Annotated in this window: 121 protein-coding genes, 3 pseudogenes and 2 riboswitches (1 of these 126 running past the window's edge); of the genes and pseudogenes, 30 read left to right on the forward strand and 94 right to left on the reverse strand. The window is 38.6% G+C overall.

The window, feature by feature from the left end; all coding sequences use genetic code 11:
• The 3 genes from parC to N178_RS07995 all read right to left on the reverse strand — a co-directional run.
• Nucleotides 1-2,424 (reverse strand): DNA topoisomerase IV subunit A (gene parC / locus N178_RS07985; RefSeq protein ID WP_045291689.1); only part of this gene is annotated, 2,424 nt, incomplete at its 3' end.
• A complete protein-coding gene (gene parE, locus N178_RS07990; RefSeq protein WP_045291690.1) occupies nt 2,421-4,397 on the reverse strand; it encodes a DNA topoisomerase IV subunit B in 1,977 nt (658 codons plus the stop codon). The genes parE and parC, both read right to left, overlap by 4 nt.
• Before the next feature lie 333 nt (nt 4,398-4,730).
• Nucleotides 4,731-5,144, reverse strand: a complete 414-nt coding sequence (locus tag N178_RS07995) for a CoA-binding protein (RefSeq protein WP_013057242.1) — start codon at nt 5,142-5,144, stop codon at nt 4,731-4,733.
• Between the two features lie 205 nt (nt 5,145-5,349).
• On the opposite strand from N178_RS07995, the gene plsY reads away from it, so the two are divergent.
• Both plsY and N178_RS08005 read left to right on the forward strand, forming a co-directional pair.
• On the forward strand, nt 5,350-5,943 hold the full coding sequence (gene plsY, locus N178_RS08000; protein ID WP_014459891.1) for a glycerol-3-phosphate 1-O-acyltransferase PlsY: 594 nt from the start codon (nt 5,350-5,352) through the stop codon (nt 5,941-5,943).
• 374 nt (nt 5,944-6,317) lie between these two features.
• The gene (locus tag N178_RS08005) at nt 6,318-6,608 is read left to right on the forward strand and encodes a HesB/YadR/YfhF family protein (protein ID WP_013057245.1); all 291 of its coding nucleotides are present in this window, start codon (nt 6,318-6,320) and stop codon (nt 6,606-6,608) included.
• A 40-nt stretch (nt 6,609-6,648) separates the two neighbouring features.
• Here N178_RS08005 and N178_RS08010 read toward each other — a convergent pair whose 3' ends face one another.
• From N178_RS08010 to tlp, 3 genes are all read right to left on the reverse strand, one after another.
• Complete coding sequence (locus N178_RS08010) at nt 6,649-7,071, reverse strand: acyl-CoA thioesterase (RefSeq protein ID WP_028408348.1); 423 nt, start codon at nt 7,069-7,071, stop codon at nt 6,649-6,651.
• Between the two features lie 78 nt (nt 7,072-7,149).
• On the reverse strand, nt 7,150-8,565 hold the full coding sequence (locus tag N178_RS08015; RefSeq protein WP_237758422.1) for a phospholipase D family protein: 1,416 nt from the start codon (nt 8,563-8,565) through the stop codon (nt 7,150-7,152).
• A 124-nt stretch (nt 8,566-8,689) separates the two neighbouring features.
• A complete protein-coding gene (gene tlp / locus N178_RS08020) occupies nt 8,690-8,932 on the reverse strand; it encodes a small acid-soluble spore protein Tlp (RefSeq protein WP_013057249.1) in 243 nt (80 codons plus the stop codon).
• A gap of 172 nt (nt 8,933-9,104) precedes the next feature.
• On the opposite strand from tlp, the gene N178_RS08025 reads away from it, so the two are divergent.
• A complete protein-coding gene (locus N178_RS08025; RefSeq protein ID WP_045291692.1) occupies nt 9,105-9,710 on the forward strand; it encodes a hypothetical protein in 606 nt (201 codons plus the stop codon).
• A gap of 31 nt (nt 9,711-9,741) precedes the next feature.
• Here the strand turns inward: N178_RS08025 and N178_RS08030 are convergent, their stop codons facing one another.
• From N178_RS08030 to acnA, 4 genes are all read right to left on the reverse strand, one after another.
• A complete protein-coding gene (locus N178_RS08030) occupies nt 9,742-9,885 on the reverse strand; it encodes an acid-soluble spore protein N (RefSeq protein ID WP_043982832.1) in 144 nt (47 codons plus the stop codon).
• Between the two features lie 44 nt (nt 9,886-9,929).
• Complete coding sequence (locus N178_RS25810) at nt 9,930-10,073, reverse strand: FbpB family small basic protein (RefSeq protein WP_080890160.1); 144 nt, start codon at nt 10,071-10,073, stop codon at nt 9,930-9,932.
• Between the two features lie 212 nt (nt 10,074-10,285).
• A complete protein-coding gene (locus N178_RS08035; protein ID WP_045291693.1) occupies nt 10,286-10,885 on the reverse strand; it encodes a TlpA disulfide reductase family protein in 600 nt (199 codons plus the stop codon).
• Between the two features lie 195 nt (nt 10,886-11,080).
• A complete protein-coding gene (acnA, locus tag N178_RS08040; RefSeq protein ID WP_045291694.1) occupies nt 11,081-13,801 on the reverse strand; it encodes an aconitate hydratase AcnA in 2,721 nt (906 codons plus the stop codon).
• A 221-nt stretch (nt 13,802-14,022) separates the two neighbouring features.
• On the opposite strand from acnA, the gene sspO reads away from it, so the two are divergent.
• The 4 genes from sspO (at nt 14,023) to ku (ending at nt 16,102) form a co-directional block, all read left to right on the forward strand.
• Nucleotides 14,023-14,172, forward strand: a complete 150-nt coding sequence (sspO, locus tag N178_RS08045) for a small acid-soluble spore protein O (protein ID WP_013083371.1) — start codon at nt 14,023-14,025, stop codon at nt 14,170-14,172.
• A 212-nt stretch (nt 14,173-14,384) separates the two neighbouring features.
• The gene (locus N178_RS08050) at nt 14,385-14,525 is read left to right on the forward strand and encodes a small acid-soluble spore protein P (protein WP_013057256.1); all 141 of its coding nucleotides are present in this window, start codon (nt 14,385-14,387) and stop codon (nt 14,523-14,525) included.
• 152 nt (nt 14,526-14,677) lie between these two features.
• Nucleotides 14,678-15,118, forward strand: a complete 441-nt coding sequence (locus N178_RS08055) for an Hsp20/alpha crystallin family protein (protein WP_045291695.1) — start codon at nt 14,678-14,680, stop codon at nt 15,116-15,118.
• Between the two features lie 150 nt (nt 15,119-15,268).
• Nucleotides 15,269-16,102, forward strand: a complete 834-nt coding sequence (ku, locus tag N178_RS08060) for a non-homologous end joining protein Ku (protein WP_045291696.1) — start codon at nt 15,269-15,271, stop codon at nt 16,100-16,102.
• 20 nt (nt 16,103-16,122) lie between these two features.
• Here the strand turns inward: ku and N178_RS08065 are convergent, their stop codons facing one another.
• The 9 genes from N178_RS08065 to N178_RS08105 form a co-directional block, all read right to left on the reverse strand.
• Nucleotides 16,123-16,521 (reverse strand): hypothetical protein, encoded by a 399-nt coding sequence (locus tag N178_RS08065; protein ID WP_045291697.1) that lies wholly within the window; start codon nt 16,519-16,521, stop codon nt 16,123-16,125.
• A gap of 187 nt (nt 16,522-16,708) precedes the next feature.
• Complete coding sequence (locus tag N178_RS08070) at nt 16,709-18,421, reverse strand: DUF2357 domain-containing protein (RefSeq protein WP_045291698.1); 1,713 nt, start codon at nt 18,419-18,421, stop codon at nt 16,709-16,711.
• Nucleotides 18,375-20,009 (reverse strand): MrcB family domain-containing protein, encoded by a 1,635-nt coding sequence (locus N178_RS08075; RefSeq protein ID WP_045291699.1) that lies wholly within the window; start codon nt 20,007-20,009, stop codon nt 18,375-18,377. The genes N178_RS08070 and N178_RS08075 overlap by 47 nt, the downstream gene beginning before the upstream one ends.
• Nucleotides 20,010-20,449: 440 nt before the next feature.
• On the reverse strand, nt 20,450-20,902 hold the full coding sequence (locus N178_RS08080) for a hypothetical protein (protein ID WP_372454456.1): 453 nt from the start codon (nt 20,900-20,902) through the stop codon (nt 20,450-20,452).
• 71 nt (nt 20,903-20,973) lie between these two features.
• A complete protein-coding gene (locus tag N178_RS08085; protein WP_045291700.1) occupies nt 20,974-21,453 on the reverse strand; it encodes a (2Fe-2S)-binding protein in 480 nt (159 codons plus the stop codon).
• A 1-nt stretch (nt 21,454) separates the two neighbouring features.
• Entirely contained in the window at nt 21,455-22,288 is an 834-nt protein-coding gene (locus N178_RS08090) for an FAD binding domain-containing protein (RefSeq protein ID WP_045291701.1), read from the reverse strand.
• Entirely contained in the window at nt 22,275-24,620 is a 2,346-nt protein-coding gene (locus N178_RS08095; protein ID WP_045291702.1) for a xanthine dehydrogenase family protein molybdopterin-binding subunit, read from the reverse strand. The genes N178_RS08090 and N178_RS08095 overlap by 14 nt, the downstream gene beginning before the upstream one ends.
• A gap of 3 nt (nt 24,621-24,623) precedes the next feature.
• Entirely contained in the window at nt 24,624-25,268 is a 645-nt protein-coding gene (locus tag N178_RS08100; protein ID WP_045291703.1) for an NTP transferase domain-containing protein, read from the reverse strand.
• 2 nt (nt 25,269-25,270) lie between these two features.
• On the reverse strand, nt 25,271-26,275 hold the full coding sequence (locus N178_RS08105) for an XdhC family protein (protein ID WP_045291704.1): 1,005 nt from the start codon (nt 26,273-26,275) through the stop codon (nt 25,271-25,273).
• Nucleotides 26,276-26,459: 184 nt separating this feature from the next.
• Here N178_RS08105 and N178_RS08110 point away from each other — a divergent pair, with 184 nt between their 5' ends.
• Both N178_RS08110 and N178_RS08115 read left to right on the forward strand, forming a co-directional pair.
• On the forward strand, nt 26,460-26,690 hold the full coding sequence (locus N178_RS08110; RefSeq protein ID WP_045291705.1) for a hypothetical protein: 231 nt from the start codon (nt 26,460-26,462) through the stop codon (nt 26,688-26,690).
• 12 nt (nt 26,691-26,702) lie between these two features.
• On the forward strand, nt 26,703-26,936 hold the full coding sequence (locus N178_RS08115; protein ID WP_013057270.1) for a hypothetical protein: 234 nt from the start codon (nt 26,703-26,705) through the stop codon (nt 26,934-26,936).
• A 125-nt stretch (nt 26,937-27,061) separates the two neighbouring features.
• Here the strand turns inward: N178_RS08115 and N178_RS08120 are convergent, their stop codons facing one another.
• Entirely contained in the window at nt 27,062-27,301 is a 240-nt protein-coding gene (locus tag N178_RS08120; protein WP_013057271.1) for a hypothetical protein, read from the reverse strand.
• Between the two features lie 70 nt (nt 27,302-27,371).
• Between N178_RS08120 and N178_RS08125 the strand changes: the two genes are divergently transcribed.
• From N178_RS08125 to N178_RS27790, 3 genes are all read left to right on the forward strand, one after another.
• Nucleotides 27,372-27,845 carry an Hsp20/alpha crystallin family protein gene (locus N178_RS08125; RefSeq protein ID WP_045291706.1) on the forward strand — a complete coding sequence of 158 codons (474 nt, stop codon included), beginning with the start codon at nt 27,372-27,374 and terminating at the stop codon, nt 27,843-27,845.
• A 147-nt stretch (nt 27,846-27,992) separates the two neighbouring features.
• Nucleotides 27,993-28,889, forward strand: coding sequence for a hypothetical protein (locus tag N178_RS08130; RefSeq protein WP_045291707.1), 897 nt, complete (start codon nt 27,993-27,995; stop codon nt 28,887-28,889).
• 92 nt (nt 28,890-28,981) lie between these two features.
• A complete protein-coding gene (locus N178_RS27790) occupies nt 28,982-29,113 on the forward strand; it encodes a hypothetical protein (RefSeq protein ID WP_013057274.1) in 132 nt (43 codons plus the stop codon).
• Nucleotides 29,114-29,330: 217 nt separating this feature from the next.
• Here N178_RS27790 and N178_RS25820 read toward each other — a convergent pair whose 3' ends face one another.
• The 4 genes from N178_RS25820 to N178_RS08145 form a co-directional block, all read right to left on the reverse strand.
• Nucleotides 29,331-29,531: a hypothetical protein gene (locus tag N178_RS25820; RefSeq protein ID WP_080890161.1), complete on the reverse strand. Its 201-nt coding sequence runs from the start codon at nt 29,529-29,531 to the stop codon at nt 29,331-29,333.
• Between the two features lie 73 nt (nt 29,532-29,604).
• Complete coding sequence (locus N178_RS08135; RefSeq protein WP_045291708.1) at nt 29,605-30,300, reverse strand: class I SAM-dependent methyltransferase; 696 nt, start codon at nt 30,298-30,300, stop codon at nt 29,605-29,607.
• A gap of 67 nt (nt 30,301-30,367) precedes the next feature.
• Nucleotides 30,368-30,709: a DUF3147 family protein gene (locus N178_RS08140; RefSeq protein WP_045291709.1), complete on the reverse strand. Its 342-nt coding sequence runs from the start codon at nt 30,707-30,709 to the stop codon at nt 30,368-30,370.
• Nucleotides 30,702-31,109: a MarR family winged helix-turn-helix transcriptional regulator gene (locus N178_RS08145; protein WP_045291710.1), complete on the reverse strand. Its 408-nt coding sequence runs from the start codon at nt 31,107-31,109 to the stop codon at nt 30,702-30,704. Before N178_RS08145 ends, N178_RS08140 begins: the two co-directional genes overlap by 8 nt.
• Nucleotides 31,110-31,279: 170 nt before the next feature.
• On the opposite strand from N178_RS08145, the gene pssA reads away from it, so the two are divergent.
• Entirely contained in the window at nt 31,280-31,771 is a 492-nt protein-coding gene (gene pssA, locus N178_RS08150; RefSeq protein ID WP_170923481.1) for a CDP-diacylglycerol--serine O-phosphatidyltransferase, read from the forward strand.
• A 32-nt stretch (nt 31,772-31,803) separates the two neighbouring features.
• On the opposite strand, the gene N178_RS08155 is transcribed toward pssA, so the two are convergent.
• A complete protein-coding gene (locus N178_RS08155; RefSeq protein WP_045291712.1) occupies nt 31,804-32,031 on the reverse strand; it encodes a hypothetical protein in 228 nt (75 codons plus the stop codon).
• Between the two features lie 218 nt (nt 32,032-32,249).
• Between N178_RS08155 and N178_RS08160 the strand changes: the two genes are divergently transcribed.
• Both N178_RS08160 and N178_RS08165 read left to right on the forward strand, forming a co-directional pair.
• Nucleotides 32,250-33,008, forward strand: coding sequence for a TrmB family transcriptional regulator (locus N178_RS08160; RefSeq protein WP_045291713.1), 759 nt, complete (start codon nt 32,250-32,252; stop codon nt 33,006-33,008).
• A 106-nt stretch (nt 33,009-33,114) separates the two neighbouring features.
• Complete coding sequence (locus N178_RS08165; RefSeq protein ID WP_045291714.1) at nt 33,115-34,284, forward strand: MFS transporter; 1,170 nt, start codon at nt 33,115-33,117, stop codon at nt 34,282-34,284.
• 47 nt (nt 34,285-34,331) lie between these two features.
• Here N178_RS08165 and N178_RS08170 read toward each other — a convergent pair whose 3' ends face one another.
• From N178_RS08170 to N178_RS08195, 7 genes and pseudogenes are all read right to left on the reverse strand, one after another.
• Nucleotides 34,332-34,802 (reverse strand): 2-thiouracil desulfurase family protein, encoded by a 471-nt coding sequence (locus N178_RS08170; RefSeq protein WP_045291715.1) that lies wholly within the window; start codon nt 34,800-34,802, stop codon nt 34,332-34,334.
• An 85-nt stretch (nt 34,803-34,887) separates the two neighbouring features.
• Nucleotides 34,888-35,328, reverse strand: coding sequence for an Asp23/Gls24 family envelope stress response protein (locus N178_RS08175; RefSeq protein ID WP_045291716.1), 441 nt, complete (start codon nt 35,326-35,328; stop codon nt 34,888-34,890).
• Nucleotides 35,329-35,355: 27 nt separating this feature from the next.
• The gene (locus N178_RS08180; protein ID WP_045291717.1) at nt 35,356-35,565 is read right to left on the reverse strand and encodes a DUF2273 domain-containing protein; all 210 of its coding nucleotides are present in this window, start codon (nt 35,563-35,565) and stop codon (nt 35,356-35,358) included.
• A 15-nt stretch (nt 35,566-35,580) separates the two neighbouring features.
• The gene (gene amaP, locus N178_RS08185; RefSeq protein WP_016764345.1) at nt 35,581-36,123 is read right to left on the reverse strand and encodes an alkaline shock response membrane anchor protein AmaP; all 543 of its coding nucleotides are present in this window, start codon (nt 36,121-36,123) and stop codon (nt 35,581-35,583) included.
• A 147-nt stretch (nt 36,124-36,270) separates the two neighbouring features.
• Nucleotides 36,271-37,101: a YihY/virulence factor BrkB family protein gene (locus N178_RS08190; protein WP_013057287.1), complete on the reverse strand. Its 831-nt coding sequence runs from the start codon at nt 37,099-37,101 to the stop codon at nt 36,271-36,273.
• A gap of 491 nt (nt 37,102-37,592) precedes the next feature.
• On the reverse strand, nt 37,593-37,745 hold the full coding sequence (locus N178_RS28020) for a YidH family protein (RefSeq protein WP_420329700.1): 153 nt from the start codon (nt 37,743-37,745) through the stop codon (nt 37,593-37,595).
• Nucleotides 37,746-37,951: 206 nt separating this feature from the next.
• Nucleotides 37,952-38,289 (reverse strand): annotated as a pseudogene (locus N178_RS08195) (alanine:cation symporter family protein); the annotation flags it as partial.
• A 473-nt stretch (nt 38,290-38,762) separates the two neighbouring features.
• Here N178_RS08195 and N178_RS08200 point away from each other — a divergent pair.
• Nucleotides 38,763-39,962 (forward strand): multidrug efflux MFS transporter, encoded by a 1,200-nt coding sequence (locus tag N178_RS08200; RefSeq protein ID WP_045291817.1) that lies wholly within the window; start codon nt 38,763-38,765, stop codon nt 39,960-39,962.
• Between the two features lie 31 nt (nt 39,963-39,993).
• Here the strand turns inward: N178_RS08200 and N178_RS08205 are convergent, their stop codons facing one another.
• The 4 genes and pseudogenes from N178_RS08205 to N178_RS08215 all read right to left on the reverse strand — a co-directional run bounded on the left by N178_RS08205 (nt 39,994) and on the right by N178_RS08215 (nt 42,854).
• On the reverse strand, nt 39,994-40,293 hold the full coding sequence (locus N178_RS08205; protein WP_016764349.1) for a TIGR04104 family putative zinc finger protein: 300 nt from the start codon (nt 40,291-40,293) through the stop codon (nt 39,994-39,996).
• A gap of 152 nt (nt 40,294-40,445) precedes the next feature.
• Nucleotides 40,446-41,618, reverse strand: coding sequence for an MFS transporter (locus N178_RS08210; protein WP_045291818.1), 1,173 nt, complete (start codon nt 41,616-41,618; stop codon nt 40,446-40,448).
• Nucleotides 41,619-41,891: 273 nt separating this feature from the next.
• A pseudogene (locus N178_RS27490) lies at nt 41,892-42,065 on the reverse strand (MerR family DNA-binding transcriptional regulator); the annotation flags it as partial.
• A gap of 126 nt (nt 42,066-42,191) precedes the next feature.
• Nucleotides 42,192-42,854, reverse strand: a complete 663-nt coding sequence (locus tag N178_RS08215; RefSeq protein ID WP_045291719.1) for a hypothetical protein — start codon at nt 42,852-42,854, stop codon at nt 42,192-42,194.
• 249 nt (nt 42,855-43,103) lie between these two features.
• Between N178_RS08215 and N178_RS08220 the strand changes: the two genes are divergently transcribed.
• Nucleotides 43,104-43,691, forward strand: coding sequence for a beta-class carbonic anhydrase (locus N178_RS08220; protein WP_013057294.1), 588 nt, complete (start codon nt 43,104-43,106; stop codon nt 43,689-43,691).
• A 16-nt stretch (nt 43,692-43,707) separates the two neighbouring features.
• Nucleotides 43,708-45,327, forward strand: a complete 1,620-nt coding sequence (locus tag N178_RS08225; protein ID WP_045291720.1) for a SulP family inorganic anion transporter — start codon at nt 43,708-43,710, stop codon at nt 45,325-45,327.
• A gap of 42 nt (nt 45,328-45,369) precedes the next feature.
• Here the strand turns inward: N178_RS08225 and N178_RS08230 are convergent, their stop codons facing one another.
• Together N178_RS08230 and N178_RS08235 are read right to left on the reverse strand one after the other, a co-directional pair.
• Nucleotides 45,370-46,053 carry a response regulator transcription factor gene (locus N178_RS08230; RefSeq protein WP_045291721.1) on the reverse strand — a complete coding sequence of 228 codons (684 nt, stop codon included), beginning with the start codon at nt 46,051-46,053 and terminating at the stop codon, nt 45,370-45,372.
• Nucleotides 46,031-47,522, reverse strand: a pseudogene (locus N178_RS08235) (sensor histidine kinase). Before N178_RS08235 ends, N178_RS08230 begins: the two are co-directional and overlap by 23 nt.
• 270 nt (nt 47,523-47,792) lie before the next feature.
• On the opposite strand from N178_RS08235, the gene N178_RS08240 reads away from it, so the two are divergent.
• Nucleotides 47,793-48,293, forward strand: coding sequence for a GNAT family N-acetyltransferase (locus N178_RS08240; RefSeq protein ID WP_045291722.1), 501 nt, complete (start codon nt 47,793-47,795; stop codon nt 48,291-48,293).
• A 42-nt stretch (nt 48,294-48,335) separates the two neighbouring features.
• On the opposite strand, the gene N178_RS08245 is transcribed toward N178_RS08240, so the two are convergent.
• Entirely contained in the window at nt 48,336-48,875 is a 540-nt protein-coding gene (locus N178_RS08245; protein ID WP_045291723.1) for an SMI1/KNR4 family protein, read from the reverse strand.
• A gap of 155 nt (nt 48,876-49,030) precedes the next feature.
• Nucleotides 49,031-50,623: an APC family permease gene (locus N178_RS08250; RefSeq protein WP_045291724.1), complete on the reverse strand. Its 1,593-nt coding sequence runs from the start codon at nt 50,621-50,623 to the stop codon at nt 49,031-49,033.
• Nucleotides 50,624-50,871: 248 nt separating this feature from the next.
• On the opposite strand from N178_RS08250, the gene N178_RS08255 reads away from it, so the two are divergent.
• Together N178_RS08255 and spoIIP are read left to right on the forward strand one after the other, a co-directional pair.
• Complete coding sequence (locus N178_RS08255) at nt 50,872-52,440, forward strand: RQC-minor-2 family DNA-binding protein (RefSeq protein WP_045291725.1); 1,569 nt, start codon at nt 50,872-50,874, stop codon at nt 52,438-52,440.
• Between the two features lie 160 nt (nt 52,441-52,600).
• Entirely contained in the window at nt 52,601-53,770 is a 1,170-nt protein-coding gene (gene spoIIP, locus N178_RS08260) for a stage II sporulation protein P (RefSeq protein ID WP_045291726.1), read from the forward strand.
• 26 nt (nt 53,771-53,796) lie between these two features.
• Here the strand turns inward: spoIIP and cobO are convergent, their stop codons facing one another.
• From cobO to N178_RS08340, 17 genes are all read right to left on the reverse strand, one after another.
• Nucleotides 53,797-54,336 carry a cob(I)yrinic acid a,c-diamide adenosyltransferase gene (gene cobO, locus N178_RS08265; protein ID WP_045291727.1) on the reverse strand — a complete coding sequence of 180 codons (540 nt, stop codon included), beginning with the start codon at nt 54,334-54,336 and terminating at the stop codon, nt 53,797-53,799.
• Nucleotides 54,337-54,367: 31 nt separating this feature from the next.
• The gene (locus N178_RS08270; RefSeq protein ID WP_045291728.1) at nt 54,368-54,937 is read right to left on the reverse strand and encodes a nitroreductase family protein; all 570 of its coding nucleotides are present in this window, start codon (nt 54,935-54,937) and stop codon (nt 54,368-54,370) included.
• 20 nt (nt 54,938-54,957) lie between these two features.
• A complete protein-coding gene (gene cobA, locus N178_RS08275; protein ID WP_045291729.1) occupies nt 54,958-55,728 on the reverse strand; it encodes a uroporphyrinogen-III C-methyltransferase in 771 nt (256 codons plus the stop codon).
• Nucleotides 55,725-57,107, reverse strand: coding sequence for a cobyrinic acid a,c-diamide synthase CobB (locus N178_RS08280; RefSeq protein WP_045291730.1), 1,383 nt, complete (start codon nt 57,105-57,107; stop codon nt 55,725-55,727). Before N178_RS08280 ends, cobA begins: the two co-directional genes overlap by 4 nt.
• 13 nt (nt 57,108-57,120) lie before the next feature.
• Nucleotides 57,121-58,245 carry a cobalt-precorrin 5A hydrolase gene (locus tag N178_RS08285; RefSeq protein ID WP_045291731.1) on the reverse strand — a complete coding sequence of 375 codons (1,125 nt, stop codon included), beginning with the start codon at nt 58,243-58,245 and terminating at the stop codon, nt 57,121-57,123.
• Nucleotides 58,242-59,018, reverse strand: a complete 777-nt coding sequence (cobM, locus tag N178_RS08290) for a precorrin-4 C(11)-methyltransferase (RefSeq protein WP_025751698.1) — start codon at nt 59,016-59,018, stop codon at nt 58,242-58,244. The genes N178_RS08285 and cobM overlap by 4 nt, the downstream gene beginning before the upstream one ends.
• Nucleotides 59,015-59,716 (reverse strand): precorrin-2 C(20)-methyltransferase, encoded by a 702-nt coding sequence (gene cobI / locus N178_RS08295; protein WP_045291732.1) that lies wholly within the window; start codon nt 59,714-59,716, stop codon nt 59,015-59,017. Before cobI ends, cobM begins: the two co-directional genes overlap by 4 nt.
• Nucleotides 59,717-59,718: 2 nt before the next feature.
• The gene (locus tag N178_RS08300) at nt 59,719-60,915 is read right to left on the reverse strand and encodes a bifunctional cobalt-precorrin-7 (C(5))-methyltransferase/cobalt-precorrin-6B (C(15))-methyltransferase (RefSeq protein WP_045291733.1); all 1,197 of its coding nucleotides are present in this window, start codon (nt 60,913-60,915) and stop codon (nt 59,719-59,721) included.
• Nucleotides 60,905-62,008, reverse strand: a complete 1,104-nt coding sequence (locus N178_RS08305; RefSeq protein ID WP_045291734.1) for a cobalt-precorrin-5B (C(1))-methyltransferase — start codon at nt 62,006-62,008, stop codon at nt 60,905-60,907. Before N178_RS08305 ends, N178_RS08300 begins: the two co-directional genes overlap by 11 nt.
• A gap of 3 nt (nt 62,009-62,011) precedes the next feature.
• Nucleotides 62,012-62,659 (reverse strand): precorrin-8X methylmutase, encoded by a 648-nt coding sequence (locus tag N178_RS08310; RefSeq protein ID WP_013083415.1) that lies wholly within the window; start codon nt 62,657-62,659, stop codon nt 62,012-62,014.
• Nucleotides 62,660-62,664: 5 nt separating this feature from the next.
• Complete coding sequence (gene cobK, locus N178_RS08315; protein WP_045291735.1) at nt 62,665-63,432, reverse strand: precorrin-6A reductase; 768 nt, start codon at nt 63,430-63,432, stop codon at nt 62,665-62,667.
• On the reverse strand, nt 63,429-64,346 hold the full coding sequence (locus N178_RS08320) for a sirohydrochlorin chelatase (protein WP_045291736.1): 918 nt from the start codon (nt 64,344-64,346) through the stop codon (nt 63,429-63,431). The genes cobK and N178_RS08320 overlap by 4 nt, the downstream gene beginning before the upstream one ends.
• Nucleotides 64,347-64,364: 18 nt before the next feature.
• Nucleotides 64,365-65,987 (reverse strand): precorrin-3B C(17)-methyltransferase, encoded by a 1,623-nt coding sequence (gene cobJ, locus N178_RS08325; RefSeq protein ID WP_045291737.1) that lies wholly within the window; start codon nt 65,985-65,987, stop codon nt 64,365-64,367.
• Nucleotides 65,988-66,000: 13 nt separating this feature from the next.
• Nucleotides 66,001-66,381 (reverse strand): (2Fe-2S) ferredoxin domain-containing protein, encoded by a 381-nt coding sequence (locus N178_RS08330; RefSeq protein WP_045291738.1) that lies wholly within the window; start codon nt 66,379-66,381, stop codon nt 66,001-66,003.
• Between the two features lie 100 nt (nt 66,382-66,481).
• Nucleotides 66,482-66,661, reverse strand: a riboswitch (cobalamin riboswitch).
• 118 nt (nt 66,662-66,779) lie between these two features.
• Nucleotides 66,780-66,958: riboswitch (cobalamin riboswitch) on the reverse strand.
• Between the two features lie 146 nt (nt 66,959-67,104).
• Entirely contained in the window at nt 67,105-67,263 is a 159-nt protein-coding gene (locus tag N178_RS26965; RefSeq protein ID WP_014459832.1) for a hypothetical protein, read from the reverse strand.
• Nucleotides 67,264-67,611: 348 nt separating this feature from the next.
• Nucleotides 67,612-68,649 carry a M42 family metallopeptidase gene (locus N178_RS08335; RefSeq protein ID WP_045291739.1) on the reverse strand — a complete coding sequence of 346 codons (1,038 nt, stop codon included), beginning with the start codon at nt 68,647-68,649 and terminating at the stop codon, nt 67,612-67,614.
• 108 nt (nt 68,650-68,757) lie between these two features.
• Nucleotides 68,758-70,029 (reverse strand): cation:dicarboxylate symporter family transporter, encoded by a 1,272-nt coding sequence (locus tag N178_RS08340; RefSeq protein WP_045291740.1) that lies wholly within the window; start codon nt 70,027-70,029, stop codon nt 68,758-68,760.
• Between the two features lie 387 nt (nt 70,030-70,416).
• Between N178_RS08340 and brnQ the strand changes: the two genes are divergently transcribed.
• Nucleotides 70,417-71,772, forward strand: coding sequence for a branched-chain amino acid transport system II carrier protein (brnQ, locus tag N178_RS08345; RefSeq protein ID WP_045291741.1), 1,356 nt, complete (start codon nt 70,417-70,419; stop codon nt 71,770-71,772).
• Nucleotides 71,773-71,811: 39 nt separating this feature from the next.
• On the opposite strand, the gene N178_RS08350 is transcribed toward brnQ, so the two are convergent.
• The 5 genes from N178_RS08350 to N178_RS08370 form a co-directional block, all read right to left on the reverse strand.
• On the reverse strand, nt 71,812-72,189 hold the full coding sequence (locus N178_RS08350) for a hypothetical protein (protein ID WP_045291742.1): 378 nt from the start codon (nt 72,187-72,189) through the stop codon (nt 71,812-71,814).
• A gap of 14 nt (nt 72,190-72,203) precedes the next feature.
• Complete coding sequence (locus N178_RS08355) at nt 72,204-73,361, reverse strand: hypothetical protein (protein WP_045291743.1); 1,158 nt, start codon at nt 73,359-73,361, stop codon at nt 72,204-72,206.
• A 185-nt stretch (nt 73,362-73,546) separates the two neighbouring features.
• The gene (locus N178_RS08360; RefSeq protein ID WP_045291744.1) at nt 73,547-73,744 is read right to left on the reverse strand and encodes an IDEAL domain-containing protein; all 198 of its coding nucleotides are present in this window, start codon (nt 73,742-73,744) and stop codon (nt 73,547-73,549) included.
• Nucleotides 73,745-73,878: 134 nt separating this feature from the next.
• A complete protein-coding gene (locus N178_RS08365; protein ID WP_045291745.1) occupies nt 73,879-75,162 on the reverse strand; it encodes an ammonium transporter in 1,284 nt (427 codons plus the stop codon).
• Entirely contained in the window at nt 75,159-75,575 is a 417-nt protein-coding gene (locus tag N178_RS08370) for a hypothetical protein (RefSeq protein WP_013057326.1), read from the reverse strand. Before N178_RS08370 ends, N178_RS08365 begins: the two co-directional genes overlap by 4 nt.
• A 429-nt stretch (nt 75,576-76,004) precedes the next feature.
• On the opposite strand from N178_RS08370, the gene N178_RS08375 reads away from it, so the two are divergent.
• Nucleotides 76,005-76,457 carry a DUF1641 domain-containing protein gene (locus N178_RS08375; RefSeq protein ID WP_013057327.1) on the forward strand — a complete coding sequence of 151 codons (453 nt, stop codon included), beginning with the start codon at nt 76,005-76,007 and terminating at the stop codon, nt 76,455-76,457.
• 33 nt (nt 76,458-76,490) lie between these two features.
• Entirely contained in the window at nt 76,491-77,669 is a 1,179-nt protein-coding gene (locus N178_RS08380; protein WP_013057328.1) for an NAD(P)/FAD-dependent oxidoreductase, read from the forward strand.
• A gap of 46 nt (nt 77,670-77,715) precedes the next feature.
• Here the strand turns inward: N178_RS08380 and N178_RS08385 are convergent, their stop codons facing one another.
• The 4 genes from N178_RS08385 to N178_RS08400 form a co-directional block, all read right to left on the reverse strand.
• The gene (locus tag N178_RS08385; protein ID WP_045291746.1) at nt 77,716-78,672 is read right to left on the reverse strand and encodes an AEC family transporter; all 957 of its coding nucleotides are present in this window, start codon (nt 78,670-78,672) and stop codon (nt 77,716-77,718) included.
• Between the two features lie 12 nt (nt 78,673-78,684).
• Complete coding sequence (locus tag N178_RS08390; protein ID WP_045291747.1) at nt 78,685-80,388, reverse strand: NAD-dependent malic enzyme; 1,704 nt, start codon at nt 80,386-80,388, stop codon at nt 78,685-78,687.
• Between the two features lie 263 nt (nt 80,389-80,651).
• On the reverse strand, nt 80,652-82,103 hold the full coding sequence (locus N178_RS08395; protein ID WP_045291748.1) for a M20 family metallopeptidase: 1,452 nt from the start codon (nt 82,101-82,103) through the stop codon (nt 80,652-80,654).
• A 24-nt stretch (nt 82,104-82,127) separates the two neighbouring features.
• Entirely contained in the window at nt 82,128-83,351 is a 1,224-nt protein-coding gene (locus N178_RS08400) for an MFS transporter (protein ID WP_045291749.1), read from the reverse strand.
• Between the two features lie 168 nt (nt 83,352-83,519).
• Here N178_RS08400 and N178_RS08405 point away from each other — a divergent pair, with 168 nt between their 5' ends.
• The gene (locus tag N178_RS08405; protein ID WP_045291750.1) at nt 83,520-85,598 is read left to right on the forward strand and encodes a helix-turn-helix domain-containing protein; all 2,079 of its coding nucleotides are present in this window, start codon (nt 83,520-83,522) and stop codon (nt 85,596-85,598) included.
• Between the two features lie 17 nt (nt 85,599-85,615).
• Here the strand turns inward: N178_RS08405 and N178_RS08410 are convergent, their stop codons facing one another.
• From N178_RS08410 to N178_RS08425, 4 genes are read right to left on the reverse strand one after another with little or no spacing between them, the layout of a single operon-like run.
• Nucleotides 85,616-86,086: a hypothetical protein gene (locus N178_RS08410; RefSeq protein ID WP_045291751.1), complete on the reverse strand. Its 471-nt coding sequence runs from the start codon at nt 86,084-86,086 to the stop codon at nt 85,616-85,618.
• Nucleotides 86,087-86,107: 21 nt separating this feature from the next.
• Complete coding sequence (locus N178_RS08415; RefSeq protein WP_045291752.1) at nt 86,108-86,332, reverse strand: non-oxidative hydroxyarylic acid decarboxylases subunit D; 225 nt, start codon at nt 86,330-86,332, stop codon at nt 86,108-86,110.
• A gap of 16 nt (nt 86,333-86,348) precedes the next feature.
• Nucleotides 86,349-87,770 (reverse strand): non-oxidative hydroxyarylic acid decarboxylases subunit C, encoded by a 1,422-nt coding sequence (locus N178_RS08420; RefSeq protein ID WP_045291753.1) that lies wholly within the window; start codon nt 87,768-87,770, stop codon nt 86,349-86,351.
• Between the two features lie 2 nt (nt 87,771-87,772).
• The gene (locus tag N178_RS08425) at nt 87,773-88,354 is read right to left on the reverse strand and encodes a non-oxidative hydroxyarylic acid decarboxylases subunit B (RefSeq protein ID WP_045291754.1); all 582 of its coding nucleotides are present in this window, start codon (nt 88,352-88,354) and stop codon (nt 87,773-87,775) included.
• Nucleotides 88,355-88,467: 113 nt separating this feature from the next.
• On the opposite strand from N178_RS08425, the gene N178_RS08430 reads away from it, so the two are divergent.
• Nucleotides 88,468-89,337 carry a LysR family transcriptional regulator gene (locus N178_RS08430; RefSeq protein WP_045291755.1) on the forward strand — a complete coding sequence of 290 codons (870 nt, stop codon included), beginning with the start codon at nt 88,468-88,470 and terminating at the stop codon, nt 89,335-89,337.
• Between the two features lie 69 nt (nt 89,338-89,406).
• Here the strand turns inward: N178_RS08430 and N178_RS08435 are convergent, their stop codons facing one another.
• The 4 genes from N178_RS08435 to N178_RS08450 all read right to left on the reverse strand — a co-directional run bounded on the left by N178_RS08435 (nt 89,407) and on the right by N178_RS08450 (nt 92,580).
• Complete coding sequence (locus N178_RS08435) at nt 89,407-90,363, reverse strand: AEC family transporter (RefSeq protein ID WP_028408284.1); 957 nt, start codon at nt 90,361-90,363, stop codon at nt 89,407-89,409.
• A 707-nt stretch (nt 90,364-91,070) separates the two neighbouring features.
• Nucleotides 91,071-91,475 (reverse strand): YkvA family protein, encoded by a 405-nt coding sequence (locus N178_RS08440; RefSeq protein ID WP_045291756.1) that lies wholly within the window; start codon nt 91,473-91,475, stop codon nt 91,071-91,073.
• A 99-nt stretch (nt 91,476-91,574) separates the two neighbouring features.
• Nucleotides 91,575-91,856: a hypothetical protein gene (locus N178_RS08445; protein WP_045291757.1), complete on the reverse strand. Its 282-nt coding sequence runs from the start codon at nt 91,854-91,856 to the stop codon at nt 91,575-91,577.
• 88 nt (nt 91,857-91,944) lie between these two features.
• Nucleotides 91,945-92,580 carry a DUF1796 family putative cysteine peptidase gene (locus N178_RS08450; RefSeq protein ID WP_045291758.1) on the reverse strand — a complete coding sequence of 212 codons (636 nt, stop codon included), beginning with the start codon at nt 92,578-92,580 and terminating at the stop codon, nt 91,945-91,947.
• Nucleotides 92,581-92,815: 235 nt separating this feature from the next.
• On the opposite strand from N178_RS08450, the gene N178_RS08455 reads away from it, so the two are divergent.
• Nucleotides 92,816-93,820: an LLM class flavin-dependent oxidoreductase gene (locus tag N178_RS08455; RefSeq protein WP_045291759.1), complete on the forward strand. Its 1,005-nt coding sequence runs from the start codon at nt 92,816-92,818 to the stop codon at nt 93,818-93,820.
• 27 nt (nt 93,821-93,847) lie between these two features.
• Here the strand turns inward: N178_RS08455 and N178_RS08460 are convergent, their stop codons facing one another.
• The 15 genes from N178_RS08460 to N178_RS27795 all read right to left on the reverse strand — a co-directional run bounded on the left by N178_RS08460 (nt 93,848) and on the right by N178_RS27795 (nt 108,943).
• A complete protein-coding gene (locus tag N178_RS08460) occupies nt 93,848-95,167 on the reverse strand; it encodes a (Fe-S)-binding protein (RefSeq protein WP_045291760.1) in 1,320 nt (439 codons plus the stop codon).
• Nucleotides 95,164-96,576, reverse strand: a complete 1,413-nt coding sequence (glcD, locus tag N178_RS08465) for a glycolate oxidase subunit GlcD (protein ID WP_045291761.1) — start codon at nt 96,574-96,576, stop codon at nt 95,164-95,166. The genes N178_RS08460 and glcD overlap by 4 nt, the downstream gene beginning before the upstream one ends.
• Before the next feature lie 128 nt (nt 96,577-96,704).
• Nucleotides 96,705-96,860 (reverse strand): helix-turn-helix domain-containing protein, encoded by a 156-nt coding sequence (locus N178_RS27495; RefSeq protein ID WP_237758423.1) that lies wholly within the window; start codon nt 96,858-96,860, stop codon nt 96,705-96,707.
• Entirely contained in the window at nt 96,829-97,818 is a 990-nt protein-coding gene (locus tag N178_RS08470) for a CdaR family transcriptional regulator (RefSeq protein ID WP_237758424.1), read from the reverse strand. Before N178_RS08470 ends, N178_RS27495 begins: the two co-directional genes overlap by 32 nt.
• 71 nt (nt 97,819-97,889) lie before the next feature.
• On the reverse strand, nt 97,890-98,462 hold the full coding sequence (locus N178_RS08475) for a DJ-1/PfpI family protein (protein ID WP_045291762.1): 573 nt from the start codon (nt 98,460-98,462) through the stop codon (nt 97,890-97,892).
• 122 nt (nt 98,463-98,584) lie between these two features.
• Nucleotides 98,585-98,911 (reverse strand): IDEAL domain-containing protein, encoded by a 327-nt coding sequence (locus N178_RS08480; RefSeq protein ID WP_045291763.1) that lies wholly within the window; start codon nt 98,909-98,911, stop codon nt 98,585-98,587.
• A gap of 213 nt (nt 98,912-99,124) precedes the next feature.
• On the reverse strand, nt 99,125-100,558 hold the full coding sequence (locus tag N178_RS08485; protein WP_045291764.1) for a GntP family permease: 1,434 nt from the start codon (nt 100,556-100,558) through the stop codon (nt 99,125-99,127).
• A gap of 45 nt (nt 100,559-100,603) precedes the next feature.
• Nucleotides 100,604-101,794, reverse strand: coding sequence for an iron-containing alcohol dehydrogenase (locus tag N178_RS08490; protein ID WP_080890164.1), 1,191 nt, complete (start codon nt 101,792-101,794; stop codon nt 100,604-100,606).
• 244 nt (nt 101,795-102,038) lie between these two features.
• Nucleotides 102,039-103,187: an ABC transporter permease gene (locus N178_RS08495; RefSeq protein WP_045291766.1), complete on the reverse strand. Its 1,149-nt coding sequence runs from the start codon at nt 103,185-103,187 to the stop codon at nt 102,039-102,041.
• 1 nt (nt 103,188) lies between these two features.
• Nucleotides 103,189-104,295 carry an ABC transporter permease gene (locus N178_RS08500; RefSeq protein WP_045291767.1) on the reverse strand — a complete coding sequence of 369 codons (1,107 nt, stop codon included), beginning with the start codon at nt 104,293-104,295 and terminating at the stop codon, nt 103,189-103,191.
• A gap of 19 nt (nt 104,296-104,314) precedes the next feature.
• Entirely contained in the window at nt 104,315-105,253 is a 939-nt protein-coding gene (locus N178_RS08505) for an ABC transporter ATP-binding protein (protein ID WP_045291768.1), read from the reverse strand.
• A gap of 101 nt (nt 105,254-105,354) precedes the next feature.
• A complete protein-coding gene (locus N178_RS08510) occupies nt 105,355-106,476 on the reverse strand; it encodes a sensor histidine kinase (RefSeq protein WP_045291769.1) in 1,122 nt (373 codons plus the stop codon).
• Nucleotides 106,477-106,480: 4 nt separating this feature from the next.
• Entirely contained in the window at nt 106,481-107,119 is a 639-nt protein-coding gene (locus N178_RS08515) for a response regulator (protein ID WP_045291819.1), read from the reverse strand.
• Nucleotides 107,120-107,285: 166 nt separating this feature from the next.
• Nucleotides 107,286-108,521: a Zn-dependent hydrolase gene (locus N178_RS08520; protein WP_045291770.1), complete on the reverse strand. Its 1,236-nt coding sequence runs from the start codon at nt 108,519-108,521 to the stop codon at nt 107,286-107,288.
• A 299-nt stretch (nt 108,522-108,820) separates the two neighbouring features.
• Nucleotides 108,821-108,943, reverse strand: coding sequence for a hypothetical protein (locus N178_RS27795; protein WP_013057357.1), 123 nt, complete (start codon nt 108,941-108,943; stop codon nt 108,821-108,823).
• Between the two features lie 292 nt (nt 108,944-109,235).
• On the opposite strand from N178_RS27795, the gene N178_RS08525 reads away from it, so the two are divergent.
• Both N178_RS08525 and N178_RS08530 read left to right on the forward strand, forming a co-directional pair.
• Nucleotides 109,236-109,772, forward strand: a complete 537-nt coding sequence (locus tag N178_RS08525) for an IseA DL-endopeptidase inhibitor family protein (RefSeq protein ID WP_014459798.1) — start codon at nt 109,236-109,238, stop codon at nt 109,770-109,772.
• 152 nt (nt 109,773-109,924) lie between these two features.
• Complete coding sequence (locus tag N178_RS08530) at nt 109,925-111,376, forward strand: MptA/MptB family glycosyltransferase (RefSeq protein WP_237758425.1); 1,452 nt, start codon at nt 109,925-109,927, stop codon at nt 111,374-111,376.
• Nucleotides 111,377-111,553: 177 nt separating this feature from the next.
• Here the strand turns inward: N178_RS08530 and N178_RS08535 are convergent, their stop codons facing one another.
• Both N178_RS08535 and N178_RS08540 read right to left on the reverse strand, forming a co-directional pair.
• Nucleotides 111,554-111,967: a GNAT family N-acetyltransferase gene (locus N178_RS08535; RefSeq protein WP_045291771.1), complete on the reverse strand. Its 414-nt coding sequence runs from the start codon at nt 111,965-111,967 to the stop codon at nt 111,554-111,556.
• A 131-nt stretch (nt 111,968-112,098) separates the two neighbouring features.
• Nucleotides 112,099-112,296 carry a hypothetical protein gene (locus N178_RS08540; protein WP_045291772.1) on the reverse strand — a complete coding sequence of 66 codons (198 nt, stop codon included), beginning with the start codon at nt 112,294-112,296 and terminating at the stop codon, nt 112,099-112,101.
• A gap of 44 nt (nt 112,297-112,340) precedes the next feature.
• On the opposite strand from N178_RS08540, the gene N178_RS08545 reads away from it, so the two are divergent.
• Complete coding sequence (locus N178_RS08545; protein WP_237758426.1) at nt 112,341-113,309, forward strand: aminoglycoside phosphotransferase family protein; 969 nt, start codon at nt 112,341-112,343, stop codon at nt 113,307-113,309.
• Between the two features lie 17 nt (nt 113,310-113,326).
• Here the strand turns inward: N178_RS08545 and N178_RS08550 are convergent, their stop codons facing one another.
• The 3 genes from N178_RS08550 to uptA all read right to left on the reverse strand — a co-directional run.
• On the reverse strand, nt 113,327-114,322 hold the full coding sequence (locus N178_RS08550) for an LLM class flavin-dependent oxidoreductase (protein WP_045291774.1): 996 nt from the start codon (nt 114,320-114,322) through the stop codon (nt 113,327-113,329).
• Nucleotides 114,323-114,336: 14 nt separating this feature from the next.
• Nucleotides 114,337-114,621 carry a DUF3219 family protein gene (locus N178_RS08555; RefSeq protein ID WP_045291775.1) on the reverse strand — a complete coding sequence of 95 codons (285 nt, stop codon included), beginning with the start codon at nt 114,619-114,621 and terminating at the stop codon, nt 114,337-114,339.
• A gap of 134 nt (nt 114,622-114,755) precedes the next feature.
• On the reverse strand, nt 114,756-115,343 hold the 3' portion of the coding sequence (gene uptA / locus N178_RS08560) for an undecaprenyl phosphate transporter UptA (RefSeq protein WP_013057365.1). Its footprint extends 6 nt past the window's final position; 588 of the gene's 594 nt are visible here — the last part of the coding sequence; its start codon lies beyond the right edge, outside the window; it ends in the stop codon at nt 114,756-114,758.

The raw sequence follows: 115,343 nt of genomic DNA on the forward strand, positions 1-115,343 counted from the left end.
TTTTTCTTCCAGCCACACATCAACTAAATTGCCAGCTTCGCTTTGGTCCAATACGAATGAACCGTTGCTGTATCGGTCGCTAGCCCGCATTGTAGATGGATCAACCTGCTCGATCTGACCTTTAGATGATTCCACTATCATGTAATGTTCTTTAGAGATTACTTTTACTTTTGCAATTTGATGCGGATTAGATTTTAGTTCTCGGACCATCACTAGCCCTCGTTTTGCTCGTGCTGATTCTTCAAACTCAGTAATTTTTGTCTTTTTCACAGCTCCTCGCTGCGTGGCGATAAATAATTCAGTTGATAGAGCTTCATCTTCATCGAAGATAACGCCGCTTACAACATAATCCTCGTCTTTTAAGTTAATTCCTTTTACACCAGAAGCGCGAGTTCCTACAATATTGATTTCTTCTTCCCGGAAACGCAGTCCGTAGCCAGAGCGAGTGGCAATAAACACTTGTTTTTTACCATCCGTTTGATATACATCGACTACTTCATCATCGCCTTTTAAATTAACGGCGACAAGAGCTTTGGAGTAGCGCTGTGCTTTATATTGAAGTAATTCTGATTTTTTGACCATACCATTTTTCGTAAAGAAAAGCAGATACTGATTTTCTTTAAATTCTTTTACCGGTATCGCCCGTACAATTTGCTCTTCTTTATCAATTGGAACAATGTTCATGATATGCTGCCCCATGTCTTTCCACCTGATATCAGGAAGTTCGTGCACTGGCATATATAAATAGTTCCCTTTGTTTGTGAAGATAAGCAGTGTTTCGGTTGTATTAATTTCATACTTCGCTAAAATTCGGTCCGTATCTTTCATACCGAAGTCTTGCCCGTTAGACGCGGCGTAAGAACGAAGACTTGTTCGTTTTACGTATCCGTCTTTTGTGACTGTTACCATCACTTCTTCAGATGGAACCATCACTTCTAGATTAATCTTAATTTCTTCGATTTCTGCTTCAATTTTTGAGCGGCGTTCTGTACTGTATTGCTTTTTTACACGGCGTAATTCTTTTTTGATTACATTAAAAAGTTTTTTCTCGCTATGTAAGATTTCTTCTAACTCGTTAATTTTAGCACCTAGCTCTTCAGCTTCCGCCTGTAGAGCTGTAATGTCCGTGTTTGTCAAGCGGTATAATTGAAGCGACACAATCGCTTCTGCTTGAGGTTCTGTAAATTCATATTTAGCAATTAAATTATTTTTAGCATCCCGCTTATCTTTAGAAGCTCTAATAGTTGCAATAACTTCATCTAAAATCGACAGTGCTTTAATCAATCCTGCTACAATATGTTCGCGTTCACGTGCTTTTTGCAGTTCGTATTTAGAACGATTTGTTACCACTTCTCTTTGATGATCAATATAAGCATCAAGAATGTTAGGTAAACTCATAAGCTTTGGTCGCTTTTTAGCAATAGCAACCATGTTAAAATTATACGGTACTTGCAGATCTGTATTTTTGTAAAGGAAGTGAAGTACTCCTTGAGCATTTGCATCTTTTTTTAGTTCTACTACGATACGCAGGCCGGTACGATCCGTTTCATCGCGAACTTCAGCAATGCCTTCCACTTTTTTATCTAAACGAAGCTCATCCATTTTCTTAACAAGGTTGGCTTTGTTTACTTCAAATGGAATTTCCGTAATAACAATTTGCTGTTTTCCGCCGCGAATGGACTCCACTTCCGTTTTTCCGCGAATAATAATTTTCCCTTTACCTGTCTCGTAGGCTTTCTTAATTCCGTCTACACCTTGAATGATTCCCCCTGTAGGAAAATCAGGACCTTGAATAGCCGTCATCAACTCTTCAATTGTACACGTTGGTTTATCAATTCGCATGATCGTTGCGTCAATTACTTCACCTAAATGATGGGGAGGAAGTTCCGTAGCATAACCAGCTGAAATACCCGTGGATCCATTCACTAGCAAGTTAGGAAACATAGCCGGTAACACAGTTGGTTCGCTGCTTGTATCATCGAAGTTAGACACAAACTCAACCGTTTGTTTGTCAATATCTCGTAGAAGTTCTGCAGCAATCGATGAAAGGCGAGCTTCTGTATAACGCATTGCTGCTGGGGGATCTCCATCAATACTTCCGTTGTTTCCGTGCATTTCGATTAATACATTTCTAACTTTCCATTCTTGACTCATTCGAACCATGGCATCATATACAGATGAATCACCATGAGGGTGATAGTTACCAATTACGTTTCCTACAGTTTTAGCTGACTTGCGAAACCCTTTTTCTGCTGTATTTCCATCTACGTGCATTGCATATAAAATACGGCGCTGAACGGGTTTTAACCCGTCTCTTGCATCCGGCAATGCGCGCTCTTGAATAATATATTTACTATATCGACCAAAACGGTCGCCTAGTACATCCTCAAGAGGTAAATCTAAAAAGCGTTCTGTTTGTGTCATTGTATGTCCTCCTCTGCGACCGTTAATACATTTTCATTATCTAAAATATTTGGATCTTCTTCTAATCCAAACGCTACGTTACTTTCAATCCATTTTCTGCGAGGTTCTACTTTATCGCCCATCAAAGTGGTCACACGACGATCAGCGCGGGCAGCATCATCAATACGAACACGAATCAGCGTACGCGTCTCTGGGTTCATTGTTGTTTCCCAAAGCTGATCTGCGTTCATTTCACCGAGACCTTTGTAGCGCTGAATCATATAGCCTCTTCCTACCTTGTCAATTGCACCTTGCAATTCTTCGTCACTCCATGAATATTCAACCACTTCTTTTTTACCTGACCCTTTACTTACTTTGTAGAGCGGTGGAAGAGCAATAAATACTTTTCCTGCTTCCACAAGCGGTTTCATATAGCGGTAGAAAAACGTTAGCAGAAGCACTTGAATATGAGCCCCATCCGTATCCGCATCGGTCATGATGACTATTTTATCGTAGTTAATATCATCAATTGTAAAATCTGCGCCTACTCCTCCGCCTATCGCGTGGATGATTGTACTAATTTCTTCGTTTTTAAAAATATCTTGAAGCTTGGCTTTTTCGGTATTGATAACCTTCCCTCGCAGTGGCAGCACAGCTTGAAAGCGGCGATCCCTTCCTTGTTTTGCTGAACCTCCGGCGGAATCCCCTTCGACTAAGTACAGTTCGTTTCGCTGAGGATTTCTTGATTGCGCAGGTGTTAACTTCCCGCTTAGAACGGTTTCTTGACGCTTTCGTTTCTTCCCGTTCCTTGCGTCTTCTCTGGCCTTTCGTGCCGCTTCACGCGCTTGAGCCGCTTTGATTGCTTTTTTTACAAGAAGAGAGCTTACGTCCGGGTTTTCTTCTAAGAAATAGGCAAGTTTTTCAGAAATAACTGCATCTACGGACGAACGAGCTTCACTTGTACCTAACTTTCCTTTTGTTTGTCCTTCAAACTGAAGCAACTCTTCAGGTATTCTAACGGAAACGATGGCCCCTAAGCCTTCTCGTATATCCGTTCCTTCTAAGTTTTTGTCTTTTTCTTTTAGCAGGCTTACTTTACGGGCGTATTCATTAAATGCGCGCGTCATAGCGCTTTTTGCACCGGACTCATGCGTTCCGCCATCTTTGGTACGAACATTATTAACAAATGATAAAATGGTTTCAGAATAACCATCGTTAAATTGAAAGGCAAATTCAACTTCAATATTATGATGAATACCTTCAAAAAAGACGACTGGATGAAGTGAATCTTTTTCTTCATTTAAATATGAAACGAAGGCTTGAATACCTGTTTCATAATGAAAGATATCGTGACGATCATGCCTTTTATCGATTAACTCTATTTTGAACCCTTTTAACAGAAAAGCCGATTCGCGGAGCCGTTCACAAAGCGTATCATAATTGTACACGGTTGTTGAAAAAATCGTGGCATCCGGTTTGAAATGAATCGTTGTTCCCGTTTTTTTCGTTTTCCCTATTTTTTCTAGAGTGGTAACCGGCTTTCCTCCATTTTCAAAGCGCTGTTCATAAATAAATCCATCTCTATGAATAGTTACAGTCAACCATTCAGACAGCGCATTTACAACAGATGCACCTACTCCATGTAAACCTCCACTTGTTTTATATCCACCCTGCCCGAATTTACCTCCTGCATGCAAGATGGTTAAAATAACTTCAGGCGTTGGTTTTCCTAGTTTATGCATGCCCGTTGGCATACCTCGACCTTTATCTTGTACAGAAATTGAATTATCTTTGTGAATGGTTACAATAATTTCTTCTCCATAGCCTGCTAGTGCTTCATCGACGGAGTTGTCGACGATTTCATATACTAAATGATGCAGACCACGTGTATCCGTACTTCCAATATACATACCAGGACGTTTACGAACGGCATCTAATCCTTCTAGTACTTGAATTGCATCTTCATTATAATTAAATTGTTGTTTCCGAGCCATTCATACTACCCCTTTCATCACAACGAACATTACTACATTATGTATGAAACACAAACGTTTGCGCTTCGTGTCTAAGAATAAATGATCATGTATCCTATCTTTTAGTTTTATAGTGTTCGCATCAATAGAACGTATGTTTCTATTTTTGCGTACTTACAAGATTTTAGCACAAATTTCCGTATTATAAAAGCAATATCTTGTGTATTCATGGATTATAAGCCTTATAAAGCTAGCTGTCTAACGTCTATTGTAGCGGAAACGCTCTTACTATTTCAACGCATGGTGAAACCCATGCAAGCAGTGTGCATGGGTTGGTTGTTCTGCTTATAGATCTTACTTTGTTAAAGCATGCTCGACTTTTATACAACGATCCATAACTACAGTATACCCTTTTTTAGCGAGCAGGTCATATGCTTCTTCATTAATTAAACCAGATTGCGCCCAAAATACGTCTGCATCTACTTCTAAAAACTCTTCTGCAACTTCAAGCAAATGCTCAGAGCGACGAAATACGTTAACGATATCAATATGCCCTTCAATTTCTTTTAATGAAGATACGGCTTTTACGCCGAGCGCTGAGTTGATTGTGGGGTTCACCGGAATTATCTCGTAACCTTGCTGCTGCATGGCTTCTGAAACCATATAAGACGTTCGATGAGGATTATCTGATAAACCCACTACAGCAATGCGCTTGCTTTTTTTTAATATTTTACCAAGCTCTTGACGGGAAGGAATTTTAATGGACATGTCTATTACCTCTCTTAGCTATATAATATGTACTGAACAACATTCGCGATTTACAGTTGATTTCCTGCATATAGTACCCGTTTTCTCTATTTTTGTAAACGTCTTCTTTTTTTAAAATAATTGTCTCTCACCTAAAACTAGCTATGTTTTTTTAAGTATCTCATGGTAAAATAGAAACGATATAGAAATAAAGGAGCTTTCAAACATGAATTATTTATTACCTATTCTTGCCTATATCTTGGGCTCTATTCCTTTTGGACTAGTTGTTGGAAAACTAGGATACGGCATCGATATACGAGAGCATGGAAGCGGCAATTTAGGCGGCACCAACTCATTTCGTACATTGGGTGTAAAAGCCGGAATTATCGTTACGCTTGGAGACATTCTAAAAGGTACCCTAGCAGCTTCTTTACCGCTTTTATTTGATACAAATCAAAACATTCTCTTCATTGGTTTATTTGCTGTCATTGGCCATATTTTTCCTATTTTCGCGAAATTTAAAGGCGGAAAAGCTGTTGCCACATCCGCCGGAGTGATTTTATGTTATGAACCTCTTTTATTTGTTTTCGTGTTATTATGTTTTTTTATCTGCTTATACATAACGAAGTATGTATCACTGTCATCAATGGTTACCGGGGTATTAACCTTTATCTACACGCTATTTAAACAAGACTACATGCTTATTATGATTATTGGTGTAATTGTAGCCTTTGTCATTTACAGACACCGGGCAAACATTACGCGAATTCTTAACAAAACAGAACCGAAAGTCACATTTTTATCAGGTAAAAAGAAATAAGAGGATTTTCCTCTTATTTCTTTTTTTATAACTACTTTGTAAGCGAATACATTTCTTGTTTATTAGTTATACTGATACTAAAATAAGGAGGTGAATGATGTGAAGAAAAAATGCCCTATTTGCAAACGTAATAAGAAAATGGATTCACAGCTAGAAGGAAGCCGCTACTGCGTTCACTGCTGGGAAACTATTGGAAAACAATATGATTTTAAATGAAAGAATGAAACGATTTAATATAGAAATGAAGCATTCGCCTCTATATTAAATCGTTTTATTTTATCTCGTTCCTTCCTAGCTGGATTCGTATATATTGGTAATTTATCTATCTTTCTACTATAATAAATGTATCCGCAGTATTGGAAGGAGCATAATTAATGAAATTAACAGTAACAGAAGCAGCAGCTACGTGGTACAAAGACGAAATGATGCTAGAAGGAAACGAAACAATTCGCTTTTTTGTTCGCTACGGCGGATGCAGCAACGTTCAAAAAGGTTTTTCTTTAGGTGTAAACACAGATTCTCCTAAAAACGTTGGCGTTGAAACAAAAGTTGACGGTTTAACATTTTTCGTAGAAGATGAAGACCTTTGGTACTTTGATGGTCATGATTTGACCGTGAACTATAATGAAGAAACAAAAGAACCTGACTTTCATTACGAAGCGTAAGAAAAAAGCATCGATTTATCGATGCTTTTTATTTTTACGCTTAACCCTGCTTTTTGGCATCTTCATAGGCTTTATGCCATTCCGGATAATTACGGCGAATCGAAATAGGCTTAAAGTTTTCTTTTTTCACACATACGTGCGACGATGTTCCTGTTAACGCAAGTTCTTCATTTGAATTAAAAATTTCGTATCCGTACACAACGCGTAGACCGTCATAGTTCTCAACCCAAGTATGTACCACAGCTGTCTCGCCATAATGAAGCGGCTTTTTATATGACGCCTGTATATCAATAACTGGCGACAGCACACCGTCTCTTTCCATTTGTGCATAGCTAAAACCTAAATCACTGATAAACTGCGTTCGGCCTATTTCCATCCATACTAAATAGTTAGCATGATACACAACGCCCATCTGATCGGTTTCTGCATAGCGCACTTCGATCTCTTTCTTCGATACTAGCATGATTCTACCTCCTATTGCACTGTTCCTGTTTTATCTTACCATACAAGGAGAATATACTCCTACTAGTTTGGTCATGGCTCAGTAGGTTGTAAGACTAAGCGCTTCTTGAATTCGGTATATCAGTGTTTCCAGCCGCGTCATCTTATTTTCATACTTTTTATAGGGAAGCGTATATGTGTGACCTTTATTTGTCCATAGACGGTCAAAATAAGCGTTTAGTTCGGTCATAACCTTTTCGTTAGGAGGTCCTGATACTTTAATATCCGTTTCTAAGTTTAAATCAGCTAAATTTCGCTTGGTGAAATTTGCTGCTCCTGCAATAATAGTGGCGTTTCTTTTGTTTTGAATTAATAAGGTTTTACAATGATACTGCTCTATTCCTGTATGATACCAGCGAATTTTAATATTACCTTTAGATTTCTTAACGAGTTCTGCCGCTACTGGACGGTTAGGCAGTCCGAACTTTTTTCTTCCAAACGCATTTTCGTTAGGATCTAAAATTAACCGTACGTTTGCTCCTTGTTCAGAAGCTTTCAAAAGGGCCTTTATTACGTCTCGATCTCCAAGATAAAACATGCCAAGCCACACATCGTCACCTTGTTTAGCATGACGTAAATCACTTAACACGTGCTTATAGATTTTGCCTTCTGTTAGCAGCTGAACATAGAGGTCTCCCTTTTCTTTTTCTTTCTTTTTATAGAGAGGTAACCTTCCTCCGTAAGAAAAATCAGAGACGGCTTGTTCGCTTTTTACCGCATCTCCAATGATATTCCCTTTTACTTCAAAGGCCATGTTAGAATTATAAAAACTTGCATCATGAGGATTGGCAGAAGAAATAATAACGCTTTGATCGGTTGCTACTACTTTTCTGTGATTAGCTTTTACATTTAACAACGTAAGATAAGCACGGGCCGTTACGTTAGGCGCTTTATTTCCGAAAGGATTCGTTATCCACCCGGTTCCTTTTTCACCCATCCACTGAACAAAAGTTCTCCACACTGCAGAATATAGTGGAATGGAATCTCTGAGCTTAGATAAATTGGTTTGCACCACTTTGATTCCGTTCAGCCGCAGTGAATCTAACCACTTTGAATCATGTGAGCCGTAGCTTGTATTTATTTCATCCGTAATAAAGACTATTTCGACATTAGGATGTTTTCGTTTCTTTTCAATCAGCTTACTTGCAAGCGTATCACTAAGGTGAGGAAACTTTTCGCCTTGGTTATAGTAGCCATTAAATAGAAACATATCCATAATAATAAAAGTTTTTGCTTCATCAATTGCATTCATAACTGCTTGAAAAATATGTTGTTCGGAAACAGACGTCTGTTGGTCTTGATACGTTAGGTCTGATAAAAGCAATACATCCTCTACTTTGTGAGGATTACTCTCGTATGAAATTCCTTTAGGCAAGGGCTTATGAGTGTGATAAGAGCCCACAATAATCAAGACGATAAGTAAACTGAGCAAAATCCTTACTATTTTCTTTTTCACGTGCTTTTTCACCTACATAAACCTCTTCGCTAGTTTGTAATATTATTCACCTTACTAAAAAAATATAGAAAGAAAGCAGCTAAAACCGTTTATTTTTAGCTGCTTATTGTCACTGTTTTACTTATTAAATCGTACCTTCATAACCATTTTGACGAGCTTCTGACTCATCTTTTATTTCACTGCGCATTGCTTCGATGCTTACTTCACGATTATGATTTTTTTGCTGAATGCGCTGACGTTCTTCTTCAGTGCTGCATGCAGCAGCTTCTTCTGCTTCTTCAATGTTTTTCATTGTATTTTGCACCATTGTTTGTAATTTTTCAACGTTATCACTGCGATCGTCTGGATTCGGTTTATTCCATGCCATTGTATCTTCCTCCTCAAAATAACTTTGTTACAATTGTAGTATGCCGGATTTGTTCATCTCTATAAGTGGAAAAAAATGATTTTAGTTTACATAATATAATTATAATTAAGTTAAAATGCATATATAACACATACATAATATGGTAATATATACATACAAAGGGGGAATCGCTATGACTAAACGAATGATAGCATTACTAAGCGTAGTCTTTATTGCAGCCTTATTTTTTATGTCTCAAACTTCATTGGCATCAAAATGGACAACAAGTGTCTCTATCAAGCCTCACCATTACTCAAAACATGAAGAAAAAATGTTAGCCGTGACAAACTTAGACTACAAAAGCAACATCATTGCATACGATGTTAAAGCTCCTAATGGCGCAAAAGAAGCTTATGTAAAAGCTACTTATTACGAAAAGGGAAAAGCCAAACAACCTTTACTCTCAGGAGGGTTGACTGTTTCAAAAGAATTTGACATGTTTGCTGTTACATATAAAATCGATGATGATACTCACAAAGTTATGTTTAATGTAGGAAGCAACGATACAAACCTAGGGATAGAAGCGAAAAAGCCTAAAAAAATGAACGGCTATTCCTTTACTGGGTTAGAGAAAAAACAAAAAGTAAAAATGAATAAACCATATCCAGTCGCTGCTTTATTTGGTGACGATGGCAGTGGCATACGAGTTGCTCCGCTTTCAACCGATGATGGAGAAGTTGTTAAAGAGCTTATTTCGAGCAATCCTTACGTTTATTTATTCACGGTAGAATTCAAATAATAAAAAGTCGCTGAATTCAGCGACTTTTTATTCATTCACCTTTGGTTTGAATAACTTGAGGATGCTTGCCGGATTTATCTTGCATTTGTTTTCCGTTATTTCCACCAGCTTCTCTCGGTTGAGTGCCGATGTGATTCGGAACAAAAGGTTTGCTTTGTTTTTTAGGATTTCCCATGCTTATCCCCTCCTCACCGTTACTCTAACCAACTTACTTTAAAGTTATTCAGCTCTTTCAAGCATACGATCTTCTAACCGCTTTTCAATTTCTATTTCAATGCGTTCAATTTCTGACTGATCTTTTAAAAGCTGCGTTTTATTTTCTTGCACTAACTCTTCAAATGAACGTTTGCGTAATTTTCTCATGATCACAACACCTACTTTATGTAATTTTTATGAAAAATCTGAAAAATCTAAAGAAACTGATATCATACAACTATCTATATTGTAACCAATTTGTCAGATAAGTAAACATACTTTTTAAAAAGTTGTAAGAAAGTTTGACATATTTACTAATTTATCTATGTATACGATGGTAAAGTAAATAAGTTTCATTTTTAATAAAACAAGCAGCGAAGTTAATTCGCTGCTTGTTGAGCAAATGTTTCCATTTGTTTAATGGTCATTGGACCATTAACCCGTTGAACAATTTTCCCTTCTTCATCTATAAAATAAGATGTCGGAATGGTGGAGACCCGATATTTTTTACTTCCTACAATATCTTGGTCGTCCAATAATACACGAAACGTAAACTGTTTTTCTTTAAGAAACTTAGATACTGCCTGTTTACTGCCTTCTGACGAAGTTAAATTAACCGCAAGCAGCTGTACATCGTTTCCATATTTGTCATAAAACGCTTGCATATCGGGCATTTCTTTTTGACACGGCGGACACCATGTTGCCCAAAAGTTTAAAATAACTTTTTTCCCTTTAAAGTCTGATAATTGAATGGATTTTCCGTTCGTATCTGAAAGTGTAAACGGAGGCGCTGTATCTTTTGGTTCCAACCCATAAGCTTGACCCGAAGCCTGACGAGCACTATTGCCTTTTTTAATATTTAAATCCTTGTATTCGCTTAAGTTAGAACTATCGGATGCTTCATTTGAAGAAAGCCCTTGCCAAAGTGCGTAGCTAAGAAAGCCTACTAGAAGCAAGACCGCAATTATTTTTTTAACCATATGATCGGCTCCTTTATTTCTTCTAAAAAGTGATAATCTATGTACTAATAGATATGTGCAATATCTACTAAAATAATCCTTTTATCGGGCATTTTCTTTTATAATATAGCATATTCCCCTCTCGCTTTTTGTCGAAAACGGTGCGTTTACATAAAAAAAGAGCGGCTCATGAGAACCGCTCTTTTACTTTATATCTTACGCATGTGTTTTAGACTGTAATTTATCACGAAGCACCATTTGAAGGATACCACCATGGCGATAGTAATCAATTTCAACTTCACTATCGAAACGAACGAGTACTTCAAATTCTTTTTTGTTTCCAGCTTCATCAGTTGCTGTTACTTTTACAAGATCACGTGGTTTTACTGTTTCATCAACTGCTACTGCAATTGTTTCTTTTCCAGTTAAACCTAATGTATCCGCACTTTCACCATCTTTAAATTGAAGAGGTAAAACACCCATTAATACTAGGTTTGAACGGTGAATACGCTCAAAGCTTTCAGCGATTACTGTTTTAATACCTAAAAGATTTGTGCCTTTTGCTGCCCAGTCACGAGAACTTCCCATGCCGTAATCTTTACCTGCAAGTACAACAAGACCTGTATCTTGCTCTTTGTATTTCATACAAGCGTCATAAATGCTCATTACGTCATTTGTTGGCCAGTATGTTGTCCAGCCGCCTTCTGTACCAGGTGCTACTTGGTTTTTAATGCGGATATTTGCAAATGTACCGCGCATCATCACTTCATGGTTACCGCGACGAGAACCATATGAGTTAAAGTCTTTTGGTTCTACACCGTTTTCTTGAAGGTAAAGACCTGCAGGTGATGTTTTTGCAATTGAACCCGCTGGTGAAATGTGATCCGTTGTCACTGAGTCACCAAATTTCGCTACTACGCGAAGATCATTTAACGGTTCTACTTCACCTGGCTCTTCTGATAAGTCTTCGAAGAACGGTGGGTTTTGGATGTATGTTGAATCATTCTCCCAAGTATAAAGAGCATCTTCGCTCGTTTTAATTTCATTCCAGCGCTCATTGTCATCGAATACACGCTCATACTCGTTACGGAATAATTCAGGCGTTACGGTACGGCTAACAACTTCTTTAATTTCATCTTGAGAAGGCCAGATGTCGCTAAAGAATACTTCATTGCCGTCTGTATCAATGCCGATTGGATCTTTTTGTAAATCTACATCTACCGTTCCAGCCAGTGCATATGCTACAACAAGCGGCGGAGAAGCAAGGTAGTTACCTTTTACTAATGGATGAATACGTCCTTCAAAGTTACGGTTTCCTGAAAGAACAGACGTTACAAGCAAGTCGCTGTCTGCAATCGCTTCTTCAATTTCAGCTTCTAATGGACCAGAGTTACCGATACAAGTCGTACAGCCATAACCTACGATGTTAAAGCCGATTTTATCTAAGTACGGAAGCAGCCCTGAATTTTGAAGGTAAGCCGTTACTACTTTTGAACCTGGTGCTAAAGAAGTTTTCACGTAAGCTGGAACATCCAATCCTTTTTCTACCGCTTTTTTCGCAACTAAACCAGCTGCTACTAATACATAAGGATTTGATGTGTTCGTACAGCTTGTGATAGCCGCAATGGCAATGGCACCTGTTTTCATTGTTGTTTCTGAACCGTCTGCAAGCTTAAACGTAACTTCTTTATCAACGTCTTTAGCATCAAGTCCGAAGCTTTGGTTGCTAACAGGAGCTGTTAAAGCTTTCTTGAATTCTGTTTGCATTTGAGAAAGTGGAATTAAATCTTGCGGACGCTTTGGACCTGAAAGATTTGCTTCAATCTCAGCAAGGTTAATCTCAACAACGTCAGTAAAAATTGGATCTTCGTTTTCTGGTGTAAAGAATAAACCGTTTGCTTTTGTATATTGTTCGACAACCTGAATGTCTTTTTCATCTCTTCCTGTTAAACGCATGTATGCTAATGCCTCCGCGTCAACTGGGAAGAACCCGCATGTTGCACCGTATTCAGGAGCCATATTAGCAATTGTTGCACGGTCAGCTAATGGAAGTTCTGCTACGCCAGGACCGAAGAATTCAACGAATTTTCCGACTACTCCTTTTTGACGAAGCACTTGCGTAACTTTTAACGCTAAGTCTGTAGCTGTAGTGCCGTTTGGTAATTCGCCAACAAGTTTAACACCGATTACTTCAGGAACTGGGAAATAAGAAGGTTGACCAAGCATACCTGCTTCCGCTTCAATACCGCCAACACCCCATCCTAAAACACCGATACCATTAATCATCGTTGTATGAGAGTCAGTACCTACTAAAGAATCAGGGAAAGCTACGAACTCACCATCTTCTTCAACAGCATGAACAACGTTTGCTAAATATTCTAAATTTACTTGGTGCACGATACCAGTAGCTGGCGGAACTGCACGATAGTTATTAAATGATTTTTGAGCCCAGCTTAAGAAATTATAGCGCTCTGTATTGCGTTGAAACTCAAGATCCATATTAATTCGTAATGAGTCAGCTGTACCTGCTTTATCAACTTGTACGGAGTGGTCGACAACGAGGTCTACTGGAATTTCTGGATTGATTTTGTCAGGATCTCCTCCTAAATCAGCCATTGCTTTACGAAGTGACGCTAAGTCTACAACCGCTGGAACTCCAGTGAAATCTTGAAGAATAACACGAGATGGTTTGAAAGGAACATCGATATCTTTAATATCTTTTGTTCCCCATTTTGCAAGGTTTTCGACGTGTTCTTTTGTAATAACACGGCCATCTACCTGACGAAGAACAGATTCTAATAATACTTTAATTGAATACGGCAGCTTAGATACGTTACCTAAACCTGCTTCCTCTAAAGCTTGTAAGCGGTAATAATTATATGTGCTGCCATTAAGATCGAATGACGAACGAGCGTTAAAAACGTCTTTTTTAGTCATTGCTTTTACCCCCTTAAAATTCTATGTATAAAGGATTTACTTACCCCATCCTCTATTCCCTTCACCATCTATCTTAATATAATATTATACATAAGTAAATAAAAAGAATGTTATTAATTAACATAAGTTTCACTTATAACCTTTTCCAATCTGCCTTTTATTTTTCTAATAATTCATATTTCATTGATTTTTACGCATGCTAGAAACGGAGGTGATTCAACATGGCTAAACGCAAGTCAAACCACGTCATTCCTGGGGCTAACGCGGCTAGCGCTCAAGGAAAAGGAGCGGGTTATAACGAAGAATTTTCAAATGAACCATTAACTGAACAACAGAAACAAAATAATAAAAAACGCAAAAAAAATCAATAAAACACTCTCTTGTTGGAAATACTAATCACTAGTTAGAAAAGCAAAATCGTTTAACTCCATGAAATCTAACGAGAAGGCGTCATTATACATGGCGCTTTTTTTCTGTTCCCATTTCCTGTTTTTGTTAAACCTACTTTTAGAAAGGGGAATTTTTCATCGGATAAATTTCCTGTCACTATCCTACCCTAATAAATGAAAGGGAGGCTTTAACTATGAACAAAAACAGCAGCAAAGACATCAGAAGAAATGCACCAAAAAGCAATTCTGGACAGCCCGAACCGCTAAGCGGATCTCATAAAGTAAAAAACCGTAAGCATTCTCGCCAAAAACACAATAGCGGGCATGATATGTAAAACAGCGGCAAGCTCTCTACAGAGCTTGCTTTTTTATGCATAGAAAAGACAGCTAGTACTTCAAGCTTATTCTTTGCGCAGGAGTTCACTAAGTACATAAACGCGCATATGATAATAAAGTGAAACAGTTTAAGTAATGGAGGAACGCAGAAATGAAAAACAAGCGTCTGCCAGCAGACCAAATGTTTGTAAAAGGCTTTCAAGAGTTGTTAGAAGTCATGCTTTCAAATCCCTTTATGAGTTATTTAGATTATGATTCCGTTCGTATAGACTTATTTGAAACAGAACAATCATTTATTGTCGAAGCTGAATTGTTAGGTTATCACCCTAAGGATATTATCGTTCAGGTACAAGCTGACCATTTACAGCTGACAGCCAAAAAATACTGCATTAGAGAATTTCATGATGAAAAGCAAGGAACGCTTGCAAGAGAACAAACGGAAGAAAGTGTTGAACGTACAGTTGACTTTCCATTTCCATTGATAAATAAAAAGATTACCGCTACATTTAGTAATGAAATCCTTGAAATTACGATTTCTAAACATGAGACAAATGAATCTAATCAGCAAATAGTCCCTATTGATTTCCAATAAAGCTGCAGATGTTGTCTCTGCAGCTTTATTGGAAATATTTAATTGTTTATTTAGCACATAGTTTTTTTAGAAAGTTTTTCTTTTCAAAACCATGGGATATCTAATTTGTTTTACGGCACACTATTAAAAAAGAATAAAAGGAGAACGTTTATGCTTCATACTGCTTGGAAAGGTAAAATCAGCTTTGGATTAATTGATATCCCTATTAAACTCCACGGAGCAATTGAAGAAAAAGATGTAAAGCTGCGCACGCTACACTCCGTTTGCCATACACCTATTCATCAAGAAAAACATTGCCAAACGTGTGGACGAGAAGTAGAATCCGATGAACTCGTTAAAGGATACGAAACGGCAACCGGTCAGTTTGTTGTGCTTTCACAACAGGAAATTGACCGTGTCAAAGAGCCCTTTGCAGCAAACAAAGCTGTTGAATTGTTACACTTTGTTTCGTTAGATGACATTGATCCCCTGTTTTTTGATAAGCCCTACTATATCTCTCCTGGAGAAACGAGCCTAAAAGCTTACTATACGTTATTAAATGCACTTGAAATAACAAATAAAGTCGGTATTGCCAATGTATTTTTATATTCCAAGCAGCAAATCGCCATGATTCGTTCCGTGGGAGGCTCTCTCGTTCTTCACACGATGCATTTTGAAGAAGAACTTCGTTCAGCCACAGATGTGCCTAACTTATCTCGTGATTCTGACATTAATGAAAGTGATACACAAGTGACGGTGGAATTAATTGATAAGTTATCTACTTCTTTTAATCCGTCTATTTACAAAAACAACTACCGAGACGCCTTACAAAACGTCATTCAGCAAAAAATAAATCAAGGTGAAGTTACAAAAGGCAGCGAAAGCGAAGAACGAGATATTCGACATTTAATGGAAATGTTAAAAGTGAGCATAGATCCATCTACTCTACAGCCGACAAAATCGACAGCAAAGAAAAAAACTTCATCCTTAAAAAAGAAAGCATAAAAAGCTAACGAAGAAATTCGTTAGCTTTCATTTGCAACAGAAGTCTTAGGAACAATAGCTCCATATGACGCCGGTATTTTTAAATATTGCGTTACTTGATCATTTTCCACAAAGACAATAAAGTTATCTTTTTTATCTTTTCCAATACCTTTTGCTTTTGCTTCAGACCACGTGAAGCCCAGCTTTTCATTTACCTCGCTGCGAGTCGTTTCCGGTCCAAAGACATATACTTTATCCCATCTAAAATCACATAATTCATTAAAATCAAGGATGGAAGCTTCTTCTTTACTTTGATTTGTTTTTTTAATTTCGTTAATTACGGTTTGCTGAAGTTGCGCTTGGTTGCGTTCGCTGTATACCCTGTCAATAAAAAAAGTTGCCAATAGCGCTACTAACGTGAATAGTAGAATCTTTTTCACTTCGTTGTCCTCCTGATACGTTCTCTGCACATGATACGACTTCTTTTCGATACGGTTTTATTCTCTACTATTCTAGAAAATTCAACAGGAAAATACAACTAAAATCTCGAAATGTCATCAAAACATAAAAAACTTAACACTGTGTCAACGCATAAAAAAAAGACTTGTTCACGTTCTACCTATTTACCTAATCAGCGCTGAAAAGATTTGGCTCTTCCGTACAAATAGTTTCAATAAATTCTTCTACTAGCCCTTCCTCTCCCGGCAAAAAAGGCAGCGCACCCACTCCAACGCGTTCAATACTTTTATAAAAATGATGCTGCTTATAGCCCTCTGCTTTCCCTGGAAACAGCACAATCGCTGTTTGTACCGGTTTTATCCCACTTTCTTCTACAATAGCGTCTCGGTAACGATGCATGGTATTAATATCTTCTTCTCTAGGAGAAGGCGTATCGTGATTTGGTTTGATACGATACTTAGCGTCAAAAAGATATACGCTTTTTTTCTCCTCTTGCTTTACTTCAAGCAGCAAGTCCGGCTTTTGAATAATGGTATGAGTATGATGGTATTCTTTTTGATACCATAGCGTTATTTCTGCTTTTCCCACCTGAAAACAATGATAAGAGGCCTGCATCCTGACGTTCAGCCCTTGTTCTGTCGTTGTCATGATGTTTTGTTCTATTCGCTTGCCGTAAGTTTGCAACTTCTTTACAAGACTAACATACGTCCAGTATTCGTAGAGAGTTGCGATATCTTTTAATGAAAGGTGGTAAAACTCTCCGTTAAGAGCCAACCCTCGCGTTAAGAACATAAAGTATCTGCTTGCTTCCCGGTAGCGAGGTGCTGTACGGAGTGTAGAAGGAAGAGTTGAAACTTGTATGGTCTTCACTCTTTGCCAGAACACATTGTTTAACAGCCTTTTTAACTCGGTATGATTGGTTTCTAGAGCCGACACCGCTTCTTTTTTTACATATCTATCTTCTATCAATTTGTCAATTAGTGTAGTTAGCTTGTGGTACAGCTGCGTCATCATCCATTTCACACTTTGATTTTCCAAATTATCATAGGTAGCTACATGTCTTGTACCCATCGCTTTTGTAGGTACTACTTTTATATGCCGATTAATTTTAATCCCCCTGCTTGAAGATGCAAGATAGGTAGGGTGTGTTCGGACAAATGATATAGCACGGCTATCTTGTTTTTTTATTTGATCTCCTCTCATGAGCTCATGTTCAACTGTTACCGATTGAAACGGCTGATTTTCAATCTGACGCACAGAATGAAGAAAGGGTTTCATATAGTAAGAGAGCACATGATAAAATTCCGTCCATGTCGCTTGCTTAGACCAAACAGATTTCGCTTCAATATATGTTTTACGAAGCATATCATATGCCAAATCGTGAATGTATCCATTCACTTCATCAACCATACGTACATAATCTGTCTTGTAGCTCATCTTTGATGGGAAAATTTCCAGAGTAAAAGACAGCTCTTTTTCTATTTCACTGTAGACATGAAACGTAGAATATCCTACCTCATTTTGAAAGCTTATATTTCCTGTTAAAATGTAGGGGAATCCTACGGCTTGAAAACTTTGTTCAACTGCTTTTGAATCGTGGTTAACAAACAGGCTTGTTTCATTTTTTGAAACAACTGTAATTTGATAGATTTCATTTTCAAAAAATAAAGGCTCAAGCGGCGGTTTGGAAGTCATCATGCCTTTTGTTTGATTTAGTACTTTTACATGTGTGATTCCTTTTCCTGTACAAGAAAAAAACATCACTTCTTCTGCAGATTTTATTTTTTTCTTATTCTTTCCTTTTATAACCACCGTACACGTATCGGTTTCAATTTCAACGTACGGTATTAATCCAAAATGACGTGTATCCGTATACTTCAAAACGTCTCATCATCTCCATTATTTTGCGTGCACTTTTAGGGAATCTCATCCCGTCTGCATTTACGACAGCTGTCTCAAATTCATCATCGAGCAGCGTATTTGTACAGTAATAATAAAGGTTTTTTAATAAGTCAAATGTGTAAGCATCGCTTCCTGAAATACGAGGCAAAACTTTTTGCAGCACCTGAAAATCAAACGCCTGATCAAATGTAAACATCCCGCTTTTCACTGCGTAAATTAAATAAAAGCATATTTCGTCGCGTACGCGGTAACCTATTTGCAAATCGATTTCTGTAAGCATCTCGTTAACGGTTAGCAGTTCATTTGTTACTTCGTGAATGAGCTCAGCATGTTCAGCATACGCATCTTTTAAGTGAACATATTGACTTTGAATTTGCACATTTTCAATGCTGTGCCGAGGTGGATCTCTATCATCTAAAAAATCAAAAGAATCTAGCTGAATCTTATTCAACTCAATGGTGTTGGTACGATCTAACAACTTTTGACTAAACCCATGAGTTGTTTCATCCATATTAATGGTACCGATAATGAGAAGGTTAGATGGCAAATAAATATCTCGGAACATCTTATGTCCAGGAAATAACGGAGCCGTTTTGATTTTCCCTTTTGACCAGCTTCTGCTTTCCATTACGCTTAAAATATCGCTAAAATAATGTTCAACTCGAGCTAAGTTCATTTCATCCAATATGGCAACATATGTGTAAGCTGGATGCTGAATGGCTTGCTGCATAATCGACAGAAACGATCCTCTGCGAAAATCTCCTCTTAAATCAATATATCCTAATAAATCTGAACTATCATGCCAATCGGGCCGAACCGGAATGAGTACTTGTCTTCCATTTTCAATCGTGGCACCGATACTGTCTGCTAAGAGCTGCGCAAGCTTTGTTTTCCCCGTCCCGCTCATTCCTGATAAAACAATAAATGGCTTGGTCTTTAAAGCAAAGTAGGCGTTGGCTATATCTTGTCGTTCATATGTAAATCCAGATTTCTTAATATACTCATGAATATGGACGATGGCGTCTTTATCGCCAATCATTTCTTGGCTCATTCCGTATGTTTTTATATATTGTTCATGCATACTCAGCAGTAAATGCAAGTCATCTTGAAGCTGATCATTGCTAGGTAAGTCTACTATATTGTAAGGAAGGTAAAGTGCTACTCTATCCTCAAAGCTTTTCGCTTCCATGCTTGTACCAATAACAATATGACTATCTTTCAATACGCGGGCATGTTCAGGAGTAAAAAAACGAATGTCTTTCAGATCAGTTCCTTCCCCTGCATCTCCTTTCATCATGACTAAGTAAATGCGCTGACCGTCTTCACTGAATAAATATGCTACTATCACATCACTCTCTATATTCTTATTGACAAGAGTCACGTAAGGAAATGTTTCAGCGTGGTGGCCCGATATACGCATTTCTTCTCGATTTATATGCTCCAATCGATAAAGAGAAATCGGAAGCCTGCGTGTAAGCATATTTTCTACTTCGTGTTTTACAAGTACGTCTCCACCCATTTGTTTATAATGTTCCGCTACATAAAGCAGCCGATCGCGCAAACTCATCGAATTCTCTCCTTTCTGCCTTCACTGCAGTTTGTAAAAATAAAAAGCATCGTCAGCTGACCACGCAAAAGTTTCGTTTCTTTTATTATAGACGCTTTCTTCGTATCGTAAGCTATTTTATAACGTTAGAAAACACTCGATTATTCTTTTCTCTACTTATCTCTACTTATCTCTACATATATGTTTATGTTCATTTTAATGAAACATGACAGAAAAGAAAAGCATTAGGGGCTTAATGAATGAAGAGGTAATGATACGAACAGAAAAATAGGCAGCTTCTGTACACAGTGATACAATCGCCATTATGCTACATGATTATTTGATGTCTGATGCTTTTGGCTGAGTAAAGAAAAAAATAAAAATAATAAGCGGCAGCGCGATAAGAAAAATACTTGTTTCTGAAGGTCTTACTGTAGGTATATCGGTTAATGACATCTTAATCAGTCCTTTGTAAATTTTTCAACTAAGTCAGGATTTACATAAAAATGTTTTGATACGGTACGATGAAAAAACTGAGAGGATTGATTTAGTTCACTTAATGCAGGTTCTGTTTTAGGAACGCCAAAAATAGGTCCACTTACGTTAATGGTAAACCTTCCAGAAGAAATAAAGGCGCCCGACACATTAATCTGGTTATTAAGCAGCAAAGCCGCAAGAATCACATCAATCATATCAATAATGATATTAATTCCCGCATCTCCGTCTTTTCCTTCTATTCGGCTAGTTCCTGTAATAGGTCCCCCTACTGAAATACGAAAAGCTCCGGGTGTCACAAATACGCCTATAATTGTTATTTGGCCAGTTAATAATAATATAGCTGTTACTACATCCAGATTTCGTTGAATGGCAAAGATCAGTTCCCTTTCTTTGTCAAAGCCGCTTTTCCATTCCACATTCTCCACACCCTTAGCACATACTATTCTAAACACGTGTAAATGTTATTCTATTTTTTCTTTTTCCTGTCTCACTCCCGCTCCGAAAAGTGTAAAACAGATTTTACTGCGTCTTCAATTTCTTTATACCCTGTACATCTGCATATATTGGAAGCAAGCCACTCCTTTATAATATCGTCACTGCCTGAAGGATGGTGTTTGGAAAGCAAATGAGCATTCATGATAAAACCCGATGTGCAATAACCGCACTGAAAAGCAAAGTGTTCAATAAAAGCTTTTTGCATAGGTGAACTCTTCAGCCCTTCTATAGTCATTATTTCTTTCTCTTCTGTTTCTGCCGCTAACATGAGGCAAGATTTCATTGGCCGCTGATTTATCCCTATTGTACAAGCTCCGCAGTCCCCGTTTAAACAGCCTGGTTTTGCTCCGGTAAGGCCCAGCTTTTCTCTTAATACATAAAGCAACGTATCTGCTGTTCGGATATCAACCATTTTTTCTTCACCATTAACCTTTAGCTTAATTGTTATTCTATACCGTTCATCTTTTAGCACATTACGTTCCCCCCAGCTCTGTGAAAATATCAAACAATAAATTTTTAATCACAAATTTGCGGTAGCGATCCGACCCTTCCCCATCATTTAAAATCGGAGCGGGTATATACTCAAGAGCAGTTTGAATTCGAGCTTCTAATGGCGTTTCTTTATGATTTAGCATTTCTTCTATTTCTGCTGAGCGAAAAGGAAACGAACATACTCCGCTGAAAGCTACTCGAATGGTTCCTTCTGTTTTTAACGCTGCTATTGTCACTAACGGATATCCTGTATCCCACTGCTGGCGCTCTTTTATACTCATATATGGCAGGGCAGCATACTTCGTTTCAACAAACACCTGAACAAGAAGTTCTCCGTTTTCCAGCTGCAAACGCCGGTTAAAAAGATCGTGAATCGAATAGATATTTGTTCCAGCAGGACCTGCCACCGCAAGTTGACTATCCGTTAAAAGCAGCGGCAATACCGCTTCTCGATAAAAAATATGCCCGCAAATATTTCCTCCTAGCGTTATTTTATTTCGAGCCGTGTGATCAGCCACTTCGCTAGCAGACTTACTTAATAAAGGAAACAAATTTTTATCTTCCAGTTCAGTTAACGTTACTCCTGCACCAAAAATCATCCAATCTTCATTAGCTTCGGTTTGTTGAAGTTCAGGTATATTTTTTATATCAATAACAGCATGGGTAACAAACAAACCCAATCTGCCTAATGTCAGAACTTCGGTGCCGCCAGCATAATACCGCGGCTGTTTGCCTTGATTCTCTAACTCTTGAAACAAGGCAACTGCTTCTGAAACAGTTGCAGGTTTATAATATTCAAAGTCAAACGAAATCATCTGCATTCCCTTCTTTCATTCTCCAAATCAATTCTGGAATAAGAGGAAGTTGATTTAATTCTATTTCTGCTGCCGCAGTTAAGCTGTTTCCTAAAGAAGCAGGCATTCCAAGCAGCCCGTGTTCTCCGACTCCTCTAGCTCCGTACGCCGCATCTAATTGAGGTGTATGAACAAAATCTACTACGTACTCCGGATGCTCTCCGTAGCGAAGAGGACGATATTTCCGAAGCTGAGGATTTAAAATACGGCCATTTGAATCAAACCAAAATGTTTCTCTGCCTGCAAACGATAGTCCCATACTCATCGCACCCATGACTTGCCCTCGTGCCATTTTCTCGTTTAGCACGGTTCCTATATCAATAACAGAAATAGCTTTTACAATACGATATCTATACGTTCTAGGGTTATATTCCACTTCAACTCCTTCAGCTGCTACCGTCCATTCAGGCCCTGGACGCCCAGCTCCCGTTTCTTTATCCAAGTAGGTCATGCCTCTTAAAATATAGTTTCCTCTCCCTATGATTTGCCCTCCAATTGCATTTCCGTTCGGATATTTATAGCCATACACAATTTCTTTAAATTTCAAAGAAGTCTCAGGCTCATCCCGTAAAAAAACTTTTTCATTTTTTATTTCGATATCTTCTTCAGAAGCTCGAAATATACAAGAAGCTATCTTTTTTAATTGGTTAATCACATCTTCAGCGGCTTCTAAAACCGCTCTTCCTGCCATAAAAGTTCCTCTGCTAGCCACCGTTTTCCAATGTTCAGGAGTCGTTTGAGTATCTACTTCCATTCGCACATGAATACGTTCCACGCGCATCTGCAATTTTTCAGCCAATATTTGCGCGAGCACGGTTTTCGTCCCCGTGCCTAATTCAATAACGCCAGACATTAAATTTACGCTTCCATCCGGATTGAATGTTAGAATAACACCGGAACCTGCGTTTGTTTCAATAGTGGAGGTTTTCCAGACGCAGCTAATCCCTTTGGCAGTAATAAGGCCGTTTTCATGAACCATTCTCTGCCCTTCCTCCCATTTGATCAGCTGCTTCAAGCGACGAATACATTCCGGTAAGTTACCGACGCTGCTAGAAGTTAAACGGACTTGCGTAGGCGTAGTGTCGCCCGGCAAAATAGCATTTTTTTCTCTAAACTCCAAAGGATCTATACCTGCTTTTTTAGCAAGGATGTCCATCGTGCGCTCGAACGCAAATAATAGTTCCGAGTGGCTAAATCCTCGAAAAGGAGAAGCGTAAGGGTGATTTGTATATACACATAATGAATCACAAAAAATATGTTCAAGACGATAAGGTCCCGTACAGTCAGCTGCTGCAGCTTTACTCAGGTCCGTTCCTTTATCTGCATAAGCACCGCTGTCAAACAAATAAAGAATGTCGGCAGCCTGCAAAATTCCCTCTTTGGAACAACCTAGCTTGATTTTGGCATCTAGACCGATATGAACAGGCGAAGTGAGCATATCTTCTTCCCTTGTGTTCAATATTCTAACCAGTCTTCCCCCAACTGCTTTTGAAGCTAAATAAGCCAGCAGCTCTAGCTGGACAGCCGCTTTTCCTCCATAGCCTCCTCCTACTAGCGGTGTTTCAACGACCACTTTTCCCGCTTCAATTTTAAAGTACTCACTGATTAATTTTTTCACCATAAAAGGAGCTTGAGAAGAAGTGGTAATTTTAACTACTCCATTCGGAAGGATTTCAGCAGCGGCGCTTCTTGTTTCCATTGCCGCGTGATCTGAAGGAGACAAAGAAAATGTTTCTTCCACTACTAGCTCACTTTTACGCCAACCTTCTTCCATATTGCCTTTTCGTATTTTAACTCTGTTAGCTACGTTGCTCCCTGGCTCTGGATACACCGTTTCATCGTGCTTGTAAGTGTGCATATTTTCATGCACTAAAGGAGAATTTGGCTCAATAGCGGCACTAGGAGAATGAACGACAGGTAACGGCTCATATTGAATATGAACAGCACTCGCCGCACGCTCAGCGAGTGCTGGGTTTTCTGCTACTACTAGGACTACGGCTTCTCCGTGATACCGTACTTTTTCAAATGCAAGCGGTCGCCGGTCACGAACTCCTTCTCCGGTTAACGGCAAATGCTCTCCCGTCACAACCGCGTGAACACCGGGAATAGCAATCGCCGCTTGGACGTCTATTGCTTGAATTCTTGCATGTGCGTAAGGGCTGACTACTATTTTGGCGTGCAGGGACCCTTTAAACATGTAATCATTTGTGTACCTAGCCGTACCCGTTACTTTTTCTAATGCATCCTTTCGAATAACGCTTTTTCCAAGGACATCCACTCTTTTCACCTCCATCAATCAAAACAGTCCACGTTTCTCTTTGTATATCTTTTTAATGCGTTCATACGCTTGTTTTGTATCAACATCCATAAAAAGGGAAGCATCGGTACATTCATAAAACATTCCATTTTCAAGTCCACTTTGTCTTATGATTTTTCTTGCCCCTTGATCTCCTTGCAGCTTATCCAAGCTTGAAAACATTTGTTTTGAAAATAAAACCGGCGCTCTGGCAATTCCTTGATAAAAAGATGAAATAAACGGAACGGAGGAATGGTTCTCAAACAGAGAAATAAATGTATTAATCAGCATGATACTTACAAGGGGCTGATCTGCTAGCAGCACAATAATAGCATCAGCGCCTAATTCTTTTGCTTTTTTTAATCCGCACTTTAAAGACGCAGACTGACATTTTAAGGCGCTACTACAAGAAGTATGACTCCACTTCTGCTGATATGCTTCTGAAAAAAGAATAGGGTCAATCCACTCAAGAGAATCTCCTTTCTTTGTTATTACTATCGTATGATTTACTTTTGAAGAAACCGCTTTTCGTAAAGCTTTACTCCCCAAACATCCATTCCCTAAAGGCAGCAGCAGCTTATTGCTGCCCATCCTTTTACTAGCTCCGGCGGCAAGATAAACACCAACAATATTTACCCCGGACATTTTCATCCCTTTTTTTTATCATACATTCGGAGGTTTTGAATTAATTCAGCAAGAATACTAACGGCAATTTCCTGCGGGCCTACCGCTCCTATAGAAAGCCCCACCGGGGAATGAATGCGTGAAGAAATATCAGCATTCAATAATCGAAGTGTTCGCTTTTTAGATCCTAAAACTCCTATATACTTTATAGCTTTTGATTTTAATAGCGAGAGAATTTCTTGATCGCGAGAAAAATTATGCGTCATGATCACAACAAAATCATCGCTTTGAATGGACAATTGTTTGTCTACTTCCTCTGGAAATCCAATATGTATTTCCTCTGCTAGCGGAAAATGTTCCTTATTACATAAAGCCGGTCTCCAGTCGCATAAAGTAATAAAAAAACCCGTATTAGCAGCAAGTGATACTAAATATTTTGCATCGGCACCTGCTCCCCAGATAACTAGACGAGGCTTTGGTTTATATAGATGAGCATATGTGAGCAGGGAGCCATTTGAAAGTTGAATACCACTCTTTCTCCCATTCCAATCATCTGTTGTAAAAGATAATTCGTCGCTATTTGCACCAAATGTTTCGCCTGTCTTTTGTACATAAAAAGAGGTTGTTTGAATAAAGTTTTTGTCTAATTTTTTAATATGTAAAACGGGATTTCGATTATCTAAATGACGTTTTACCCGCAAAAGATTTTGCTTCATCCTCGCAGTTACAGGCTCTAGGAGAATATAGAGAATTCCATTGCAGCCTGCTCCTTGTCCCCATCCTGCGTCACCTTCTTCTTTTAAATTGTACGTAACGGTTAATACGCGCTCAGTGTCGAACAACTCTTTTACGCGCTCGGCAATATCTGCTTCTACACAACCAGCGCTTAACATCCCAATGTTCTCCCCATTTTCTTGAAACAGCATGGACGTTCCTTCTTTTAAATATGAGGATCCTTCTACATGAACAATCGTTGCCAACACGCTTTTTACTGTTGATCTTTCTACAGCATATAAAATTTCGTGCATTTTTATTATTCCCTCCTTTTACTACTAATTTTTTAAAATCTTTTCACGTTTTGTGGAGAACTAAAATACGCTACAGTAGGCTACTTCTGCTCTCGGAATGAATCCATGTATTATTCATATTTTCAAGGAAGCTACAACAAGCTTTTAAAGACTTAGAAGAACTGTCGTTTGAAAGGAGAATAATATGCTATTTGACTCAACAAAAATCAACCTAGGAAAATTGAACGTTCGCAGTGCTGATCAAGCAAGTAATATTTCTATTGGAAATACGTTAAAAGTTACAAGGTATGTCACAGCAAAGAAAAATCAGGCCTTCGGACAGCAGCTCGCTGATCAATGTTTTTCAGCAGGATCTGCTTACAAAACTGTAGATAATGATTATGTAGATGCATTTGCAACAAAAAATGATAAATAAGGAGGAAACCATATGATTTTTTCGCCTATGGTCATTAACTTACAAGCCTTCAAAGTGAACGTTCTGGATAATTCATCCGTTTTAAGCATAGGACCTAATCAGCAGCTTGACGTGTTCGTATCTTATAAACGTAATCAAGGACTAGGAGAATCAAACGGAGATTTTTCTCCAAACGTAACTCCGTTCTCGTGGATTATAGATTCAGATGTAAACGATTCAAACTCAGTTAAAAACAGCGTAATTTAAGCTTCTACACCGCCTCTAACGAACATGACTAGCAGCATACCTTCATCTATTCGTCTATCAGTATTCAATCTGAAGCCTAATAAATATAACCTGCATCTGAACTGGCTATATTTATTAGGCTCTTTCTATGAAATGGGGACTTTTTGAAAAGATGATGGGCTGTCAATTTGATCTCGATCATCGACACAGCTTCTCGTTCCTATAAAGCCGCTATCATCACCGAAATTCTGCCCAAACCCCTGTGTTTTTTTATCTGAATTATTCCAGTCTGCTAGTAAATTCTGTCCGATATTTACTGCAGACGCATTTTCAAAGGAATTTATTTTTAGCATTAAAATATTAATATTTATAGATGCACCTGCCATTTAAACCACCCCCTTTTCAAACTATATTCAAATTCCATCTTTTTATGATGTGTGGTAAGGAGGAAACCATATGGACTTTGATAAACTTATGCAGTGGATGGAATTCGCTAAAAAATATCAAACAAACGACTTTTGGAACGGTGTTTTTGATCAAACTGCTTTTAACGAATTTATGAAAGAAAATATGGATATGAATGTTCAGGATTCACATCAGGCTCCTCAACCTCCTAGAAGTAATTTTCCACCTATCGACATTTATGTTACTCCTCACGAGATCATTGTTATCGCTGACCTGCCTGGCTATCTAAAAGAAAACTTGCACGTTTCTGTTTCAGGCAGCCGGCTTCTATTAAAAGGCTCGCCGCATCCTCTCATTACAGGGCAGCCCGTTGTACAAGAACGACCTTCTGGAGATTTTAACCGAATTATTGAATTGCCAGAGCCTACAGATGCGCATCATCTGCGTGCAAAATTTGAAAATGGACTGCTTATTCTTTCTTATCACAGGCAGTTTTTTCAAGAAGAGCGTATTCATATTGAATAAGGTTTAGTAGTTTTACGAATGAAATTCAGTGCTGCACATAAGCATTTATAAATGCAAAAAATTTAATATTAACTCCTAAACTGGATCAATATGTATTTATCTAACTGTGATTACAGAGAAAATAAGCCCAAGATGAGGAGAAGCGAAATGTCTATGAAAGGATTTTTCAGCCCCAAACAGACTAACCAACATCTTCAAACTGAGCTAGCGGACTTCAAACATCAAATCAAGCGTATTAACACGCTTGAAGTTCACATGAACCGTTTTTTAAAACTCGAACCGCAAATGGGTTCTCTCATAATGCTCAAAAAAAAGCTGGAGGCTCAGCCCGCGCTTTCCAACGATTCTTCATCTTCACAAAGAAGTGCTCATAAAAATACTGAACAAACATATGCAAAAGATATGAAAGAGACTGCTAGGCAGCTTCATTTTTTAAAAGAAAAAGTAGCGCAATTGGAACGAGTCATCTCCACGCAACCCCCTCGCGATAAAAAGATAGAAGCTGTACCTTATATGGATATAACTCGGTTAGTAGAACAATCTGTAGAAAAACAAATGGCTCCTTATATCGAAAAAATGACCGAACTGGATCACAGAGTTTCAGCATTAGAACGCAGCATGTCGCTTTTAACTGAAGTACAGGTGGACATGCTAAAACGGACATCTTCCCTTCAAGAAGAAATAAAATTGATTCATCAAAAAGCGGCACTTTTAGAAAATGCTCCCCCGCCTATTCATATTGATAAATTTTTTCTTGATAAATACGAACAAAACAACAATATTGGCCAAGTTGGCATTAAGGAGCTCGGCGGCGCTTTAAACATCGGAGCTACATACGGAAGTGGAGCTATACCAAAAGATTTCACGGACCAAATCCAAAAAGATATGGAAGAGTTAAAAAACGCTAAATCAGATATTTCTTCTGGTGAAACGAAGCCTGCACAAGAGGATAAAGAGAATTCTTCTTCCACTTTCGAAAAAGAAGAAGCGTATACAGAAGTTCCTATTTTTGATGAAGATGATTCAAAGGAAGAGTCAGTCTAAAAAAGTCATAAAATTATATCTAGTTATGACTAGAATTTTTGCAAGCTATTCTTTACACTATAGGTAATAACTTCAAAAAAGGAGATATGCTGATGCCAAAGCTTTTATGGAGAATAGGTGCTGTCATGTTGCTAATGTGTGGAGGCTTTATCTTTTTATTTATTGCTGCTTCGCAAATGATGGTTCAGCAATACAAACCTTTTTTTAGACGCGAGAGTGCATAACTCTCGCGTTTTTTTATTGAATATTATCCTGTTTATGGAATTAAGAATCAGTGTATGTAAATATGCCGTCGTTCGGCTTAGCTAAAGCGCTTGGATCTGAAACCATAACGAAGCATACTCAAACTGCCAAAAAACGTTTGAATGTTAAAAGAGGTTGAGACATGACGAAATGAATCCAATCTAAAGATAAACAAATGGGATACATGAGCTGAACGGCTTATGACAACGCAGTTGATTTCCGTGCAAGGATTCGCTTTTCGCGGGCAGACGGTGAGCCTCCTCGTCGCTTCCGCTCCTGCGGGGTCTCACCTGTTCCGCTTTTCCCCCAGGAGTCTTCGCCTTGCCCTCCAATCAACTGCTGAAAGGAATGAAACAGATGAAACCTACGTTTACCCTGACAAAAAAACGAACCACTCATCAAACATGTTGATCAAGGGTTCGTTTTTCACTTAGGTTAAAATACTTTTGTCCCAGCTTCTTCATTACATTTGTTATACATATATTTTCAGCATTTGATTGGCACCTTTTTGAAATTCATAGGGGACGTCTGCTATTTCTGTTCCTTTTACTAGAGGCGCAATCTCTTTTAACAACTTCGGCAAATAGGTAGAAATCTTGCCGCTCAGGTCCGTTAAAGGAAACAAGCGCACTTCCTCTTTTGTAACGCGTATCAGTTCTTTTAAAGCCTCTAAATGAAACGCATAATCTAACCGGTCGCTGTACATAAATAAAAAGTTTGCACAAAGCGTTAAATCAAATTCGTTCTTTTGAAACGGCAGATTAGGAAGGGCTCCGTACTGATAGGCTTCGGGGTTCTTTTTCATATGAGCGATACAATCTTTTAATGCTCTTTTTCGGTGTTCAGTTAAATTATCAATAGACGAAAAATACTTCCACACATACTGCTCCTGTACGCGCTGCATTTGATTCATCGTATGAATTAAATCCAAACTTCCCTTTTTTTCAAGCTCTTCTGCCGTAAATGTATAGGCAATATCACAGCTAGTAGCCGTTGTACCTTGCTGCAAGGCATGAGCAGTAAAAGAACAAGCTCCGCTAGCACAATCTAACACTTTTTTTCCTTTTAAGTGCCTTTCATTCAAATTAAACATAGCTTTATACTCTTCAAACGTTCTCCCGATAAAGACAACTCGGTCAATTTCTAACTTTTTCTCTGCTAAACTCAACTCTACTCAGCTCCTATCTTTTGCTTAGACCTTTATTTTACAGAAAATTGGATTAAATTCCAACAGTTTATGTAGTAATTAGTTTAATCACCATCTTTTGAAGGACTAAAAACAGGCCCCAACACATAACTCCTATCGATAAACTCACAAACAAATGAAGGGAGTTCTTTAAACAAATATAGACGACAGCAAGTAATAAAATAGTGCCTGGCAGTCCATAAAGAACGCCGAGTGTAAACTGACTGACCACTTCCTTTTTTTCTCCTTGCACCGATAACCATACAATACTTAGTAAACTCACAATTGGAAGCGCAGCCACAATTCCACCGTATGTCGGAAATCTTTTGGCCATTTCTGTTACCCCTGCAATAATAAGAGCTGATATTAAAATTTTAATCATACTATACATGTTTTGCACGCTCGCTTAATAACTGAAAAGCCTGTTGAATCAGCTGTTTTTCAGATGCTGTCATTTCACGTAAAATAGCTGATATTTTTTCTTCGTCCAAGCTTGAATTTCGTTTTAAGATGTCTTTTCCTGCTTCTGTTAAATGCAGAATTACTTTTCTTTCATCCTGTATATCTCTATTTTTATACACATATCCTTTCTCGATACTTCTCTTTACATGTTCAGATGCCGTATTATGTGAAATAGTTAAATAATCCGCGATTTCTCTTATTCCAACCGCAGATGATTTATCGATATGCTGTAAAAGACTTATGGTTTGGTGCGTAATTTTCTCTTGATGCGTATAGTGCAAATGATAATAAATAGACGTCCAATAGCTGTTTAACTCCTCTACTTTCATGATCCTGCTCCTTTATATCGCATTTTTAGTTATTATCGTATTATACGATATATATTATAGAAATGACAGCCAGTTTTCAATACTCCCTTCTTTTTATCTTGCATCTCACATAATAATACGATTTAACAGTTACACTAATCGTACACACTGTGAAAGGCGGTTGTATGACATTGATTCTTCGACTGTTAAAATGGGTTCCGAATCTCTTTACGATTGGAAATTTGCTAAGCGGCGTATTTTCCATAGCCTTTAATATGAACAGCTACGAACGCTTAGCTGCTATTTTTATTTTTCTAGCCGCTTTTTTCGATTTATTTGACGGCAAAATTGCGAGAAAGCTAAAAGTTAACAGTGAGTTTGGTGTAGAGCTAGATTCTTTAGCTGATATTATAAGCTTTGGCGTAGCGCCTGCAATGTTGTTTCATACTCTTTCTCCTCACTCTTGGCTAACCGTGCTAGCCTTTATGATTTATCCAAGCCTGGGGGCATTAAGATTAGCTAAATTTAGCGCAAATCCAACCGTAGGTTACTTTATAGGGTTGCCTATTCCTTTTCCTGCTCTAATTATCGCACTGCTTGGCATGTTTTATTACGTAAATCCTTATCTTATGATTATTTTAGCTATTTTGATGGTGAGTCCTATTCGAGTAATGAAAATTTAGATGCAATAAAAGACAGACAAAATGCCTGTCTTTTATAGTGTAGTCCATTCTTCACACAGCATTTTATGCTTAAATCTCAGCTCATGTTCTCTTTTTTCAAGCTGAGCTTGTAAAGAAAGCCACTCGCTATTATCAGGTGCTGAGCATAATTTTTCTTCAAGAGACAGTAAGGAATCCAATACGTCTTCCAGCTGAGCAGCAACTTCTCTTTGCTGTTTCATGTTCATTTTTTTCAACAGTAGTTCTTCATTTTTCTTCATTTTTTTCACCTCTTTCTTTTCTTTACCCGATGATGAGTGTTTTAGTATGAAAAACACATAGTTAAAAATAGTTTTATCGCAGTAAAGGCCCTTTAATAGCCTATTTTTTATTTTAATTGATTTTTTAGAACATAGTTTAATGAGATATAATTACAATTAGTAATACTTTTACAAACCGTGATATACTTAAAAAAAGAAAGGATGATGAATAGAGAATTATGCTGCAAAAATTTGGTTTTTCTCAGTATGAAAGTCAAGTATATGAAGCGCTGCTTGCGAATGAAGGTCCGCTGGATGCTAGTTCGATTGTCACGTATTCGCATGTTCCAAAAGCAAAGATTTATGAAGTACTTAATCGTTTAATTGATAAAGGCATTGTAGTAAATACATTGTCTGGGAAAAAGAAACTTTATTCAGCGGTAGCCCTTCAAACCGTCATTCAAAAACTTACTGCTGATTTTGAAAATGACATTAATGAATTAAAAACATATAAAATAAAAAAAACGTTTACAGATGATCATGTTTGGAGCTTAAAAGATAAATCCTCTATTTCTGCTCATATTGAACAATTGATTCAAGAAGCGGAATGTTCTATTATTTTATCGGCTTGGAATGATGAGTTGGAACATTACCGCTCATTGCTCGAAGAAAAAGAGAAACAAGGCGTAAACGTCGAGGTCTTAACCATAGGAAACTTGCAGACTGCCCTCAAACATTTACATACATTAAATCCAATAGATGATCATAAAAACCTTGAGCCGTCGCAGTTGATTATTGTGGACGATGCTTACCTTTTATTTGCGGGCATTGAACATGACACCTGGAAAGCAATAAAAACCATGTCGCAGCCGCTTGTAAAAGTTTTTGCTGACTTCTTTTATCATGACGTCGCACTTACCCATATTACAAAGAAATATCAAGAGCAGCTTCTTCAAGATTCTGAGATCATGGAGCTGCTTACTCGACTGCGTTATTAAAAAAAGGTTACTAATTCATTAGTAACCTTTTTAATATTACCTATTGAAATCCTCTCTTAAAAAGGTTACTATTCTAGTTGTAACTTTTTAAAGAGGGGGTTTTTTGATGAATAAAAAAGTTTACATACTTGCGATTGCTTCCTTTGTTGTTGGAACGGTCGAATTAATTCTAGGAGGCATCTTAGACTTAATTGCCGATGCATTTCATGTATCATTAGCAAAAGCAGGTTATTTAATCTCTATTTATTCGTTTGTTTATGCCTTGTCTGCGCCGATTTTACTAAATGTGACGGCTAAGATAGAGCGTAAAAAAGTTTATATGTGGACATTATTTATTTTCTTATTGAGCAATGTATTTTCAGCCTACAGTTCGGGCTATTATATGCTACTAATTGGACGTATTCTTGCTGCTGCAAGCGGCTCTTTTATCATTGTATTATCTACCACAATGGCTTCTAGAATGGTAAAACCTGAATATCAAGGCAGAGCAATTGGCATCGTATTTATGGGAATCAGCGGCTCACTTGTTTTAGGCATTCCTCTTGGTATTTTGATTGGAAATGCTCTTGGCTGGCGTCAAGTATTTGTTATGATTGCAATTTTGACTGCCATTATTATGATTACCGTTTGGTTTACAATGGAGCGTCTAGCTCCTGCTCCAATTGTACCGTTAAAAACTCAGGTAAAAGCTTTACGCAATAAAAAAATGCTCGCTATTCACCTAGCAACATTGTTTGTACTTGCGGGCCATTTAACGCTTTACGCGTACTTCACGCCATTTTTACAAGAAACGCTAGGATTAAATACAACGATGGTAACCATTATTTATGGTATTTTCGGTCTTGCTGCCGTGGCAGGAGGAGGACTTGGAGGAGCTGTTTCTGATAGATGGAACCCTTCTTCGTCTGTTATCACCATGATTGCTCTCTTTTTTATTAGCATGATTGCTATGCCTTTTGGCGTTCATTTGCCATTTGTTGTGTTCTTGCTTCTTATGATTATTTGGAGTGCGCTCAGCTGGGCGGTCTCACCTGCTCAAAGCAATTTAATTATTCATAGTGCACGCGACACGTCGGACATTTTAATCAGCACCAATGCAGCGATTTCACACGTGGGAATTGCAATCGGCTCCTATGTTGGAGGAATTATCGTTAATCAATACTCTGTTGTTTATAACGGCTGGGTCGGCTCTATTTTTGTCTTGCTTGGCCTTTTCTGCTCTCTTTATGCTGTAACACGAACAGAAAGCACAGCAGATACGCTTCACAGTAAATAAGATTTTATAAAAAAAAGCGTACACACATGGTGTACGCTTTTTTTGTATTATGATTGATCTTCATGCATTTCAGCAGCAAATTGAGATTCTGCCATAACGATAAAACCATGCTTTCTTAGCAACGCCGTCGTTACCCCTTCACCGGCTATTTTAACACCTAGAAATGCTCCGTTATATATCTGTTCACTTCCGCATGAAGGACTGTTTTCTTTTAGAACAATAATAGTTGCTTTTATTTCTTTTGCGATGTTCAGTGCCTTATAGGCCCCGTCTATGTATATATCTGTCACGTCTTTTCCTGATCGTTCAACAACTCGCGCATGTCCGTTTATTACGTCTATTCCCGTTCCTTTTATAATTTCTGCCGGTTCTCTAGGCGTGTGAAACCCACCTAACAGTTCCGGACACATCATCACCGCTTCTTTATTTTCAATAAGCGCTTCAATTTCCTTAACCAAGGCACTGCTTCCGTTATATCTGCACCCTTGACCTGCTAAGCAGGAACTAACTAAAATCACAGAATTTTCCCTCCCCTCCAAAAAAACACTTCTCATTCATCATACAAAGAATATATGATGAATGGAAGTGTTTACCTTTTATATTTTATTCAAGATCACGCTTTGACTCCTGCTCTTTGTCTCGATCCGTTTTCGCTTCAAATTCAGAGCGAGTCATTACGTCCTCTACGTGCATATTTACTTCTACTACCTCTAATCCCGTCATATCGTGAACTGATTTTTTTACGTTATTAACAGTTTCAGAGAAAATGGATGGAACATTTTTTCCGTATTCGACAATTACTTTTAAATCAAGGGCAACTTGCTTTTCTCCTACTTCAGCGTTAATCCCTTTTGTGATATCTTCAGTGCTGCGGAAGCGATCTGTTAAGCCGCTCATAAATCCGCCGCTCATTGATAAAATTCCTTTAATTTCATTAGCTGAAATTCCAGCAATTTTTTTAATGACTTGATCTTCAAATGTTAATGTATTTTGATTTGTATTTTCCTGAGATTTTACTGCTGTATTTGTTTCATTGACTGCCATAACGAACATCTCCCTTAAAGTGATTTTCTATCTTCCTTTAGTAAAGAATCCTACCCAAGTATTCAGGTCTAAATGACCATCTCGCCACTTCCCGATTACATAACCAATTCCCATAAAAGCTACAATTAGCAGCGTGGGACCAAAACCAATTGTTAATAGCAAAATTGCCAACACTAAACCTGCCAGAATACCAAGTACCCGGCCACGGTACGGAATCAATTTATCTGGAGTACTCATTATGTCCCTCCTTCATCACACAACACGCTCTTTCTTTCGTGTTTGTGTATCTGTTAAGTCAATACGGACGGAGTGAACGGGAAGCTCCAGTAAGGCCTCCACGGCGCGTTTTGTTTCAAGCTGCATCTCTTTTCCTAGTGTCGGTAGTCCATCTCGTCCAAACAACGAACAGTTGATATACAGACTAACTTTTTCTTTGCGAGAATGAATAGAGGCCTGGACTTCAGGAGAGCGTATTCCCTGAAAGCTTCTAATTGCTCGTAAAGCTGTAGATTCGATCGTTGCTTTAGAAATTGTTATTTTGCCTTCACCAGTTACAATTGCTAAATTCTTTTTAGGCGGTCTGCTAAATATGCCTGTTAAAAGAAAAATAATAAAAATAACTGCTAAAAATGCGCTTATTGACAAAATTGTGTAGTAAAACCACTCCTGATGCCGCCACTTTTCTAACCAGTTTGAAAGGTGAGGAACCCTATAGACCATCAGTGCTAACATACCGGAACAAATCAGTCCTGCAATTCCAATAATTGCGATTAAAAACCGATTAAAATTATTCAATTTTCCACCTCATCTCAACGTAAACTCCTACTGCTTTTTTGTTGTGTGTACAGGAAAAGGTAACGAGATATTCAATAGGTACCCGCAATATTTTTTTGATAAACTTTCTAACTGTAAAACTGAATATAAAAAAACGACTAGGTTTCCCTAGTCATTTTCCGCGTCTCTATATGTCGTCTTGTGAGCTTTGATGAACTTATTACCGTTTATTAAACCGCCAATTAATAAAATAGCGGCCGTTAAATAAAACCAGACCATTAAAATAATAATACTTCCAAGCTGACCATAGATTTGTGAGTAGCTTCCAAACTGGACATAGTATCCAAATCCGGTAGATACAACTTGCCATCCTAGCGTGGAGAAAACAGCTCCTGGAAGTACATCTTTCCACGTTACTCTTGCACTTGGCATCAGCTTGTAAAAAAGAATAAAAAAGCCTAATAAAAACAATGTCCCAATTCCCCATCTAATTGTTGTCCAGCTTTGAAACCATATATCAGGAACATGGACTTTTGTTAGGACCAAATGTCGAATGACCTCTTCAATAATTGGTACGAACAATGAAATAGCTACCACAACCATAAAACCAAAAGTCAAAATTAAATCATTGATTAAACCGCGCAAAAACGTTTGTTTTCTTTGAATATGATAGGCGTCATTTAACGAGCGAACCAAAGATTGTATAGCCATAGATGCGAGCCAAAAAGTCGCCAATAAACTAAAAGATAAAACTTTTTTTCCGCTATTGTTAACTGTTTCAATTGACCGTTCAATTACGTCGTAGGCGCTTTTAGGCGTAAATGGTTCAATAAATATCAGCAAATTGTTTGTGTCAATTGGAAAGAAACTCAGCAGAGAAAAAAGAAAGATAATAAACGGCACAAAAGATAACAAAAAATAGTAGGCTGTTTGAGCAGCCTGATCAAAGAAACGCTCCGTAAAAAAACGAGCGGCAACGGTCTTAGATGTTTGAATCATACAGCGTTCTCCTTTACTTTCGCTTCACCCTGTAGTGAAATTTATATTCAATTTTCATGTTCAACATGGATTAGATAAGTTTCGGCTTATAAAGCTTTCCTTTTCCATTATCCGCCGTTAACAAAGAATTTAACCTGTAAAATTATACAGCCGGTTCATAAAGAAGATATTATTATAATTACATCTGCCATTACCACCATATCAATAGATCTTCTTTTTCTTTCATAAAACCGTAAATTCTTTGGGACTGTATTTTCTTTTTTCTTACATCTTAAACTTTTTACGCTATGTTAAAAAAGTAAAATATAAGAGCACCGATCAGCATCAGCATAATCATTGAAACAAAAATAACCAAAGCGTGAGAAGATTGATACGTTTGGCTGTTAATTTTTTCGCGGGTTGAAAAATAATGATAGGTTGAGAAAACAAGCAAACCTGCACTTGCAGCTAAAGAAAAGATGATAACAGCAATAATAAGAGTATCGGCTGCTTCACTTTATTTTTTTTCCTGAATTGAAATGCACGCCGCCTGCAACAAAACCAATGCCGAGTGTAGCAATAGACGTTCGAATCCACGCTAAATACGTTCGTTCATTTGCTAAATGCTGCTGAATATAAATGGATTCATTTTCTTTTTTAGTTATTTACATACCACCGTCCTTTTACATGTCTTCTGTTATAAATAAATGCTCAAACGAAAATAAATTGAGGACGCTTCATGCCACATTATACCCGAAAAGAAGGAATCATTACCATTTTCAAGCGGTCGAAAGAGCTGCTTCACAAACTAAAAAAAGCCAACGGGATAACCCCAGCTGACTTTTTTGATTTATGAAACATTTTCTTTATCTTTTACTTTATAAATTTGAGCAAGTGTTGATTCAATAAATGCACTAGCTGAACCTATAAAAGCAATAAACCACATCCAAAAAACTGCTCCTGGACCACCGAATGCAATTGCTGTTGCAACTCCCGCAATGTTTCCAACTCCTACGCGCCCTGATAAAGCAAGTGTTAACGCTTGGAAAGACGAAACGCCCGACTCTGAACTTTTTCCATTAAACAATAAAATAACCATATCTTTCAAATACCGAACTTGTACAAATCTAGTGAGAATAGTAAATAAAAGCCCCACTCCTATACATAGATAAAGGTACTCCAAATCATTTCACTTATTGTACTAATCATCTGTTCCAATATGAAGTCCCCCTTAAAACACTCTGCACATTATGAATAATGAGAACATAGTTTTAATATAAAGTTAAAAAACAGAAAATTCACTCCATTTATCAGGTTGTTTTACACATTATTTAATAGATAGCCAACATTTGCGGAGACAACATATATTTTGGGCACCTTATCTGACACGTTTTTCGATACAGCATGAGTTCTTTACATATTCCCTACTGTTAGAGCATAAGGTAATGAGGGAACCAAGGGTCACTTTATGTTCTAAGCCGAGTGTAAACAAAGCATATCTTTCTATTTTCATTTCACGTTAATAGTTCACTAAGTAAATCATTTTATTTTTAAACATTTCTGATATATGGTATAATTTAAACCGATAAAAAGATGCTGCATGTATGCTAAAAGAGCAGGCCGTATGGTTTCGCTCTTTTGTTGTTTTCACGCCATGCGGCACTACGAAAGAAGGAAATAGAATGGAATTATGGAAACGAAACTTGTACATTTGCTGGTTCGGTTCTTTTTGCACCACGGCCGGGATGAGTTTAGTTATTCCGTTTTTACCGCTTTATATTGAAAAGCTGGGAGTTCACGATACGAGCTCCATCAGCAGATGGGCTGGTATTGCATTTGGAGCTACCTTTTTAATGGCAGCTATTGTTTCTCCTTTATGGGGAAGTTTGGCCGATAAATACGGGCGAAAGCTTATGCTCCTTCGGGCAAGCTTGGGTATGGCAATTGTTATGACTTCTATTGGTTTTGTACAAAATGTCTATCAGCTTGTCGGACTGCGCTTTTTAATGGGGGCCGTTTCCGGCTTCATCTCTGCGGCCATTACGTTAGTAGCGACTCAAACACCTAAAGAGCACAGCGGTAAAGCATTAGGGACGTTGTCTACAGGTGCTGTATCAGGATCTTTATTAGGACCGCTAGTAGGCGGCTACTTAGGAGATACAATTGGATTGCGCCACGTCTTTTTCGTAACGGGCGCATTTATGTTTTTGTCTTTTTTAATTGTAAATTTAATTCAAGAAGACAAAAAAGAGGCGGCGAAAACGACGAAAGAATCTAACATTGGGTTACTTTCTCTTAAGAATTCAAAGGCCGTGATTGGTGTATTTGTTACAACTTTTTTACTCCAGCTTGCGGTTATGGCTATTCAGCCAATCGTTACACTGTATGTAAAACAACTGTCTACTCATACCGATCACCTTGCCCTTATTTCAGGTTTTGTCGTGGCGGCAACAGGAATATCAAATATTTTAGCTGCATCCAGACTTGGCAAAGTCAGCGATCGCGTTGGGCCTCAAAATGTGCTTCAAATATGCCTGCTCATCGTAGCGGTTATTTGCGGCTTACAGGCCTTTGTGCATAGTACTTGGCAGCTATTCTTACTGCGTTTTTTACTCGGTTTTGCAATGGGAGGATTGTTACCTTCTATTAATTCTTATTTAAAGAAAATTGTGCCGGACTCGATTACAGGTAAAATGTTTGGCTATAATCAAACAGCACAATACTTCGGGAATTTAGCCGGTCCAGTTATTGGCGGACAAATTGCCGGAGCTAAAGGAATTCCTTATGTATTCTTAACAACGAGTGTTCTTCTACTGTTGAATGCTGGGTGGGTGTATTATCAGCGCCATCATGGACAACAGCTAGACGGTAAAGCCGCATAAAAAACCTTCCGTTTAACGGAAGGTTTTTTTATTACCACAAGGGTTCTTCTTCGCTGCTTACTTCATAAGAAAGTGGCATCATAACAACCGCTGCTATGAAGAAAATAAGCTCCGCGACAACAATGGATGGAAAGGAAAAGTCAAATAGGGAGAGAATAAGCCAAATAATAAGGGGTGCAAATGAGTAGATTGATAATCGCTTTTGGGATTTTGCAGAGATATACTGTTGTTTGTCACAGTGTGGGCATTCTAAAACGTTTCTAAATGTTAACAGTTGTTTAAAGGTTGTCCTCCAGTTCCATTTATGATTACAATTTTGACAGGTGGCCATGGGCATCACGCTCCTAAAAAGATTTATGTACATATAAAGTATACGTACAAGTTGGTAAAGAGTTTCATTTTTATGATTAAAAACGTTTTTACTATTATAACATAAAACAAAATAAAAGGCTTTTTACAGGAAAAAGCCTTTTATTTCAACGTTTATTTAGATACAGCTTCATTCGTTTGAGAAGTTGTTCTTACTTTTATAACCATAATAACAAAAGCTAACAACCCAAGAATCGCTGCTACGAGAAAAGGAGCTTGAGGCGCTACGGCATTGCCAATAACTCCTGATAATAAAGGAGCAAACGCTGCACCTAACCACCTTAAGAAATTATATCCTCCAGATGTAATTCCTCGTTCATAAGGAGATACTTCCATGACATGACTCGTAAATAATGCATTATTAAGTCCTGATACAAGACCTGCTGCCATGATTAAAACAATGCGCAACCATGTTGCATCAAAGGCAAATAAACAAATTAAAATAAGTGAAAAAACAATTAAGCTAACGTGTAACACTTGTTTTGGCTGATATCTTTTTTCTAACTGATGTGCTAAAACCGCTGAGCCATAAGCTAAACATAATCCCCATCCAAAGAAAACAAAACCAATTTGAAGAGCTCCGATCGATAGAATAAGCGGCGTATAAGCTAACACTGTAAAAAATCCGTAGTAATAAAGCATGCCTGATACAGCGCCTTGAGTAAATGGTTTTAATTTATAAAGTTTAACCATATCTTTAAAACCCGCTGCTTTACGAGGCTTAGTGCTTGTAGGCTGTTTAACAATCGTTAATACTAAAATAAAGGCGATAAAAATTAAAGCACTTGTACCGAAAAAAGGCAATCTCCAAGAAGCATTTCCTAACACGCCTCCTACAAGCGGTCCTCCGGCCATTCCCAAACCAATTGCAGCTTCATATAATCCTACTGCTTTTTTCACTTCACCTGATAATGCAATAAGCAGCGTCATAGCTGTTGCAAAGAAAAACGAATTACCAAGTCCCCATCCTGCTCGGAAAATGGAAAGCTGAGGAATATTGTTAGAAAACCCGCATAGCGCTGCAAAAATCGTCACAATGATAAGTCCTGTTACCATCAAACGCTTGTCTCCTACACGTGATGCTAAGATGCCTGCTGGAATCATCATAATAGCCATCATTAACAAGTAGGAAGTAAATAACATTTCTACTTGCCAATGGGAAGCTCCAATTTGCTTAGCAATCTCTGGTAAAATCGGATCTACTACCCCGATCCCCATAAACGCTAAAAAAGTAGCTACTACCGTAATAATTTGACCTAATCGGTTATTTGAATGCTGTCCTTCCACTCTTTCATCTCTCCTTTTGTTTTTGTTTTTGTTTTTTCTATGTATTTCCATAGCAGATTCTCGCATTTCTTTTAATTCTGTTTTAAATGCCTGCATTTTAACCACTTTAAATTCAATCATTTTGATTTGATTTTCCAGTAAATTTTCTATTTTAGTTATCTCTTTCGCTGATAATCCTTGCTGCTCACTTCTTTCTTCAATCATTCTTTTGAGCGACATAAACTGCTGTAGCTCCTGTAAAGAAAAACCGAGAACTTCTTTTGCTTCTGCTACTTTCCTTAGTTCTTTTACCTCTTCTTCTGAATAAATCCGCGCATTTCCTTTTGTGCGCTGCGGGGGTAAAATGAGTCCAATCTCTTCATAATACCGAAGAGTACGCTTGGTCAAACCTGTCATTTTCGTCACGTCATCGATTAGATACATGTTTTCCCCTCCACCCTTTAACATTAACGTTAACGTCAATTCTATATTACCATTATAGATTAACGTTAACGTTAATGTCAACAATACCAAGACATTTTATGTAAATTTAAAAAATATGTGCACCAAAAAACCTATTGATAAATCAATAGGTTACATCAATATGTCATATAGCTGCTGTGCTGTTTCTCCTGTTACTTTACCGTACACTCCTCGTCTTTTAGAAGTAAGTTCCGCACTCTCCGAGGTGAATCGTATATTGTATACGACTCCTTCATAAGTAAGCTGTACATCTGGGTCAAGAGCGACGCTGTAATCAGCTTTTTTCCATTGAATTTGTTTCATAATTGATTCTACAGCTAAAGCATCTTCTGAACTTAACGTTTTATCTCCTGCTTTTATAGGCTTGCCCTCCCTTTTTTTATTAAATTTTAGTTCAGAATGAGAAGATGAAAATTCAAGTTGGTTTTTATCATGCGCTATGAAATCTTGGGGTAGTTCTACATAGCGGACAACTTCTCCTTCATGTACAAACACAAACATTTGATTAGCAGCAGATATTTTTTTCATCACCTCTTCACTGATCGGTGCGTTTACAAGTTTTTCTACGTCGGCTTTCTTGCTTTTGTTTGTGAATAAATATCCTTTTTCCCATTTAAAATCACTTAACTTCAATATATCGACTGAGCTTACACCTTTTTTTTCAAATGATTGCTGAATATTTTGCCCCATTTCTTTGTCATTGGTGACTTGAGCATTAGAACTGCACCCTACTAAACAACAAAAAATAATGCCTATTGCTATAAGAGCCTTCACTTTTGCCTTCCTCCTCTCTACCATTCTTTTAGACAATTCCAACTTTGTACCATTTTAACATATAATTCCTATTTTTTCGTGAAAAGAAGGAAAGAATACGCTTATATAATTTCACGCATATAAATTTGATTTATTTACAAGTTTTTTCTGAATGTTTTAAGAAAAATTTAATATTTTATTTAGTTCGTTTTTAAACTTTATCTTTAGACTAAAAAATAAGTTAAAAATAAATAACGCAGGAGGAAAACAATGACTTGTCTATCTGAAGTTTTAAAGTTTAATGAAAAATTTGTAACAAATAATCAATTTGAGGCTTTTCAAACATCCAAATTTCCTAACAAAAAAATAGTCATCTTAACTTGTATGGATACACGTTTGTTAGAATTACTTCCTAAAGCTATGGGGCTAAAAAATGGAGATGCAAAAATAGTTAAAAATGCCGGAGCTGTTATCTCCCATCCCTTTGGAAGCGTCATGAGAAGTATCTTAGTTGCCGTCTATGCTTTGCAAGCTGATGAAGTATGTGTCATCGGTCATCATGAATGTGGAATGACGGGTATGAAAGCTGAAGCTATTTTAGCCTCTGCTGAACAAAGAGGGATTAGCACGGAACAAATTCGTAATCTAAAATATGCTGGTATTGATTTAGAATCATGGCTGACTGGATTTGAATGTGTAGAAGATAGTGTCGAAAACAGTGTGGATATGATTCGAAATCATCCTTTATTACCAAAAGACGTGCTTGTTTCTGGAATGGTCATTCATCCTTCAACAGGAAAACTTGACGTCGTTGTAAACGGCTATTCCCAAGACCGAGCTGAAACCGTAAGCTCATGAAGGAGGATTTTATCGAATGCTAAAAGATAACCGATTTCAAGGCTATTCAGCAGGGCATTTACAAAAAGACATTATCGCCGGTTTGGTTGTTGGGGTCGTTGCTATTCCTTTAGCAATGGCCTTTGCCATCGCTTCTGGTGTAAGACCTGAATACGGGATTTATACAACCATTATCGCAGGGATTATGGTTTCAATATTAGGCGGATCGAAATTTCAAATTGCAGGCCCAACAGGTGCATTTGTTCCGGTGCTGCTTGGAGTTGTCATGCAATATGGTTATGAGAACCTCATTATTGCCGGCTTTATGGCTGGAATTATGATTACGCTTCTCGGAATATTTAAACTAGGGAAACTTATAAAGTTTATTCCGCGCCCTGTGACGATTGGATTTACAGCAGGAATTGCGATTATTATTTTCTCAGGTCAGATCGCTAACTTTTTAGGACTAAAGGGAATTGCAAAACATGAGGAATTTCATTTGAATATGATTGAAATCCTACGAAAAATTGCAACGATTAACATTTACAGCGTCATCATAGCCGCTATTTGTTTAGCTATCGTGATTATAACGCCAAAGTTTTTACCTAAAATTCCCGGTGCCCTTCTAGGTCTTCTTGTCTCCACACTTGTAGCCATTACACTGTTCCCAGGAAAAGTTGCAACGATTGGCTCTACTTACGGTGCCATTCCGAGTAAACTACCATCTTTTAGCTTCCCAGATTTAACATGGGATAACATCGTGATGCTATTTCCTGCTGCCTGCGTAATTGCGATGCTTGGAGGTATTGAATCTTTACTATCAGCTGTTGTTGCTGATAATATGGCCAAAACCAAGCATAATAGCAATAAAGAGCTTGTGGGCCAAGGAATTGCTAATATCGCTACCTCGCTATTTGGCGGAATTCCAGCAACTGGTGCCATTGCCAGAACAGCGACCAATATCAAAAACGGCGCAGCTTCTCCGTTATCAGGAGTTATACACGGCTTAGTTGTTTTATTGGTCCTTGTGATGCTGGCTCCTTATGCATCAAACATTCCGCTGGCAAGTATGGCACCTATTTTAATGTTTGTGGCTTGGAATATGAGTGAGCGTAAAGAATTTGCGCATATTTTAAAAACCAAGTCAGCTGATTCATTTGTACTTGTAGCTACGTTTTTATTAACAGTTTCAATCGATTTAACAACAGGTGTAGGCGTGGGTCTACTTTTAGCTATTGTTATGTTCGTGAAACGAATGAGCGGATCACTGAAGATATCAAAGGTTTTAGCGGAAACATCTGAGAACGCTCACAAATCTGAGTTGATGGAATATACCATGCAAGGATCTCTTTTCTTTGGATCTGCTGAAGTATTAGAAAATTCCTTTGATAACATCGCTGAAGCGAAACCGAAAGTTTTATTGCTTCGAATGAGCCAAGTCTCCTTTATTGATACATCTGGAGAAGCTTTACTATCGAAGGTGGTCGAACGTTTGAAAGATTCGCATAGCCAAGTCGTTATTTCTGGCTTACAGCACCAGCCGAAAGAAATGTTAAAGTCAACCGGTCTATATGATAAAATCGGTGAAAAAAATATATTTTCTTCCGAACCTCCCGTGAGTAAGATTAAAGCTCGTCATAGAATCGTTACTACGTAATAAAAAAGAGATCCGAACGATTAATCGTTCGGATCTCTTTTTTTAAATATTAAACCGGTACCCTGCTCCCCAAACCGTTTCTAGGTACTGAGGATCTGCTGGGTTTTCTTCTAACTTTTCTCTTAGTTTTCGAATGTGAACTGTTACGGTTGAAATATCTCCTGAAGAATCAAATCCCCAAATTTTTTCAAATAGATGTTCTTTACTTAATACTTGATTTGGATGAGAAACGATAAACTTCAGCAAATCGAATTCCTTCGCTGTAAAAAACACTTCTTTGTCATTCACAAATACTCTTCTAGCGAGCGTGTCAATCGCTAAGCCATGAATACGAATCATACGCTTTTCCTGCTTATCAGAGAGTCTTTCATATCTCGCTACATGCGCTTTGACTCTTGCGACCAGCTCCCCAGGGCTGAATGGCTTGGTAATATAGTCATCTGCACCTAGCCCGAGCCCTCTAATTTTATCAATTTCTTCTTTTTTAGCTGAAACTAAAATGATTGGAATATCTTTTGCAGCTCGAATTTGCTTGCACACTTCAAATCCACTCACTTTAGGGAGCATAATATCCAAAATAACCAGGTCAAAATGTTCATTTAATGCTTTTTCTAACCCCTTATCCCCGCTATATTGAACGTCTATTTCAAAATCGTTAATTTCTAAATAATCTCTTTGCAATTCAGCAATACTTACTTCATCTTCAATTAATAATATCTTCTTCATGTGTATCACCATTTTCATTCATTTTTTGCAAAGAAAAGAAAATACTTGTTCCTTCGCCAAGCTTACTTAGTGCCCAGATGTCTCCCCCGTGGCGTTCAACAATTTGTTTTGCAATGGCCAGTCCAAGTCCACTTCCTCCAGTATTGCTATTGCGGGACTGTTCTGCTCGATAAAACCGGTCAAAAATATGCGCTAATGCTTCCGGTGAAATTCCAGAGCCGTTGTCTTTTACTTCAATAATGAGTTCACTTTCGGTAGCAGAAAGAACGATATCGATTCTTCTTCTTTCTTTATCCATAAATTTAATGCTGTTGGTTGTTAAATTTATTAAAACTCTTCGCAGCTGCTCAGCATCTGCCTTTGCATACAGTGTCGTTAGAGAATCATTAGAAAATAAAACATCAATATCATGTTCGCTCATTTCAAACTGAAGCTCTTGCACATAACTTTCCATAAAGGCAGAAATATTAAGTTTTTTAAACACAAACGGAATTTCGTGCAAATCCAATTTAGAAAATAAAAACAGCTCATCGATTAACGCATTCATGTCTTTTGCTTTTGTTGAAATCGTTAACAAATATTTAGAAAGCTTATCTGGCGTATTAGCTACTCCATCTTGAATTCCTTCTACATATCCTACAATGGAAGTAATAGGAGTTCGTAAATCGTGTGAAATACTTGAAAGCAGCTGCTTTCGATTATCTTCATATTGAATTTGCAGTTCAACAGAAGATTTTAGTTTTTGCCTCATTTCTTCAAAAGCTTGCGTTAATTCCCCTATTTCATCCTTTGAATTAGCAGAGATCTCAAAGTGAAGATCACCTTGTTTTATTTTTTCAGCCGCTTCTTTTAATTCACGAATGGGTTTAATAATGCTTCTTGAAACAAGATAGTTTAAAAATCCAATAATCACAATGACTAAAATTAATAGTAGAAAGATTAAAAAAGGGAAAATTCGATTAATAATACCTACATAAGGGCTGATTTTTCGCAAAACGTAAATGCTTCCTTTTTCTTGATTCGAGAAAGGAAAATCAAGGTTGATATATGTAAAATACTGCTTGCCTATGCGCAACATGTCCTGCTGATACGAATGATTTCCTTTACTTTTTTGATGCTTTGGCAAGTATTTACGAAGGTTTTCTCCTTTAATGGATTCTGAAGCATATACAATCTCTGTGTTTTTTTGAATCACAATATCAATATTTTCAAATTCATATTTTTTAACCGTCTTCGGCCGCAGCAGCTGTTCTGGTTTTTTTTCTACTCAATAACTTTAAATCTAAGAATGCATTTTCTTCTTCTGGCGTTAACAATTTATACTCATAGGAGTGACTGTACAGTTTTCTTACAAAATCGGCGTCTCCAGTAATGGAGAAGAAAATGAGAAAGCCCGATAAAAAAAGCAAAATAATAAAGACAAACACAATACTGATATACGTTAAAACAAAACGCAGCTGAATTGACATTTCTTCCCCTATGCCCCTTTGGCTTTAACAAAACTATTTGATAGACTAGTAAAGGTGAATAACAAATAGATCGTTAGACATTATACATGTAGCAAAAATTAAAACAAGAAAACAAATGTATATTCTCACTTTACCGTGATAGAGTGAGAATGAACACCACCTTTTTTACCATTTTATGAATTACTGGAAAATTATGATCTATTTTTCATAATATTCTTAGGCTGAAAGGTATACTATATGCCTTAATATTTTAAAAAAGGAGACTTTTTAATGAAAATTATTAAAGCTACTTCCTCTCACATCCCTTCTGTTGCCCGTCTGTACGTAGACAGCTGGCGCATTACATACAAAGAGTTAGTACCTGATGCTTATTTAAACAACTTGTCTTATAAACAAAGTGCAGAAAAATGGTCCCTTTTTCTTACCGATCCTTCTCATTTTATTTTGCTCGCTATCGATGAACGAGGAGAGATTGTCGGCTTTTCAGCGGGTAAGCCTCATTTGTCCAGCGCTGAAATATACGCGCTATACGTTTGTAAGGAAGTGCAAAGCCAAGGAATTGGTCATCTTCTATTTTCTCATTCAGTAAAAGAATTTGCTGATCAGCAATATACGTCTATGATTATTTGGGCTATGAAGAAAAATAAGAAAGCGACTCAATTTTATAAAAGATTAGGCGGCAAAAAAATCTTGAATCGCACAAGTCAGTTTGGAGAAACTAAAGTTGAAGACGAAGCATACGGTTGGGAACGTCTTCCTTCTAATAAATAAACGAGCACACTAGTGTGCTCGTTTATTTATTAGAAGATAATATTATTGAGCTGTTGTCTTTTTATCGATTGAATGAGCTTTATTACAAAGCCCATTCCAGTGCCAAAAACAATTCCCTTGACTCACTATAAAACAATCCAGCCATTTTTGAAAATTCATATGTAATACATGTGCATCTTGAAACGATGCGTTCCGCTTTTTCACTATTATATATGCAGAGTGCGCTGATTTTTTAGAGTCAATGATAATCTCTTCTTCTCCAACAGACCCAATTGTCATATAGAGATTCTGACTTTTAGAAGCTGTTTCTCTTACATCTTCTAAGCTATAAAGATTCCCTGTTGTTTTTTTGTCAGCATCAATGAACAAATTACACCCATTTGTTAGCTGCAAAAACTGCTTGTAGTCTTCAGGAAGTGATACATGCATTTCTTCTTCAAAAACTTGCAGTTGGTTCTTGCTTACTCCATCAAAAAAAGTACAAGTGGTTCTGTATACTTCTCCTTCATTTTTACACACTTCTATAACATTATTGTTTTCCCACAGCCGCTTTCGAAGTGAATTTATTATTTTTTCAATCATACTCTTCCTCCAAGCGTTGGATTTAAAACGGTTACATTACATTAATTAAACAATAATGTGCTAATTCCTTCTTTCCTACTCAATTATACGATAAACTTTAGAAATTCATGTTTGAATAACATAGAAAAAAGCAGCGAATATCACTGCTTTACAGGTTATACAGGCGCTTTTTCTTCCTGTTCAGGATGGTGATCGTAATCAATAAGCGCTTTTGGAAGGCCTGTATATTTAGCCCAATAATAAATCCCAAGAGATACGACCGCTATGATAATTAAGTCTACAGGCGTATCAATTAAACCTTTCCCTCCGCCGAACGAACCGATATAAGAAATAAAGAGCATGATGATATAATAAGCAACTAACCACCATGTTGATTTAATCTGCTGACGAAGACTTACTTCATTTTTAGGCACATATTTAGCAAAAATCAAATATATAACAAACATAACCAGTTGAGAAGTTAGCAGCCATGAAATGGTCTTCCATCCTGACCAGTACACAATAAAGGAAGCAAAAATAAAGGATAACGGACCAATTATACTCATTCCTCTTAATTTAAAAGGCTTTTCCAAATCTTTTGCGTTCACCATAAAGGCCGCTGATGAAATTGGTGCAATCGCGTAAGAAAGAATAAGCGCAACAGAGCATACGTTTACGAGTGCATTCCACGAAGGAAATGGCAGTGTCCAAAAAATCGAAAGTCCTAATGAAAGCCATAAAGATGATCGTGGAATCCCTGTTTTTTTATCCACATGAGCAAACGTTTTAAATAACGTACCGTTACGAGACCAAGCATAGATAAGTCTAGATGTTGTATTCATAAAAATATTGCCGTTACCACCCGGTGATAAAATAGCGTCTAAAATAACAAGTGTTGCTAGCCAGCCAAGACCAAGAACAACAGCGATGTCTTTAAACGGCAGTGAAAATTTATCTTGAATGCCGGACCAACCGCCTGTGATCATATCAGATGGAATGGCCCCGATAAATAAGACTTGCAGAGCGGTATAAATAAGTGCCGCTAGAATGATACAAATCACAAGAGCAATTGGGATATTACGCTGAGGATTTTTCACCTCTCCAGCTACCGATACAATCGGATGAAGGCCTAAGTAAGCAAACATAACTCCACCTGTAGCAATGGCGGCCTGGATACCATCAAATCCCCCGGGAGCAAACTCTCCCATCGTAAAGTTTCCTGACTTAAAATAAAATGCCAGCGTTACGATTACTGTAAGCGGTACAAAATATTTAAAAATAGAAATAATAATATTCGATTTCGCAAATGCTTTTACGCTCCAGTAATTGAGTAAAAAGAATAAGCAAAGCAGCACAAATTGTAGAATCCATCCAGATATCGTCGGTGAATCAGATCCAGCTTTTGTTAAACCCGGAAACCAGTAAGCCACGTACTGCCTTACCGCTGTTACTTCGATAGCAATTAAACTAGTGTACGCTACGATGGTAATAAACGAAATCATATAGCCTACAAGATGACCGTGTGAATAAACAGGATATCGAATAATTCCTCCTGTACGAGGCAAGGCAGCCCCTAGCTCAGCGTATACAAGGCCTATTAATAAAATAATAACTCCACCAATAACCCAAGAAAAACTTCCTGCAGGACCTGCTTGCGTAGCGACATTACTAACGGCAAACAGCCAAGCGGAACCAAAGATTGCCCCTAATCCAATCAATGTTAAATCTAATAGGGATATCGTCTTTTTAAACGGACCTTTATTCTCCATAAGCTTCCTCCTTTGGATGAATCATCACTTTTGTTGATTTTTTTGACAACATTCATATATATTCGATAATATGTGTCAAAATTTTTATTACTATACCCATTCAAAATTACTTTGAATCCCTTTTCTTTATTTCTGCAGATTAATTAACAGAAAATTCAAAAATTATTCTTGCGTTTAAGGACACATTAAAACTTTTTCTTCTTTTCTTTAATGGGTAAAATACTCAATAAATGAAAGGAGTTAGATAAATGACTTTACCAGAGAATTTGCACGTTGATTTTACAGCTTACAACCACTTAACATTCCTTCCACTCGGACGTAAAAATAAATCGATTCGCTCCCTAGGAAGTAAACATACTAAAGGGCTACTTGGACGTTTAAATGACTACTTTGAGCGAGCAATGAATGAGTTATCTCAAGAAGATATAAGCCTTTTTCAAACGTTCTTATATGGAAGTCATAGGGGCAGTTTTCCCGTCGCAATTGATAAAAATGAAGACGTTTATCCTCACTTTTGGAAACCAACTTCATTTCTATGGAAAGAATATAATAAGAATCGCGGCATTCCTATTCATCATGATGAGTTCTATTCTCAAGATTTTACGGTTTTGACTAAAAATGAGTTGGAAAATTATCTCGGTAGTATTATGAAAGATTACATGTTTTGCGCTAGAATACATGATTCGTCAAAAGAAGAATGGATTCAACATATTAATAAGTGTTTTTTCAAACATCCGCTCATTTCTCTTTATCACCGAAATGCAGATGTGATTGAAGCAATTGAACAATCAAAAAAATCACCTTTGCTTTTTATTATGAAAAACCCTGAGCAAATTGCTTTTTGGCGCAATCGGATTGAAATCATTATGAGACCTTTTCGCTCTCTTTCTTCCACCGCCTTTGAAAGAGGATTTTCAGATACGGAAGATACGGTATTAACTGTTCACGGAGAAAACGAGATCATTCGCTTAACTTCAGAAAACAGAGGTCTCGCCGTAACATATGATGTCACAGACGATGCCGTTTCACTCGATGATGAGTATAATGTAGTGCTAGCAGCCAAACGCTTAGCCACAACTCAGCGGCAGTTCGAAGAGATTATAGATGAAAATGAAGAAGTGATTCAAAAACTGCTTGTCTTTTTTAAATGGAAAAGTCTTTTAAAGCATCATGAAGTGCACATCACAGAAATCCAAGATAAATTGTGCAGCCTAACCACTTATCAACTTAATCAAAGACAAGTTTTACAGGAAAACGATCCCTTTCTTTCCTTCATTCAAAACGTATTACAAGTAAAAACACCGAATGCCAATCTCAAAGTTGGTTCCATTCAATGGTTTTCGCAATGGGATTTTCCAGCTGTCACCATGCTGCAGGAAACAAACAAATTCACATGTTATATGGGTCCAAACGAAATAGAAACGAAGCTGACAGAAATAAGCGCTAAGATAGAAAATGAACTTCATAAGCAGCGTCAGGACCTGCTTTCGACTCCGCTAAAAATCGGTCAAACAACTTTTGATTCAAACCAAATGTTACAGTTATTAACACTTATAGATGCCTTAAAAAACACGGAAACTCAGCAGAGTTACGTACAAATTTTAGAAGGCGTTTCTACTAACAGCATTCGTCAAAAAGAGCTCGATAAAATACCCGCGTTTGGATTATTAAATTCCGTAAAGCGCAAGCGCATTGTTACGTATTTACAAGAATTACAAAACTGTCAGCTGCTTAAAAAAGAGAAAAAAGGATTCAGCCTCACTCCAAAAGGAGAAGCCATCCGACGTCTATTTGAAGAAGAATCACGGAGAATATGAGATTGTATCTCACGTGATTCTTCTTTTTTGATTTTGAAGACTACTTTCTCTATTAAATGCTTATCATAATTAGAAATCTCCATTCATATAATTATTACTAGATTAGCAAAGTCCTTCATACCTATTAGCCTGACGCTGACATAGAGAGGAGATTTCGCCATTGAAATCTAGTAATCGCGCCAATTTTGTAGTGTTAACATATAAGATGGTTCTGGTTATTTTATCCGTTGTTTTAATGACATCATCTATCATTGTTCTAGTAAGTTACTCAGCATTTAAAGAACAGTTCAATTCTTCTATTGTCTATCAAACGTTATCAAAGCATAAAGCAGAAAGTCTTTATTATTTAATGAGCCAAGAAAACCATCATTTTTCAACGGCTTTTGATAAAAACTACTCGCCTCCAGGTCTTTCTTCTACACTGCTCGAGTTATCAACAAGTATTCGAGCAGAAGACGCGAGAAGCTTGTTTGGTTCCGAACTTCCTGGATTCAGTATTTACGATTCCAATATTATTATCGCCGGTGAAGGCACAAATTTCACAAACTTCCCTAGAGAATCTGCACCGCCGCTAGATGAAACGCTAAAAGAAAGAAATTCTACTACAAAAGTTCAGCAGCCTAAAGAAAACAATGGTACGAACGCTCCAAATAATAATACAACTGGCGGAAAAAAGGTATTTTATATTTATCATACGCACAGCTGGGAATCTTACTTGCCTCTGTTAGGACTTGAAGGTGATCCAGATGCTAATAAAGCAGTGGATAGCAAAACAAATATTAATATTGTTGCAAATATGCTAGGAAAAGATTTAGAGGCTCAGGGAATTGGGGCAGAAGTAGATCAAACCAATATTGGACAGAAATTAAAAGAAAAAGGTTGGAACACCAATCAATCGTACGCCATGTCTCGCACAGTAATTGAAACGGCGATGACTGAAAATAGAGATTTAACGTACTTTATCGATTTGCACCGAGATTCGCTTCGAAAAGATAATACAACCATTAAGATTAACAATAAATCATATGCAAAAGTTGTGTTTGTTTTAGGGAAAGCAAATCAAAACTTTGAACAAAACTTAAAAATGGCAAAAGCGCTTCATGAAGGTCTTGAAAAGAAATATCCCGGCTTAAGCCGCGGAGTTATTGGCAAAAACAAATCCAGCGGTAACGGTGTATATAATCAAGATGTTTCTAAAAATGCGATTTTAATTGAAGTGGGCGGAGTTGATAATAACTTTGATGAACTAACCAACACAACAAAAGCACTGTCTGATGTCATTAGCCAATTTTATTGGCAAGCTGAAAAAGTAGATGCTCCTGCTCAATAAAAAAAGCCCTCTTCATTGAGGGCTTTTTAAAATTCAATTCCTTTTACAGCAGGAATTCCTTCATCATAATAATGTTTATGAGGCTTCATTTCCGTCACAAGATCTGCTGCTTCCATCACTTCTTTTTTTGCAGAGCGTCCGGTAATGACCAAATGCATATGCTCAGGACGCTTTTGAATAAGGTCAATTACTTCGTGTAGCGGTAGCACATCATCAATAGGAAATTTCTCGATAGCCAGTGCATTATTTAACTCGTCTAAAATAACCACATCATATTCGTTCGAGAAGACTTTTTCCTTCGTGAGCGCCCAGGCTTTTTGCAAAGCTTCACGATGTTCAGGCGGTGTTTTTGTCCACGTAAAGCCGACTCCTGTTTGAATCATTTCAATTCCTATTCTGTCAAACATCAGCTTTTCTCCATATGTACGCTGAGGAGATTTAATAAATTGAATTATTAATACTTTTTGTCCGCGTCCCGTAGCGCGCAACGCAAGACCTAAAGCAGCGGTTGTTTTCCCTTTTCCGTCTCCGGTATAAATTAACGTAAGACCACGTTTGTCTTTCAATCTAAAAACCTCTTTTTCTTCGAATTTCAGTTTACAGCCATGTTGTTTTTTCTGTAAACGGTGTTCTAGCAGGCTCTTTCATTTTTGTAAGAGACTCTTCATTTGGATAGCCTAAAAATACATTACCTACCACGACTTTACCTGAAGGCTTTCCGATAAACTCATACAGTCGCTCGTCTCGAACAAGACCAACGCCTCTTGTTCTCCAAACGAATCCAAGCCCTAATTCTTTAGCTGCTAGCCACATGGAATGAATCGCGCACGAAACCGCATATTTGTTATCTTCCGTGGCTTCTTCGTCTCCTTCAACTGTATCAGCTGTTACGACAATATGTACAGGTGTATTTTTCACTGCTTTTAGTGAACTTTCTACTAAATGAGGCTTTGTAGGAAAGCGCTCCTTTAAATACGCTTCAGCCAGTTCTTCATACTTCTTTTTTGCTTCTCCTTGAATCACATAAAAGCTCCAGGGCTCTCTCATTCGGTCATTTGGAGCCCACGTCGCTGCTTCAAGCAGCTGTTCGATTTTCTCTTGTTCCACTTCACGCGTTTCATGATCTCGTACCGCTCTTCGTTCTTTTAGCTGTGAAATAATCGTCATATTGTCTCCTCCTTTTAACGTTAAAGCAGAATATTTTCCGCTCTTTCTTCGAACCATTTTATTTTTTCTCTAATTGTCACAACTTCACCTACAAGCACGATGGCAGGATGAGCAATTTCTGCTTTTTTTGCTATGTCTTCGATTGTGGCAAGTGTTCCCGTTACGGTGCGCTGATACTTCGTCGTTCCCCATTGAACAAGCGCTACTGGCGTATGCTTATCTCGTCCATGGTCCATCAACTGCTTGCATATATGAGGTAAATTTCCAACGCCCATATAAAATGCAATTGTATCTATTCCTTGAGCAAGCGCTGACCAGTTTAAATAATCTTTTCCTTTTTCTTCTCTTCCATGCCCCGTTACAATGGCAAAAGAAGTGGCATGATCTCTGTGGGTAACAGGAATTCCTGCATACGCTGGAGCTGCAATTCCTGACGTGATACCAGGCACGACTTCGTAAGGAATTCCTTGAGTAGCAAGTACTTCAGCTTCCTCTGCTCCGCGGCCAAACACAAAAGGATCCCCTCCTTTTAAGCGCGTCACTACTTTTCCTTGAAGTGCTTTTTCAACAAGCAGTTCGTGAATACGATCTTGGATGACTCCGTGCTTGCCCGGTAATTTCCCGCAAAAAATAAGCTCCGCGTCTTTTTTAGCATAGTTTAATAACTGTTCATTAGCTAAGCGGTCATATAAAATGACATCCGCTTCTTGAATACACTCCATTCCATATACGGTTATTAGCTTCGGATCTCCTGGTCCGGCTCCTACTAAATATACTTTTCCAACTGTCACACGGCATCTCTTCTTTCTTTTTTTACCGCTTTACACTGTTCCACCCAGTTTTCTACCATCTTCGTAGAAGAGCCAAAATGAAAGTGCGTATAGCCGGCAATTAAATTATTGTTCATATAGCCTTCTTCTTTCATTCCTCGCATCCCTTTTGTATCATAGGCAGGCGAAAACTCTTTCTCTGAATAAAAGGTTGAATAATGAAATTCATGGCCTTTAGCTTGTATATCGCCTTTAAATAAAAAATTCCCTGGCTTTCCCGTCACTTCCCGGTATCCTAACGCAGCTAATTTTGTCTGCATTCTTACTTGTCCGGGAATAAGCCCCACCATTTCATGGCATGTATCATCTGTTGTGACAATAGCATCTGTTAAGAACATAAAGCCTCCGCACTCAGCAAGTGTAGGAATCCCTTTTTCGATGGCTGCTCGAACAGAATTTTTAACGTCACTTTGCTGAGCCAGCGTTTCAGCAAATTCTTCTGGAAATCCGCCTCCTATGTAAAGGCCGTCAGCATCTTGTGGGACCATTTCTCCTTTTAAAGGTGAAAACTCTACAAGCTCTGCTCCGTAAGCTTTTAACAATTCGAAATTTTCTTCATAATAAAAGTTAAAAGCGGCATCTCTTGCCACAGCAATTTTCACTTGAGGTACGGACGGCTTTGTAAAGATAGGATCATTAATTTCTATTTTAGGAGCTAAAGCCAGTTCATATACTTTTTCAATATCAATTGTATCATGAACAAGCTGACCTAACTGTTCAAAAAACGGTGTTAATTCTCCTCGTTCAATCGATGGAATGAGCCCGAGGTGACGTTCAGGAATCGTAAGATCATCGTTTCTTTTCAAGTAGCCTACTACAGGAATATGACATTCCTGCTCAATTGCTGCCTTAACAAGTTTATAATGCCCTTCACTTCCAACTCGGTTAGCAATCACACCGACAATGTTCGCTTCGGGTAAAAATTGCTGAAACCCTTTTACAATTGCCGCTGCGCTTCTAGCCATACTAGCACAATTGACAACTAAAAGGACGGGGCTATTTGTGATTAAACTAATTTCTGCTGTTGACCCTCCGTTTGTTAACGGATTTTTCCCATCAAAAAATCCCATAACCCCTTCCATGATGGAAATATCAGCATCTTGACTAGCTCGAGCGACAATTTCTCTAACCATATCGTGTTCAAGCATCCAGCTGTCTACATTACGAGACGCTCGTTCTGTAACAGCCGTATGATACGTTGGATCAATATAATCAGGTCCGCATTTAAACCCTTGAACTCTATAACCAGCTTGTCTTAATGCTGCCATCAGCCCGATTGTAAGTGTTGTTTTCCCTACGCCACTTCCGGTACCCGCAATGACGAGTCTTCTGTTTGACATGTTGTTCTCTCCTTTAGTCATTTGGAATAAGTGCCACTGAAATGGTGACATTCCCTGACTTTTTCTTCACAAGTTCAAGCGTATCAGCACCGCTGTATAACATAGCAGCAGGTTCACTAACGCCATATGCACCTGTATATTTAAAGACAGTATCTGAAGGCTGCTGGATACTTATGCTGTTTAGCTCTTGGGGCGAATAGTAGACAAACTCCCAGCCGTACTTAGACGCCACTTCTAGCAGCCCTTCTTCATCTTTCTTTAACTCTATTGTACATAATGCTTTTACACTTTTCATTGAAAACTGAAGTTCAGCCAGCGTTTTTTCAATAACGGTTTCAATTTCAGCTGTACTTGTCCCTCGATTGCATCCCATCCCAATCGCTAATACTTTTGGCCGGTAAAGAACACCGTTTTCTAAGATCGCTTCTTCTTCTTTTTTTAAATTGCGATGCGTTACCACCAAGGCTGCATGTGGCGATGCTTCTAGAGCTGTCTGAATCGATGAGTACGTTTTAATGTTGGCTGGAACAGGGTGCTCATAGTGCCACCAGCTCTTTTCACCTGATTCTTGAACCACCGCTATTTCTTCTTCGTTCACCACAGAAGCGCTCACAGGCGTTAATTTTTCTGCTGATTCCCACACCCAACCAAAGCGCTTGCCAAATAAATCAACCGGAATCGTTTTTTGAACATCGGATGCTGTTGTAATAACAGGATGGGCTTCAAGTGCTGCCGCCACTTCACGCGTAAGCTCATTTGCTCCTCCGATATGACCTGAGAGCACACTGATGACATTTTCGCCTTTATCATCAATCACAACAACCGCGGGATCCGTTTTCTTATCTTTTAAAATAGGTGCAATCATACGTACAACTGCTCCTAGTGAGATAATAATAATAAGTCCTTTATACGATTCAAAAAGAGAAGGCAAAAGCATCCGAACGCTTCCTGAAAACAGCTGAATGTTCTGCTCTTTTTCGTCTCCTTTTTCAAATTTGCTCATGTAATACACGTCGGACTGCTGAAAGATACGACCGAGATTTCTTGCAATTTCTACGCCGTGTTTTGTAATAGCTACAACGGCATAATCTCCGTGTTGTGTAATAAGAGATTTTTTTCCTTCTTGGAGTTGAATCATTCCGATTTCACTCCTCTTCGAAAGCCGTGGGTAAATGTTTTGTCATAAAGTTTTGAACGATAATCTTTGTCATGAATGTGTGGATCAAGTGCCCAGCCTGCCAGAATCATCGCCTGCTTGCGAATGCCGTTTGTTCGCATAGCATCATCAAGGTCTTTTACCGTTGTGCGAACAATTTTTTCATCTGGCCACGTTGCTTTATAGACTACTACAACCGGCGTGTCCTCACTCCAACCCGCGCTTATAAATTCTTTCATTACTTTTTTTGTGAGCGTCGCGCTTAAAAACAAAGCAATGGTACATTTATGTTTTGCTAAATCAGTTAATTTTTCAAACTCAGGTACAGGCGTTCTTCCTTCAGCACGAGTTAAAATAACTGTTTGAGTCAAATCTGGAATGGTTAATTCCGCTTCAGCCGCTGCAGCTGCAGCAAATACGGAGCTGACGCCCGGAACGATTTCAATATCAACGCCTTCTCTTTTTAAAAGCACCATTTGTTCCATAATGGCTCCGTACATAGCCGGATCACCCGTATGTACCCTCACAACCATTTTTCCTTCACGCATGCGCTCAAGCATCGTACCGACCATTTCTTCTAAATGCATACCCGCTGTTTTTAACACTTCAGCTCCTGGTTTAGACTTAGCAACTAGCTCTTGACTTACCAGTGAGTCAGCGTATAAGACAACGTCTGCTTGCTGAAGTAATTTTAAGCCTTTTACGGTAATTAAATCTGGATCTCCGGGTCCAGCTCCGATTATGTATAACTTCATTTTCGCACCACCATTAGCGTTAAGTATTGTAAATCGGCTCCTTCTAGTTCTGAAGCTTTCCAGATAATCTCCTCATCTGACGTTACTTTTGTCACCACTGACGCTTTTTCAAGCAGATCAAGCTCTTTTAAAAGACCGACCATAAAATCGATGACTTTGGCCACTTTAATAAAAATGACGCAGTCGTTTTCCACTAATACTTTTTTCATTGTTTCATAATCTTCACGAGCAGGAACAATGGCTACGTGTTCATCCCCGTCTGCTAAGGGAATTCCTAAGCGAGATGCAGCTCCATTAATGGATGAAATACCAGGAATTACTTGAATCGGAGCTTCAGGGTGACGTTCTTGCATTAAACGCATCATGTGAATAAACGTACTGTAAAGCATAGGGTCGCCCTCTGTGACAAATGCTACATCTTTTCCTTCCTCGAGCTTTTCCCATACTCGTTCTACCGTTTCGGTCCATTTTTTTTCTAAAATAGCAGGATCTTTTGTCATTGGAAACACAAGGCCCAGCATATCTTTTTCATTTGCACTGAAATAAACATCAATAATTTTTTGGGCGTAGCTTTTGCTTCCTTTTTGCTTTTTCGGATACGCAATAACGGGTGATTCTTTTAGTTTACGAAATGCTTTTACTGTAATTAGTTCTGGATCTCCCGGTCCAACTCCGAGTCCGTACAATGTTCCAATCATATTCATTCTCCTCTTTTGGCTGTAATAATATAAATGGGGTTTAAAGCGTCAAATCGTGTTAAATGTAAAATGGGCTTGCTTCTTGAAATTTGTGCAAGGGTAACTGCAGTCTCAAACCCTCGTTCTTTAAAAGCTTTCATTGCTTCTGCTAAATTTTCAATCGTTACGGCATTTAATACGATGCGCCCTCCTGCGTTTAATCGGCTGCAGCACACGTCCAAAATGGTTTCCATGCCTCCTGCTGTCCCTCCAATAAACACCGCGTCAGGATCAGCAAACTCACTTAACCCTTCCGGTGCTTTTCCGTGCACAGTGTGGGCGTCTACTCGAAATTTCAATAGATTTTCTCTGCAGTTTTCCAAGTCTGCTTCATTTTTTTCCACAGCAAAAATTTGTCCTTCACGCGCAATTTTAGCCGCTTCAATCGCGACTGAACCTGTACACGTTCCGATATCCCATACCACGCTGTCTTTCTTTAGCTGCAGGGCGCTAATACTAAGTGTGCGAACTTCTTTTTTAGTGATAAGTCCTTTATCCGGCTTGCGTTGAATAAATTCACCATCTTCTATTCCAAGCGGCCACACTGGACTTTCTTCCACCTGCTTTAATATCACGACATTAAGCGGAGAAAAAACTTGATTCGCCGCTTCTTCCAACGAAAGCAGCTGACAGCGCTCCGTTTTCCCTCCTAAATTCTCTGCTACAAACATCTTGTATTCAGTCATGCCAAATGACAATAAGTAGTTTGCCAGAACATTAGGGGAATTTTGCTCATCTGTTAGAATCGCTGCTTTTTTGTGACCGTCTATGCGCTGAGCCAGTCCCTTTATGCTTCTGCCGTGCACACTTGTAAAATAAGCGTCTTGCCAGCGCTCTTTTAGACGTGAAAATGCAAGTTGAATAGAGCTTAAATAAGGATATATTTCAACGTCGAGCTTCGTAGAAAGATAGCTTCCAATTCCGTAAAACAGCGGGTCGCCTGAGGCTAACACAACCGCGTTTCCTTCTTCGTTTTTTAAACGTCCAACAAGGGAAGAAAGACCTCCTTCAACCGCTACTTTTTCTCCTTCGAAATCTTGAAAAAAGTCAAGGTGACGCTTTCCTCCAATTAGCACATCACTTTCATACACCCACTGTTCATACATAGGAAGCAGACTTAACTTCCCGTCGTCACCAATTCCAATAATTTTAATTGCCATGTTGCACCGCCTGTCCTAAAAAATCTCCTTTTAATGTGTAAAGAGACGTATCGACATCGATTCCGTCCCCTACCTCCTTTAATGCTGATAAACAACAGTACTCGCACAGTTTTTCAAAAAACTGATGATGACCGCTTTGCGTCATTAAATCTCCCACTTGAGAAGCTGTATTTGCGCCTTTTATTTCCTCTACCAGTTCAGCAGAAGCGCCTGACTCAGAAGCTGCTTTTGCTAAAAAATTAAAATCAATGGGTGCACTTTTTGAATGAACCATCATCACGCCTTGCGCGACTTTTGAAAACTTTCCCATCATGCCTACGAGCGACACTTTTTTCATTCCTTGCTTTTTACATTGTTTTAAAGCAAATCCAACAAAATCTCCCATTTCTATAAATGCTTCTTCCGGAAGTTCAGGGAACTGTTTCATTCCATACTTTTCGCTTCGGCCCCCTGTCGTAATAACAACGTGCTCACAATTACTCGCTTTAGCAACGCTGATTGCCTGCACGATGCTTGCTTTATAAGCAGCTGTTGAGAACGGAACAACAATCCCCCGCGTCCCCAGTATTGAAATGCCTCCTAAAATACCTAGACGCGCATTTAGTGTCTTTTTCGCCATTTCTTCTCCCTCAGGAACCGAGATGACAATCTTTACGCCTTTTTGTATATTGTATTGGGCTAGAAGCTGTTCAGCCGTTTCTTTCAGCATCTTTCTTGGAACAGGGTTAATGGCTGCTTCACCGACAGGAACTGGGAGACCGGGTTTTGTCACACGCCCTACTCCCACTCCTCCATCAATGATAATGTCTGCACCATTACACCACGAAACTTCAGAAATAATCAGCGCTCCGTGCGTGGCATCGGGATCGTCTCCAGCATCTTTAATGATGCTGGCTACAGCGCTGCTTGTGCGATACTCGCATTCTTCAAGATGAAACGTAGCAAAGCGGCCGACAGGTAAGTAAATCGTTGACTCATCTTGCACTTCTCCTGAAATTAGCGTAAGCAGAGCTGCTCTCGTAGCTGCCGTTGCACAAGCGCCCGTCGTATAGCCTTCTCTGAGTTTCTTAGGTTCTTTTGGCACTTCCTTCATGTGTTACACCTGATCTGCAAGAATTGAAATTGCATTTAATGCAGCAACCGTTACCGTACTGCCGCCTTTTCGCCCGATGTTTGTAATAAACGGCACGTCAAGTTTTGCAAGTTCTTCTTTAGATTCAGCTGCTGAAACAAATCCTACCGGCAGACCAATAACAAGCCCAGGCTTCGCTTCTCCTTCTTTAATCAAACGAATTAACTCAAGTAAAGCTGTCGGGGCGTTTCCAATTGCAAAAATCCCGCCATCTGCTTCTTTAATTGCTTTTCGCATAGAAATAATTGCACGCGTTGTATTTAAGCGCTTTGCTTCTTCCATTACGTCCGGATCTGAAATATAAACTTTGATTTCACCGCCGTGTTTTTCAATTCGCTGCTTGTTTGTTCCTACTTGTACCATTTGTACATCTGCAACTACTTGCTTGCCGCTGCGAATGGCTTTAATTCCTGCTTGAATCGCATCCGGATGAAACAGCATGCTGCGTCCAAGCTCAAAGTCTGCAGACGCATGAATTACGCGCTGAACAATTGGGTACTGTTCATCTGTAAACGGATGAGGTCCAAGCTCTTCTGTAATCATCTCAAAACTTTTTCCTTCAATTTGCTGAGGCTGAACAGTTAACGGTTTAAATTCTGTACGAAAATCCATCTCAATCAACTCCTAGTTTGGTTTACTAAAGCATGAACCACTTCTTCAAAAGTAGAATACACGGTTCCATACTCGATTTTTGGTCTCCCTATCATAATGATATCTAAGCCCAACTCTTTGGCTGCTTCTACTTTTTCATCCACAGATCCAACTTTTCCGCTTTCTTTTGTGACCATGACCGTTACCCCGTATTGCTTATACAGCGCTTGATCAAACTCTTTTGTAAACGGACCTTGAATAGCAACAATATTTTTTTGCGGCAGTCCTAACTGCTGACATTTTTCCATATTATCCAGCCTTGGAAGCATACGAGCAACAAGCCGTACATCTGAAAGAGGAAGCAGCTTTTCTGTAAAAACCTGCAGCGTCTTGCTGCCTGTTGTCAGCATAATAACTCCTTTTTTCTCAGCTGCTACTTCTGCTGCTTCTTCATACGTAGAAACCATCGTCATATTATCATAGGTAAAAGCCTGCGAAGCCCGCTCATAGCGTATGTAAGGGATCGCTGTTTCAGCAGCGGCGCCGATGGCGTTTTTAGATGCTTCTTCCGCAAAAGGGTGACTTGCATCAACAATAGCTTTTACACCATGTTCGTTTATAAAATCCATCATATCCTCTTTTGTGAGGCGTCCAATTTTCACTTTCACTTCTGTCCGCTGTAATTCGATTGCTGCATTGTCTGTTACAACCGTTGCCGTAACTTCGTAACCTGCTTTTTTCACTTGGACAGCTAATGCACGTGCATCGCTAGTTCCCGCTAACAATAAAATCATTTTAGCTCGCCGACCTTATCTTCGTGATAGTCGTGGTCGTGACCATGATGGTGATCGTGGTGATGGTGTCCGTGATCATGGTCATGATCGTGATGATGATGGTGATCAATATGTTCCATAATGCCGAGGCGATATTGACACGTATCGCAGTTCATTTTCACTTCACCTTCTAATCCTTCTTCAGCACGTTCTTTTAAAATTGTCTGCAGTTTTGGATGAAAACCAAAATAGCCGGCTAGCTTAAACTCAATGTTTTCATGCTGCATTTTATACTGCTTCACCATTTCTTCCAAACGCTTAATTAGTACTCCTGTAAATAAGAAATACGGGAGAATAACCACTTTTTTAGCGCCCAGTTTCAAACAACGCTCCACGCCTTCATCAATCAGTGGAGCGGTCACGCCCATAAAAGAAGTTTCAACGATTTTATAATTTGTTTTTTCCCAAAGAAGGCGCGTAATTTTATATAAATCACTGTTTGCATCAGGATCACTTCCCCCTCGCCCTAAGACAATAACAGCCGTGTCTTCAGCTGGAGTTTCTAAATTCTCTCCTGATTCTTGTAATCTCGTTTTTAAAATTTCAAGGGCTTCTTCATGAACACCAATAGGACGTCCGTACACGAAGTTTACGTGTGGATATTTTTCCTTAGCTTCATCTATAGCTGCTGGAATATGTATTTTAGAGTGGCCAGCAGGCAAAAGCATAATTGGAATTACAACTACATCTTGTGCTCCTTTTGCCACACATGTATCAATGCCTTGACTTACATTTGGGCGTTCAAATTCTAGAAAACACGTTTCTACTAAAATAGATGCGTCCCAATCATGCTTCATAGTCGAAATAAATTCGCGAATTTGATCGTTCCCTTCAGGATCTCTGCTTCCATGCCCGACAAATAAAACTGATTTCATATAATGCCCTCCTATTTTTTAATCTCCACACGGAGCTGGTTCTACTTTTATTTTTGGTGTTATATCTTGATAGTCGAATCCATAAACGTTCTTCACGCGCTTAAAGAATTTATGAAACCGCTCATTAGGATGACCTTTTTCTTTATATTCATGGATAATGTTTTCCACTATTTCAACAATGTCATCGGGTGCTATGCCTTCCGCTACAATTTGACCTGAATGCGCATTGCGACCAACCGTTTTAGCTCCTAAAAATAAGTCAAACGCACCTTTCCTGTAGACAATGCCGATATCTTCTTGAACAGCACCGTAACAGGCCATACCGCATCCATTAATACCAAGCTTCAGCTCTTTTGGCATGTCCATTCCCCCGAGACGCTTTTGTAATTCTTCCGTATGTGGAATGGCGTCGCTTTTTTCTCCATCACAAAAATCACACGCTTTGATTGTGAACACGTCTCCGACCGGAGATAGTAAAAAGGAAGCTGCTTGGAGCTTTTTAATAATCACATCTGGCTGAGCCGTTGGAATTTGCAGTTTGATTTGATGGTCAGGTGTATACTCCATCGTACCTTTTTCACCAACAACTTCCGCTAGTGTTGTCATTTGAACGGGCGTAAACTTCTTATTTGCAAGCCCTGGACTAACCGCCACTTCAAAGATAGACTCTATTGGCTGATGTACGACCGCAGAAGTGGATTCACCTAAAATTGCTTGAAGCGCTTCTTCTGCAAGAGCTCGTGAAGCTGCTTTTTCCTCTCTTGTGTTCTGAACCGCTTCAATAGTCGAAGCTGATTGCTTTACAGCCTCTTCTTGATCAAGAGCCCACGGTTCTGCTTCTTTTCGAAGTCGCTGGTGAGGTCTTAGCGGCTGCTCCGTTTGGTTGAGGGTATATTTCCGCTGATACCCGCGCGGTGTAATCATTAAATCGTCGTAAAAAAACGTCGACGAATTTCCGACAACAACGGTAGTCAGCATGCCTATTTCATGGTTTAACATGTCTTTTAAGTTAGTCATTACGACTTCTTCACGGTCACGATAAGCGCTTTTCACAAGGCCAACAGGCGTATCGGGGGAACGGTATTTTAATAGAATCCTTTGTGCTTCAACAATTTGTCTTGTTCGTCTTCCGCTTTTTGGATTATAAAAAGCTACTACAAAATCTGCTTGTGCAGCTGCTTCAATTCGTTTTTCGATTAGCTCCCAAGGCGTAAGATGATCACTTAGACTAATCGTACAGGCATCATGCATCACGGGCGCCCCGAGGAGAGATGCGCATGAATTAATAGCCGAAATGCCAGGAATTACTTCCAGCTCTACGCCCGTTTCCTTTTTCCAGCCCTTTTCAATCAACACTTCATACACAAGGCCGGCCATTCCGTATACTCCTGCATCTCCGCTTGAAATAACCGCCACGGTTTTCCCTGCTTCAGCTTGCTTTACGGCTTCTTGTGCACGGCTGACTTCTTCGGTCATTCCTGTACTAATAATTTGCTGATTCGTTAACAGTCCTTGAATTAATTCCACATAGGTTTTATAACCGATGATCATATCACTTTCTTGAATGGCTTCTCTTGCCCGCTGTGTAATATGTTCAAAGCTTCCCGGACCGAATCCAATAACTAACAGTTTACCTTTCATGCTAGCTCCTCCTTTATACGTTACTTTTTACTTTGTCGATTCCTTCTATGGAATCACTGTTTTCTGGAGAAACAAAACCTTGTTGATCATATTCATAAATAAGCGATTCCTTTATACTGCAGCCTCCTGCTAAATGCTCTTCGACAATTCGATGAGCTACATTTTCAGTGACCTGCTTGTACCAATCTCCTGAAGGGTACACGATAGCTACAGGAGCATCTTTGCATCTTCCGTTACAGCGCGTACGGGTTGTATGAACCGCTTCATCTAGATTCAGTTCAGTCACTTTATTTCGAATAGCTTGCGTGGCTTCTTCTCCACCTTTTCTCATACAGCTGCTTCCATTACAAATCAATACGTGATGCTTTGTTCCATTTAAGTTCCACGTCGTCACACTCATCCGCTCCTTTACTAAAAAACGCCTCTATCAGTGATAGAGGCGCAGAAAAATTCAAACTAAGTTTTTGCACTTCCACCTATATCCCGTAGAGTAAGCTTCGCATTAGAAAAAGGCTGGTTTCCTGACTTCGATTCATCACTTGATTGCGCCTTCCCGAATACAGTGGCATATGCAATCAGCTCCTCTTCACAGTGGCGGGTACCGCGCTGGCTTCACACCAGACTTCCCATTTAACGCAATTTCAATATTGCGCACCTTTTTTGCACGATATGTAGTTTTATGCTACGAGAAAAACCCGCTTCGCTAATATGCGAGCGGGTAAAACGTCAGAATAAAAGTGTACACGAATGCCACTTTAAGCCAACTTTTCCCTTCCCGCTCCCCGGAGAAATAGAAACTTCACAATAAAGACAGGTCTCCTGACTTGTGTATCATTCTACTTGAGAACCTTCCCGTGATTTTTCCACAGTGGTTATACTCGTTCGTCCACACTTACAGTTGCGGGGGCAGTACTGGTCTTTCACCAGTTTCCCTATTAAGCCTTCTTGGCATCTTTACTGTTGCTGTTTGATATATATGAACCTTTTAAACTATCAGAATAATAGAAGTAACTACCATATCATAGCGTACATTTTTTTTTATTTCAACTCTATTCTTTTCGTAAGATACAAGAGGCTATAAAAAAACAAGAGCATAAAGTTAGCTCTTGTTTTTTCATTATATAGCTACTAATGTTAAATGAGGATCATTATAATACACGACTTCTGAAAGAACTTTACAGCCATTTGTTTTTGCAAAAGCTTCTCTCGCCTGCGTTTCAGTTTCAAATTCAAACATTTTCATTTCTTTTCCAGCATATACCGTCAGTACCCACATGAAAAGATTCGCCTCCGATTATTGTAGTGATCGCTATATCCACATTATGACGAAACCATTTCCTTTTGAAAACCCATTCTACAAAACTTGTCACAAGAAACTTTTAAAAATTTAAAAACATTTTAACTTCTCTAAATGAACAAAATGTACAAAAGGTTTAAGTAGCATTATACCTCTTTGAAAAGGTGCTTTTTTAACCCACTGTTGCTTCCCCAGAAAAAATATATACGATCTATTAAAAAAGAAGCCGGCTATCCGGCTTCTTTTCTAGGAAAGGAAAAAACAGACATCACAATCCCGTCCTGCTCTTTATTTCGCATAAAAATTCACTAATTAAATATTCCTTTCTTAAAGCAGAACCATGTTCGACTGCACATAGTGGTAAAGAAGCTTATACGTATGATTCAATGAATCTTGATGCGTTCTCTCAAACGCATGAGAAGAATCAATTCCTGGACCAATTAAGCCGTGTACGATGTCATGCCCGGCACGAATAGCAGCAGAAGCATCTGATCCGTAAAACGGATAAATATCTAATTTGTACTGAATATCATGCTGTTTAGCCAGCTCTACCAAATGCTTTCTCAAACCGTAATGATATGGGCCGCTTGAATCTTTTACACAAATAGACACGGTGTATTCATCAGTAGATTGTCCATCTCCCATGGCACCCATATCAACCGCTAAGTATTCTACTGTTTGAGGCGTGATGTTCGAATTTCCTCCGTATCCAATTTCTTCATTATTTGAAATGAGAAAGTGCGTAGTGTATGGCAGTTCGATCTGTTCTTCTTGAATTATTTTCATGAGCTGAAGCAATAAAGCTACGCTTGCTTTATCATCGAGATGACGAGATTTAATAAAACCGCTTTTTGTTATTTCTACACGAGGATCAAAGGAAACAAAGTCGCCGACTTCAATTCCAAGGCTGCGAACATCCTCTGTGCTATGTACTTTTTCATCCAATCGAATTTCTATATTTTCTTGATTCCGCTCAGCTTTTCCTGCATCTTTATACACATGAACAGATGTTTGATGCATAAGGATGGTTCCTGTAAATATTTCTCCTGCTGACGTTTCGATTTCACAATATTCCCCTTCAATGGAATTGTAGCGAAACCCTCCAATCAAGTCGATTTTCAGACGTCCACTTGGTTTGATTTCTTTTACCATAGCACCTAATGTATCGACATGAGCCGTCAGCATACGGTGGTGATCCGTATTTTTCCCAGGAATAGTAGCGACTAAGCCTCCTTTTCGATTGCGATACGTTTGAATATTTAGCTCTTTTACATAGTCTTCGACAAACGAAATAACCTTTTCTGTATTTCCAGAAGGACTGGGAGTCGAAACAAGCTTTTTAATTAACTGAACAGTTTCCGTCATTATGACACTTCCTTTGTCTCTCATTTCTTTTATTTTACCATATGTTTCAAAAAAGATAACAGGCAGCCCCAAACAAAAAAGCCGGGCGGCTGCCCGGCTTTTTTTGCATTAAGCTATGTTTGATTTCTTTAATTCGTTTGTGTAATTTAATGATTTTTGCTTATCAAACTCGCCTTCAGACTTGGACATTACAATCGCAGCTAAAGCATTTCCTACTACGTTAACTGTGGTACGCATCATATCAAGAATGCGGTCAATTCCTGCAATAAATGCCATGCCTTCAAGAGGGAAGCCCATGGATTCAAGTGTAGCAAGTACAACTACAAACGATGCCCCTGGTACACCAGCCATTCCTTTTGACGTTAACATTAGCACAAGAAGGAGCTGAATTTGATCCATAATGGAAAGGTCGATGCCGTACATTTGAGCAATAAACAGCGATGCCAGCGCCTGATAAATGGTTGAACCATCTAAGTTAAACGTGTAGCCTGTTGGAATTACAAACGACGTAACCGACTTAGAACAACCGAAGTCTTCCATTTTTTTGATAAGAGAAGGTAAAACAGCTTCTGAGCTTGCCGTTGTAAAAGCAAGAAGCAGCTCGTCTTTTAACACTTTTAGGAGCGTAAACATGCTTGTTCCAGCCATTTTAGCAATAATTCCAAGAACCACAAGCACAAAGAAAATCATGGTGAAGTAAACGGCGAATACTAATTTCCCTAATGGAATAAGTGATCCGACACCAAACTTTATAATATTAACACCAATAAGTGCAAATACACCTACTGGAGCAAATTTCATCACCAAATTAGTTACCCAAAACATTGCATCCAAGACGCCTTCAAAAAAGGCTAAAACAGGTTTTCCCCTCTCTCCAATCGAAGCTACGCCTACACCAAACAGTACGGAAAATAAAATGATTGGTAAAAGATCGCCTTCTGCTACCGATTGAAAGACGTTTGTCGGAACAATATGAAGAAGCTCCTGAGCAATCCCTGTACTTTCAGACGTTTTTGCCGTTGCCTCATATTGAGAAATATCGCTTTTTTCAATATGTCCCATATCAACCCCTGCACCAGGGTGGAATAAGTTCGCGGCAATAATCCCCACTACAATCGCAATGGTTGTAACAATCTCAAAATAAAGAATTGTTTTTCCGCCAAGCTTACCTAATTTTTTGATATCGCCTACTCCTGCGACCGCTACGATTAATGCTGAAATCACGATCGGTACGACAATCATCTTAATTAAATGAATAAATATGTCTCCAATTGGCTGTAAAATAGAAATGGCCGTATCGCTTCCGTAAAAGATAGCACCTACAGCTACGCCTAAAATCAGTCCAATTAGAATCTGAGTTGCTAGACCTAACCTTTTCACTTTCTTGCTCCTTTCGCACAGTTGACTTTCATCCATCGAGCATATGCGGTTCAACGAACCGTGTATAAATATACATCCTTACAGCACCTTATGTAAACAGTTCTTTACTAATAAGAATGTAAGGCCGCACTTGCAAATTTTTAAAAGCCACGGTTCTGTTTTATCATATCAAATAATTGTTGTACACTGAGATTTTTTTGCTAAGTATTTTTCTATTTTTGCTATTTCAGCGAATAAATTAAAAAAATAAAATTTTATATTGAAATATGCATTTTAGGTTAGTATAATACGATACATGTTTATTTTTATTATTCGAATATAAAATTCTGAAAATTTTAATTATTCAACACGATAATAAAAAGCATTTATAATTTTGGAGGTTTTAACGTGTCAAACAAAGTTCCTTTTTCATTTATAGTGGTTATTGGCTTTATGCTTTTTGCCCTATTCTTCGGCGCAGGTAATTTAATCTTCCCTGCAATGTTAGGTCAGTCTGCCGGAAGCAATATTTGGTCAGCAAACGCTGGATTTTTAGTAACGGGTGTAGGTCTGCCTCTTCTAGGCGTTCTCGCATTTGGTTTTTCCGGAAAAGAGGATCTGCAGTCTTTAGCTAGTCGCGTACACCCAGCTTTCGGTATTATCTTTACTACGATTTTATACTTGGCAATCGGACCGCTTTTTGCGATGCCAAGAACAGGAAGCGTTTCGTTCGAAATTGGCGTTAAGCCTTTTTTATCAGAAAATCCAGGGCACCTTCCCCTTATCATTTTCACGGTAATTTTCTTTACTATTACCTGCTTTTTTTCGCTAAACCCTGCGAAAATTGTCGATTTAGTAGGAAAAGTTTTAACACCTATTAAATTAACGTTTATTGGAATATTGGTAGTTGTAGCCGTTGTGAACCCAATTGGAAAATTTGAAGCACCAAGCGAAGCTTATACAACACACTCATTTTTTAAAGGCTTCCAAGAAGGCTACTTGACAATGGATACACTAGCATCATTTGTTTTTGGAATTATTATTATTAATGCAATTAAAGAAAAAGGAGCAAAAACTAACCGACAAATTATCACAATTTGTGCAAAAGCTACGGCTATCGCTGCCGTTATTTTAGCTCTTATTTATAGTGCATTGTCCTATATGGGTGCTTCAAGCGTATCAGAGCTTGGACGTCTTGATAACGGAGGTACGGTTTTAGCTGAAGTATCAAATTACTACTTTGGCTCTTACGGTGGAATTCTTTTAGGTCTGATGATTACCGTTGCTTGTTTAACGACAAGTGTAGGTCTTGTAACATCTTGTTCATCTTTTTTCCATAAGCTGTTTCCAAGTGTTTCTTATAAGTTGATTGCTGTCATTTTATCAGCATTCAGTGCCGTTGTAGCAAACTTTGGTTTAACGGAATTAATCGCTATTTCGGTTCCGGTCTTAACAGCTATTTATCCGTTAGCTATTGTGTTAATTGCTTTAACATTCTTACACCCTTTATTTAAAGGACGTTCTGAAGTTTACCAAGTAAGCCTTCTGTTCACGTTTATCGTTAGTTTATTTGATGGCTTAAATGCTGCTGGATTCAAAATTGCGGCAATAAACGATCTGTTTACATCGATTCTACCTATGTATGGAGTGGGTCTCGGCTGGGTAGTTCCTGCTATTGTAGGAGGGTTAATCGGTCTTGGTATTACCTTCCTTCGTACAAATGATAATACGAACAGCAACACTTCAAGAAAATTGATTAAATAAAAAGAGGATGCGAGTGCATCCTCTTTTTATTATGGCGTCTTATGAGTAAGGAGTTTTTTTCTCCATTAACTTCACTTCTTCTTTTAACACACGTTTTTCGTATAGATATTTATCCGTTCGTTGAAAATGATATTTATCAGCTTTTTCTTTTTCAGATGTGGTTAGAAGTACTTGACCATCAGAAGCAGCTGACACACCAAACGTTTCATTTTGATAAGCAGCATACGGAGCTACAAAAAACACTTCTTCAACAGCATCACGAGGAACTTCTTTTGTGAAAGTCGTGTCATTGTATGGAATGAATCCATTTGCTACGTCTCCTTTATCATAGCTAATCAGCTTTACACACCCGTTTTCCGTTTCATAACATTCGTAATCTCGTTCATTATATGCTGCATACAAACCTTTTCGAATCACAAAAAACCAGTCCTTTACATTGGGTTAGCAACCGCTGGTACAAATCGTTTTTCTTCTGCCACATAGGTAGCTAAAAGTACTTCTTCCCCATTTACCACTTGGTATAGTTCCGCTCCGTTTGCTGGTGGATAATAGTTATCAAATTTGAACTCTGGAACGGTTTCCCCGTTTCGAGATCCTGTAAACCCATTAAGCGTACATGGAGGTCCGTCTGTTGTTTTTCCTCCGAACACAGTTCCGTAGGGAATATCAACGTGGCTTACCGCTTGCGATTTAAATTTGATTACACCGTACGTTGATCCTTCTTCAGGAAACGGCCTTTTGCCTGAACCATCGGTGTAATCTAAACGTAAGCTTTCCACAAAATCTTTGTACGAAGTAATATCATGAACATCTTCAGCTTTAGCTACATACCCTCCTAGCGCTGTATAAGATCCATCTACATACTTTTCAATATCTTTAGCAGGGATCGTTTTTTGCAGCAGCGTATCTTTTGTAATGGGCGAAACAGAGTCACGAATAGTCTTCATCGCTTCTATTTCATGAGAAGTTAATGTTTTCACCTCTTTTAATTTTAATTCATTAAACTCTTTTTTTGTAAGATCGACGCGCTTCAGCACTTCATTAATTTTTTGATCAAAATCTTCTAAGCTTTCTAAATCTGAAGCCGTATAGTGAGCATCAACTGTTCTTACATCTTTATGTACTTTTTTAACTTCGTTTAATCCATACTGTTCTACTTCATCAGCCGTTTTAAACGTTTCAACGCTTGAAATAGTTTTACCGTTCGTATCAGCTACAACGTAACCATCTTCAGCTTTGATCACATATCCGACTTCTCCATTACCTAACGCAATTAAGTCTGACTGTTGAAAAGCGGCTTTCTCTTTTTCTTTTTGAAATTCTTTATCTGTCATTCCCTTAGTAACGAGGGCTTTAAGTTCTGACGTGTCTTTACTGCTCTTTTGATTTGCTTCTACTTTCTCAGTTGTAACTGACGAAGTTTCTGTATGAGATGAAGACTGACTAACCGTTCCAACTGCAAAAATAAGACCAAATACAATTCCTATCCCGTACAAAAATTTGCTTATTTTGTGAGCTCTAAATAAAATTCCTAACACAATACAAACAATACCTGCAATTAAGCTATCTACTAATAATAGATGTCCCAACCAAACCCCTCCTCTTTAATTCTTGGTTATGTTAAAAAAATCCATAAAAGAAGTCAATACAATTAATGTAAATAAAGTTTCAAATAGGAACATATTCATAATTATTACTAATTAATCCCTTTTAGTAGGTCTCAAAAATAAAACACACCATCTAAAATAGATGGTGTGTGAAGTATAGTAAGTAATTAAGAAATTTGTTTAAGTTCTGATGAGAGTTTTAAAAACTCTTCTTTATTTTTCATCAATAGCGTGCGGTCGATTTCTTCTTTTAGCTGTGCTTTACGAAATTCTGCAATCGCCTTGTCTAAAACCATCTCAGCGAATAATGCATCAAGCACCTTTCCGTTGGATTTTTGCGGTGAATTAAGTAAATTCTTTTTCATAAGAAATCAACTCCTTGGCTTTTTTATAATATAACACAAATATTCTGACTTTTCAATCATTTAAACCAAGTATTTTAAAACTATTTTTTCCCACATAAAAAGGCCGCCCTTTTGTTATAAAGCGCGGCCTTCTTTTAAGAATCTGCGTTTTTTTCTTTCACTTCCGCATAGTAGTTTTCATATTCAATAAACTCAGGAGCTTGATGAGCTGCCATGATGCCATGATAGCTAATATCTAAGCCCACTTCCTCTTCTTCTTCCGTAGACCGAAGCGGCACCACCAAGGAAATAACCTTTAACCCTATCCATGTTGTAACAAATCCCCAAGCGCATAGAGCAATTAATCCGAGAAGTTGAACACCTAATAACGTCAAGCTCCCTCCTGTAAACACTCCGCCGTCTGTAGAAAATAAACCCACAGCCAACGTTCCCCATATTCCGGAAGCTGCATGAACAGGAAAAGCTCCTACAGGATCGTCGATTTGACGCGCTTCAAGCCAGTTTGTAGCTGCCATCATTAATAATCCGGATACAGCTCCAATAAAAATAGCAGATGGTGTATTCACAAAAGCACACCCTGCCGTGATACCAACCAGTCCGGCAAGCGAGCCATTTATCACAGAAGGCGCATCTGAACGATTGTAGCGAAATAAGGTATAAAATAAAGTAGCTGCTCCGCCTGCTGCTGCTGATAACATTGTGACAATAGCAATGTGACCAATTCTAACGTCAGTGGCACTTAGCGTACTTCCTGCATTAAACCCGAACCATCCAAACCATAATAAAAAGGCACCAACTGATGCAAGCGGCAAATTGCTTGGAAGAGAAACGGAACTAATTCCATTCTTCGTAAATTTCCCTTTTCTTGGTCCAATCATTATTGCAGCTGCTAAAGCTGAAAAACCGCCTAAAGCATGAATAACTGCGGAACCAGCAAAATCAAGCATCCCTAACTTACTAATCCATCCGCCTCCCCAAATCCAGTGGCCCGCTACAGGATAAATAAATGTAGTCATTAAAATCGCATATAAAAGGTATGCACGGAAATTAATTCGTTCTGCTACTGCTCCAGAAACGATAGAAATGACCGCAATCACAAATGCACACTGAAACAACCAAAACGTTTCAAGCCCAATTGGAATGTCAAGGTGCGATAAATTACCTGATAGCGCAAAACCGCTTTTACCGACGATTCCACCTAAATCATCTCCGTACATTAATCCAAAACCAATTAAATAGAAACAAAGCGTTCCTATTGTAATATCAGCAAATACTTTCATAATAATATTCACGCTATTTTTATAGCGGACAAAACCTGCCTCTAGCAAGGCAAATCCGCCTTCCATTAACAAAATCATCGCCGCTGTTAACACGACCCACGTTGTATTTATACCTAAACTTAGTTCATTAACACTCATATCCCCACGCCTCCACTGCTTTTTAATCGTTTTATTTCTTGTACAATAGCAGGCGAAAGCGTAATTTCACTTGTTTCTTCATTTTCCGCTTTTATTAATTCAAGAACTTCATGAAGTTCTCGCATTTGTGCTTTAAGGTGATCAATTTTTTTAAAGCGTTCCTTTACGTATACCATATACTCGACCGCTTGATGCTGACTTAAAGGACGCCCGGTAAAAAATTTACGAAACGGTGATAGTGATTGATACCAAGCTTCTTCAGCACGTTTCTTCTCTTCGTATTTACTAATTTTCGTTTTTATATCTTCTATTTCTTGTGCTTTAGCTTCTTTTAACTTCATTATAAATTCAATTAATTTTAATTGAGGCAATGTAATGACCACATTATGATAAAGTTCATCCACTATAACCATGTTAAATCTCCTTACATAAGATGTTATATTTTGATTATATGTAGAACACTATAGTAAGTCAATGTAATTTTTTGAAAACTCTTTAAATAGTAAATGCGCCCTATCTTTTTAATACTTATAGAATATTAAGTTCGTATGTGTTGAAATATGACGTTATTTGTTTTATCGTAGGAAGAGGAATCATGTTAGCTCCCTATTTTAATTTTATTTACCTAGGCAATTATTCGCTTTATTTTTTACGAACTTTTATTAAACAAAAGGTTACGAGGTTCTTCACTTATTTTTTCAACGAAATGAGTTGATTTTATCTCGTATTAAAATTAAAATAGAATTATGTGCAAGATTTCACAACTTCACAATGTAGTTTGAAAGTCTAGCAGATAACTAGGAACTACATATGCAACAGTATCCAGCAAAGGAGGACTTTTCATGTCTCAATCAACTATTCAAAAATCAGCTGCAGAGGAAAATGCTGCTGTACAAACAGAAGCGGCAGTTAACAAAGGTCAAGCGGATGTGTTAGATCAATTGTTAAAGCCTGAAGTACAAGAAGCTCTTACTGTTCTTGTAGATAATTTACCAAAATTATCTGAAATGGTAACGGTGCTTACAAAAACTTACGACGTTGCACAATCATTATTAACTGACGACGTATTAAAAGAAGATCTACTTGGTGGAGTAAAAGAATTTATCGAGCCAGTAGAAGGAACAGTAAAAGGTCTTGCAGCTACTGCAATCGAAGCAAACGATCGTGCAGAAGCAAATGCTTCTAATTCAATCGGTTTATTCGGTTTATTACGCATGCTTAAAGATCCACAAGCTCAAAAACTATTCCGCTTTGCACAAGCGTATTTAGACATTACAAACGAAAAACAAAAATAATTTTCATTAAAAAGTGTGGACGGAGGATCGACTATGTCAAAACATATTTTAATTTTAGGCGGCGGTTACGGTGGTTTATTAACTGCAATGACAGCTCGCCAACACCTAAGTGCGGATGAAGCAAAAATTACAGTAGTGAACCGTTTTGCTACTCACCAAATCATTACAGAATTACACCGTCTAGCTGTAGGCGGCGTTTCTGAACAAGCGGTAGCTTTACCACTTGATAAATTACTTAAAAACTACAACGTTGATTTAAAAATTGCAACGGTAAAAGAAATTTCACCAGATCAACGTGAAGTATCTCTTGAAGATGGTACAAAATTAAGCTACGACTACCTTGTTACAGCTTTAGGTAGCGAAACTGCTTACTTCGGTATCCCTGGTTTAGAAGAGCACAGCTTCGTTCTTAAGTCAGTAAATGATGCAAACCGTTTACGTGCCCACGTAGAAGCTTGTATCGCTGAATACAGCAAAACAAAAAATAAAGCTGATGGTACAATCGTAGTTGGCGGAGGCGGATTAACAGGTATCGAACTTGTTGGTGAATACGCTGATTTAATGCCAAGCCTATGCCTAAAACACGGTGTTGATCCAAAAGAAATTTCTCTATACTGTGTAGAAGCAGCTCCTACAGTTCTTCCAGGCTTCCCTGCTGAATTAGTAGAGCGCGCTCAATCAAGCTTAACAAAACGTGGCGTTACATTCGTTACTGGTACACCTGTAACAAAAATGGATGCTACAACTGTTGAACTTAAAGACGGCAGCAAAATTGAAACAAAAACAATGGTATGGACTGGCGGAGTTCAAGGTAACTCTGTAGTTGCTAACTCAGGTATCGAAGTAAACCGCGGTCGTGCACTTGTAAATGAATTCTTACAATCTACATCTCATAAAGATGTATTCCTTGCTGGTGACTCAGCGGTTGTAATGGGCCCAGAAGGTCGCCCTTACCCACCTACTGCTCAATTAGCTTGGCAAATGGGTGAAGTTGTAGGCGTGAACTTAGCAGTAGCTATTCGCGGCGGAGCAATGGAATCATTCGTTCCTGTCTTCTCTGGTACACTAGGAAGTCTTGGACGCAAAGATGCAATTGGTACAATCGGCGGAAACAAAACGCAATTAAAAGGTTTACCAGCATCACTTATGAAAGAAGCAAGTAACGTTCGTTACTTATCTCATATCAAAGGATTATTCGCATTAGCTTATTAATCCGTCTTAAAACGAAAGAGGAATTCTCCTCTTTCGTTTTTTTATTTTACATAAGCCAAGAAATAAGAAGCGGCAGCGTAACCAACGATAAAATAGCACTAATGACAAAAGCGGATGCCGTTTCGTTTTCCAAGCTTTCAAACCTCAAAGCAATCATCGCAGCTACAGCAGACCCAGGAAAAGCTACCAGTAAAATAGCTTTTGTCACTTCATCTGAAGACAGCCCTATCCATACTGCAATTCCGAGCATAACGATTGGTTGAACCGCTACTTTTAAGACAGCGATCCCAAGCGCGCCTTTACTGAAATTAATTTTTCCAATTCCAATCGTTACTCCTACCGCAAACAAAGCTGCTCCTGATGTAATACTTCCGATTTGATTAAGCATATCCTGTAACAGTTTAGGTGACTGAAAGCCGCAAAGCGTTAAAATCACTCCAATTAACGGGACACATGCCAAAGGCTCAGATAAACCATGCAAAATAGAATGAACCGTTACTTTGAATAAACTTGTTTTCTCTTCCCCTTCCCTTCGTCCCCTTTGGCCAACAGTTCCCAAAATCGTTGCCAGCGGATCTAAAATCGCGTTCACCACTATTCCTGTTATGGCAATTGGGATCGCTACTGCGCCTGTACCGAACAATCCTCCGAGTACTGGAATACCCATAAAAGCGAACGTTGGTTGAGCTGAGTTTAGGGCAAACATAGAAGAGGCAGTTAACGTATACTTCCCTGCGTACTTTACAATGAGCAATATAATGAGATAAAACCCGACAATTCCTAAAATCAGCGCAACTAAAAACGGCCATTCGTCTATGAGTGTTTTTCTTGGCGTTGTCGTCACACCTACAAATAAGTGTGCAGGAAGCGCAAACTTCGTTACTAATGTGTTAAGCCCCTTAGACGTTTGCTTGTCAAATTTTTTAAAATGCCCTGCTAAATAACCAAGTAAAATGACAAAAAAGATAGGCGCGAGAATGAGAAAAATTTGACCTATGCTCATTTATCATTCACCTCATTCATTTCTTGCCTTAACAGGTTTATAAACAGGCTGCCATACCGCTGCTTCTACAAGTTCAGTTACATTTTGTTCCGTAACAGTTGCTACGTTATCTTTTACAGCAGCACCGGCAACTGCCACAGCAACCGCCTTTGATACTTTTTGAAGATCTTTAATATTAGGAAGAAGCGTATCTCCTTTTGTATCTGTTTCTGCTATACGCGCTACTGCATTGGCAGCTTCAGCAAACATAGATTCAGTAAACTTTTGAGCGCGAACCACAATTGCACCTAAACCAAGACCCGGAAACACAAATGCATTATTAGCCTGTCCGATTTCATAAGTGTGCCCGTTATATTCAACGGGTTCAAATGGACTTCCCGTTGCAATAAGGGCTTTTCCTTCCGTCCATTTTATAATATTTTCTGGAACAGCTTCAGCAAGTTTGGTTGGGTTTGAAAGCGGCATGATAACAGGGCGCTCCACATGCTTTGCCATTTCTTTAATAATTTCTTCGCTAAAAGCATCCGTTACGCCTGACGTTCCAATTAAAATCGTTGGCTTCACTTGCTTGACAAGCTCCAATAGTGAAACTTTATTTTCATCGTCTTTTTCCCATTCTTTAATCTCTTCATTTTGACGAACGTAAGGCTGTTGAAAAGGAGCTAAATCTTCCATATCTTCCGTTAATAGACCTCTGTAATCATATGCCCAAAAACGATCATACGCTTCTTCTTCAGACAGCCCTTCAAGCATCATCGCACTATGAATACGATCAGCATTCCCAATTCCAGCAGATCCCGGTCCAAATACAACAACCCGCTGGTCTTTTAAAGGCGTACCTGTAATGCGCACCGCTGTTAAAACGGCTGCAAGAGTAATCACTCCCGTTCCTTGAATGTCATCATTAAACGTTAAAATTTTATCGCCGTATTCTTTCATAATGTGACGCGCGTTAATATTCCCAAGATCCTCCCAATGAAGAAGCGCTTTAGGAAACTTGGTCGTTATTTCTTTTACAAATTGAGCAATAAAGCGATTATAGTCTTCTCCTTTTACTCGCTCATGACGATTTCCTAAATACAAAGGATCTTCAAGAAGCTTTTTGTTATTGGTCCCCATGTCAAGAACAACAGGCAGTACGCGGCTTGGGTCAATTCCTGCTGCAGCTGTATAAACCGCTAACTTTCCAACTGCAATATTGATCCCTCCTACACCCCAGTCCCCAATTCCTAAAATACTTTCTGAATCCGTAACTACCAGCAAATCAATATCTTCGCTGTCGAGCCCTAAGTTTTCAATTGCCTCACTTAATCGATCGGCTTCATTTACGGATAAATATAAGCCGTCAGGACGGTGGTATTCATGGCTGTATTCTTGAATGGATTGACCTACAGTAGGCGTATAAATAATGGGAAGCATTTCACTTAAATGATCGGTTAATAAACGATAAAACAGCACGACGTTTCGATTATGCAGATCATTTAACGAATTATTTTTTTGAAGATCATTCGGTGCTTTTTTGAACTGCTCATATGCTCTTTTTGCCTGCTCTTCTAACGTTAAGACCGTTGGAGGAAGAAGTCCCTGCAGATGAAGCTCTTCTCTTTCTTCTTCAGTAAAAGCAGAACCTTTATTTAAATAAGAAGTGGATAAAACCGATTTTCCTTTTAATGAAGTTGAAATTGAACCATCTTTTTCTACTTTATATGCTCTCATGTTTTTACCTCTTTTCTTGAACAATTAGATAGGGTTAGGTTCAGCAAAGAGATATATTTTTAACCATTTATTTTTAATGAAAACAAAAAAGAGATTGAGCCACAACTACATGAATCCAATCTAAAGACGAACAAACGGGATACTTGAAACTTACGTTCACTATCACAATGAAAAAATCCGAACGAGTTTGATTCTCAACCAAGAATCTCGATTCATCGTTCGGATTTCCCTTCAACTACAATACGTTTTTCCCAACCTCGTTTTTATACCACGCTATAGTCTTCTTGTTTATTTTCTGAGTAATTAGGCGGCTGTATATGGGAAGGCACAAGACATTCATAGCTTTCTTCTTCTAGTCTACCCTCTAGCTCTTGTTTCGCTTGACTAATCAGCTCTTGATTTTCTATCATTTCAATCGCCGTAGCCGCGATGGCTTTTCCAGCCAATAACATCGCATTATGAGCATACTCCGTTTTCCCTTGAGCAACAGCTTGCCATGTATGAAACGGCGTAGCATAAGCCCATGTTGCCGTCACGCACTGTGCAGTGGGAACATTCCAGCTGACGTCTGCAACATCGGTCGATCCCGTCATAAACGAAACATTTTTAGACATAGGAGCAATTTGGTTGAAGACTGGGTGATTCGCTAAATTTTTGTCTAGCAGTGAACCGACTTGTTTTTTTGCTGCTTCTTTGTCTTCGGCGGATGTAGACTCGTAAATAGCTTTGGCAAAGGCCATGTCTTCTTGTTTAATTTCAGGTAAATTTATCTTCAGCATTTGCTTATGCATCAGCTGCTCCATTGTTTGATTTGGAATCAGATTTGCGCAGGCGCCTTGAATTTCCTGTTCCATTTGTGTTTCAGTCATCAAAGCTGCTCCCTTTGCAATTTTCACAACGCGTTCAAAAAGTTCTTTTACTTGAGATGGCTTCGGAGCACGAATTAAGTACATCACTTCCGCTTCTGCTTGAACAACATTAGGAGAGATCCCTCCGCTGTTTGTAATCGCATAGTGTACCCGCGCTTCGTCTATCATGTGCTCACGCATATAATTCACGCCAATATTCATTAACTCTACAGCGTCTAAAGCGCTTCTTCCAAGGTGAGGACTAGCAGCTGCATGACTGCTTCTTCCTTTAAATTTAAAAGTTGCTTGCATAACCGCATTCGATGACGTATGCATGACACCATTAACGGTAGCCGGATGCCACGAAAACGCGATGTCTACATCTTGAAAAAATCCTTCTCGTACCATATACGTCTTTCCGTATCCACTTTCTTCAGCTGGACATCCATAGTATCGAACGGTCCCCGGAACATTTTTTTCTTTTAAATATTCTTTTACAGCAAGCGCAGCTGCTAGTGAGCCTACGCCAAGTAAGTTATGTCCACACCCGTGGCCATTTCCATTTTTTTTGACTGGATCTGCTACTGCACACTTATCTTTTTGACTCAGCCCGGTAAGCGCATCATATTCACCGAGAATAGCGATAATCGGATAACCATGCCCGTAACTTCCAACAAAACCTGTTTCAAGGTTAGCAATATGTGTACGAAGCGTAAACTCTTCTTTTTCTAACATGTCGCAAATCAGCTGTGCCGACTTATACTCTTCAAACCTTGTTTCTGCATATTCCCATATTTGATCACTGATTTGAGTCAGCTCGTTTCGCTTTTTTTCAATAAGTTGTTCGACTTCTTTGATAATATCCATGAGACACTCTCCTTTTTCCCCTTATTATTTAACAGCATTTTGTGCGTCAACTAACACTTTTGCAGGTCGAATCGAAAATAACGAAATAGCACAGACAAGAGCGCAGATAATTAATAAAGCAAATGCTGCATTATACGACCCGCCAAACGATTGTACTAAAAAACCAATAAGCATCGGTGTTAATACGCCGGCTGCTTGAGCCCCTGTATTAATAAACCCATTTGCTGAACCGACCACTGATTCAGGCAACATTTTTAAAGGAGCTGAAGCGATTAAAATTACATTAAACGAAAACAGTAAAGTCACTGCGCTTTGAAAAACGATAAACATGCCTACACTAGGTGAAATAGCCATTAAGCAAAGAAAAACGCCCATCAGTAAACCAAAAACCGCTGCTATCGTCTTGTCTTTTCCATCTGGAAGCTTGTCTAAAACAAAACCGCTAACAAACATCCCAATAATACCTACAAATGCAGGGATAGCGGAAAGAAAACCGATGTCCGTTAAATTTAAATGTCGTACTTCGGCTAGATATGTAGGCATCCACGACATGAGCCCCCAGTTAATAGCGTAAATACTGAAATATGCAATAAATAAATTCCAAATCATCGGGGTTCTGATAATTTCTTTTAATGTCATCTGCTTAGCAGGAATAGCAGAAGCCTCTCTCTTTTCCCCCTGCTGCTTTTCTTTTAGTAAAAAAACAAACAGAACTGTAATAACGAGCCCGATGGCTCCTATGATATAAAAGATACTTCTCCAGCTTATCGTTTGCATCAGCTGCGTCGCCAGAATCGGTGTGACCACACCCATGATCGTACCTGACGATAACAAAAAGGACATGGCTCTACTGCGTTCTTGCTGAGGAAACCACCCTGCGATTCCTTTTGACGCAGATGGAAAATAGCTCCCTTCCCCTAATCCAAATAAAAAGCGAATGATAATAATAGAAGCAAAAGACCAGGCCATTCCGGTAAAAACCGTAAACAAAGACCATAAAAGCACGGCAATTGTAATAACTTTTTTAAATCCAAAGCGGTCTGCTAGCCACCCACCAGGTATTTGCATCAGCGCGTATCCTGCAAAGAAACTGCTTAAGATGATGCCTGTAGAAGAGGCATTAAGGTGTAAATCTTTTGAGATATCTAAAATAGCGTAATTAATAATAAAACGATCTAAGTTCCCAAGCGACCAGCCTAAAAATAATAAAAATAAAATGACGTATTTCCAGTTCATTCTTGCTAGCATAAATGCACTCATCTCCTTTTCATTCCATTTAATGTAATGTTTTGTAACAAATCAATTTGTTATATAAATATTAAAAAATTCTGACTATTTTTCAATGTGCATTTCTATATAATAAGAACTATAACTATGTATTTTTTTACATTAAGTAGTCTATAAGGGGTTGTTAACATGAGTGATTTATTAGCTAATATGAAAGGTTATCTTACATCTGTTATAAAAAACAGTTCGTATCAAATTTGGGCAAGTATTGATTCTGCAAATTTCAACATGATTTTTTCCAGTTCTTCATGCTCATCTCTGCTTTATGCTCCTCCCACTAGCCTACATAACGGCAGTGATTCCATTCAAAAGCATATCGCATATGAAGAGTTCGAAGAAATTTACTTATCTTTTCCAAATCGCTATGCGTTTGTTGTTCGCATATTTGCTAGGCATCACTGGACACCACAACAAATAAAAGAGCTATCCGCTAACTTTTCTTCTTACATGCTGCAAAAAAAGCTCGAGCGGCATGAGCACATTTTGAACGTACTTATGAAAAGCATTAAGGAAATCTCGCTTTTACAAGACTCTGACTATCTATTAACAAGAATTCTGGAAAATGCTCTTTCAGTTATTTCTGTTGCGGATATGGGCGTGCTGTGGATGTTTGATTCTTCTACACAATTTCTTTTGCCTCGGGCCTGGTCCGGGGGGCCAAATAATGAAATTCAAAACATGAAAATGAAAGTGGGCGAAGGAATTATCGGAAAGACATTTCAGCATAATAAAAGCTATATGTATACGGAAATAGCGGATATATTACGCGATTCTTCTACTATGACTGACGATAATATTCACTATCTTAATCAGTCCTATACGTTTACAAACATTCAATCTATTATTTCTGTCCCAATTTGCATGGAGGAACAAACGGTATGCGTACTCATTATTTATCAAAACGGTACAACCCCTCTTTTAAATGAAGAGGATAAAGAATTGTTAGAAAGCTTTTCCGATCAAGTTTCGATTGCTCTCTTAAACTCAGCGCTTTTTGAAGATGTAAAAAAACAAAATGAACTTTTAATACGCCGCGATCAAATTCATCGCACATTCATGAACGTTTCCCTTCAAAGTAAAGGAATTGAACCGATACTTACCGAATTACGCCGAATGGTTACATCTCCCGTCACCATTGTAGATTTTGTTGATAATAAGACCTATGGCTTCTTGAAATCCCTTGATATAGACACAAAAACAGCTGAATTTCACACGCATTTTCTTTTACATACAAAGGCTTGCTTTTATACTATTGATTCACACAACCAGAAGCACAGCGTCTACATTCAACCGATACACGGCATTGATACACTCTTAGGGTTAGTTATTCTGCAGGCAAATCAAGGAGATCTTTCCTCTCTAGATCAAGTGGCACTCGAACAAAGCAGCTCTGTTATTGCACTAGAAATGCTGAAAAAACAAACGTTAGTCGATTTATTTTACAAGCGAACGCATGAACTATTTAGTGAATACTTATCATGTTATGACACCACTTTACTGTATCAAAAAGCAAACGAGCTAAACATTGATACAAAAAAACATACTCTAGTCGCTCTTATTACGATTCGTTCACAAGCTGACCTGCAGCTCTTAAACTTACATCTTCATCGCCTTGTATCTGACATCAAATCGGTTTTCACTTCAAAAGCGCCGGTCGTATACGGATTCGACACGAAAGTAACCATTGTATTTACGCTTGATCCTTATGAAGAACATCATGCTATTATCAAACAATTAAAGGATTTACTCTCAAAATGGCGTTACTACAATGAATGTCATGTAAAAATAGGGATTGGAAGTCGTTATTCTAACTTTACCCAAATAGGAAAAAGTTATCGCGAAGCTGAAAAAGCTATCTCTTACCTTCTGTCTCAGCAGCAAGATGGATGCATGTTGTATGAGGAAATAGGAATTAACCGGTTATTTATTAATCAATCGAAAGAAGAAGTAAAAACCTTTATTGATGAAGTATTTGTCCCTCTTAAAAACAATCATTTGAATGATGAACCTTTAGAACAAACGCTAGAAGCGTATTTTGATAACAACCGCTCTGCTTCACTTACAGCTAAGCAGCTTCATATTCACGTTAATACACTCTATCAGCGGTTGAAGAAAATCGAAGATAAAATGAACATATCATTTACAAATAGTGAACATCTATTAAAAGTGCAGCTAGCATGCTATTTGAAAAAATTTCACTACAGCTAAAAAACCGATTCTTATTTTTAAGAATCGGTTTTCTCAGTAGAAAGAACAGCCTTAATTGATTGCTTCCAGCGGCTCAGTACCTCTTTGGAATAATGAAGCTGAAATTGAATGCCAGATGTTAAAACTGCATATTTTGCGTAATCTTCTTTAACAGCGGCTACTTCTCCCGTAAATAACTCATAGCCTGATAACACAGGAGCTTCTTTTTTCAGCCAAAATTTAATGTAATAAGCTTTTCCTTCAACAACTAATGTAACGGTTGCCTTATGATTCTGTATCATGTTTGTTGAAGACGTGGTATCTTTCCATACTAACAGCTTGACGCGTGAAGAGCTAATAGCTACCAGCTCTCCTGCGCTAATCATTGCTACATGAGGAAAACCTTCGGATGTCACTGTAGATAGCAGCATCGCATCATGCTGTTTTCTTTCTAAGTTTTTTCCATTTAAAAATACGCGCACGGCTTTTGGCAGCTCTGCTTTATTCATTTTACTTACCACCTTTGCTGATTAAGATCGGGGTGGCACAGGAGGCATGTGCGTTGCCAGCGGTACGGCTTTTGGATTAACTTTAAATGGTCGAGGGTATTTTTCAGGATTGGTGATCGTCTCAGGTTCAGAAGAACGCCAGGTAAACAAACACACGTTGCATAAGTAAATCTCCCAGGCTCCTTCAACTGGTGATTTAGATACTAAGTTCGCTTGTTTGGCTTCACATCTTGGACAAGTATACATGTCGATTCCTCCTTGTTTATTTTTGCATCATATTCGTTAAGATTTTTTCCCATTTTTCAGTTTCAAGTGGTGTATCTAAAGGCTGAGAATAGTGGCCTCTTGTTTCAGGTGCAATTGGTGTTGTAGCATCTAAGATCATTTTATCTGTAATACCAGCCGGCTCAGATCCTGGATCAAGTGGCAGAACTGAGAGATTAGGCACGGTTATAACATCATGTTTTGGGTGCATTTTTGTCGATAGCGCCCACATGACTTGCGGTAAATTAAACGGATCCACATCTTCGTCTACTACAATAACTAACTTGCAATATCCTAATCCATGCGGCGTAGTCAACGCCCTCATACCAACCGCCTTAGCAAATCCTCCGTATCGGCTTTTCGTTGAAATGATAGCAACGAGACCATGAGTATACATCGCATTCACAGCTTCAATCTCTTCAGGATATGCTTCTTTGAGCTGCTGATATAAAGGAACGCTTGTATTGATTCCAATTAAATAATCTGTTTCTGTCCAAGGCATACCGATATATAAACTTTCAAAAATAGGATCTTTGCGATGGTATACACGATTGATTTTGATAACAGGCATGCTTCTGCCACCGGAGTAATGACCTGTAAATTCACCAAAAGGACCTTCATACTCACGTTCACCAGCTAAAATTTCTCCCTCTAAAATCACTTCTGCTCCCCAAGGTACATCTAAATCAGAAAGCTGAGACTTCACAATTCTGTAAGGCTCACCTTGAATAGCTCCTGCCATTTCATACTCTGATTGATCGTAATGAAGCGGCGTAGCAGCTGCTGTGACAATTGCGGGTTCACATCCTAAAGCAATTGATATAGGGAGGTTTTCACCTTTTTCTTCGGCTTGTTTCAAGTGAATGGCAATATCATGCTGTGGCACAGGTTGAATGCCTAGACGGTCTTTTCCTTTGACCTGCATACGATATATACCTACGTTTTGTTTACCGAAATGCGCCTTATCATGCTGATCACGAGAAATAACGCACGCTTTATCTAGATAATAGCCTCCGTCTCCTTGATTCAAGCGAAACAATGGCAAAAGGTCGAATAAGTTAATATCATCTTTAATTTCACACTCATGAAATGGCGCTGTTTCTTCTCTTTTCACTTTAACAGGAAATTTTTCATATCTCCGAGCAAACTCAAAGAACTGTTCTTTTACAGGAGTTGACTTAGGCAGTCCCATCATTAATGCGTGATTTGACCAGGAACCCATTACGTTTAGAGCTACCTTTGCGTTGTTATATCCATAAATATTTGTAAATAATAATCCCGGCGTTTGGTCTCCTAAATTACTGATGGCTTGACCTGCTGAACCTAAATCTGGATCTGGCTGCACTTCCTCTGTAATCGTCAGCAGCTGCCCTTCTTTATGTAGCGTATCAAGGAAATCTCTAAAGTCTTTATAAGCCATGTTTATTTTCCTCCTTGTGATAAATGTTTAATTCCATTCCATCTTTTTGCCTCAGGAAGCTCAATTCCTAATTGATCTAACGTTCGAACAGCAATATGGGTAACAATATCATCAATTGTCTCAGGTTTGTTATAAAAAGCTGGCATAGGAGGTACAAGGATAGCACCCATTTTTGAAAGATCCAGCATGTTTTCTAAATGAATCGTATTCAAAGGCGTTTCTCGAGGAAGTAGCACCAGTGGCTTTCTTTCTTTTAGCATCACATCTGCCGTTCTCGCTATTAAGTTGTCTGCTAACCCCACTCGAATAGATGCTAATGTTTTCATGCTGCAAGGACTAACAATCATTCCATCTATACGAAAAGAACCGCTCGAAATTTTTGCCGCTTGGTCTTGATATGAATAGCAATAATCTGCTAGCGCTTCTACTTGCTGAACGCTATACGGTGTTTCCAGCTTAATTGTGGCATGAGCCCAAGGCGACATGACTAAATGCGTTTCAACAGAAGCCTTCTTCAAAAGCTCTAAAATTCGAATACCTAAAATAGCTCCCGTGGCTCCTGTGATTCCTACAGCTATTTTCATTTCTCTTTCTCCTCTCTCTTTTGGTTACACATTTAACTTTACACTCATTTTCCATACAATTAAAATATTGATAAAATATATAATAATACCTTTAAAGTATGGAGTTGAATACAGTGGAATTAAGACAGCTGCATTATTTTATTGTCATAGCTGAAGAATTAAATGTAACTAAAGCAGCCAAGCGCCTGCATATGGCTCAGCCTCCTTTAAGCAGGCAGCTAAAACAGCTCGAAAATGAGCTAGGTCTTTTGCTTTTTGAACGAAACAATAACAAGCGCTTATTGTTAACAGCAGAAGGAGAGCTTTTTTTAAAACGAGCGAAAGAAATTGTGCAAAGGGTCGAAAAATCCGTATTAGAAGTACAGGAATGTAAAAACATAACAAATGAAAAGCTTGAAGTCGGATGTACAATCTACTGTGCATCAACTGTTCTCGACAAGCTAGCTCTTATTCGAAAACAGTATCCAAACAGTACCTTTAATATCTATGAAAACGAACCAGCTCATTTAAACGAATTATTAACGGAAGGAAAAATCGATGTAGCAGTCACCACTACAGACTTACCTTATCAACAGGTAAAAACAAAAACACTTGCACCAGATGTTTTTGTTGTAGCAGTTCCCAAAGAAAGCAGTTATGCAGAAGAAAAGATTTCGGTAGCTGAAATTGCCTCACTTCCTCTTATCCTTCTTCGCTCAAACCGGGAAATAAGCATATACAATCGCATTATAAAAGAATTTGAAAAGATGGATATAACACCTAATATTTTATGCGAATGCCATGACTCAGCGATGCTTCTTAATTTAGTATGTCGTGGCCTTGGTGCTGCCATTGTTCCTTATTCAATGCTTTCCTCTTTTTCACTAGAACATATTAAAATTTTAAACATAGAAGATAATCCATTTGTGATTGAGCCTTTAGTTACGTGGCGTACCGACAGTTATCTTCCCAAAATTGCTCAAGAATTTTTAAAGCTTTTTTAAATATAGATGCACAAAAAAAGGCTTTGCTAAAATAGCAAAGCCTTTTTTGTTCTATATCCATATATGTGATTACATTAACCAAGAAATTAACAGCGGTAATGTAACAAGTGACATAATGGCACTAAGTACGAATGCTGAAGCTGTTTCACCAGCTAAGCTGTCAAAGCGAACTGAAATCATCGCTGCTACAGCTGAACCTGGGAACGCTACTAATAATACTAATTTTACGATGTCAGCTGATGATAGACCCATTGCTGTTGCAATTCCTAACATTACAAGCGGCTGAATAGCCACTTTTAAAATCGCAATACCAAATGCCGCTGGGCTAAATTGAATTTTACGGATACCAATTGTTACCCCAACTGCGAATAGAGCCGCACCAGATGTAATTGAACCAATTTGGTCTAAGCTGCTTGATAGTAAATCTGGAGATTGGAACCCACATAATACTAATACTACCGCGATTAACGGAACACAGGCTAACGGCTCAGAAAGACCGTGTAAGATTGATTTAATTGTTACTTTAAATAAGCTTTCTTCTGAATCGCCTTCACTTCTTTCACGCTGTCCAACCGTACCGATAATAGTTGCTAAAGGATCAAGCATCGCATTTACTACGATACCAGTAATGGCGATTGGAATTGCTACTACATCCGCGCCAAACAAGCTACCTAATACTGGAATACCCATAAACGCAAACGTTGGCTGCGTAGAGTTTAAAGAGAACATAGACGCGCCTGTTAGTGAGTATTTGAATACATATTTTGCAACAAGTAAGAAAAGAACATAAAATCCAATAATACCAAGAACTAATGCTAATAAAAACGGCCATTTTTCAATAAGCGTTTGTTTTGATGTTGTTGTAATACCAACGAATAGATGTGCAGGTAACGCAAATTTTGTTACAAGCGTATTTAACCCTTTAGATGTTGTTGCATCAAACTTTTTAAAGTACCCTGCTAAATAACCTAGCAAAATAACAAAAAAGATTGGGGTTAAAATAATAAAGATTTGACTAATTTCCATTTTTGAACACTCCATTGTTTAGATTAGAATCAATCATATAAATTTGCTTTCTTAGAAAGATAATTATCTTCTAAGGCTTGTCTATGAATATTGTTTACGTCAGGCCATTCATCTCCCTTTTTGCTAAACATCTCTACAAATATGAAGTAACGTATAATGGTTCATGAAAACGCATGGACTTTGTTTTTCTGCAATCATTTATTTACTTCGCAGCTGTTCATTTAGTTAACATCAAATCACACAAAACTTGTCATACAATACAGTAACTATACAACCTTAGCAAAAACTTGTCATACAATCATGTTGTTGGCTTACTTAGGCTGAAAAAAAACACCTTCAAATGAAAGATGCTTAATCTTGGAACGAAAGAAAGCGACTTCTGATTGATGAGGAAGAATCTCTAAGTGTTTGAAACTCTCAGTTAAAAAGTTCCATAATTTCACAAAGTTTTTACAAACAATCTTACTTATTTGTATACTGCTTTCTGTGACGAATTTATGAACATGTTTTAACTTAACATTTGTAGGGCAATTATTCAATTACATTGCTTAAAATTTTAATGAAAAAAATATTTTAATCCTGCTTTTTTTACATAAAACGGATTAAAATAGTTATAAAGACCTATATATTATCGCTTAAAAAGAAGATGATTCATCTATCACCTTCTTTTGCTCACTTTATTTAATAATGACATTTCGATCATAACGTTACTTTATTTTAGCATCAATAATGGAAAAATTGTGTTCTTCTGAAAACCACGTTTTAATTTTTTCTTTTGCTTTCAGTTTAACACCTTCATCAATGTACATGGCAACTTGAATCAATGCAAGCCCCAGAGCTCCTAAATCATCTGTAAACCCAACTCCTGCTGCAAAGTCCGGAATTAAATCTAAAGGAAGAATAAAATAACCTAACACTCCTATAATGACTGCTTTTGCTTTTGGGGGAATATCAGGTTTTTGCAGCGTGTAGTATAAAAGCAATACGGCATAAACAACGTTTGCTCCCGCTTTTTTACCAAACTTTTTAAGCTTGTCCCAAAATTTTTCTTCCGAATAATATTTGGCTGTTTCCTCTGTACGAGCGGGTACAATTTCTTGTTTCTCTTCCATATCGATCACCCTTTCATTACCATATGTACTTATTATAAACGATTATCTTTACCCAATTCCATTGAGAGATAAAACTCCATAAACCTGCACAAAGCAGGTTTATGAATTTTTTAACGAATAGTGCTTCATGACGATGGTAACTAAGTCATTCAGCGCCGTTTCACTTTTAGAATGATTTTCAAACTGCTGAATGAGATCCATATGTTCAAGCAGCACTTCGTAATTACCCGTCATCTTTCTGAGAACTTCATATGCGGAACTATTCAAATCCACTTGTATTTTTAAATCTTCCAGCTGTGCTAAATACTCGTTCCAGCACTGGTCTTGTTCTAGCAGCAGCCATACAATTTCTTTTATCGCCTTCCGCACATTGGACTCCATCTTTTCATCTCCTTTGATACACAGATATAACAAAGTCTATGAAAAAAACAAGCTTTTTCATTCCCGTATTAAACAAAAAGAGTTTCTTTTATTTTATAACAAGCCCGCTGAAGAGCTCTTCCCATACTTTATCATCGCGCAGTACATCCATTGAAAAAATAGGTGCATATAAGGCACACGTGTAAGGCAAGTCCCAGTTAGCTTCGGACAAAAGTTCTTTTTCGCTGTTTGTCAGCAGCAGTATATAGAAATCGTTTTTGACCATTCGCTTTAAAATATGCTCTAATTCTTTCGCTTCTTCATACGTTCCACCCATACGAATAAACAATATACAAGAACTGGTCTCCATCGACGTTAAAAACCGCTCCGTTCTCCGCTCATACTTTTCTTTGACTTCACTGTACGAAAGCCAGTTATCTTCTGTATTGATAGACGACGGAAAATCATGAGCAGAATCAATTTGATACACCTTATCACGCAGTCTAAGGGTGGAACCATCTCCGAAAGAACTGACATAGGTTAAATGTTCATATAAAAATAAGTCTTTACACCGGTTTTTCAACAGCAGATTGACATGAGAAAGAGAAATGCTAATACACCAATCAATCACGCCGGCTTGTTTTCGCAAAGAATATTTTTTCATGTATATCCCTGGAAAACAGTTATAGCCTAAGCTGTATATCATATCGTACTGCTTGCTTTTTAGTTCATTTAAAGTAACCATATTCATCCTCCCTTCTTCTATAAAATATGACAGCTTTTTATAGAAAGAGGCGGCTTCTGCCTTATACCGTACAAGCTTTTTGCTTTTTAGGAGCTTGTATAATAAAAGAGTAAGGAATTAAAGAAAAATAACCGAAGCAAAATATTTTGGAACTCGAAAGATTATTGTTAAAATACTTGTATTCCATTGAAATAACAAGGCCTATGAAGTCTTTAAAAGAAAGAAGATGAAATTGATGAGTAAAGAATTAAAAGATATTCCGATTTCCGTATTGGATCTTTCTCCTGTAGTTGAAGGAGGAACTGTATCTGACTCACTTAGAAATACATTAGACTTAGCTCAGCACGCTGAAAAGTGGGGATACAACCGCTACTGGCTAGCTGAGCATCATAATATGACAGGTATCGCAAGCTCCGCTACATCTGTTGTAATTGGTCATGTGGCTGGAGGCACGTCACGCATTCGCGTAGGCTCTGGCGGCATTATGCTTCCTAACCATTCTCCGCTTGTTATTGCTGAGCATTTTGGCACGCTTGAATCACTATTTCCAGGACGTATTGATTTAGGCTTAGGAAGAGCGCCAGGGACAGATCAGCTGACAGCACAGGCGCTGCGACGCGACCGCAGGAGCGACGGCAGTGACTTCCCAGAACAGCTGGCTGAACTGCAGGAATACTTTAAGCCTGCTTCAAAAAGTCAGATGCGTGTTAAAGCTGTTCCCGGTCAAGGTTTAAATATTCCGATTTGGCTCCTTGGCTCAAGCGGTTTTAGCGCACAGCTTTCTGCACAGCTAGGCTTGCCATTTTCATTTGCAAGTCACTTCTCGCCTAATAATACAATGACAGCTCTTAACATGTACCGTCGTTATTTTAAGCCGTCCGACGTGTTAGAGAAACCATATGCAATGTTAGGTGTGAACGTAATTGCTGCTGATACAGATAGAGAAGCTGAACGTTTGGCTACTTCTATGCAACAGCAGTTCCTAAATTTAATTCGAAACACACCGGGTAAACTAAAAGCTCCTGTCGATAATATGGATGAACTATGGACGGACTTTGAGAAAGCTTCTCTCCAACAGCAGCTGGGTTCTTCTATTGTCGGAAGCCCTGAAACAATTAAAGCCAAGCTGGAACAGTTTATTGAAGAAACGGATGCAGATGAACTTATGATTAACGCTCAAATTTACGATCACAAAGCTCGCCTTCGTTCGTACGAAATTGTTTCTCAGCTGTTCAAATAATAAAAAGGCCGGACGTGTCCGGCCTTTTTATTTGCTTTCTACTGCTTCAAGAAGTAAATCTGCAAGATGAACGGCTCTTACACTTTCTTCTACTCCTTCTCTGACTACCCCTAGCTTCATTTGAATGAGACAGCCCGGGTTTGCTGTTACAATCGTATGTGCATGCGTTTCTTTCACTTTTTCCATTTTATAATCCAAAATTTGCATAGACATCTCTTGTTCCGTTAAGTTATAAATACCGGCTGAGCCGCAGCAATGATCCGCATTTTCCATTTCGTTAAACACCGTTCCGTTAATCGCTTGGATCAGTTTTCTCGGTGCGCTCGACGTTTTCATCACGTTTCTTAAATGACACGAGTCTTGATACGTAATAATTTGACTTGGCAGGGATAACTTTTGTTTTTCCACAAACTGCTGCTGTAATAAAATCTCTGAAAAATCTTTAACTTTTGCAGAAAAAACCGCTGCTCTTTCTTTCCATTCCGGTTCCTCTTTTAATAAATGATCGTATTCCACTAACAATGCACCGCAGCCTCCTGCGTTAAGAACAATATCATCCGCTTGAATAGATTCAAACGCCATGATGTTTTGCTTCGCTAACTTTTTTGCCTGATCTTTTTCTCCTCCATGCGCATGCAGTGCGCCACAGCACGTCTGCACTTCTGGTATGACGACCTTACACCCCGCTTTTTGTAAAAGTGCAATCGTCGCGTTGTTTGTTTCCATAAACATCGTATCCATTAAACACCCTGTAAAAAAAGCAACCGTACGTGTTTCTGTTCCTTCTGCTTCAAATAAAAAAGAACGTTTCTTCATTTCCTTTTTTGTTGGCACAGGCGGAAGCGTTTTTTCCATTTGTGCTAAATTACCGGGCAGGACATTTAGTATGTTTGTTTTTTGAACGGCTTTTTGCAAGCCGCTTCTTTGATAGAAAGCAAGCAGAGAATGTACATTTTTTAATCGTTCTTTATGCGGGAAAAGGTGTTCAAACACCATATGCCTGAGCGCTTTTACCGGCCATTTATGTCTTTTTTTCTGCTGAATAATATCACGCGCTTCTTCTAATAAGTGTCCGTACTTCACACCCGAAGGACAAACAGGCTCACACGCTCGGCAGCCAAGGCAAAGATTCAATTGCTTTTCAACGGATTCATCAGGTTCAATAAGTCTGTCTACCACTCCTTTCATTAAAGCAATTCTTCCGCGCGGTGACGCTGCTTCATATTGATTCGTTTGTCCATACGTCGGACAGCTTGGCAAACAAAAACCGCATCTCATACAATTCATTAACTCGTCATAATCTAACCGTTCTTTGAACGCTTGCTGAATGTCTTTTGTTGCCGTCATGAACGAACCACCACTCTTTTTCTCGTGTCTTTAGCAAAAATTTTCCCTGGATTCATAATTCCTTGCGGGTCCAAAGCATACTTAATTGCTTTCATCGCAGCTACTCCTTCTCCGCCCATCTTCAGCGCCAAATACGGTGCTTTCATTTCTCCCACTCCGTGTTCACCTGTAATCGTTCCTCCAAGCTCAATGGCTTTGTGAAAAATTTCTTCAAAAGCTTGTTCAACGCGCTGAAGCTCTTCTTCGTCACGTGCATCTGTTAAACAAGTCGGATGCAGATTTCCGTCTCCCGCATGACCAAACGTACAGATTTTAACGTTATATTTTACGGCAATTTCATTAATGCCTTTAACCATTTCACTAATTTTAGAACGAGGAACGGTTGCGTCTTCTAAAATCGTCGTTGGCTTCATTCGCGCTAAAGCAGAAAGAGCTGATCTTCTTGCTGTACTTAACGCTTCTGCTTCTGCTTGCGAAGCTGCTACTTTTACAGATACAGCGCTTCCTTCACTGCAGATGCGTGAAATCATTTCCATATCGCGAGTCACTACTTCCGGCGGTCCGTCTTGTTCAATCAATAAGACAGCGTTTACATCTGTTGGCAGCCCAACTTGCGCAAAATCTTCTACTACTTCGCACGTCGGCTGATCTAAAAATTCAAGCGTGGCTGGAATAATCTTATTGGCGATAATTGCTGAAACCGTCTTAGCAGCTGCGTCCATGTCTTCAAACAGCGCGAGCAGAGTTTGTTTTGTTTCAGGTATTGGAATGAGCTTTAAAATTGCTTCTGTCACAACGCCAAGCGTTCCTTCAGAACCGACAAACAAGTTCGTTAAATCGTAGCCAGCTACATCTTTAGCCAGCTTGCCTCCCGTCTTAATGCAGTCGCCGTTTGCAAGAATTACTTCAAGCCCAAGAACGTAATCTTTTGTTACGCCGTATTTTAAGCCTCGTAATCCTCCTGAGCATTCATTGATATTTCCTCCGATGGTTGATATTTTCATAGAGCTTGGATCAGGAGGATAAAATAAACCTTTTGCCTCTACAGCGTTAATTAAGTCTAACGTGATAACACCTGGCTGCACGGTAGCGGTTAAATTTTCTTCATCAATTTCCAAAATTTTATTCATTCGGTTAAAGGTAAGAACAATTCCTCCTTGCGTGGGACACGTTCCTGCGCTTAAATTCGTGCCTGAACCTCTTGGCACAATAGGAACATGATCTTCGTTGCATATCGTTAAAATTCTTTTCACTTGATCTTTGTTTTCAGGCATAATAACTGCATCAGGAAGCGACTGAAAGTTAGGGGTTGCGTCATAAGAGTACACGAGTCTTGCTTCACTGCTATCTTGAAAGTTGGCCGATCCTACAACTTCAATGAGCTTTGCTTTTGTTCGTTCATTAAGCATAACGTTCCTCCTTATATATCTCTTACTCTTATTATAGTTGCAGAAGCCACGAGGGACTATGGATAAAAAACTAAAAAAAAGCGCTTTAAAAACTCATTTTTTGTATGTTTATCTAACGAAGGGCGCACTTACTCTAATAGAGACAGCGCAAGGTAAAAAAGCGTGAGACCCTTTACACTTTTAGGATCAATGTCTGTGAGTTCTTTCATTTGCTTCAAGCGGTAATGAAGCGTATTGATATGAATATGTAAATCAACTGCCGTTTTTTTTAATTGATTGATCATTGGATAAATAGCATTTCAGCGTTTCAAGCAGCTCTTTTTCTTTTAAAAGAGCGGAAAGCACTCGACTCAAGAATTCCTTTTTTACAGGTTCAGAAACATCTTCTAAAATCATGTCCATCAGCAGCTCCTCATAAAAAACAACGGCTTGACGTTTTGAAGCTACTTTAAGCGCTTTTTTCGCTTCTTCATATGAAGCATGCAAATTAAATTGCTCCGCTGGCTTTCCTACACCAATAGTGATGATAACTTGGTTGTTTGCTTGAATGTACTGCTGACATTTTTTTAATTCTTCTTTAAATCCTTGTCTTACCTTTTCACCTACCGCTTCTTTCAGTAAAAGCAAGCGATCGTATCCCCAATTTGCGATATAATCTCCTTCACCTTTATGACTTTCAAACCAGTAGCGAATCATTTCTTGTACTTGCTGCTGCTTCTTTTTCGAAAGAGATGAATCAAATTGAAACAGCGTGCAGCAGTAAGAACTGTCTACTTGCACTCCTAAAATATGGCCTCGTTCAATAAATTCTGCATCTACCTGCTGGCTATAAATCCATTCACGAAAAAAAGCTTCTACTCCTTTATTTTCCCATTCCTTCGCTTCTATATAGTATGCTTCGCGAATAATTAACTCTGTTAACCTTCGAATAATCTCTGCAAAAGGCTCAACAGCTTCTGGAGTACCTGTAATGCCAATAACACCAATAATGTCTCCTTGATAACTGATGGGCAAGTTAATGCCTGGCTTAACTCCTTTTAAATCCGCTGCTTCTTTTTTGGAGATATATAGTTTTTGCTTTCTTTGCATCACGTTCCACGCACCTTCGTGAAAAAAACCAACTCGCTTTTCTTCTGTTGATGCAATAATAATTCCACGTGGATCCGTTACAATCACATGCTCGTTCATCACAAGCTGCACTTCTTTTATAATTTTCTTCGATAGTTCAGACACTAGCTGCACGTTGTCTACACCTCACCTATCATCAATTAAAAGAGCTGAAAGAATTCTTTTCTCTCAGCCCGCTTTTTTTATTATGCGTTCACTTTTTCAGCTTTTTTTAGTACGTTAAAAAACTCTTTCATAAATTTAGGTAAATCTGGCCAAGCCTGTCCAGTTACTAAGTTTCTGTCTACGTGAAGCGTCTGTTCGATAAACACAGCACCTGCCGCTTCTACTTCCGGACGACAAGCAGGATACGCTGTTACTTCTCTGTCTTGCAGGTACTCTCTAACCGTCGTTAATACGAGCTGACCATGACAAATAACGCCTAAAGGTTTATTTTCTTTTAAAAAATGCGCGGCAATTTCCTGAACTTTTGTGTTCATTCGAATGTATTCAGGTGCCCGTCCTCCTGGAATAATAAGTCCATCATAATCAGCGGGATTCACTTCATCGACAGAAGCATGAGAATCAATTTTATATCCCGTTTTCTCTGTGAAAGTTTCCATTTCTGGAAGGAAATCATGAACAACCGTTTGGAGCTTCTTTTTTACGGGGGAAGCAATGGTACACTGAATATCTTCTTCTAAACAGCGATAATACGGATAAAAAACTTCTAATGCCTCCACGGCATCTCCTGTTAAAATCAAGACACGTTTACTCATCTTTTATCACCTTTTCTTTCTTAATGTCGTCATTTACTTCTTCTCGCAAGCTGCTTTTCATTCCTGCTTTTCTCTTTATGAATAATAAAAAAAGCAGGGCCTTCATTCCTTTACTAGGAATGTCAGCCTTGCTTTTTATCTTGTACTCTTTTTAATTCAGCTGTTAATTCGATAAACCAAGCTTCGTCTTTTGTTAGCAGCGCAAGATCAATTAATGAAAGAATCTGCTCTTCGTGCGCCGTTTTTTGAAGGGGCAGCTTCTCTATTTTTCCATCCATCATGCCAATGGTTGTGCCGACCATTTTTTCATCATCACTTTTTACAACGTTGATTAGTGCTGCTTTTTTAGACGGGTTAATCGTTTGAATATATCCATATATAAGTTCACCGTTGCGAGATTTTCCTTTGACCCAGTCGCCTACTTTTAAATTTTCTTCAAATAGCTTCACAGTCATTCTCCTTTCTTCATAAACATGCTAAAAATTAATGTAACGGCATATAGTATTCTAGAAAGTAGTGTAATCATAATACTTACAGTTTAGAAAGTCAAAGAATCTGTTTTAGAGCAAAAGGCTCGATATACAAAATCACTGCAACAATAAAAAAATCCGGACGATAAATCGTTCGGATCTTTCTGCAACTACACTCAACCTCTTTATTTGTTACACGAGTCCAGTTAAGCTGTAGATTCCAATGATTAAGAAACATGCAAGCGTTTTTATAACAGTGATGGCAAAAATATCTCGGTAAGACTGTTTGTGTGTTAACCCGGTAATAGCAAGAAGGGTAATAACAGCTCCGTTATGAGGAAGCGTATCCATACCGCCTGATGCCATCGCTACAACTCTGTGCATAACTTCAGGAGGAATGTTGTACTGATTAATAGCTTCTACATACTTATCTCCCATTGCACTAAGCGCAATTCCCATACCTCCAGAGGCAGAGCCTGTAATACCAGCTAAGATGTTTGTCGTAACGGCTCCATTGACAAGCGGATTTGTAAAGGTATGTGAAATACCATCACGAACGGTTGCAAAGCCAGGAAGAGATGAAATAACGCCTCCAAAGCCATACTCAGCTCCCGTGTTCATCGCTGCGAGAAGCGCTCCGCCAATACTTGCGTTAAGACCCGCTTGGAAACCGGTGGTCACTCTTTTCCAATCGTAAGCAATCGTCGTAATAATTCCAATAACAAGTGCTAGCTCTACTGACCAAATACCGACAACTGCAGTTAAATCTACTTTTCCGAACGCTTCAAGACCAATTTTGGCAAAATCAAAACCGTCTGGGTACCACTTTGGAATAGAAACCGTGAAAAATTTGTTTGCAACCCCTACAAGCACGAGCGGAACAAATGCTAAAATCTGTCTTGCTACGCTAGGTTCATATTTAGGCTCTGTAGAAGGCACAGACTCTTTTTCTAGTTCTGCAGCAGCCGCTAGTTCATTATTAAATCCGTAGTAGCCTTCTCCAGCTTTTCTTGCTTTTTTGCTTCGGCTTTCTAAATACCAAAGACCTAAGCTAAAGACAATAACCGATCCGATAATCCCCAGTGTCGGAGCAGCATAGATGTCTGTTTTAAAAAAAGTCGTTGGAATAACGTTTTGAATTTGCGGTGTACCCGGAAGTGCATCCATGGTAAACGAAATAGCTCCTAATGCAATCGTTCCCGGTACTAATCGTTTTGGAATATTCGCTTCGCGGAATAAGTTAGCCGCAAATGGATAAACTGCAAACGCAACAACGAATAAACTTACGCCGCTGTAGGTTAAGATTGCTCCCATTAAAACAATAGCCAAGATGGCGCGTTTAGCCCCTACTACTTTAACAATGGTTTTCGCAATCGATTCGGCGACTCCAGACATTTCAACCATCTTCCCGAAGACTGCTCCTAATAGAAAGACAGGGAAGTAGTTTTTAATAAATCCAACCATTTTCTCCATAAAAACGTTTGAGAAAAACGGGAGTGCATAGCTTGGTTCCGTTAAAATAACGGCTAGCAGCGCACAAAGTGGCGCAAATAAAATAACTGAAAATCCGCGGTAAGCAATCAGCATCAAAAGCCCCAGAGACAGCAAAATAATCAGCAAATCCATAATGTTTCCCCTTTCATCCCTCATTCAATTTGTCTTGAATGTATCTTATTTTTTATAAAGTGCAGACTCAAACTCATATTCATAGCACGTGTAATACAGCTGGATAATTTCTTCTGCCGTCGGTACAACCGGATGGTTAGCAGGACTTCCGCTTTGAATCGCATCCGCTGCCATTTTCTCAACCGCCGCATAAAATAGCTGGCGATCAATGCCCCACGATTGAAGATTAGGAATCTCTAAGTCGATACAAAGCTGCTTGATGGCTTCAATTAACACATCTGCTCCTTCTTTTTTTGTATATGATACGTTCGGAAAAAGAGCTTGTCCTATTTCACCTAAACGATCGATTGAAGCCTCTTTTGTATAGTCCAAAACCGCAGGCAGGAGCATCGCATTAGAAATACCGTGCGGCACATGGAATAACGCGCCAATAGGTCGTGACATACCGTGCACTAGAGCAACGGATGAATTTGAAAACGCCATTCCCGCCAGCATAGAAGCATAGGCCATTTCGTTTCTTGCTTGAACATTTTCTCCATTTCTGTACACAAGACGGATATTTTTCATGATTAACTCAATTGCTTGAAGCGCAAGTGAATCTGTAAAAGGATGTGCTTTTTTAGACAAATACGCTTCCACTGCATGACTGAGTGCATCAATTCCTGTAGCTGCCGTTACGTGTTTCGGACATGATAGAGTTAATAACGGATCAACAATGGCTGTATCTGGCAATAATTGAGGTCTTGCGAGCATCATTTTTACATCGTACGCCGTGTCAGTAATAACCGTCGCTTTCGTCACTTCTGAGCCTGTTCCAGCAGTCGTAGGCACGGCAACCAAAGGAAGAGGACTATCTTGAAAATCTTGTTGATTTTGAAAATACGTTCGTAGATGCCCTTCATTTGTCATCATAATGGCAACCGCTTTTCCAGTATCGATACAGCTGCCTCCCCCTAAGGCAATAACCACATCGCACTGCTCCATTTTACATATGGCAAGCGCTTCATCTAGATGAATATCTGTCGGCTCTGAATTTACGCCTGTATACACGGCACAGTCCATGCCAGCTTCTGCTAAGTAACGACGGCAAGTTTCTACATTGCCTGCTTTCACCATAACGTCATCACTTATAAGCAGCGCTTTTGTCCCAAGCAGTGCAGCCTGTTCTCCAATTTTAGAAAATGACCCTTCTCCATATAAAACCGTGCGTGGTACAAGTAGTTCATAAATTCCCACTGTTTTTCCCCCTTTGTTATCTCGCTGACAATCTCTCCTTCCGTATTTCATGCTGCCTTATGTAAGCGATTTCATTTATTTGTGCAAAAAACCAACATGAACTTCGTTTTTCTCCCCTATTTATTCTCTTTTTGTATACCCCTTTCCTCTTTCATTCTAAAATTTCATCTTATATTTTTCAATCTTTTTTTGTAACTTTTTAAAAATTACAAAAAAAGCCAGAGGTATTCTCTGACTTTACCATTTAAATAAACTTTTGAACAGTATTATTTCGATTTAATTTATAAATAGACAGCAGGAAAAAAACGAGTGCAAAAGTTAGTAAAATGCTGATATTTAACCATAGGCTGCTTAAACCAGCTCCTTGTTGAACACTTTTCAACGTACTTAATACCCACGTTTGAGGAAGAAAGTCGGCTATTTTCTGCATCACATCCGGCATAAATTCAGGTGGAAAAAAGCAGCCGGACAGTAAACAAGTTGGCGTGATGATAAGCGTCTGAAGACCATTCGCTGCTTTTGAACTTTCTGTAAAAGCGATAATTACAAGAGACAAGCCGATGGCTACTAGGCCAAACAAAACTAAAATAAAAAATAGCTGCCATACAGGAATGTTCATATCGACGTGAAAAAGAGTCGTAATACAAACAAGTGTAATCATTACTTGCAGAGTTAATAAGATCATATTTGTCATAACATTGGATATCACGTATTGCCTTGCACTAACTGGCGAAGCTAGCAGTCTGAAATACGTTCGCTGCTCTTTTTCTTTTGTGATAAGAGCCGATAAATTCACCGCAGAAAAAAGCATAAACATAATTAAATACCCAATTGTCTGCTTGACAATGTTTTGATCGGTTCCTTTGTCTTCAAGGGCATGCGTAGAGACGTGGAATGGCGCTTTTTGATAATTCTCATACATTTGTTTAAACGCAGCATCGTCGCCTTCAGCAGCTTGATTCAGCGCAGAAATATTATCAATATATTGATACAAATAAGACTTAATAAAGCTCGTTACCTCTGCTCCTTTTATTGAAGTAATCGTAATATGATCTGGTTTGTTCGCTTTGACGCTGTCAGAAAAGCCTTTTTCAAAAGTAATAACCGCATCCACTTTCTTTGACGTAATCTCATGATCCACTTCTTTGTCCGTGAGCATTTTAACATTTGTTTTATGCAGCCCTTTTAAAAACTGAACGGTATCTTTTGTAATATCCGTTGAATCGTGATTGACAACTCCGATATTCACCGAAGTCCCTCCTGCATTTCCATAAATAAGAACGGACATTAAAACTCCTGCAATAGGCAAACCAATAACAAGCACAAGCGTCCTTTTGTTTCTAAGCAGCATATTTCTTAGCATATTTGTGACAAGCCACACGATATTTTTCATGTTATAACCCCTCTCTTTTTCTCAAAAGCACAATGGCTATGCCCAAGAACAAAATAGAGAAGCCTACATTCAACCCAATAGCTGAAAGAGAAGCGCCGATATCATTTGTATAAATCAATTTAATAAGTCCATTGTTCATCCAAGTTAAAGGTGATACATTGACGAAGCCCTCTCCAGATCCGTTTTGAAAATAGGTTCCTCCTACAATACAAGACACTTGAATAACAACCATAATAATTGCTCTTGCCGCCGCTTCTGTCTTCGTAAGGTAGCTAACTCCTAGTCCAAAGCTAATAGCAAAAAGAATTTGAGATACTAACATTACGAGTACTAAAAGTAAATGATCTCCCCAATTCGCATCAAAAAAGTATTTAGTCGACATAATCACCACTAACACACAAATAGTGTGAACCAAAACAGTACCTAAAATTTTCCCGACAAAAATTTCAGCGGTTTTAATCGGAGCGGCTACTAGTCGACTAGCTGTATTTCGCATACGCTCTCCTCTAATTAAATAACTCGCTGAGATAGATCCGTACAAAACAATCATAGTTGTCATTGAAATGGCGTAGTAGTCTATTGAATTGGGCTGTTTTTGAGAATGAAGGGATGTTTCTTGAATATAGTCATGCTTAGACGCACGGAGCAGATTCTCCACTTGCTGAGGATTTACTTTGGCTACTTCCATAGCCACGTTATACTTATCAACAAACGTGCTTAACATACCTTGCACCATGTTAAATTCAATGCTGTTTTCTTCATTTCCGTAGAGATGAATGCCTCCGTCTTTCACTTCTACATAAGCTGTATAGCGCTGTTCTTTTACTTCTTTTTTTCCATCCTGATCTTTTTTCAGCGCTTTAAAGTGAATGCAGGATTTTTCTGCATGTGCAGCAAACTGCTCAAAAGCAGCAGATGCTTCATTACTTGTGTCCATTTTGTAGAGAACGTAACTGTCGTCTATCGTCATGTCATTATTAAAGGCTTGGGACAAAGCTGTTCCTAAAATAAGGACAAGAGCTAGCGGAAAAAGAATCATAAAAATAAATGCACGCTTATCTCGCAGATCACTTTTCATTTCTTTCAAAGCAATTGCAATAATATTCATTCGTTATTCCTCCTTTCTTTTATAAATCTCTTAGACTGCGTCCTGTGAGCGTCAGAAACACCGTCTCTAAATTGGGGGCTTGCTCCTTGACTGCTTTAATTTCGATATGATGCGTCATTAAATAATGAATGACTTTGTTCAAGTTATTCACTTCGGCATTTGAATTAATTTTAATGATTCCATCTTCGTACGTAACGGCTGTTACTCCCAGAATGTCTTTTAGACCGCTGCAATCTATATCGTCTGCTTCTTTTACTTCAATCCAAATATCTTTTGTATCGGTGATAATCGATTTCAGCTGCTCTTTTGTTCCTTCTGCAATAATTTTGCCGTGATCAATAATTGCAATCTTTGTACATACCTCTTCTACTTCTTCCATATAGTGACTGGTATAAATGATTGTGCTTCCCATTTCATTTAGCTTTTTTACAGATGTTAAAATATAATTTCGCGACTGAGGATCAATGCCAACCGTCGGTTCATCCATAATGATAAGCTTCGGGCGATGAGCAATTGCGCATGCGATATTTAACCTTCTTTTCATTCCTCCTGAAAAACTTTTCGGGTACGCCTTTTGTTTATCCAAAAGCCCTACAAACGCTAAAGCTTCTTCGACTCGTTCGTTAAGAAGTGATCCTCTTAATCCGTAGAGACCTGCAAAAAACTTCACATTTTCATAGGCTGTCAAATCTTCATAAATCGCTAAGTCCTGCGGAACAATTCCAATGTTCATCTTTGCGAAATTTCGGTGTTTCTTTATATTTTTCCCAAGCACTTCAATATCGCCGCTGTTGCTTTGAAGCAGACTAGCCACCATATGAATCGTTGTGCTTTTTCCTGCTCCATTTGTTCCTAAAAAGCCAAATATATCTCCTTCTTCTACTTGTAAAGACAAATTATCTACCGCAATAAAATCTCCAAATTTCTTTGTTAATTTTTGAATTGATAATACGTTCATCATTTCACCTCTAGTGTGTTGATATATCCTTATTTTATGAAAAAAAGGCAAACTTACGTCAGTGCATAAGTTCACCTTTTCCCCATGAGAAATCTCACTATTTATGTATGAAGTTTCTCACCTATCGGCAGCAGTGTGGTAACAGAAAATCCGTTTGCCCCGTCAACAATCACCGTTCCGTTAATAGAAGCAGCTCTCTCTTCCATTCCTGCTATGCCAAGACCTTTTTGAAACAAGTGAGCACCTTTTCCATTGTCTTTTACTTCTAATTTAACCATTTTATTTAGTACGTGAAGTTCAATGGCAATCATTGTTGCTTCTGCATATTTTAAAGCGTTTGTAATAGCTTCTGTTATATTTTCATGGATAATTTTCCACTGAAGAGGCGTGATAAGATCTAAATTACCTTTGTATACAAGAGGCATTGCGATACTATGCTTAGCCTCAAACTCACCAATAAATAATTTAAGTCTGCTGATTCCTATTTGCTCAGCGGGAGGCTTTATACTTTTTAACGTTAACCTAATTTCTTCAATGCCTTCTTTCGAAATCGTAATCGCATTTTGAAGAAGAGACAGCGCTTTTTCCTCGTCTTGCTTCATCACATGCTTTGCTGCCTCCATTTGAATAAGCGCTCCTGTCATTGAATGACCAATCTTATCATGAATTTCCTGCGATAGTCGATTTCGCTCTTCTAATTTTGAAGCATATTGAGACTGTCTCACATACTCTTTATTTTCATTCACATGCTTTTGCAGTTTTTGCATACTTACTCTCGCTTCATCCAGTTTTTGTTCGTAATTGATCGTCCGTTTTTGATAGAGAGCTGCTCCTGTATAAATAAAAAAAGTAAACGCAGCGACTAACACATACAGAGCGCTACTATCAGAGGGAACAAACAGCACTGGAAGCAAAACAACAAGGAGCAGCATCCATTTTTTTATGACTGATTCTCCAATAAGCTCACAAAGGTTTAGCGGCAAAGGAAGAAAAAACAAAGGATGAAGTTGATACGCACAATATAGAATAAGGACAATGGAAACAACAATAAACATGCGCTTGAACGCGCTCTTTTTCACAATGGACGCGGCAATATTAACACAGCTGTAAAGAAGCAGTGCTAACACAATAGCTGAAATCGAGTGTACATAATTAAACTGAATGTACGTAATAGCCAAAAACAGTATAAGGATGAGCTTAGTCATCATTAATCCGACTTCCATAGTCCTACTTCCCTTTACCGGTTAAATAGTAAATAGCAATTTGAGTACGATGCTCAAGCCCCGTTTTACTTAAAATTGAACTAATATAGTTTGCTACGGTACCTTCTGAAATAAAAAGCGTTTTAGAAATTTCTTTATTTGAAAGCCCTTTGGCAATCAGCGTCATAATGCTCGTTTCACGCTCGGTAAACTGTGTCATATCCGCTTTGGACTGGCGCTCAGTTGCAGCGTTTAAACTTGATTTAATCTTATCAAGCACAACATCTTGCAGAACCGTATGCCCGTTGAAGACACTTTTGATTGCGTCTCGAATGCGCTCTGGCTCTGTATTTTTTAACAAGTAGCCTTTAGCTCCGTTTTTTACAGCATCAATAATGTATTCATCGTCATCAAACGTAGTTAAAATAAGCGGCTTTGCTTTCGTTGACTCTGAAATAAGCTTTGTAGCCTCTACACCGTCCATGATAGGCATTCTTACATCTAACAGTGCAATATCGACGGAATGATTCTTGCAATATTGAACGGCTTCCTGACCATCTTTTAAAGTAGCGACAACGTCGAATTCTTCATATGTATTTAATATAATTTTCATTCCTTCTCGGATAAACGAATTATCATCTGCAATAATAATAGTAATTTTCATTTCTTTAAGTGAGAACATCTCACTTTTTTTCACATCCTTCTTTCACATCCGTCCGCATGCTTCTCATTTATTGTATCCATAATAAACCAAAAGTTCAATGCAATAGTTCGAGTCTTTCTAAGCACTAAAAAAGAGCAAACCTCCGCAGGTTTACTCTTTCATCCTGTTACTTCTGCGCTAACTTGATCACTGTTTCTAAAAGTACATTTACACCTTTTTCGCATTCTTCCCAAGGAGTAAATTCTTCTTCACAGTGACTTTTTCCGTTTACGCTCGGAATAAAAATCATAGCCGTCGGAATATAGCTAGCTAAAAACTGTGCGTCATGTCCAGCTCCGCTTACCATTCGCTTATAGGAATATCCAAGCGAACGAACCGATTCTTCCACTTCATCGCAAACGGTTTTATCAAACCACACGGTATCGCGCCCCCAAAGCTTGGTCACCCGCACTTCGCAGCCTTCTAACAGCTCCACTTGATCAGGCAGTGATTGAATAATTTTTTCCACGGATGCAATGACATCTTCATCCGTATGTCTCGCTTCAAGCGAAAAAATAACTTTATTTGGAATCACGGTATGAATATTAGGCAGCACATTCATGCGCCCCATTGTATAGACCAAATTTGAATCTAATCTGCCGAGCTCATGACGAGCTTCAGCAATTAAATTGTTGGTTGCAAAAAGAGCATCTTTTCGCATGTCCATTGGCGTCGTCCCAGCGTGATCTGACTCCCCGGTAATTTCAATTTCATAACATACCATGCCGAGCACGCACTCGACTACACCGATCGATTTGGCTTCTCGTTCTAGAATAGGCCCTTGCTCAATATGTAATTCTACAAATGCCGATGCTTCAGTAAGACGGTTACTCGTGTCGCCTTCATATCCGCATGATTGAAGGGCTTGCTCAAACGTCACGCCGTCAACATCCGTCTTCTTCATCATAACGTCTTTTTGAAATTTGCCCGATAAAATACCTGAAGCCATCATAGAAGGCTCAAAACGCGCTCCTTCTTCATTCGTAAAGTTAACAATCATAATCGGCACCTTCGGCTTAATATTATGTTCAACCAGCGTTCTTACTAACTCTAATCCTGCAACTACACCGAGGATTCCGTCAAACCTTCCGCCTTTTTTTACGCTGTCCATGTGTGAACCTATCACAATAGGCGGCTTATCTTCTAGTCCTTCAAGCGTGGCATAAATACATCCAAGATCGTCAATTTTAATATCCATTCCAAGGTCCCGGCAGCATGAACAAAAATAGTCTCGTGCTAAGCGATCTTCTTCTGACAGCGCTAAGCGGGTTACACCGTTATTAGGTGTTCGTCCATAATCGGCAAATCGTTCAAGCGTATTTTTTAACCTTTCTCCATTCACTGCTACTTTTTGTCGTTGCAACTAAACCACTCTCCTCATTATTTGGTTATAAAGTGCGTCTAAGATGCGGTGTTAATGAATATCATTCATTATGACATAAAATAGGCGATATCACTTGAAGTCTGTTAGAACCCCTTCCATTCTTTTTATAATGAAAGTGCGCAGCTTGCCTTATGTATCTATTAGCTTCAAAACATAAATTTCCTGCTTTTTTCTATGAATAATGCATGCGTTATTTATGCATTTTTATTATAAAAATAGCGATAGGTTTTTTTCAAAAAAAAGAGAATTAGTTATTATACTAACTCTCCTCTACATACTTACTTTTTATTTGCTTTCTTCGCAATCGCAATCATTGTAGCCAAAACACCAACTGTAATAATCACAATAGCAATTACAGCAGTGGTAATAATAATTCCTGATGTTACTTCTGAAACACCCATTAGTTTACGTTCTCCTTTTGTGCCTGACCTATTTATCTACATCAGCATATTAGTCGATTTATTCCTATTATATACGAACTTGTAAAGCAACGAAATAAGTGACACATAATTGACATACTGTTTATATGTTTTCTTTTAATTCTACGTTTTATTTAAGAAAATACGGGAATAATTCAAACATATATAAGAAATACTCTTTATTTCTTTAAAGAAGTATTGTAATATAAATGTAACAATTGTAATATTATCAGCATGAATGTTACATATATTTCAATGAATGAGTAGGAGGGAAATGGAAATGAAAAAATTTGGAATAATCTTAGCATCACTTGCTCTTTTCTTTTCACTAAGCACAGGAGTTACAGCTCAAGCAGCATCACAAAATCTATCAACGACTAATGCGGTAAAAATTGCAGCAAACGCAAGCAACCATTTCTGGAATGCACTTCATGGATCTAAAGGTAATTTATGTACTCAAAAAACATTTAATTATAAAGGCACTCAGTACTCATATCTTTGTCAAGATTTTAATACAAAAAGCAAACTAGTAAGCTACTTATCTGAAACTTTTACAAACAGTGCTATTCAAAAAGGATTAACAAACTATCGCTACATCACATATAACGGAAAGCTTGCTCGTCCTGTCGGTGACGGATTCAGCATGCTAGAGTGGAACAAAGCAAAAGCAAAACTAACTTATCAGCGCGCCGATGTTCGCTCTTATCAATTTACGGTTCCAACAGTTGACGGAGGAAGTGTAAAACGCACCGTTACATTTTATAAATCTGGTTCACAGTGGAAAGTAAATAAGTTTGATGCTGTACTATAAGAAGTACCAAAAGCAAGGTCTACCAAGACCTTGCTTTTTTATGTGCTCATCAGCTCTTTATTAACGAAGTTTCACTTTATTTTCACCAACTCCCCTTATAGTATGGATACACACTACTACTTATTCGATACATTGTCATCGGAGGATTTTATATGAACATACTACAAAAAAGAACGGCTTTTATCGTAATGGCTGCTTTTCTTTTAGCATTTGTTTTCAGTATCGTTTCACTATCACACTATAAAGGAGAAGAACATTTATTTTCGATTCAAGAAAGTCATCAGTTAAAAAAGATTACGAATGGTATATCTGCTCCTGATAATCATTCGAGGGATCATCGTCTTCCTTCAGGAAACGGTCCCGCTTCACCCAGCAATTCCGGAGAACACGTAACGCCTTTTCATAATCTATCTATGGATAACGGTGCCGGAAGTCAAGGAGCTAATAAAGACTATGAAACGCCGCTCGCTCTTTATACGGTGGGCTTTTTTATAGCAGCAGCTTTCGTTTACGGATTAGTAAAGAAAAAGAAATGGCATCATTCGATAAGGCATTCTCGCGTTATTTTATGGTCATTACTTGGCACTGGACTATTTATCCGGATTGCGCTGATTCCGTGGGTAGGCTCTCATATGGATGCGTCGCTTTTCAAAAACTGGGCATCGGTTGCGGCTAATCATTTTTCAAATTTCTACGCTAAAAGCGGAAGCGATTATCCGCCTTTTTATATTTATATCTTGTTTATCGTTGGGAAAGTTGGCAGTTTACCGGATTTTCAGCAGTATTTTTCGCTGTTGATTAAAATTCCGCCTATTTTAGCAGATGTTGTCACATCTTATTTACTCTATCGTTTAGCTCGTAAATACTTGGCACCTTCTTTTGCCTATCTGTTAGCAATTGGATATTTATTTAATCCGGCCATTTTAGTTAATTCAACGTTTTGGGGGCAAGTCGATTCATTTTTCACTTTGCTTATCGTCCTAGCGATTGTAATGATTACGGAAAAAAGAATTTACGCGTCAGCCGTTATTTTTACAGCAGCGGTCTTAATGAAGCCGCAGGCGATTATTATCCTGCCCATTTTATTTTTCGAACTCATTCGCCTAAAGCAAGTGAAACATTTCTTCGGAATTGCTTTAACAGCGGCTCTCACTGCTGGGGTGATTTTATTGCCTTTTTCATCTGGAAAAAGTCCTACGTGGATTATTAATTTATTTTCATCCACCATTGGGGAGTACCCGTATGCTTCTGTTAACGCCTATAACTTTTTTAGTTTAATCGGCGCAAACTATAAAGACAGCTCTGCAACGCTGCTGTTTTTCAGCTATCATACGTGGGGACTTATTTTTATCGTCGCGACAACTATTTTTTCTTGGCTTATTTATATAAAAGGACGGAGCTTTAAATACGCCGCTCTTGCAGCGCTTATTCAAATTTCAGGGGTATTTACGTTTTCTTCAAGCATGCATGAACGCTACTTATTTCCAGCAGCAGCGCTTGCTTTAGTGGCTTATATTTATTTAAAAGACAAAAACTTGCTTTACTTATCCCTTGGATTTAGCATCAGTATTTTTATGAACACTTTTTTTTGTTTTGTACGGTAACAGCAATATGCAAAACAGCACGTCATACCCGTTTTCTATGTTTGCTACGTCTATGCTGAACGTTTTGCTTGTTATTTATTTAGTAAAAGTTGCTTGGAATTTAAGTCCAAAAAAATACGGTTTTAAAAACGGCATAATACAAAAAGCTCAGTGAGTATGATTGATCACTGAGCTTTTTTACATAACAAGCGACATGCCTGGCGCGTCTTCTTCTCTTTCTTGAAATCCTAATTTTTTATAAAAATGATGCTTTCCTTTTGCTGCAAACAGCTGAATCGATTCAATTCCGCTTTCTTGACATTTCGTCAACAGCTCTTGAATAATTTGCTTTCCAAGCCCTTTGTTTTGATATGTGGGATCAACCATCACGTCGCAAATAAGCGCTTGATAAATTCCGTCTGAAATCATACGGCCAAATGCAATTAATCGTTCATTGTCATAAATACCGACTCTAAACCAGCTGTTGGCTGCGGCTTCAAACAGCTGCTCTTTTGTATAATTTCCTTTTTTACTTTTATGTAATCCGCTCGCTTCATGCAGATCAGCAAACTGCTCAAATGGCGGAACCTCTTTTTTTATTACGTAAGACACGTTCATTCTCCTCTCAATACCGTTGCTTTCTATATTATATTTATACATCAAAAAGAATAATAATTCAACATTTTTATCTAGTTATCTTGTTACCCTTTCTCCAAATAAAAAAACTGCCAAACGGCAGTTTTTTAGGCTTGTACTGATTTTTTTCGTTTTTTAAGATCAATTCCTGCAATGATAAGCAAAATGACTCCAATAACAATCATGATTTTACTCACTGTTTCTAGCCACTCCGTTGCGCTTCCAGCAAGTAAAATGGCAAATCCAATGATATAAATCGGAAACCCCGCGAGAGCCCAAGGGGATTTCACCTTCTTTCTCTTCATATGTAGGATCTCCTCCTTCTTTACAGATTCTATGTAGGCTGTATATGATGAGTTTATCAGAAAAAATTGGAAACAACAAAGGAGACAAACGCATGCATACGCTGCCTCAAACGTTTTGTGATACGATTACTCACCTTCACTCTCATAAAGGCCAAAAGTGGCTAACTGACTTTCCTCAGCTGATTCGCTACTGTGAAGAGCGCTGGCATATCACCATTCACAGTCACTTCCCTCTTTCCTATCACTTTGTTGCTCCTGCGCGCAAAGCAGATGGAAGCGAACTAGTTGTCAAACTCTTTGTAGAGCCTTCAAAGCTGCTTCATGAGCAAGAAGCACTGACAGCACTAGCTGGTGAGAACACGGTAAAGGTCGTGGACACCGATGCTGAAAAAGGCGTTTTGCTGCTTGAAAAGCTATCTCCCGGACGCTCGCTTTCCTCTTTATCAACTAAAGACGAAGCTGCGTTAATCGCTGCTAGGCTTATGAAATCTCTATGGCGCGTGCCTCACTCGGACTCCACTATCGAAACAGCCGTTAAAAGAGAGAAACAGCTTCGAGAGTATACACAAATGTATCCAAGCGGTATTGATTTTCTTTCTTCTGAAACGCTTCAACACGCACTATCCGTTTTCTCTGAATTAAACCGCACTTCTCAGCAGCTTTTTCTGCTTCACGGCGATTTGCATCATGATAACATCTTACAGTCTGGTGAAGCGTGGAAAATAATTGATCCAAAAGGGTTAATTGGAGAAAAAGAGTACGAAATCATCCCTTTTCTTTTAAATCATCTGCCTAAGACAAACGTGGCAGAGACAATTGACCATCGAATCAATATATTTGTACAAGAACTGAACGTAAGTAAAAAACGCATCTTACTGTGGGGATACGCTCATTCTGTACTAGCCACGTGCTGGTTAATAGAGGACGAGGACCGCCAAGACACCGCTTCTTTTTCACGTGCTATAGAAGCATTTCAGCATTTATTTGAGTACTATTACGGGCATAAAAAATAAGAGCCGACATTTGGCTCTTATTTTTTGCATTTTTCTGCGACAAGCTCATATGATTTTAATCGGTCAGCCGGGTCGTGCGTAATGGTGACAAGCATGAGTTCATCCGCTCCGTAGCGTGCTTGAACCTCTTGAAGGCGCTCATGCACTTCTTCTGGACTTCCGATAATCATGGCTTCTTTCATTTTCTTCATTTTTTTCTCTTCTTCTTCTGTAAGCGGATAGCTGGCCGCTTCTTCAATAGAAGGCACGCCTTTTGCTTCCATTTTATCCTGCTGAATTTTCCATAGAAGTGAGCTCGTTGCGATGCGATGCGCTTGCTCGGCTGTTTCAGCGCAAATGACCGATACAGTGACAATCGCATAGGGCTGATCACCGGTCCGTCTTGGCTGAAATGCCTGTTTGTACTGATCAATAATAGCTGAACCGTCTTGTTCACTCATAAACTGTCCAAACGTATAGGCCATTCCGTTTCTAGCGGCGAGCTCAGCACTTTTTTTACTTGTGCCAAGAAGCCAAGGTTCGGGAGAGACCGGCGGCAGCGGCGAAGCTGAAAGCTTTGCGTATTCATGTTCAGCCGGAAATTTATCGTCTAAAAACTGCAGAAGCTCTTCAACAAGTTCAGGCATTTTAAATACTTGCTGCAAGAAATTATCCGACAGCGCATTTGTTGCTTCAGCCGATCCACCCGGCGCGCGCCCAATCCCTAAATCAACGCGCCCTGGAAACAGCGTTGCGAGCATATTATACGTTTCCGCTACTTTATACGGCTTGTAGTGAGGCAGCAGCACCGCTCCCGATCCAATTCGAATTCTATTAGTCTGTGCGCCGATATAGCCAAGCATCACTTCAGGAGCCGAACAGGCAAGTCCAGACAAATCATGATGCTCTGCAATCCAGTAGCGCTCATAGCCAAGCTTGTCACCCGCTTTGGCCAGCTGCATCGATGCTTCTAACGCTTCCGCTGGAGTCTGATGGGATGAAACGGGCGATTGGTCGAGTATACTTACTTTCATCACGCATCTGCTCCTTATTCGTTCACTTCAATTAAACTTAATGAAAAATCCCCTACCTGTCCTTTTTCATATAAATTTGTAAAAGATGTGGAATACTGATGAATCGTCCCTTGAAAATCCAGATCTTCTTCTGGGACATTTACATGAAAAGTACCTTTATATAACAGTGTAGTAATATGATGATATTCCTCACTCGTTACTTTAAAATCAACTGAAACTTTTGTTTTGCCTTTTACAATTTCTTGTTCATAGCTGTAAATTTGAATAGGCGTATCATTTAATACAATTTCTTGTACCACGTTAAATCGTCTCCTTTTTTAGTGCGTATGAAAAATAATAGCACTTGAAGAAGTCATGAGCAAATAAAAGAGCTTCTGGTTGCGCATGCAAAAAAAGCATGGCTTTTTGCCATGCTTTTAGTTCAAAAACAATCTTATACGCGCTTTGTACGCGTGCGTTTAAATACGAAATAAAGAACAATAATAACAAATGCCGCAACCACAAACGGAAGCGTATATTTGCTTGCTACGTCTTCAATGTTCGCCCAGTTCTCCCCTAGCTTTCCGCCTAAGTAAATAAATAAAATCGACCAAGGAATCATCGCTAACACGGTTAAAGACGTAAACTTCCAAAACGGCATTTTAGCAATACCTGCAGGAATCGAAATCGCATGTCGAACGACCGGGACAAAACGAGCAGAGAAAACAACGCCCGCGCCGTATTTATTAAACCAGTTTTCCGCAAGATCAATATGCTTATCATGAATAAATAAATACTTGCCGTATTTTTGAAGAAACGGACGTCCTCCGTAGGCTCCAATCCAATATAAAAACCACTGTGCAATCGTTCCGCCAATAATTCCGGCAATGACTGCTCCAGGAAAACTAATCATGCCTTGAGAAATCATATACCCCCCGTAGGCTAGTACAATTTCACTTGGAATGATTTCAATCATTAAGCCGAGTGCAATACCTAAATAGCCAAGGCTCGTTAAAAAATCCAAAATACTCGCAACAAATGA

Source organism: Priestia aryabhattai B8W22 (genome assembly GCF_000956595.1).
Classification (GTDB): Bacteria; Bacillota; Bacilli; order Bacillales; family Bacillaceae_H; genus Priestia; species Priestia aryabhattai.

Excerpts from the sequence above, each read along its gene's own strand:
- N178_RS08005 (WP_013057245.1), top strand. The coding sequence starts at position 6,318 with ATGAAATTAACAGTAACAGAAGCAGCAGCTACGTGGTACAAAGACGAA.
- N178_RS08420 (WP_045291753.1), bottom strand. The coding sequence starts at position 87,770 with ATGGCTTATAAAGACTTTAGAGATTTCCTTGATACGCTACATAAAGAA.
- N178_RS08475 (WP_045291762.1), bottom strand. The coding sequence starts at position 98,462 with ATGAGTAAACGTGTCTTGATTTTAACAGGAGATGCCGTGGAGGCATTA.
- N178_RS08510 (WP_045291769.1), bottom strand. The coding sequence starts at position 106,476 with ATGGAAGTCGGATTAATGATGACTAAGCTCATCCTTATACTGTTTTTG.
- N178_RS08380 (WP_013057328.1), top strand. The coding sequence starts at position 76,491 with ATGTCAAAACATATTTTAATTTTAGGCGGCGGTTACGGTGGTTTATTA.
- N178_RS08230 (WP_045291721.1), bottom strand. The coding sequence starts at position 46,053 with ATGAAGAAGATATTATTAATTGAAGATGAAGTAAGTATTGCTGAATTG.
- N178_RS08545 (WP_237758426.1), top strand. The coding sequence starts at position 112,341 with ATGATGAGTTTATCAGAAAAAATTGGAAACAACAAAGGAGACAAACGC.
- N178_RS08485 (WP_045291764.1), bottom strand. The coding sequence starts at position 100,558 with ATGGATTTGCTGATTATTTTGCTGTCTCTGGGGCTTTTGATGCTGATT.
- N178_RS08440 (WP_045291756.1), bottom strand. The coding sequence starts at position 91,475 with ATGGAAGAGAAACAAGAAATTGTACCCGCTCGTACAGAGGAAACAGCC.
- N178_RS08165 (WP_045291714.1), top strand. The coding sequence starts at position 33,115 with ATGAATAAAAAAGTTTACATACTTGCGATTGCTTCCTTTGTTGTTGGA.
- N178_RS08550 (WP_045291774.1), bottom strand. The coding sequence starts at position 114,322 with ATGAAAGTAAGTATACTCGACCAATCGCCCGTTTCATCCCATCAGACT.
- N178_RS08375 (WP_013057327.1), top strand. The coding sequence starts at position 76,005 with ATGTCTCAATCAACTATTCAAAAATCAGCTGCAGAGGAAAATGCTGCT.
- N178_RS08190 (WP_013057287.1), bottom strand. The coding sequence starts at position 37,101 with ATGATTCAAACATCTAAGACCGTTGCCGCTCGTTTTTTTACGGAGCGT.
- N178_RS08410 (WP_045291751.1), bottom strand. The coding sequence starts at position 86,086 with ATGAATAAAGCAGAGCTGCCAAAAGCCGTGCGCGTATTTTTAAATGGA.
- N178_RS27795 (WP_013057357.1), bottom strand. The coding sequence starts at position 108,943 with ATGGGTGTTTCAGAAGTAACATCAGGAATTATTATTACCACTGCTGTA.
- N178_RS08400 (WP_045291749.1), bottom strand. The coding sequence starts at position 83,351 with ATGCTAGCAAGAATGAACTGGAAATACGTCATTTTATTTTTATTATTT.
- N178_RS08010 (WP_028408348.1), bottom strand. The coding sequence starts at position 7,071 with ATGCTAGTATCGAAGAAAGAGATCGAAGTGCGCTATGCAGAAACCGAT.
- N178_RS08180 (WP_045291717.1), bottom strand. The coding sequence starts at position 35,565 with ATGAGTACTCCAGATAAATTGATTCCGTACCGTGGCCGGGTACTTGGT.
- N178_RS08370 (WP_013057326.1), bottom strand. The coding sequence starts at position 75,575 with ATGGTTATAGTGGATGAACTTTATCATAATGTGGTCATTACATTGCCT.
- N178_RS27495 (WP_237758423.1), bottom strand. The coding sequence starts at position 96,860 with ATGATCAATCAATTAAAAAAAACGGCAGTTGATTTACATATTCATATC.
- N178_RS08415 (WP_045291752.1), bottom strand. The coding sequence starts at position 86,332 with ATGTATACTTGTCCAAGATGTGAAGCCAAACAAGCGAACTTAGTATCT.
- N178_RS27790 (WP_013057274.1), top strand. The coding sequence starts at position 28,982 with ATGCCAAAGCTTTTATGGAGAATAGGTGCTGTCATGTTGCTAATGTGT.
- N178_RS08450 (WP_045291758.1), bottom strand. The coding sequence starts at position 92,580 with ATGGTTACTTTAAATGAACTAAAAAGCAAGCAGTACGATATGATATAC.
- N178_RS08115 (WP_013057270.1), top strand. The coding sequence starts at position 26,703 with ATGATTTTTTCGCCTATGGTCATTAACTTACAAGCCTTCAAAGTGAAC.
- N178_RS08365 (WP_045291745.1), bottom strand. The coding sequence starts at position 75,162 with ATGAGTGTTAATGAACTAAGTTTAGGTATAAATACAACGTGGGTCGTG.
- N178_RS08245 (WP_045291723.1), bottom strand. The coding sequence starts at position 48,875 with ATGATTGAAAAAATAATAAATTCACTTCGAAAGCGGCTGTGGGAAAAC.
- N178_RS08090 (WP_045291701.1), bottom strand. The coding sequence starts at position 22,288 with ATGATTTCGTTTGACTTTGAATATTATAAACCTGCAACTGTTTCAGAA.
- N178_RS08280 (WP_045291730.1), bottom strand. The coding sequence starts at position 57,107 with ATGTCAAACAGAAGACTCGTCATTGCGGGTACCGGAAGTGGCGTAGGG.
- N178_RS08160 (WP_045291713.1), top strand. The coding sequence starts at position 32,250 with ATGCTGCAAAAATTTGGTTTTTCTCAGTATGAAAGTCAAGTATATGAA.
- N178_RS25810 (WP_080890160.1), bottom strand. The coding sequence starts at position 10,073 with ATGAGAAAATTACGCAAACGTTCATTTGAAGAGTTAGTGCAAGAAAAT.
- N178_RS26965 (WP_014459832.1), bottom strand. The coding sequence starts at position 67,263 with ATGTGGGTACTGACGGTATATGCTGGAAAAGAAATGAAAATGTTTGAA.
- N178_RS08335 (WP_045291739.1), bottom strand. The coding sequence starts at position 68,649 with ATGACGGAAACTGTTCAGTTAATTAAAAAGCTTGTTTCGACTCCCAGT.
- N178_RS08125 (WP_045291706.1), top strand. The coding sequence starts at position 27,372 with ATGGACTTTGATAAACTTATGCAGTGGATGGAATTCGCTAAAAAATAT.
- parE (WP_045291690.1), bottom strand. The coding sequence starts at position 4,397 with ATGGCTCGGAAACAACAATTTAATTATAATGAAGATGCAATTCAAGTA.
- N178_RS08055 (WP_045291695.1), top strand. The coding sequence starts at position 14,678 with ATGAAAAACAAGCGTCTGCCAGCAGACCAAATGTTTGTAAAAGGCTTT.
- N178_RS08320 (WP_045291736.1), bottom strand. The coding sequence starts at position 64,346 with ATGAAATCAGTTTTATTTGTCGGGCATGGAAGCAGAGATCCTGAAGGG.
- N178_RS08120 (WP_013057271.1), bottom strand. The coding sequence starts at position 27,301 with ATGGCAGGTGCATCTATAAATATTAATATTTTAATGCTAAAAATAAAT.
- N178_RS08140 (WP_045291709.1), bottom strand. The coding sequence starts at position 30,709 with ATGTATAGTATGATTAAAATTTTAATATCAGCTCTTATTATTGCAGGG.
- cobM (WP_025751698.1), bottom strand. The coding sequence starts at position 59,018 with ATGAAGTTATACATAATCGGAGCTGGACCCGGAGATCCAGATTTAATT.
- glcD (WP_045291761.1), bottom strand. The coding sequence starts at position 96,576 with ATGCTTAATGAACGAACAAAAGCAAAGCTCATTGAAGTTGTAGGATCG.
- N178_RS08255 (WP_045291725.1), top strand. The coding sequence starts at position 50,872 with ATGACTTTACCAGAGAATTTGCACGTTGATTTTACAGCTTACAACCAC.
- N178_RS08540 (WP_045291772.1), bottom strand. The coding sequence starts at position 112,296 with ATGAAGAGAAAGAAGGTGAAATCCCCTTGGGCTCTCGCGGGGTTTCCG.
- N178_RS08305 (WP_045291734.1), bottom strand. The coding sequence starts at position 62,008 with ATGAAGGAAGTGCCAAAAGAACCTAAGAAACTCAGAGAAGGCTATACG.
- N178_RS08530 (WP_237758425.1), top strand. The coding sequence starts at position 109,925 with ATGAACATACTACAAAAAAGAACGGCTTTTATCGTAATGGCTGCTTTT.
- N178_RS08225 (WP_045291720.1), top strand. The coding sequence starts at position 43,708 with ATGCTAAAAGATAACCGATTTCAAGGCTATTCAGCAGGGCATTTACAA.
- N178_RS08145 (WP_045291710.1), bottom strand. The coding sequence starts at position 31,109 with ATGAAAGTAGAGGAGTTAAACAGCTATTGGACGTCTATTTATTATCAT.
- N178_RS08300 (WP_045291733.1), bottom strand. The coding sequence starts at position 60,915 with ATGGCAATTAAAATTATTGGAATTGGTGACGACGGGAAGTTAAGTCTG.
- N178_RS08525 (WP_014459798.1), top strand. The coding sequence starts at position 109,236 with ATGGAAATGAAAAAATTTGGAATAATCTTAGCATCACTTGCTCTTTTC.
- ku (WP_045291696.1), top strand. The coding sequence starts at position 15,269 with ATGCTTCATACTGCTTGGAAAGGTAAAATCAGCTTTGGATTAATTGAT.
- N178_RS08270 (WP_045291728.1), bottom strand. The coding sequence starts at position 54,937 with ATGACGATTATTTCACAGCTAAAAGAACGAAGAGCGGTACGAGATCAT.
- N178_RS08155 (WP_045291712.1), bottom strand. The coding sequence starts at position 32,031 with ATGAAGAAAAATGAAGAACTACTGTTGAAAAAAATGAACATGAAACAG.
- N178_RS08175 (WP_045291716.1), bottom strand. The coding sequence starts at position 35,328 with ATGGCAGTCAATGAAACAAATACAGCAGTAAAATCTCAGGAAAATACA.
- cobJ (WP_045291737.1), bottom strand. The coding sequence starts at position 65,987 with ATGAAAGGTAAACTGTTAGTTATTGGATTCGGTCCGGGAAGCTTTGAA.
- N178_RS08095 (WP_045291702.1), bottom strand. The coding sequence starts at position 24,620 with ATGGAGGTGAAAAGAGTGGATGTCCTTGGAAAAAGCGTTATTCGAAAG.
- N178_RS08130 (WP_045291707.1), top strand. The coding sequence starts at position 27,993 with ATGTCTATGAAAGGATTTTTCAGCCCCAAACAGACTAACCAACATCTT.
- N178_RS08025 (WP_045291692.1), top strand. The coding sequence starts at position 9,105 with ATGACTAAACGAATGATAGCATTACTAAGCGTAGTCTTTATTGCAGCC.
- N178_RS08500 (WP_045291767.1), bottom strand. The coding sequence starts at position 104,295 with ATGAATATTATTGCAATTGCTTTGAAAGAAATGAAAAGTGATCTGCGA.
- N178_RS08390 (WP_045291747.1), bottom strand. The coding sequence starts at position 80,388 with ATGAGAGCATATAAAGTAGAAAAAGATGGTTCAATTTCAACTTCATTA.
- N178_RS08385 (WP_045291746.1), bottom strand. The coding sequence starts at position 78,672 with ATGAGCATAGGTCAAATTTTTCTCATTCTCGCGCCTATCTTTTTTGTC.
- N178_RS08495 (WP_045291766.1), bottom strand. The coding sequence starts at position 103,187 with ATGAAAAATATCGTGTGGCTTGTCACAAATATGCTAAGAAATATGCTG.
- N178_RS08515 (WP_045291819.1), bottom strand. The coding sequence starts at position 107,119 with ATGAAAATTACTATTATTATTGCAGATGATAATTCGTTTATCCGAGAA.
- N178_RS08205 (WP_016764349.1), bottom strand. The coding sequence starts at position 40,293 with ATGGCCACCTGTCAAAATTGTAATCATAAATGGAACTGGAGGACAACC.
- N178_RS08030 (WP_043982832.1), bottom strand. The coding sequence starts at position 9,885 with ATGGGAAATCCTAAAAAACAAAGCAAACCTTTTGTTCCGAATCACATC.
- cobI (WP_045291732.1), bottom strand. The coding sequence starts at position 59,716 with ATGATTGGAACATTGTACGGACTCGGAGTTGGACCGGGAGATCCAGAA.
- N178_RS08285 (WP_045291731.1), bottom strand. The coding sequence starts at position 58,245 with ATGATTCAACTCCAAGAAGGAAAAAAATCTCTTATTACACAACACGGA.
- sspO (WP_013083371.1), top strand. The coding sequence starts at position 14,023 with ATGGCTAAACGCAAGTCAAACCACGTCATTCCTGGGGCTAACGCGGCT.
- N178_RS08200 (WP_045291817.1), top strand. The coding sequence starts at position 38,763 with ATGGAATTATGGAAACGAAACTTGTACATTTGCTGGTTCGGTTCTTTT.
- N178_RS08435 (WP_028408284.1), bottom strand. The coding sequence starts at position 90,363 with ATGGAAATTAGTCAAATCTTTATTATTTTAACCCCAATCTTTTTTGTT.
- N178_RS08050 (WP_013057256.1), top strand. The coding sequence starts at position 14,385 with ATGAACAAAAACAGCAGCAAAGACATCAGAAGAAATGCACCAAAAAGC.
- N178_RS25820 (WP_080890161.1), bottom strand. The coding sequence starts at position 29,531 with ATGAGTGGTTCGTTTTTTTGTCAGGGTAAACGTAGGTTTCATCTGTTT.
- N178_RS08110 (WP_045291705.1), top strand. The coding sequence starts at position 26,460 with ATGCTATTTGACTCAACAAAAATCAACCTAGGAAAATTGAACGTTCGC.
- N178_RS08460 (WP_045291760.1), bottom strand. The coding sequence starts at position 95,167 with ATGACGGCAACAAAAGACATTCAGCAAGCGTTCAAAGAACGGTTAGAT.
- N178_RS07995 (WP_013057242.1), bottom strand. The coding sequence starts at position 5,144 with ATGTCCATTAAAATTCCTTCCCGTCAAGAGCTTGGTAAAATATTAAAA.
- N178_RS08445 (WP_045291757.1), bottom strand. The coding sequence starts at position 91,856 with ATGGAGTCCAATGTGCGGAAGGCGATAAAAGAAATTGTATGGCTGCTG.
- cobK (WP_045291735.1), bottom strand. The coding sequence starts at position 63,432 with ATGATTTTATTGTTAGCGGGAACTAGCGATGCACGTGCATTAGCTGTC.
- N178_RS08425 (WP_045291754.1), bottom strand. The coding sequence starts at position 88,354 with ATGAAAATAGCTGTAGGAATCACAGGAGCCACGGGAGCTATTTTAGGT.
- N178_RS08360 (WP_045291744.1), bottom strand. The coding sequence starts at position 73,744 with ATGAAAAAGAATTTACTTAATTCACCGCAAAAATCCAACGGAAAGGTG.
- N178_RS08395 (WP_045291748.1), bottom strand. The coding sequence starts at position 82,103 with ATGGATATTATCAAAGAAGTCGAACAACTTATTGAAAAAAAGCGAAAC.
- N178_RS08105 (WP_045291704.1), bottom strand. The coding sequence starts at position 26,275 with ATGCACGAAATTTTATATGCTGTAGAAAGATCAACAGTAAAAAGCGTG.
- N178_RS08250 (WP_045291724.1), bottom strand. The coding sequence starts at position 50,623 with ATGGAGAATAAAGGTCCGTTTAAAAAGACGATATCCCTATTAGATTTA.
- acnA (WP_045291694.1), bottom strand. The coding sequence starts at position 13,801 with ATGACTAAAAAAGACGTTTTTAACGCTCGTTCGTCATTCGATCTTAAT.
- N178_RS08220 (WP_013057294.1), top strand. The coding sequence starts at position 43,104 with ATGACTTGTCTATCTGAAGTTTTAAAGTTTAATGAAAAATTTGTAACA.
- N178_RS08505 (WP_045291768.1), bottom strand. The coding sequence starts at position 105,253 with ATGAACGTATTATCAATTCAAAAATTAACAAAGAAATTTGGAGATTTT.
- plsY (WP_014459891.1), top strand. The coding sequence starts at position 5,350 with ATGAATTATTTATTACCTATTCTTGCCTATATCTTGGGCTCTATTCCT.
- N178_RS08405 (WP_045291750.1), top strand. The coding sequence starts at position 83,520 with ATGAGTGATTTATTAGCTAATATGAAAGGTTATCTTACATCTGTTATA.
- N178_RS08240 (WP_045291722.1), top strand. The coding sequence starts at position 47,793 with ATGAAAATTATTAAAGCTACTTCCTCTCACATCCCTTCTGTTGCCCGT.
- N178_RS08075 (WP_045291699.1), bottom strand. The coding sequence starts at position 20,009 with ATGAGTTTGCGCGATCGGCTGCTTTATGTAGCGGAACATTATAAACAA.
- tlp (WP_013057249.1), bottom strand. The coding sequence starts at position 8,932 with ATGGCATGGAATAAACCGAATCCAGACGATCGCAGTGATAACGTTGAA.
- N178_RS08100 (WP_045291703.1), bottom strand. The coding sequence starts at position 25,268 with ATGTCCGGGGTAAATATTGTTGGTGTTTATCTTGCCGCCGGAGCTAGT.
- N178_RS08455 (WP_045291759.1), top strand. The coding sequence starts at position 92,816 with ATGAGTAAAGAATTAAAAGATATTCCGATTTCCGTATTGGATCTTTCT.
- N178_RS08035 (WP_045291693.1), bottom strand. The coding sequence starts at position 10,885 with ATGGTTAAAAAAATAATTGCGGTCTTGCTTCTAGTAGGCTTTCTTAGC.
- N178_RS08310 (WP_013083415.1), bottom strand. The coding sequence starts at position 62,659 with ATGGATTTTCGTACAGAATTTAAACCGTTAACTGTTCAGCCTCAGCAA.